Source organism: Kitasatospora sp. HPM-01-4, assembly GCF_051374625.1.
GTDB lineage: Bacteria > Actinomycetota > Actinomycetes > Streptomycetales > Streptomycetaceae > Kitasatospora.
Window position 1 is genome coordinate 4405246 of sequence record NZ_JBPQGP010000005.1, and the last position, 115343, is coordinate 4520588.

95 protein-coding genes and 3 tRNA genes (2 of these 98 only partly in view) are annotated in these 115343 nt (G+C 71.8%); 45 read left to right on the forward strand and 53 right to left on the reverse strand.

Annotated features, from left to right (window positions below; genetic code table 11):
- Both ACSMTC_RS19175 and ACSMTC_RS19180 read right to left on the reverse strand, forming a co-directional pair.
- Nucleotides 1–1250, reverse strand: partial view of a glycosyltransferase family 87 protein gene (locus ACSMTC_RS19175; protein ID WP_436560919.1) — the 5' portion only. The gene continues 271 nt to the left of window position 1, outside the view; only the first 1250 of its 1521 coding nucleotides appear in the window; its start codon is at nt 1248–1250; its stop codon lies beyond the left edge, outside the window.
- 229 nt (nt 1251–1479) lie between these two features.
- Nucleotides 1480–4107, reverse strand: a complete 2628-nt coding sequence (locus ACSMTC_RS19180; RefSeq protein WP_436560920.1) for a transglycosylase domain-containing protein — start codon at nt 4105–4107, stop codon at nt 1480–1482.
- Between the two features lie 402 nt (nt 4108–4509).
- Between ACSMTC_RS19180 and ACSMTC_RS19185 the strand changes: the two genes are divergently transcribed.
- The 3 genes from ACSMTC_RS19185 (at nt 4510) to ACSMTC_RS19195 (ending at nt 8016) form a co-directional block, all read left to right on the forward strand.
- Nucleotides 4510–5187 carry a PadR family transcriptional regulator gene (locus ACSMTC_RS19185; RefSeq protein ID WP_436560921.1) on the forward strand — a complete coding sequence of 226 codons (678 nt, stop codon included), beginning with the start codon at nt 4510–4512 and terminating at the stop codon, nt 5185–5187.
- Between the two features lie 137 nt (nt 5188–5324).
- Nucleotides 5325–6407, forward strand: coding sequence for an inositol-3-phosphate synthase (locus ACSMTC_RS19190; protein WP_436560922.1), 1083 nt, complete (start codon nt 5325–5327; stop codon nt 6405–6407).
- Nucleotides 6408–6657: 250 nt separating this feature from the next.
- Nucleotides 6658–8016, forward strand: coding sequence for an MFS transporter (locus tag ACSMTC_RS19195; RefSeq protein ID WP_436564735.1), 1359 nt, complete (start codon nt 6658–6660; stop codon nt 8014–8016).
- 7 nt (nt 8017–8023) lie between these two features.
- On the opposite strand, the gene ACSMTC_RS19200 is transcribed toward ACSMTC_RS19195, so the two are convergent.
- Nucleotides 8024–9445 (reverse strand): CCA tRNA nucleotidyltransferase, encoded by a 1422-nt coding sequence (locus tag ACSMTC_RS19200; RefSeq protein ID WP_436564736.1) that lies wholly within the window; start codon nt 9443–9445, stop codon nt 8024–8026.
- Between the two features lie 405 nt (nt 9446–9850).
- Here ACSMTC_RS19200 and ACSMTC_RS19205 point away from each other — a divergent pair, with 405 nt between their 5' ends.
- The 7 genes from ACSMTC_RS19205 (at nt 9851) to trxA (ending at nt 20768) form a co-directional block, all read left to right on the forward strand.
- On the forward strand, nt 9851–12313 hold the full coding sequence (locus ACSMTC_RS19205; RefSeq protein WP_436560923.1) for a DUF6049 family protein: 2463 nt from the start codon (nt 9851–9853) through the stop codon (nt 12311–12313).
- A gap of 43 nt (nt 12314–12356) precedes the next feature.
- Nucleotides 12357–14855 carry a murein biosynthesis integral membrane protein MurJ gene (murJ, locus tag ACSMTC_RS19210; protein WP_436560924.1) on the forward strand — a complete coding sequence of 833 codons (2499 nt, stop codon included), beginning with the start codon at nt 12357–12359 and terminating at the stop codon, nt 14853–14855.
- Between the two features lie 205 nt (nt 14856–15060).
- Complete coding sequence (locus ACSMTC_RS19215; protein ID WP_436560925.1) at nt 15061–17178, forward strand: protein kinase family protein; 2118 nt, start codon at nt 15061–15063, stop codon at nt 17176–17178.
- Nucleotides 17179–17229: 51 nt separating this feature from the next.
- Nucleotides 17230–17952, forward strand: a complete 723-nt coding sequence (gene sigM, locus ACSMTC_RS19220; RefSeq protein WP_436560926.1) for an RNA polymerase sigma factor SigM — start codon at nt 17230–17232, stop codon at nt 17950–17952.
- Nucleotides 17949–19019 (forward strand): anti-sigma factor family protein, encoded by a 1071-nt coding sequence (locus tag ACSMTC_RS19225; RefSeq protein ID WP_436560927.1) that lies wholly within the window; start codon nt 17949–17951, stop codon nt 19017–19019. Before sigM ends, ACSMTC_RS19225 begins: the two co-directional genes overlap by 4 nt.
- Nucleotides 19020–19254: 235 nt before the next feature.
- Nucleotides 19255–20223 (forward strand): thioredoxin-disulfide reductase, encoded by a 969-nt coding sequence (gene trxB, locus ACSMTC_RS19230; RefSeq protein ID WP_436560928.1) that lies wholly within the window; start codon nt 19255–19257, stop codon nt 20221–20223.
- A gap of 218 nt (nt 20224–20441) precedes the next feature.
- Nucleotides 20442–20768, forward strand: a complete 327-nt coding sequence (gene trxA / locus ACSMTC_RS19235; protein ID WP_436560929.1) for a thioredoxin — start codon at nt 20442–20444, stop codon at nt 20766–20768.
- A gap of 96 nt (nt 20769–20864) precedes the next feature.
- On the opposite strand, the gene ACSMTC_RS19240 is transcribed toward trxA, so the two are convergent.
- From ACSMTC_RS19240 to rpmH, 9 genes are all read right to left on the reverse strand, one after another.
- Nucleotides 20865–21482 carry a GNAT family N-acetyltransferase gene (locus ACSMTC_RS19240; RefSeq protein ID WP_436560930.1) on the reverse strand — a complete coding sequence of 206 codons (618 nt, stop codon included), beginning with the start codon at nt 21480–21482 and terminating at the stop codon, nt 20865–20867.
- A 116-nt stretch (nt 21483–21598) separates the two neighbouring features.
- The gene (locus tag ACSMTC_RS19245) at nt 21599–22726 is read right to left on the reverse strand and encodes a ParB/RepB/Spo0J family partition protein (protein ID WP_436560931.1); all 1128 of its coding nucleotides are present in this window, start codon (nt 22724–22726) and stop codon (nt 21599–21601) included.
- Nucleotides 22723–23826, reverse strand: coding sequence for a ParA family protein (locus ACSMTC_RS19250; protein ID WP_436560932.1), 1104 nt, complete (start codon nt 23824–23826; stop codon nt 22723–22725). Before ACSMTC_RS19250 ends, ACSMTC_RS19245 begins: the two co-directional genes overlap by 4 nt.
- Nucleotides 23827–24180: 354 nt before the next feature.
- Nucleotides 24181–24975: a 16S rRNA (guanine(527)-N(7))-methyltransferase RsmG gene (gene rsmG, locus ACSMTC_RS19255; RefSeq protein WP_436560933.1), complete on the reverse strand. Its 795-nt coding sequence runs from the start codon at nt 24973–24975 to the stop codon at nt 24181–24183.
- A 219-nt stretch (nt 24976–25194) separates the two neighbouring features.
- Nucleotides 25195–25731, reverse strand: a complete 537-nt coding sequence (locus ACSMTC_RS19260) for a Jag family protein (protein ID WP_436560934.1) — start codon at nt 25729–25731, stop codon at nt 25195–25197.
- Between the two features lie 67 nt (nt 25732–25798).
- A complete protein-coding gene (gene yidC / locus ACSMTC_RS19265) occupies nt 25799–26992 on the reverse strand; it encodes a membrane protein insertase YidC (RefSeq protein WP_436560935.1) in 1194 nt (397 codons plus the stop codon).
- Between the two features lie 3 nt (nt 26993–26995).
- Nucleotides 26996–27310 carry a membrane protein insertion efficiency factor YidD gene (gene yidD / locus ACSMTC_RS19270; protein ID WP_436560936.1) on the reverse strand — a complete coding sequence of 105 codons (315 nt, stop codon included), beginning with the start codon at nt 27308–27310 and terminating at the stop codon, nt 26996–26998.
- Nucleotides 27307–27735: a ribonuclease P protein component gene (rnpA, locus tag ACSMTC_RS19275; protein ID WP_436560937.1), complete on the reverse strand. Its 429-nt coding sequence runs from the start codon at nt 27733–27735 to the stop codon at nt 27307–27309. The genes yidD and rnpA overlap by 4 nt, the downstream gene beginning before the upstream one ends.
- 19 nt (nt 27736–27754) lie before the next feature.
- On the reverse strand, nt 27755–27892 hold the full coding sequence (rpmH, locus tag ACSMTC_RS19280) for a 50S ribosomal protein L34 (protein ID WP_436560938.1): 138 nt from the start codon (nt 27890–27892) through the stop codon (nt 27755–27757).
- A gap of 546 nt (nt 27893–28438) precedes the next feature.
- Here rpmH and dnaA point away from each other — a divergent pair.
- From dnaA to ACSMTC_RS19345, 13 genes are all read left to right on the forward strand, one after another.
- Entirely contained in the window at nt 28439–30391 is a 1953-nt protein-coding gene (gene dnaA, locus ACSMTC_RS19285) for a chromosomal replication initiator protein DnaA (RefSeq protein ID WP_436560939.1), read from the forward strand.
- A 1044-nt stretch (nt 30392–31435) separates the two neighbouring features.
- Nucleotides 31436–32566 carry a DNA polymerase III subunit beta gene (gene dnaN / locus ACSMTC_RS19290; protein WP_436560940.1) on the forward strand — a complete coding sequence of 377 codons (1131 nt, stop codon included), beginning with the start codon at nt 31436–31438 and terminating at the stop codon, nt 32564–32566.
- A 219-nt stretch (nt 32567–32785) separates the two neighbouring features.
- Complete coding sequence (gene gnd, locus ACSMTC_RS19295; RefSeq protein WP_436560941.1) at nt 32786–33661, forward strand: phosphogluconate dehydrogenase (NAD(+)-dependent, decarboxylating); 876 nt, start codon at nt 32786–32788, stop codon at nt 33659–33661.
- 62 nt (nt 33662–33723) lie between these two features.
- The gene (gene recF / locus ACSMTC_RS19300) at nt 33724–34857 is read left to right on the forward strand and encodes a DNA replication/repair protein RecF (protein WP_436560942.1); all 1134 of its coding nucleotides are present in this window, start codon (nt 33724–33726) and stop codon (nt 34855–34857) included.
- Nucleotides 34858–35057: 200 nt separating this feature from the next.
- The gene (locus tag ACSMTC_RS19305; RefSeq protein WP_436560943.1) at nt 35058–35582 is read left to right on the forward strand and encodes a DciA family protein; all 525 of its coding nucleotides are present in this window, start codon (nt 35058–35060) and stop codon (nt 35580–35582) included.
- A gap of 412 nt (nt 35583–35994) precedes the next feature.
- Nucleotides 35995–38007 carry a DNA topoisomerase (ATP-hydrolyzing) subunit B gene (gyrB, locus tag ACSMTC_RS19310; RefSeq protein ID WP_436560944.1) on the forward strand — a complete coding sequence of 671 codons (2013 nt, stop codon included), beginning with the start codon at nt 35995–35997 and terminating at the stop codon, nt 38005–38007.
- 52 nt (nt 38008–38059) lie between these two features.
- Nucleotides 38060–40654 (forward strand): DNA gyrase subunit A, encoded by a 2595-nt coding sequence (gene gyrA / locus ACSMTC_RS19315; RefSeq protein WP_436560945.1) that lies wholly within the window; start codon nt 38060–38062, stop codon nt 40652–40654.
- Between the two features lie 138 nt (nt 40655–40792).
- The gene (locus tag ACSMTC_RS19320) at nt 40793–41464 is read left to right on the forward strand and encodes a DUF3566 domain-containing protein (RefSeq protein WP_436560946.1); all 672 of its coding nucleotides are present in this window, start codon (nt 40793–40795) and stop codon (nt 41462–41464) included.
- 218 nt (nt 41465–41682) lie between these two features.
- Entirely contained in the window at nt 41683–43029 is a 1347-nt protein-coding gene (locus tag ACSMTC_RS19325; protein WP_436560947.1) for a class I SAM-dependent methyltransferase, read from the forward strand.
- Nucleotides 43030–43045: 16 nt separating this feature from the next.
- Nucleotides 43046–43119: transfer RNA gene (locus tag ACSMTC_RS19330), tRNA-Ile, on the forward strand.
- A 575-nt stretch (nt 43120–43694) separates the two neighbouring features.
- Nucleotides 43695–44063, forward strand: a complete 369-nt coding sequence (locus ACSMTC_RS19335; protein ID WP_436560948.1) for a hypothetical protein — start codon at nt 43695–43697, stop codon at nt 44061–44063.
- Between the two features lie 316 nt (nt 44064–44379).
- Nucleotides 44380–44511 (forward strand): DLW-39 family protein, encoded by a 132-nt coding sequence (locus ACSMTC_RS19340; protein WP_211785814.1) that lies wholly within the window; start codon nt 44380–44382, stop codon nt 44509–44511.
- Between the two features lie 169 nt (nt 44512–44680).
- Nucleotides 44681–44753, forward strand: a tRNA-Ala gene (locus tag ACSMTC_RS19345).
- A gap of 83 nt (nt 44754–44836) precedes the next feature.
- Here ACSMTC_RS19345 and ACSMTC_RS19350 read toward each other — a convergent pair.
- The gene (locus ACSMTC_RS19350; protein WP_436560949.1) at nt 44837–45679 is read right to left on the reverse strand and encodes a DUF5324 family protein; all 843 of its coding nucleotides are present in this window, start codon (nt 45677–45679) and stop codon (nt 44837–44839) included.
- Between the two features lie 278 nt (nt 45680–45957).
- Between ACSMTC_RS19350 and ACSMTC_RS19355 the strand changes: the two genes are divergently transcribed.
- Together ACSMTC_RS19355 and ACSMTC_RS19360 are read left to right on the forward strand one after the other, a co-directional pair.
- Nucleotides 45958–46482 (forward strand): peptidylprolyl isomerase, encoded by a 525-nt coding sequence (locus tag ACSMTC_RS19355; protein WP_436560950.1) that lies wholly within the window; start codon nt 45958–45960, stop codon nt 46480–46482.
- Nucleotides 46483–46622: 140 nt separating this feature from the next.
- Complete coding sequence (locus ACSMTC_RS19360; RefSeq protein ID WP_436560951.1) at nt 46623–47516, forward strand: rhomboid family intramembrane serine protease; 894 nt, start codon at nt 46623–46625, stop codon at nt 47514–47516.
- 309 nt (nt 47517–47825) lie between these two features.
- Here ACSMTC_RS19360 and crgA read toward each other — a convergent pair whose 3' ends face one another.
- The gene (crgA, locus tag ACSMTC_RS19365; protein WP_436560952.1) at nt 47826–48074 is read right to left on the reverse strand and encodes a cell division protein CrgA; all 249 of its coding nucleotides are present in this window, start codon (nt 48072–48074) and stop codon (nt 47826–47828) included.
- A 216-nt stretch (nt 48075–48290) separates the two neighbouring features.
- Between crgA and ACSMTC_RS19370 the strand changes: the two genes are divergently transcribed.
- From ACSMTC_RS19370 to ACSMTC_RS19395, 6 genes are all read left to right on the forward strand, one after another.
- Nucleotides 48291–49040 (forward strand): DUF881 domain-containing protein, encoded by a 750-nt coding sequence (locus ACSMTC_RS19370; protein ID WP_436564737.1) that lies wholly within the window; start codon nt 48291–48293, stop codon nt 49038–49040.
- Nucleotides 49041–49164: 124 nt separating this feature from the next.
- Nucleotides 49165–49335 (forward strand): hypothetical protein, encoded by a 171-nt coding sequence (locus ACSMTC_RS19375; RefSeq protein WP_436560953.1) that lies wholly within the window; start codon nt 49165–49167, stop codon nt 49333–49335.
- A 64-nt stretch (nt 49336–49399) separates the two neighbouring features.
- On the forward strand, nt 49400–50062 hold the full coding sequence (locus tag ACSMTC_RS19380; RefSeq protein WP_436560954.1) for an aminodeoxychorismate/anthranilate synthase component II: 663 nt from the start codon (nt 49400–49402) through the stop codon (nt 50060–50062).
- 3 nt (nt 50063–50065) lie between these two features.
- The gene (locus ACSMTC_RS19385) at nt 50066–51079 is read left to right on the forward strand and encodes a class E sortase (RefSeq protein ID WP_436560955.1); all 1014 of its coding nucleotides are present in this window, start codon (nt 50066–50068) and stop codon (nt 51077–51079) included.
- 30 nt (nt 51080–51109) lie between these two features.
- Entirely contained in the window at nt 51110–51862 is a 753-nt protein-coding gene (locus ACSMTC_RS19390) for a class E sortase (protein ID WP_436560956.1), read from the forward strand.
- A gap of 130 nt (nt 51863–51992) precedes the next feature.
- A complete protein-coding gene (locus ACSMTC_RS19395; RefSeq protein WP_436560957.1) occupies nt 51993–52661 on the forward strand; it encodes a hypothetical protein in 669 nt (222 codons plus the stop codon).
- A 54-nt stretch (nt 52662–52715) separates the two neighbouring features.
- Here the strand turns inward: ACSMTC_RS19395 and pknB are convergent, their stop codons facing one another.
- The 7 genes from pknB to ACSMTC_RS19430 form a co-directional block, all read right to left on the reverse strand.
- Nucleotides 52716–54767: a Stk1 family PASTA domain-containing Ser/Thr kinase gene (gene pknB / locus ACSMTC_RS19400; protein ID WP_436560958.1), complete on the reverse strand. Its 2052-nt coding sequence runs from the start codon at nt 54765–54767 to the stop codon at nt 52716–52718.
- A 255-nt stretch (nt 54768–55022) separates the two neighbouring features.
- The gene (locus ACSMTC_RS19405; protein ID WP_436560959.1) at nt 55023–56486 is read right to left on the reverse strand and encodes a peptidoglycan D,D-transpeptidase FtsI family protein; all 1464 of its coding nucleotides are present in this window, start codon (nt 56484–56486) and stop codon (nt 55023–55025) included.
- Between the two features lie 76 nt (nt 56487–56562).
- Nucleotides 56563–57921: an FtsW/RodA/SpoVE family cell cycle protein gene (locus ACSMTC_RS19410; RefSeq protein ID WP_436564738.1), complete on the reverse strand. Its 1359-nt coding sequence runs from the start codon at nt 57919–57921 to the stop codon at nt 56563–56565.
- Nucleotides 57922–58075: 154 nt separating this feature from the next.
- Nucleotides 58076–59680 (reverse strand): PP2C family protein-serine/threonine phosphatase, encoded by a 1605-nt coding sequence (locus ACSMTC_RS19415; RefSeq protein WP_436560960.1) that lies wholly within the window; start codon nt 59678–59680, stop codon nt 58076–58078.
- Nucleotides 59677–59841, reverse strand: a complete 165-nt coding sequence (locus ACSMTC_RS19420) for a hypothetical protein (protein ID WP_436560961.1) — start codon at nt 59839–59841, stop codon at nt 59677–59679. The genes ACSMTC_RS19415 and ACSMTC_RS19420 overlap by 4 nt, the downstream gene beginning before the upstream one ends.
- A 6-nt stretch (nt 59842–59847) precedes the next feature.
- The gene (locus ACSMTC_RS19425) at nt 59848–60363 is read right to left on the reverse strand and encodes an FHA domain-containing protein FhaB/FipA (RefSeq protein ID WP_436560962.1); all 516 of its coding nucleotides are present in this window, start codon (nt 60361–60363) and stop codon (nt 59848–59850) included.
- Between the two features lie 12 nt (nt 60364–60375).
- A complete protein-coding gene (locus ACSMTC_RS19430; RefSeq protein ID WP_436560963.1) occupies nt 60376–61260 on the reverse strand; it encodes an FhaA domain-containing protein in 885 nt (294 codons plus the stop codon).
- Between the two features lie 434 nt (nt 61261–61694).
- Between ACSMTC_RS19430 and ACSMTC_RS19435 the strand changes: the two genes are divergently transcribed.
- Nucleotides 61695–61778, forward strand: a tRNA-Leu gene (locus ACSMTC_RS19435).
- Nucleotides 61779–61926: 148 nt separating this feature from the next.
- On the opposite strand, the gene ACSMTC_RS19440 is transcribed toward ACSMTC_RS19435, so the two are convergent.
- The 17 genes from ACSMTC_RS19440 to ACSMTC_RS19520 all read right to left on the reverse strand — a co-directional run bounded on the left by ACSMTC_RS19440 (nt 61927) and on the right by ACSMTC_RS19520 (nt 79096).
- On the reverse strand, nt 61927–62778 hold the full coding sequence (locus ACSMTC_RS19440; protein WP_436560964.1) for an ABC transporter permease: 852 nt from the start codon (nt 62776–62778) through the stop codon (nt 61927–61929).
- Entirely contained in the window at nt 62775–63704 is a 930-nt protein-coding gene (locus tag ACSMTC_RS19445) for an ABC transporter ATP-binding protein (protein WP_436560965.1), read from the reverse strand. Before ACSMTC_RS19445 ends, ACSMTC_RS19440 begins: the two co-directional genes overlap by 4 nt.
- The gene (locus ACSMTC_RS19450; protein WP_436564739.1) at nt 63701–64804 is read right to left on the reverse strand and encodes a macrolide family glycosyltransferase; all 1104 of its coding nucleotides are present in this window, start codon (nt 64802–64804) and stop codon (nt 63701–63703) included. The genes ACSMTC_RS19445 and ACSMTC_RS19450 overlap by 4 nt, the downstream gene beginning before the upstream one ends.
- Nucleotides 64805–64887: 83 nt before the next feature.
- Nucleotides 64888–65202, reverse strand: a complete 315-nt coding sequence (locus ACSMTC_RS19455; protein ID WP_436560966.1) for a transcriptional regulator — start codon at nt 65200–65202, stop codon at nt 64888–64890.
- A complete protein-coding gene (locus ACSMTC_RS19460) occupies nt 65199–65678 on the reverse strand; it encodes a hypothetical protein (protein ID WP_436560967.1) in 480 nt (159 codons plus the stop codon). The genes ACSMTC_RS19455 and ACSMTC_RS19460 overlap by 4 nt, the downstream gene beginning before the upstream one ends.
- A 54-nt stretch (nt 65679–65732) precedes the next feature.
- Entirely contained in the window at nt 65733–68315 is a 2583-nt protein-coding gene (locus ACSMTC_RS19465) for an insulinase family protein (protein ID WP_436560968.1), read from the reverse strand.
- 39 nt (nt 68316–68354) lie between these two features.
- A complete protein-coding gene (locus tag ACSMTC_RS19470; RefSeq protein ID WP_436560969.1) occupies nt 68355–69254 on the reverse strand; it encodes a hypothetical protein in 900 nt (299 codons plus the stop codon).
- Nucleotides 69251–69892: a flavoprotein gene (locus ACSMTC_RS19475; RefSeq protein ID WP_436560970.1), complete on the reverse strand. Its 642-nt coding sequence runs from the start codon at nt 69890–69892 to the stop codon at nt 69251–69253. Before ACSMTC_RS19475 ends, ACSMTC_RS19470 begins: the two co-directional genes overlap by 4 nt.
- A 17-nt stretch (nt 69893–69909) precedes the next feature.
- Nucleotides 69910–70869 carry an LLM class flavin-dependent oxidoreductase gene (locus ACSMTC_RS19480; RefSeq protein ID WP_436560971.1) on the reverse strand — a complete coding sequence of 320 codons (960 nt, stop codon included), beginning with the start codon at nt 70867–70869 and terminating at the stop codon, nt 69910–69912.
- 29 nt (nt 70870–70898) lie between these two features.
- A complete protein-coding gene (locus ACSMTC_RS19485) occupies nt 70899–72707 on the reverse strand; it encodes an ABC transporter ATP-binding protein (RefSeq protein ID WP_436560972.1) in 1809 nt (602 codons plus the stop codon).
- 29 nt (nt 72708–72736) lie between these two features.
- Nucleotides 72737–73762, reverse strand: coding sequence for a methyltransferase (locus tag ACSMTC_RS19490; RefSeq protein WP_436560973.1), 1026 nt, complete (start codon nt 73760–73762; stop codon nt 72737–72739).
- Between the two features lie 132 nt (nt 73763–73894).
- Nucleotides 73895–74077 carry an LxmA leader domain family RiPP gene (locus ACSMTC_RS19495; RefSeq protein ID WP_436560974.1) on the reverse strand — a complete coding sequence of 61 codons (183 nt, stop codon included), beginning with the start codon at nt 74075–74077 and terminating at the stop codon, nt 73895–73897.
- 107 nt (nt 74078–74184) lie between these two features.
- Nucleotides 74185–74394: an LxmA leader domain family RiPP gene (locus ACSMTC_RS19500; RefSeq protein WP_436560975.1), complete on the reverse strand. Its 210-nt coding sequence runs from the start codon at nt 74392–74394 to the stop codon at nt 74185–74187.
- Between the two features lie 103 nt (nt 74395–74497).
- Nucleotides 74498–75436: a T3SS effector HopA1 family protein gene (locus ACSMTC_RS19505; protein ID WP_436560976.1), complete on the reverse strand. Its 939-nt coding sequence runs from the start codon at nt 75434–75436 to the stop codon at nt 74498–74500.
- 8 nt (nt 75437–75444) lie between these two features.
- On the reverse strand, nt 75445–76521 hold the full coding sequence (gene lxmK, locus ACSMTC_RS19510; RefSeq protein ID WP_436560977.1) for a class V lanthionine synthetase subunit LxmK: 1077 nt from the start codon (nt 76519–76521) through the stop codon (nt 75445–75447).
- A 731-nt stretch (nt 76522–77252) separates the two neighbouring features.
- Nucleotides 77253–78428: a sensor histidine kinase gene (locus tag ACSMTC_RS19515; RefSeq protein WP_436560978.1), complete on the reverse strand. Its 1176-nt coding sequence runs from the start codon at nt 78426–78428 to the stop codon at nt 77253–77255.
- A complete protein-coding gene (locus ACSMTC_RS19520) occupies nt 78425–79096 on the reverse strand; it encodes a response regulator (RefSeq protein WP_436560979.1) in 672 nt (223 codons plus the stop codon). Before ACSMTC_RS19520 ends, ACSMTC_RS19515 begins: the two co-directional genes overlap by 4 nt.
- A 393-nt stretch (nt 79097–79489) precedes the next feature.
- On the opposite strand from ACSMTC_RS19520, the gene ACSMTC_RS19525 reads away from it, so the two are divergent.
- Nucleotides 79490–81208: a phosphatidylglycerol lysyltransferase domain-containing protein gene (locus tag ACSMTC_RS19525; protein ID WP_436560980.1), complete on the forward strand. Its 1719-nt coding sequence runs from the start codon at nt 79490–79492 to the stop codon at nt 81206–81208.
- Between the two features lie 348 nt (nt 81209–81556).
- Nucleotides 81557–82357: a hypothetical protein gene (locus tag ACSMTC_RS19530; RefSeq protein WP_436560981.1), complete on the forward strand. Its 801-nt coding sequence runs from the start codon at nt 81557–81559 to the stop codon at nt 82355–82357.
- A 137-nt stretch (nt 82358–82494) separates the two neighbouring features.
- Here ACSMTC_RS19530 and ACSMTC_RS19535 read toward each other — a convergent pair whose 3' ends face one another.
- Nucleotides 82495–85287, reverse strand: coding sequence for an ATP-binding SpoIIE family protein phosphatase (locus ACSMTC_RS19535; RefSeq protein ID WP_436560982.1), 2793 nt, complete (start codon nt 85285–85287; stop codon nt 82495–82497).
- Nucleotides 85288–85692: 405 nt separating this feature from the next.
- Between ACSMTC_RS19535 and ACSMTC_RS19540 the strand changes: the two genes are divergently transcribed.
- The 5 genes from ACSMTC_RS19540 (at nt 85693) to ACSMTC_RS19560 (ending at nt 91650) form a co-directional block, all read left to right on the forward strand.
- The gene (locus ACSMTC_RS19540; RefSeq protein WP_436560983.1) at nt 85693–86898 is read left to right on the forward strand and encodes a rhodanese-like domain-containing protein; all 1206 of its coding nucleotides are present in this window, start codon (nt 85693–85695) and stop codon (nt 86896–86898) included.
- 128 nt (nt 86899–87026) lie between these two features.
- Nucleotides 87027–87668 (forward strand): DUF5819 family protein, encoded by a 642-nt coding sequence (locus ACSMTC_RS19545; protein ID WP_436560984.1) that lies wholly within the window; start codon nt 87027–87029, stop codon nt 87666–87668.
- Nucleotides 87669–87772: 104 nt separating this feature from the next.
- The gene (locus ACSMTC_RS19550) at nt 87773–88837 is read left to right on the forward strand and encodes an HTTM domain-containing protein (protein WP_436564740.1); all 1065 of its coding nucleotides are present in this window, start codon (nt 87773–87775) and stop codon (nt 88835–88837) included.
- A 9-nt stretch (nt 88838–88846) separates the two neighbouring features.
- On the forward strand, nt 88847–90961 hold the full coding sequence (locus ACSMTC_RS19555; protein ID WP_436560985.1) for an FUSC family protein: 2115 nt from the start codon (nt 88847–88849) through the stop codon (nt 90959–90961).
- The gene (locus ACSMTC_RS19560) at nt 90958–91650 is read left to right on the forward strand and encodes a TrmH family RNA methyltransferase (RefSeq protein WP_436560986.1); all 693 of its coding nucleotides are present in this window, start codon (nt 90958–90960) and stop codon (nt 91648–91650) included. Before ACSMTC_RS19555 ends, ACSMTC_RS19560 begins: the two co-directional genes overlap by 4 nt.
- A gap of 60 nt (nt 91651–91710) precedes the next feature.
- Here ACSMTC_RS19560 and ACSMTC_RS19565 read toward each other — a convergent pair whose 3' ends face one another.
- The 3 genes from ACSMTC_RS19565 to ACSMTC_RS19575 all read right to left on the reverse strand — a co-directional run bounded on the left by ACSMTC_RS19565 (nt 91711) and on the right by ACSMTC_RS19575 (nt 97294).
- A complete protein-coding gene (locus tag ACSMTC_RS19565; RefSeq protein ID WP_436560987.1) occupies nt 91711–92712 on the reverse strand; it encodes a hypothetical protein in 1002 nt (333 codons plus the stop codon).
- A gap of 185 nt (nt 92713–92897) precedes the next feature.
- Complete coding sequence (locus ACSMTC_RS19570) at nt 92898–95066, reverse strand: S53 family peptidase (RefSeq protein ID WP_436560988.1); 2169 nt, start codon at nt 95064–95066, stop codon at nt 92898–92900.
- A 746-nt stretch (nt 95067–95812) separates the two neighbouring features.
- Nucleotides 95813–97294, reverse strand: a complete 1482-nt coding sequence (locus ACSMTC_RS19575; RefSeq protein ID WP_436560989.1) for an FAD-dependent monooxygenase — start codon at nt 97292–97294, stop codon at nt 95813–95815.
- Between the two features lie 106 nt (nt 97295–97400).
- Here ACSMTC_RS19575 and ACSMTC_RS19580 point away from each other — a divergent pair, with 106 nt between their 5' ends.
- The gene (locus tag ACSMTC_RS19580) at nt 97401–98660 is read left to right on the forward strand and encodes a bifunctional glycosyltransferase family 2/GtrA family protein (protein WP_436560990.1); all 1260 of its coding nucleotides are present in this window, start codon (nt 97401–97403) and stop codon (nt 98658–98660) included.
- Nucleotides 98661–98812: 152 nt separating this feature from the next.
- Here ACSMTC_RS19580 and paaN read toward each other — a convergent pair whose 3' ends face one another.
- Nucleotides 98813–100513: a phenylacetic acid degradation protein PaaN gene (paaN, locus tag ACSMTC_RS19585; RefSeq protein WP_436560991.1), complete on the reverse strand. Its 1701-nt coding sequence runs from the start codon at nt 100511–100513 to the stop codon at nt 98813–98815.
- A gap of 194 nt (nt 100514–100707) precedes the next feature.
- Nucleotides 100708–102000, reverse strand: coding sequence for a hypothetical protein (locus ACSMTC_RS19590; RefSeq protein ID WP_436560992.1), 1293 nt, complete (start codon nt 101998–102000; stop codon nt 100708–100710).
- A gap of 278 nt (nt 102001–102278) precedes the next feature.
- On the opposite strand from ACSMTC_RS19590, the gene ACSMTC_RS19595 reads away from it, so the two are divergent.
- Nucleotides 102279–102869: a TetR/AcrR family transcriptional regulator gene (locus tag ACSMTC_RS19595; RefSeq protein WP_436560993.1), complete on the forward strand. Its 591-nt coding sequence runs from the start codon at nt 102279–102281 to the stop codon at nt 102867–102869.
- Between the two features lie 34 nt (nt 102870–102903).
- Here ACSMTC_RS19595 and ACSMTC_RS19600 read toward each other — a convergent pair whose 3' ends face one another.
- Nucleotides 102904–103362, reverse strand: a complete 459-nt coding sequence (locus ACSMTC_RS19600; protein WP_436560994.1) for an Lrp/AsnC family transcriptional regulator — start codon at nt 103360–103362, stop codon at nt 102904–102906.
- 231 nt (nt 103363–103593) lie between these two features.
- On the opposite strand from ACSMTC_RS19600, the gene pdhA reads away from it, so the two are divergent.
- The 4 genes from pdhA to ACSMTC_RS19620 all read left to right on the forward strand — a co-directional run bounded on the left by pdhA (nt 103594) and on the right by ACSMTC_RS19620 (nt 109121).
- Complete coding sequence (pdhA, locus tag ACSMTC_RS19605) at nt 103594–104736, forward strand: pyruvate dehydrogenase (acetyl-transferring) E1 component subunit alpha (RefSeq protein ID WP_436560995.1); 1143 nt, start codon at nt 103594–103596, stop codon at nt 104734–104736.
- Between the two features lie 98 nt (nt 104737–104834).
- Nucleotides 104835–105797 carry an alpha-ketoacid dehydrogenase subunit beta gene (locus tag ACSMTC_RS19610; protein ID WP_436564741.1) on the forward strand — a complete coding sequence of 321 codons (963 nt, stop codon included), beginning with the start codon at nt 104835–104837 and terminating at the stop codon, nt 105795–105797.
- Between the two features lie 2 nt (nt 105798–105799).
- Nucleotides 105800–107149: a dihydrolipoamide acetyltransferase family protein gene (locus tag ACSMTC_RS19615; protein ID WP_436560996.1), complete on the forward strand. Its 1350-nt coding sequence runs from the start codon at nt 105800–105802 to the stop codon at nt 107147–107149.
- A 436-nt stretch (nt 107150–107585) separates the two neighbouring features.
- On the forward strand, nt 107586–109121 hold the full coding sequence (locus ACSMTC_RS19620) for a globin domain-containing protein (RefSeq protein WP_436560997.1): 1536 nt from the start codon (nt 107586–107588) through the stop codon (nt 109119–109121).
- Between the two features lie 58 nt (nt 109122–109179).
- Here ACSMTC_RS19620 and ACSMTC_RS19625 read toward each other — a convergent pair whose 3' ends face one another.
- From ACSMTC_RS19625 to fxlM, 8 genes are all read right to left on the reverse strand, one after another.
- Nucleotides 109180–109584 carry a hypothetical protein gene (locus ACSMTC_RS19625; protein ID WP_436560998.1) on the reverse strand — a complete coding sequence of 135 codons (405 nt, stop codon included), beginning with the start codon at nt 109582–109584 and terminating at the stop codon, nt 109180–109182.
- A 67-nt stretch (nt 109585–109651) separates the two neighbouring features.
- A complete protein-coding gene (locus ACSMTC_RS19630) occupies nt 109652–110566 on the reverse strand; it encodes an alpha/beta fold hydrolase (protein ID WP_436560999.1) in 915 nt (304 codons plus the stop codon).
- Between the two features lie 103 nt (nt 110567–110669).
- The gene (locus tag ACSMTC_RS19635) at nt 110670–111440 is read right to left on the reverse strand and encodes a MerR family transcriptional regulator (protein WP_436561000.1); all 771 of its coding nucleotides are present in this window, start codon (nt 111438–111440) and stop codon (nt 110670–110672) included.
- A gap of 4 nt (nt 111441–111444) precedes the next feature.
- The gene (locus ACSMTC_RS19640; protein WP_436561001.1) at nt 111445–112284 is read right to left on the reverse strand and encodes an alpha/beta fold hydrolase; all 840 of its coding nucleotides are present in this window, start codon (nt 112282–112284) and stop codon (nt 111445–111447) included.
- 142 nt (nt 112285–112426) lie between these two features.
- On the reverse strand, nt 112427–112666 hold the full coding sequence (locus ACSMTC_RS19645; protein ID WP_436561002.1) for a chaplin: 240 nt from the start codon (nt 112664–112666) through the stop codon (nt 112427–112429).
- 330 nt (nt 112667–112996) lie between these two features.
- Nucleotides 112997–113248, reverse strand: a complete 252-nt coding sequence (locus tag ACSMTC_RS19650; protein WP_436561003.1) for an NUDIX hydrolase — start codon at nt 113246–113248, stop codon at nt 112997–112999.
- Between the two features lie 90 nt (nt 113249–113338).
- Nucleotides 113339–114517 (reverse strand): hypothetical protein, encoded by a 1179-nt coding sequence (locus ACSMTC_RS19655; RefSeq protein ID WP_436561004.1) that lies wholly within the window; start codon nt 114515–114517, stop codon nt 113339–113341.
- A 5-nt stretch (nt 114518–114522) separates the two neighbouring features.
- A protein-coding gene (gene fxlM, locus ACSMTC_RS19660) for a methyltransferase, FxLD system (protein ID WP_436561005.1) crosses the window boundary here: on the reverse strand, nt 114523–115343 show its 3' portion. 1264 nt of this gene lie beyond the right edge of the window; only the last 821 of its 2085 coding nucleotides appear in the window; its start codon lies off the right edge, out of view; its stop codon occupies nt 114523–114525.

Consider the following 115343-nt stretch of genomic DNA (forward strand, 5'->3'; position numbering starts at 1 on the left):
TGCTGCTTGGAGTCCCCGACGTAGGCCAGGTAGGACCAGATGCCGAGGAAGTAGAGCACCTCGCAGGTCTGCCAGATCAGGAAGTCACGCCAGCGCGGCCGGGCCAGCGCCGCGAGCGGGGTCAGCCAGAGCACGTACTGCGGCGAGTACACCTTGTTGGTGAGCACGAAGGCGGCCACCACCAGGAACGCCAGCTGGGCGAAGCGCGGCCGGCGCGGCGCGGACAGCGCCAGCCAGCCGATGCCCAGGCAGCAGGCGATCAGAAGGACCGCGATCCAGGTGTTGAGGGTGGCCAGCTGCACGCCCCGGTCCTGCATCAGGATCAGCCAGAAGGAGCCGTAGTCCTCGGTACGGACCTGGCTGAAGGTGTAGAAGGTCGCCCAGCCCTGCCAGTTGGCCAGCATGATCGGCAGGTTCACCAGCAGCCAGGAGCCGGCCGCGGCGCCCGCCGTCTGCCCGAAGGCCCGCCAGCGGCCGGTGCGCCAGCAGAGCACCAGCAGCGGCCCGAGCAGCAGGACCGGGTAGAGCTTGGCGGCGGTGGCCAGGCCGATGAAGACACCGGCCAGGACCGTCCGGCGGCCGGACCAGCAGGCCATCGCCACGGCGGCCAGGGCGACCGCGAGCAGGTCCCAGTTGATGGTGGAGTCCAGCGCCAGGCAGGGGGCGAGCGCGAACAGCAGCGCGTCCCAGGGGCGGCGGCGGTGGGTACGGGAGAGCGCCACCGCGGCGACCACCGCGCAGATCATCAGCATTCCGGCGTTGACCAGCCAGAACCACTGCTCCCGGCCCTCGATGGCACCACCACCGGGCGTCAGCCAGGCCGCGACCTGCATGAAGAGCCCCGTGAGCACCGGGTACTCCAGGTACTGCATGTCCGGGGTGGGCGCCGGCAGCCGGTCCAGGTAGGGGTGCAGGCCGGTCGAGAAGCCGCGCCCGGTGAACAGGTGCGGGATGTCGCTGTAGCAGGCGTGGGTGTACTGGGCGGTCGCGCCGTGGAACCAGCCGTCGTTGTAGCAGGACGCCTTCTGCGCGAGGCCGAGCACCGAGACCAGGATCGTCACCAGCGCCAGGACGCGCGCAGCGGACCACCAGGAGACCCCGAGCAGTGCCCGCTGCCCGGGCGGGCCGCCGAACAGCTCGCTGCCCGCCGCCGCCACCGGATCCTCGTCCGCCGGGACGACCACGGTGTTCGGCGGCGGCCCCTGGTCGGGGTCGGGCCCGGGGCTCTGGTCACTCGTGCTCGACGTCATGGCGGACATGATGCCGCACCGGCCTTGGCCCCACGAGGCACCTCGGCCATCGGGAGCGCTCCGAAGGGGTCCGCCCGCCAACCGCGCGCTCCCCGACGGCCCGGCCCGACGGCCACGGCTCCTCCGGTCGCGCTCCGGGCCGCGCCGCACCTGCCCCGGAAACGCCGGTGGCGGCCGACCGGGGAGTCATCTCCTCGATCGGCCGCCACCGGCCGGACGTCACTTCGGGTCAGTTCCCCGGCATCCCGGCTCCGGCTCCGCCGTCGCTCGGGCTGGAGCTCGGGTTCGGCGGCGAGCTGGAGTGCCCCGGGCGGGGCGGCTTGGAGTGCGTCGGTCCGGACGAGGGGCAGAGCGGCCCGAGGAAGCAGCTCTCCGACGGTCCCGGCGAGGCGGGCGGTTCCGGAGTGTGGCTCGAGGCGCTGGACGACGGGCTCGGCCCGCTGGAGGCGCTGGCCGTCGGGCTGCTCGACGGGGCGACCGACGGGGGTGCAGAGGGGGTCGGCGCCGGAGCCTGCTTGGAGTCGACCTCCGTACCGGTGGTGTCCGCGGTCGGGAAGTCCGTCGCCTTCTGGTCGGCCAGCGCGACCTTCATGTAGCGGGTGAAGATCTCGGTCGGGAAGTCACCACCGTGGATGGTGGACTGACCGGCCGTACCGACCAGCGAGAGCAGACCCGGCTTGCCCGGCTCCTCGCGCCACATACCGACCGAGGTGGCCAGCTGGGGGGTGTAGCCGACCCACCAGGCCGAGGTGCCGGCGTCGGTGGTACCGGTCTTGCCGGCCACCGGGCGGCCCAGGCCCTGGGTCCCCTTCTTACCGGTACCGTTCTCCGCCACGTTCTGCAGGACGTCGGTGATGTTGTCCGCGACCGGCTGGTCCAGCACCGTCTTGGTGGCGTTCTTCGGACGGTTGAAGGCCGGCTTCTCCACGCCCTGGTAGAGCACCTTGGTCACCGAGTACGGGTCGACCTGCTGCCCCCGGGCGGCGAACACCGAGTACGCGGAGGCCATCCGGATCGCACTCGGGGTCGAGGTGCCCAGCGGGTAGGTGAGCGAGGTGTTGGGTGCCAGGCTCTCCTTGCGCAGGCCCAGGGCGATCGCCATCTTCTCGACGTTGCTGCCGCCGACGTCCTGGCCCAGCTGTACGAACGGCGCGTTGTAGGAGTACTGCATCGCCGTCTTCAGCGTGACGGCCCCGGGCATGTTGTCGTCGTCGTTCTTCTGGTGGTACGGCTGGCCGTTGTCGCCGATCGCGGGCGTACCGTCGGCCTTGTAGATCGGGCTCATGTCGTTGCCGTTGTAACGGCTGTCGATGCTGATCTTCACCGGCTTGCCGTCGTCCCCGGTCTTGGTGAGCACGCCGTACTGCATGGCGGTCGCCAAGACGAAGGGCTTGAAGGTCGAACCGACCGGGATACCGACGGTGTCGGCGTTGTCGGTGTAGTGGCCGTTCTCCACGCCGTCGCCGCCGTAGATCGCCACGATCGCACCGTCCCCGGGAACCACCGAGGCCGCGCCGACCTGGACGTACTTGTCCTGGTCCCGCTTGTTCGAGTCGAGGGTCTCCGACTTGACGTCGTCGACGGCCTTCTTCAGCTGCGCCACCTTGTCCTTCTGGAAGGTGGTGTAGATCTGGTAGCCGCCCTTGTCGATGCTGGCCTGCGTGATCGACGGGTCCTTGGACGCCAGGTACTTGTCGGCGAGGTCGACCAGGTAGCTGACCTCGCCGTTCATGTTGGCCGGAGCCTTCTTGTCGATCGGCTTCGGGAAGGTGGCGCCGCACTTGTCCCGGTCCGCCTGGGTGATCGACTTGGTCGCCACCATCCGGGTCAGGACGTAGTTCCAGCGCTCCTGCATGTTCTTGGCGTTGGCGTCGCTGAGCGTCGGGTCGTAGTACGTGGCGCCCTTGAGCAGACCCGCCAGCATGGCGCTCTGGCAGATGTTGAGGTCCTTGGCGTCCACCCCGTAGTACGCCTGCGCGGCGGCCTGGATGCCGGTGGCACCGCGGCCGAACCAGCTGGTGTTCAGATAGCCCTCGAGGACATCCTCTTTGGACTTCTGCTGATTGATCTTCAGGGTGATGAAGATTTCCTTGAACTTACGGCTGAGCGTCTGGTCCTGGTTCAGGTAGGCGTTCTTCACGTACTGCTGGGTGATGGTCGAGCCACCCTGGGTCGAACCACCGCTGGCCATCTTGTAGACGGCGCGGGCGATGCCCTTGGGGTCGATGCCCTTGTCGGTCCAGAAGGTCTCGTTCTCGGCGGCGACCACCGCCTTCTGAGCCGACTCGTTGATGTTCGCGAGCGGGATCACCTGGCGGTTGGTGGCGCCCTTGCGGGTCATCTCCGAGCCGTCGGCCCAGTAGTAGATGTTGTTCTGCTCCTTCACCAGGTCGTTGGGGTTGGGGACCGGAGTCATCGCATAGGCGACGCCGACCGCGGCCACCCCGCTGCCGAAGAAGATCAGAAACGTCGTCAGGATCAGCTTCCAGGACGGAAGCCAGCGGCGGATCCCGGACTTGCCGTACCGGGGGTAGTCGATGAACCGCTTCTTGCCCGGGCCCTTACCGCCGCCCTTGCCGCCGCCGTTTCCACCGCCCCGGCCGCCGCCGCGCCCCGGCGGTCCGCTCTGGGCACTGCGGGCGGCCGTGTCGCCCCGGCCGCCGCCCTTCTGGGCCTGCTTGCGCATCTCGGCCCTGGTCAGCCGAGGCTGCTGGGCCGTCTCCCGCACACCGGCGGGCCGGTCGTACGAAGCCGCCCCCTCGGGGGGGGTGCCGTAGGCGTACGGGCGCTGACCAGCCGCCCCACCGCCCGGAGGCTGTTCACCGCCCGGGTTGGGCCTACGCCGGTGATCGCTCATCTTCCAGCAACTCCTCGGTCAGGCCGCTTCGGACCTGAGGGCAGGGTTCACTTGCGATGCCCGCAAACCGCCCTACACCCCGGAGGTGGTCTTCGTGCACACGCGACAGCGTACGCACCTGTAAACAGCTACCAATCGGGCATCAAGTGATAATCGGTACAAAACGCCGCCAGATCATTACATGCCCGTTGCCAACGCGGGCCGTTCGGAGCTTGACCCAGGCCTTCCTGAAGATTTTCTGAAGTTCCGTCCGAATCCTGTGATCGCATTCACCCGCGTCCCCCTTGCCCGTTCAGTGACCCAGGTCTACTGTTCTCTCGATATATCGAGCCGATACATCGGACCGACACATCGAGCCGGAACAACGGTCGAGGTGCACCGCGGGAAGGGAGGCAGGACGGTATGAGCAGACGCTCCGGGGTACTGGAGTTCGCCGTTCTGGGCCTGCTCCATGACGCCCCGATGCACGGCTACGAGCTGCGCAAACGGCTCAACGTGCTGCTCGGGTCGTTCCGTGCCTTCTCCTACGGCACGCTCTACCCCTGCCTGAAGAACCTGGTCGCCCAGGGGTTCCTGGTCGAGGACAACCCGGACGTCGAGTACGTCCCGGCCACCGCGCTCAACGGCAGGCGGTCGAAGATCGTCTACCGGCTCTCCGCCGACGGCAAGCAGCGCTTCGAGGAGCTGCTGGCCGACTCGGGCCCGGACGCCTGGGAGGACGAGCACTTCGGCGTGCGGTTCGCGTTCTTCGGCCAGACCGACCGGGCGGTGCGCATGCGCGTCCTGGAAGGGCGGCGCAGCCGGCTGGAGGAGCGGCTGGAGCGGATGCGCAGCTCCATCTCCCGTACCCGCGACCGGTTCGACGACTACACGCTGGAGCTCCAGCGGCACGGTCTCGAATCGGTGGAGCGGGAGGTCCGCTGGCTCAACGAGCTGATCGAGACCGAGCGGGCCACCCGGACCGGGCGCACCGGTACGGGGGATTCACGGACTTCGGACGGCCGTGGCCAGGAGGCCGGGTCCTCGGACCCGCCGAGGCCACCGCACGACCGCCCGGGGCGCTCCGGCAGGGAGCGCTGACCACCGGTGCCCGGTGTCGTAGCAGGCGCCCGGCAGGTGTGGGCGCAGTGCGCGCCCGTCATCCAGTCATACAGAGATGAAATACGAGGGACGTCGGTCTTCTGGCGGAACTCATGAGATCACAGGGAGCAACCGGAATGGGTTCGGTTCGCGTAGCCATCGTGGGCGTCGGTAACTGCGCCGCGTCGCTGGTGCAGGGTGTCGAGTACTACAAGGACGCCGACCCGGCCGGCAAGGTCCCCGGGCTGATGCACGTGCAGTTCGGCGACTACCACGTCCGTGACGTGGAGTTCGTCGCCGCGTTCGACGTCGACGCCAAGAAGGTCGGCTTCGACCTGGCCGACGCCATCGGCAACAGCGAGAACAACACCATCAAGATCTGCGACGTGCCGCCGACCGGCGTCACCGTGCAGCGTGGCCACACCCTCGACGGCCTGGGTAAGTACTACCTGGAGACCATCGAGGAGTCCGACGAGGCGCCGGTCGACGTCGTCCAGGTCCTGAAGGACCGCCAGGTCGACGTCCTGGTCTGCTACCTGCCGGTGGGCTCCGAGGAGGCCGCCAAGTTCTACGCCCAGTGCGCCATCGACGCCAAGGTCGCCTTCGTGAACGCCCTCCCGGTGTTCATCGCCGGCACCAAGGAGTGGGCGGACAAGTTCACCGAGGCCGGTGTCCCGATCGTCGGCGACGACATCAAGTCGCAGGTCGGCGCCACCATCACGCACCGCGTGATGGCGAAGCTCTTCGAGGACCGCGGTGTCGTCCTCGAGCGCACCATGCAGCTGAACGTCGGCGGCAACATGGACTTCAAGAACATGCTGGAGCGCGACCGCCTGGAGTCCAAGAAGATCTCCAAGACCCAGGCCGTCACCTCCCAGATCAAGGACCGTGACCTGGGCGCCAGGAACGTCCACATCGGCCCGTCCGACTACGTCGCCTGGCTGGACGACCGCAAGTGGGCGTACGTCCGCCTCGAGGGCCGCGCCTTCGGTGACGTTCCGCTGAACCTGGAGTACAAGCTGGAGGTCTGGGACTCCCCGAACTCCGCCGGTGTCATCATCGACGCGCTGCGCGCGGCGAAGATCGCCAAGGACCGCGGCATCGGCGGCCCGATCCTGTCGGCCTCCTCCTACTTCATGAAGTCCCCGCCGGTCCAGTACTTCGACGACGAGGCCCGCGAGAACGTCGAGAAGTTCATCCGCGGCGAGGTCGAGCGCTGAAGCGCCGGATGTTGAAGCACTGAGGCGCTGAGCCTCTGGAGCTCCGACCTCCTCGGAAGGGTCCCGGTCCGCCGCCGGGGCCCTTCCGTCTTCTCCGGGCACCCCGTTTCACGTGAAACCGCCGTCCCGTGAGAACGTGCCGTGGTTTCACGTGAAACCACGGCGCCCCACGTGGCACTCTGGCCTGGTGGCTGTCACGGAGAACGGAAGCACCCCACCCGGCCGAGCCCGTCCCTCGTCCCGGACCTCCCTGGCCGGGCTGCTCCGGGGCCGCGACTTCCGCCGGCTGCTGACCGCCCGGGTGCTCTCGCAGCTCTCCGACGGCGTGTTCCAGGTCTCCCTGGCCTCGTACGTGATCTTCTCCCCCGAGCGGCAGACCAGCCCGGCCGACATCGCCTCGGTGCTCGCGGTGCTGCTGCTCCCGTTCTCGGTGATCGGCCCCTTCGCCGGGGTCATGCTGGACCGCTGGCGCCGGCGGCAGGTGCTCTACCTGGGCAATCTGGCCCGCTGCGGACTCGGTCTGGTCACCGGTGGACTGCTGCTGGCCAGGGCGCCCGAGTGGCTGTTCCTGGCCGCCGCGCTGCTGGTGACCGCGCTCAACCGGTTCATCCTGGCCGGGCTCTCGGCCGCGCTCCCCCGAGTGGTGGAGACCGGGCAGCTGGTCACCGCCAACGCGCTCTCCCCCACCGCCGGGACGATCGCCGCGGCCTGCGGCGGCGGCGCCGGCTTCCTGGTGCACCAGATAATGCCGCCGGGCCCGCAGGCCGACGCCGCCCTGGTGACGCTGGCCGCCCTGCTCTATCTGAGCGCCGGGCTGACCGCCAGGCGGATCCCCCAGGGGCTGCTCGGCCCCGACCCGCACCCCGGCCGCCCGGCCCTGCACCGGGAGCTCGGCCAGGCCGCGCGCGAACTGGCCGCCGGCGTACGGCACCTGGTCCGCGACTGCCGCCCGGCGGTGGCCGCGCTGGCCGCCGTCACGGTCTCCAGGTTCTGCTACGGGATCCTGGTGGTGAGCGTGCTGATGCTCTCCCGGTACTCCTTCAACGCCCCGGGCGACAGCACCGGCGGCATGGCCACCCTCGGCAAGGCGGTGGCCGCCTCGGCCGTGGGCTTCTTCCTCGCCGCCCTGATCAGCCCGTGGTGCACCCGCAGGCTCGGCCTGGCCGGCTGGCTGACGGCCTGCGCGGCCTCGGCCGCGGTCTTCGTCCCCGCCCTGGGGCTCTGGTTCGCCCCCGGTCCGAGCCTGGCCGCCGCCCTGCTGCTGGGCCTGGTCACCCAGGGCATCAAGATCTGCGCCGACACACTGGTCCAGGAGTCGGTCGAGGACGAGTTCCGCGGCCGGGTCTTCGCGCTCTACGACGTCCTGTTCAACGCGGCCTTCGTGGCCGCCGCGGGGGTGACCGCGCTGGTGCTGCCGCTGGACGGCCGCTCGGTGGCCGTCGTGGTCGGCACCGCTCTGGTCTACGCGCTCACCGCCGTGGCGTACGCCGCCACCGCCGGGCGCAGGCCGGTCACGGCCCGGCCCGGTGCCGGCCCCCGGCCGGACGCGTCAGGTGATCCGGTGGCCGACCGGCGGCCGGTGAGCCGCCGCCCCGACCGGATCACCTGACGGACCGTCAGCTCTGTGCGGCCCACCACTCCTTCAGTGCCGCGACCGCGCTCTCGTGGTCCATCGGGCCGTGCTCCAGGCGCAGCTCCAGCATGTGCTTGTAGGCCTTGCCGACCTGCGGGCTCGGCTTCAGGCCGAGGATCTCCATGATCTCGTTGCCGTCCAGGGCCGGGCGGATGGCGTCGAGCTCCTCCTGGGCCTTGAGCTGCGAGATCCGCTCCTCCAGGGAGTCGTAGGTGCGCGAGAGGGCGGCGGCCTTCTTCTTGTTGCGGGTGGTGCAGTCGGAGCGGGTCAGCTTGTGCAGGCGCTCCAGCAGCGGGCCGCCGTCGGCGACGTAGCGGCGGACCGCGGAGTCGGTCCACTCGCCGCCGCCGTAGCCGTGGAAGCGCAGGTGCAGCTCGACCAGGCGGGCGACGTCCTCGGTGAGCTCCTTGGAGTACTTGAGCTCGCGCATCCGCTTGCGGGTCATCTTGGCACCGACCATCTCGTGGTGGTGGAAGGAGACCCGGCCGTCCGACTCGAAGCGGCGGGTGCGCGGCTTGCCGATGTCGTGCAGCAGCGCGGCGAGCCGCAGCGTGAGGTCGGGGCCGTCGGTCTCCAGCGCGATGGCCTGCTCCAGGACGGTCAGCGAGTGCTCGTAGACGTCCTTGTGCCGGTGGTGCTCGTCGCGCTCCAGGCACAGCGCGGGCAGCTCGGGCAGCACCTGCTGGGCCAGGCCGGTGTCGACCAGCAGCCGCAGACCCTTGACCGGGTGCTCGGACAGCAGCAGCTTGTTGAGCTCGCTCTGCACCCGTTCGGCGGAGACGATCGCGATCCGCTCGGCCATCGCGGTCATCGCCGCGACCACCTCGGGCGCCGGGGTGAAGTCCAGCTGGGCGGCGAACCGGGCGGCCCGCATCATCCGCAGCGGGTCGTCGGAGAAGGACTCCTCGGGGGTCGCCGGGGTGCGCAGCACCCGGGCCTCCAGGTCCTCCAGGCCGCGGTGCGGGTCGACGAAACCGCGCCCGGGCAGGTCCACCGCCATCGCGTTGACGGTGAAGTCCCGCCGGACCAGGTCCTGCTCGATGGTGTCGCCGTAGGTGACCTCGGGCTTGCGCGAGGTGCGGTCGTAGGCCTCCGAGCGGTAGGTGGTGATCTCGATCTGGAAGGAGCCCGCCGGGGTGTCCTTGCGGGCGCCGACGGTGCCGAAGGCGATGCCCACGTCCCAGACGGCGTCCGCCCAGCCGCGCACCAGCTTGAGCACCTGCTCGGGCCTGGCGTCCGTGGTGAAGTCCAGGTCGTTGCCGAGCCGGCCGAGCAGGGCGTCGCGCACCGAACCGCCGACCAGGGCCAACCGGTGGCCGGCCGCCTGGAAGCGGCGGGCGATCTCGTCGGCCACCGGGGAGACCCGCAGCAGCTCCTGGAGACCGAGGGTCTGGGCCTCGGTCAGCCCTGGGAGAGAGCCGGGGGTGGCGGTGCTGGAATGATTGGTGCTGGGCTCATTGGCAGTGGACACGGCTCACAAGGGTACGTGTCCGGCCCGGCCCGTTGCCTGTCCCTTTCCCTGGCGGCCTCCCGGCGCCGTCCGCCCCGTGCTCAGCCACCGGCCCGCAGCACTGGGAACGCGGCGGCGTCGTTACCATGCCGGAGGAACGGTACGGGCTACGGGGCCCGCCCCGGCGTGGCGCGGGCGGACCGCGGACCACGGACCGGAGAAACAACGGCCCCGAACCGGCCCGTGGCCGGAACCGTACGGCCATTCCTGCGGTACCTATTCATGCAGTGACAGCAGTGACAGCAGCGACATTCCAGAACCACTGATCGCGACCGATCGAGAACGGCGAGGGCGAAGCGCGTGAGTGAGCCGGCACGGCACTCAGGGCTGAGGGCTTACGGATGCGGCGGACGGACGGCCAAGCGCCTCGCCGCGCTGCTGGCGAGCGGTGCGGCCCTGCTGACCGCCGCCCCGCCCGCGTTCGCCGCCCCCGCACACACCGCTCTCGCCCCGGCCGCGTCCTCCTCGTCGGACTACCCGGCGAGCGTGGCGATCGACACGGTCACCCCCACCGTGGTCGGGCAGAACGACACCATCCAGGTCACCGGGCGGGTCACCAACTCCGGCGCCGCCGAACTGAAGCAGATCCACGCCGGTGTCCGGGCCTCGCAGACCGGGCGTCCGCTGGGCACCAGGAGCGACATCGCACGGGTGGCCGACCGCGACGAGCCCACCGGCCAGGACGGTGTCGACCTGCCGTCCCCGGCCCCGGAGCTGGGCAACGTCCCACCGGGCCAGACCCGCTCCTTCACGCTCCAGGTGAGCCCCTCCGACCTCAAGATCTCCAAGGGCGGGGTGTACGAGCTCGCGGTGGACGTCTGGGGCGGCACCGCCGACCAGCCCCGCTCGCACGCGCTGGGCATCGCCCACACCTTCCTGCCGTACACCGTCGACCAGAGCGCCAAGCCGACCCAGGTCGCCACCCTGTGGCCGCTCACCCACGCACCCGAGCTGGTCGCCCAGACCATGCCGGACAACGACCAGGTGCCGGTGCTGCGCGACGACAGCCTGGCCACCGAGCTGGCCCCCGGCGGGCGGCTGTACAAGCTGGTCGACATCGGCGAGAAGCTGCCCGGCCTGACCTGGGTGGTCGACCCCGACCTGCTGGACACCGTGTACGCGATGACCAGGCCGTACCGGGTGCAGAAGCCGGGTACCGCGGGGGAGTCGGCGAAGGAGGACAACACCGTCCCCGGCACCGGCCGGGCCGCCGCCACCGCCTGGCTGGCCAAGCTACGCCAGGCCGTGACCACCGCCGGAGACGAGGTCGTCGCGCTGCCCTACGCCGACCCCGACATCGCCTCGGTCGCCCACAACGGCGCCCAGCTCACCGGCATGGACACCACCCTGCGCAAGGCGGGCACGGCCGGGCAGGTCACCGCGGAGGGACGCCTGGCGACGGACGTCCGGGGCAGCGTCGCCTGGCCCTACCAGGGCCGGCTGGACCGCCAGATCGTCGACCTCTCCAGGACCATGGGGGACAACCTCCTCCTGGTCGACGGCGACGACATGCCCGACTCGCTCAACTACACCCCGAACGCCGCCCGGCAGATCGGCCAGGGCCAGACCGCCGTGGTCGCCGACCACACCATCTCGCAGCTGTTCGACGCCGACCTGGCCACCGCCCAGGCCAGGACCTCGGCCACCCAGCGCTTCCTGGCCGAGACCATGATGGTCACGCAGCAGCTGCCGGAGACCCAGCGCAACCTGCTGGTCATGCCGCCGCGCAAGCTCACGGTCGGCACCGCCACCGCCCTCGCGGACGCGATCACCGCGGCCCAGAAGGGCAACTGGATCAACCAGGTCAAGCTGACCACGGTCGCCTCCGCCACCCCCGACCCGGGTGCCAACACCGGCGTCCAGTCCCCCGGTGACTACCCGGGCGGGCTGCACGACTCCGAACTGTCCGGCAGCGCCCTGGAGAAGACCCTGGGCATGGAGGGCGACCTCGACCAGCTGCTGAGGATCCTCACCCAGCCGCAGCGGGTGCGCGGCCCGTTCAACGCCGCCATGGTGCGCTCGATGTCCACACAGTGGCGCGACCAGGCCAAGGACGGCGAGGCCTACCGCAACGGCGCCCAGGACTACCTCGCCAACCTGGTCTCGGCGGTCAAGGTCCTGCCGAAGCGGATCATCACCCTGGCAGGTGACAACGGGACGCTGCTGGTGAGCGTCAAGAACGACCTCAACCAGGCCGTCGGCAACCTCCAGGTGCGCCTGACCTCCGGCCAGGTGAACCGGCTCAACGTCGGCCCGGCGGAGAACGTGGTCCTCGACGCCACCACCAGCCGGACCCTCCGCTTCCCGGCCGAGGCGCAGGTCAACGGCACGGTGCAGATGACCGCCCAGCTGTGGACCACCGGGGCCGACCCGCAGCCGTACGGGCCGCCGATGACCTTCCAGGTCGATGTCACCGACGTGACCTCCGGCGTGCTGTACGCGATCGGCGGCGGCGTGGTGCTGATCCTGCTCGCCGGGATCCGCTTCTACCTGCAGCGCAAGAAGCGGGTCGGCGAGCCCGGCAGCGACGACGGAACCGACGGCGGCACCGACGACGGCACCGACGCCCCGGTCGGGGTCCCCGGGCCCGCCGGCGCTGCCGAGGACGGTACGGCGGCCACCGGCGAGGGCCGGGACGCCGGCCAGGACGCGCAGGCGGACGGGGAAAAGGGCTCGCCGACGGCCGAGGACGCCGACTCAAAGCCGGAGTCGACCGAAGATGCCCGGATTAGGGCCTTGGGTGATGAGAAGGTTGGTCCCTGACGGACGCCCACCGGGCGACCACCCCGACCAGCGATGAGGTGGCATGAGCGAGCGGAGCGAGGCGCGACCACAGGGCCAGGGCCGTAGCCAGGCGCACGACCGCGCCGCCGCTCCGGCGTCGGCGGGCTCTTCGAAGCCCGCCGACGCCGGTGATCGCACCGACGCCGGCCAGGCCACCGCCGACTGGTACGTGGCGGACACCTACGCCCAGGACCCGTACGGGGCCGACCCGTACGGCGCCTCGGCCGACGCTGATCCGTACGGTGTCCGGCGTGCGGCGAAGGAGGCCGACGGCGACGCGGAGGCCGTACCGTCGCTGCCCCCGCAGCCCGTCCACCGGCCCGAGCCGAGCCTGACCGCGCCCGCCCCGCGCTGGGCCTCGGCGACCCTCGGCGAGCTCCCGGACGCCCCCGAGCCGAGCGCACCGGAACCCGCCCGCCAGGGCTCGCCCTGGGACACCGAGACCACCGAGTACGTCGGCGTGGACGCACTGCTGAGCGGGACGAGCGGCGGCAGCGACGGGAGGTCCGCCGAAGCGCGGCCTTTCGTACCGCCGATCGAGTTCGACCCGCCGCTGTCCGAGGCCGAGGCCGCGCTCCGGTCCACCGCCCAGGCGGCCTCCGGAGACGAGGCCGAGACGGCGACGGACGAGACGACGGCGGCCAAGACGGCAGCCGGGACGACGGCCGAGGCAACGGCTGCCGAGGCGACGGCCGGCGCCGCGGTGGCGGTCGACGTCGCGGTGGCGGACAAGCCCGGTCCCGGCACCGACGAGGCACCGCCCACCGCACCCGCACCCCCGACGGCACCGCCGCACGTACCCGCACCGGACGGCGACGGCGACGGCGACGGCGACGGCGACGGCGACGGCGACGAAGGCGCGGCGGGCAGGAGCGGCGGGCGGGTCGGCGGACTGCTGGCCTCCAGCGCGATCATGGCGGCCGGCACCCTGGTCTCCCGGGTCACCGGCTTCCTGCGCACCATGGTGATCGCCGCCGCGATCGGCGTCGGCACCATGGGCGACTCCTACAACGCCGCCAACACCCTGCCCACCCTGCTGTACATCCTGATCGGCGGCGGCGCGCTGAACGCCGTCTTCGTGCCGCAGCTGGTCCGCAGCATGAAGCAGGACGAGGACGGCGGCACCGCCTACGCCAGCCGGCTGCTCACCGTGGTGATGACCGGCCTGGCCGGGGTCGCCTTCGCGGCGGTGGTCGGCGCCCCGCTGCTGGTCCAGCTGATCTCCCACTCGCTGATGCGGGACTCCGCCAGCGCCGACACCACGGTGGCCCTCGCCCGCTACTGCCTGCCCACCATCTTCTTCATGGGCGTCCATGTGGTGATGGGCCAGATCCTCAACGCCCGCGGCCGGTTCGGCGCGATGATGTGGACCCCGGTCCTCAACAACATCGTGGTGATCTTCACCTTCGGGGCGTACCTCTGGGTCTTCGGCACCTTCCAGCACAGCGAGGTCACCCCGGCGAGCGTCTCCCCGGAGGGCGTCCGGCTGCTCGGCATCGGCACCCTGCTCGGGCTCGCGGTCCAGGCGCTCTCGATGATCCCCTACCTGCGGGCCGCCGGCTTCCACTTCAAGCCCCGCTTCGACTGGCGCGGCCAGGGCCTCGGCAAGGCCGCCCGGCTGGCCAAGTGGACCTTCCTCTTCGTCCTCGCCAACCAGGCCGGCTACCTGGTGGTCACCCAGCTCGCCACCGCCGCGGGCCGCGCCGCCGAGGCCAAGGGCTACCTGGGCGTGGGCCTCGCCGCGTACTCCAACGCCCTGCTCATCTGGCAGCTGCCGATGGCGGTGATCACCGTCTCGGTGATGAGCGCCGTCCTCCCCCGGCTCTCCCGCTCGGCCGCCGACCACGACCCCGGCGCGGTCCGCGACGACCTCTCGTACGGGCTGCGCACCTCCGCGGTGGCCATCGTCCCCGCCGCCTTCCTCTTCCTGTCCCTCGGCCCGGTGATCGGCGGCGCCATCTACGGCCTCGGCAACGGCGGCTCGGCGGCCCAGGGCGCCACCGCGGTCGGCTACATGCTCTCCGCCTTCGCCCTCGGTCTGGTCCCGTACTCCGTCCAGTACGTCCTGCTGCGCGGCTTCTACGCCTACGAGGACACCCGCACCCCGTTCTCCAACACCGTCTGGGTGGCCGCCTGCCAGGCCGGCACGGCGGTGCTCTGCTACCTGGTGCTGCCCGCCCAGCTGGCGGTCACCGGGATGGCGCTCGGCTACGGCGCCTCGTACGCGGTGGGTGTGGCGGTCGCGCTGCCCAGGCTCAAGGCGCGGATCGGCGGTCTGGACACCCCGCGGATCGCCAAGACCTACGTCCGGCTCGCCATCGCCTGCGTCCCCGCCGCCGTCGTCGGCTTCGCGATCAGCCTGCTGCTCCGCGGTGCGCTGAACGGGTGGCCGGGCAGCGTGCTCACCCTCGTGGTGGCCGGCGCCGTGCAGCTGGCGGTGTTCGCGGCGATCGCCAGGCGGATGCGGATCGAGGAGCTCAACGCGATGATCGGTATGGTGCGGAGCCGGATCGGACGCTGACCCGACGTCAACCGGCGAGAGCGCGGCCCGGCCCGGATGGTGTTCCGTTCATCGGCGGGCAACCACCGGGTCCCCTCAGCGGTCGTACCAGGGGAGGATGAGTGGGCACAATTGTCCTGGCACCACTCAGCCCCCGGCGGGCCGGGCCGGCGGCCGACTTTTCGGGGACGCGAACCGGGGCGATACAAGGGGAGGCAGGACCACGGTGGCTGATGGCACCAAGGCGGTCGTCGACACGTCCGTCGCGGACGAGGCGGCGCTGGCCATGGCACTCGGAGACATCCCGGGCGACGCACCGCAGGAGCGCCCGGGAGACGGCCCGGGCGGCACCGCCGAGGTGTCCGGGGCCGACCGGCTCGCGAAGAAGAGCGCTCCCACCGCCGTGAGCGAGCGATCCGCCGGGGCGGGCACCGGATCCGGCAGGGCCGGGCGGTCCGAGCACGGCCGGGCCGCCTCGGCCCAGTCCGCCGAGTCCACCCAGTCCGCCGAGTCCACCGGCCCGATGTCCTCCGCCGAGATCGCGGCCGAACTCGCGGCCGGCGCCGCCGCGCTCGCCGCCGCGGCCAAGGAGACGGCCGAGGAGGTCACCGAGGCCGCCGCCGCGGCCGCGGACGGGACCGCCCCGAAGACCACCGGCAAGACCTCCCCCGCCGCCGCCAGGTCCGCGTCCACCGACGCCAGGTCCGAGTCCGCCGACGCCGCACCGGCCGCCGGTACCGGACAGCTCCCGGCCAGCCTCCCCGCCCCGCCCCGGCGCAGCGGCGACAAGATCGCCGGACGCTACCGGCTGGAGGAGTGCATCGGCCAGTCCGAGACCTTCAGCAGCTGGCGCGCCGTCGACGAGAAGCTCCGCCGGGCCGTCGGCGTCCACCTGCTCGCCGCCGGGCACCAGCGGGCCAAGGCCGTTCTCTCCGCCGCCAAGTCCGCCGCCCTGCTCGGCGACCCGCGCTTCGTCCAGGTCCTGGACGCGGTGCAGGAGGGCGACCTGGTCTACGTCATCCGCGAGTGGCTGCCCGACGCCACCGACCTGGCCAAGCTGCTCGCCGCCGGGCCCATGGAGCCGTACGACGCGTACCAGATGGTCCGCCAGGTCACCGACGCCATCACCGCCGCCCACCGGCGCGGCCAGGCCCACCTGCGGCTCACCCCCCGCTGCGTGCTGCGCACCGACAGCGGCCAGTACCGGATCAACGGCATCGCCGTGGACGCCGCCCTGCGCGGCCTGACCAGCGAGGACGCCGAGCGCACCGACACCCGCGCGATCGGCGTCCTGCTGTACGCCGCGCTGACCCACCGCTGGCCCTTCCCCGAGGACCGGTACGACCTCCAGGGGCTGCCCAAGAGCCTCGGCTGCGTACCGCCCGACCAGGTCAAGGCGGGCATCCACAAGGGCCTCGCCGAACTCGCCACCCGGGCGCTGTGCGAGCAGCTGCCGCACAGCCTGGAGCCGATCACCAGCCCCGAGGAGCTGGCCAAGGCGATCGCGCTGATGCCGAAGATCCGCCAGCCCGAGCCGCCCGCGCCCCCGGCCTTCACCCCGCCGCGCTACAACAACCCGCGCCCGGCACCGGCGCAGAACCGGCCCGCCCAGCCGAACGGCGCCCAGCCCGTCGGCGCCCGGCCGCCGGGCCCCGACGCCGACCGGATCCCCGCCCGGCCGGCCCGGCCCCGCCGCCGGCTGCACACCCTCGTCAGGTGGACCGCCTCGCTGGTCGCACTGGCCGCCATCGGCACCGGCTCCTGGCAGCTCGTGAGCACCCTGACCCACCGGCCGGACACCCGCAGCAGCAGCTCGACCGACCCGTCGTCCGGCAGCAGCCCGGGCGGCGGTCAGGGCGGCTCCGGGGCACCCGTGATCACGGAGGCCAAGCCGATCCGCATCAAGGCCGCCCACCAGTTCAACGCGCTCGGCGGCGACTCCGAGCACGAGTCCGAGGCTGCCAACGCCATCGACGGCGACCCCAGGACGTCATGGCCGACCACCGGCTACAACGCGAACTTCCCGAGCCTGAAGAAGGGCACCGGCCTGGTGCTCGACCTCGGCTCGGAGCAGCGGGTCGGCTCCGTCCACGTCCAGTTCGTCGGCGGCACCAAGGTCGAGCTGCGGGCCGCCCCCCAGGGCACCTCCGACCAGCCGCCCGCCACCAAGGCAGGCCTCGACGTCTTCGGCGAGGCCGTGGCGAAGGGCGAGGGCGACGCGGTCAACCTGAAGCCGCAGACGCCGGTGACCACGCGTTACCTCTTGATCTGGCTGACCAGCCTCCCGCAGGATACGGATGGCCAGTACCGGGGCCGGATCGCCGAGGTCCAGGTCAGCGGCTGAGCGACCACGGGAGCGGGTCCGGGCCGGACCGCCGGAGCAGAGGGGGGAGACATGAGCGGGGAACCCTCCGACGCCGAGCTGCTGGCACGGCACGGCGCCGGTGACCCGGACGCCTTCGGGATCCTCGTCCACCGCCACCGGGACCGGCTCTGGGCCGTCGCGCTGCGCACCCTCGGCGACCGCGAGGAGGCCGCCGACGCCCTCCAGGACGCCCTGGTGTCCGCCTTCCGCGCCGCGCACACCTTCCAGGGCCGGTCCGCCGTCACCACCTGGCTGCACCGGATCGTGGTCAACGCCTGCCTGGACCGCGCCCGGCGCGCCGCCTCCCGGCGGGCCGGATCCCTGGACGAGCAGCCCCAGCGGCTGGACGCCCTGCTCGGCAGCGCCGAAGCCGCCGAGACCTCGGTCGTCCGGGCGGAGCTCCAGCGCGAGGTCACCGCCTCGCTGGCCACCCTCCCGGCGGACCAGCGCGCCGCACTGGTCCTGGTGGACATGCAGGGCTACGGGGTCGCCGAGGCCGCCGAACTCCTCGGGGTGCCGGTCGGCACCGTCAAGAGCCGCTGCGCCCGCGGCCGGGCCAAGCTGCTGCCACTGGTCCGCCACCTGAGGGCCGCCCAGACCGAGGAGCCCCCGAGTGCGGCCGGCTCCACCGCGGCCGTTTCACGTGAAACACCACCCCCTCCTCGCGGGAACCCGACCGCCCCCGGCCCCGTCAGAACTAGCGGCCGCCGGCTGCCCGAGCAGGTCCTGGAAGGAGATGCGACCTCGCGATGACATCTCGTACCCCCTCCTGGACCACCGCCGACGGTGCCGACCGGCACCCTGACATCGAGCTGCTCGCCGACCTCGCCGAGGGCCTCGTCGCCCCGGAGCCGGCCTCGGACCTCCACCGGCATCTCGCCGGGTGCCCGGACTGCGAGGACACCTTCGCCGCGCTCGCCGAGGTGCGGAGCCTGCTCGGTGCCGTCGAGGCGCCGCCGCTGCCCGCCGACGTCGCCGAGCGCATCGACGCCGCCCTGGCCGCCGAGGCCGCGCACCTCGCGGCGGCGGAGCCGCTCCGGGCCGAAGCACAGCCGGCCGGGGCACAGCCCGCCGAACCGCAGCCGACGGACTCCGACCGGCTCTCCGGCCGGGCCGCACCCACCGAGCGCACCGTCCGGCCCGCCCAGGCGGTCCCGGCCCCGCCCAACCGTCCGGCGGACCGGGCCCGGCCCGGCTCACCCGCCACCGCGACCTCGGGGCCCGACCGGGCCGGCGGCCCCGGCCGCTCCGCTCCGGCCGGCCGCCGGCGGCGCCGTGGACGGCTGGTGCTGGGAGCCGCCGCCCTCATCGCCGTCCTCGGGATCGGCGGGCTGATCGTGTGGCAGAACCAGCCGGAGATACGGAGGGACAGCACCACGGCGACGGCTGCCTCCGGCCCGGTGCAGACCCCCGCTGGCACGCCGGGCGCGAACGGCACCGACGCCCAGCACCCCGCGGTCGCCCCCGCGGACGGCACCCAGCTCTTCCAGGACGACCAACTCACGGCACAGATCCACCAGTTGGTCGCCGCGAAGGCCGCACCCAAGGCACCGTCACCGGCCGGCGCCCAGCCGGAGAAGGCCGAGACGCCCGCGCTCGGCAGCCGCCTGTCCTCCGGCGTGCCGGGCTGCCTGGTCGGCGTCACCGCCGGTATCACCGGCTCCCCGCTCGCCGTCGGCCACGGCCGCTACGACGGCTCGGAGGTGACCGCGCTGGTCTACCCGCTCCCCGACCGGCCCGACAGCCTGGACGTGTACCTCGTCACACCGTCCTGCCCCGGTGCCGCCGTCCTGCTGCACCGCGTCCTGCCCGCCCACTGAGCCCTCGCCACCACCGGGCCCCAAGTCGCCTAGGTGGCCGCCCGATAGCCGCCGCACCGCCGGGCACCGGAGGGCGGGCCGCCGCGTCTGCCCGGCCCTCGGGCGCCTGCTGCACGGAGCCCCGGGAATGAGCGACACTGGTGAGTCGTTGTCCGGGGCGGCGGAGCAGGAGCGTCCTCCCCGCGCAAGCGCCCAGTCACACGGTCCAGCCGTGCGATGCGAACCAGGAGATGCAGTGAGCGACGACGTCCGTAACGTGATCATCATCGGCTCCGGCCCCGCCGGGTACACCGCCGCGCTCTACACCGCGCGAGCCTCCCTCAAGCCGCTGGTCTTCGAGGGTGCCGTCACCGCCGGCGGCGCGCTCATGAACACCACCGAGGTCGAGAACTTCCCCGGCTTCCCGGGCGGCGTCATGGGCCCCGAGCTGATGGACAACATGCGGGCGCAGGCCGAGAAGTTCGGCGCCGAGCTGATCCCGGACGACATCGTCGCGGTCGACCTCACCGGCGACATCAAGACCGTCACCGACTCCGAGGGCAATGTGCACCGCGCCCACGCGGTGATCGTCACCACCGGCTCCCAGCACCGCAAGCTCGGCCTGCCCCGCGAGGACGCGCTGTCCGGCCGGGGGGTCTCCTGGTGCGCCACCTGCGACGGCTTCTTCTTCAAGGGCCAGGACATCGCCGTGGTCGGCGGCGGCGACACCGCGCTGGAGGAGGCCACCTTCCTCTCCCGCTTCGCCAACAGCGTCACCGTGATCCACCGCCGCGACACCCTGCGCGCCTCCAAGGCCATGCAGGAGCGCGCCTTCGCCGACGAGAAGATCACCTTCGCCTGGGACAGCGCGGTCCAGGAGATCCACGGCGACCCCAAGCTGAGCGGTGTGACCCTGCGCGACACCACCACCGGTGAGACCCGCGAGCTGCCCGTCACCGGCCTGTTCATCGCGATCGGCCACGACCCGCGCACCGAGCTCTTCCAGGGCCAGCTCGACCTCGACGCCGAGGGCTACCTCAAGGTCGAGGCCCCCTCCACCCGCACCAACATCCCCGGCGTCTTCGCCGCCGGCGACGTGGTCGACCACACCTACCGCCAGGCCATCACCGCCGCCGGCACCGGCTGCGCCGCCGCGCTGGACGCCGAGCGCTACCTGGCCTCGCTGGCCGACCTGGAGGCCCAGGCCGCCACCGTCGCGGTCTGACCCGACCCCACAGGCTGAGGTCCCGCCACCGGGCCTCCCGCTGTTTCACGTGAAACGCCCCCTGCCGCACGGCACAGGGGCGGACCGCGGCGGGACCTCGGCCGAAACAGAACAGCCGCGCAGACTGTTGTCACCAGCAGGCTGTTATCCACCCCCAGGGTGCCGACCGGCTCGTCCGGGCCGAAGCACCGTCTCGTCCGCGACCCAGAGGAGTTCCCGTGGCCGGCGCCACCATCACCGTCACCGATGCGACCTTCGACGCCGAGGTCCTCAAGAGCGACAAGCCCGTCCTGGTCGACTTCTGGGCCACCTGGTGCGGCCCGTGCCGCCAGGTCGCCCCGATCCTGGAGGAGATCGCGAAGGAGCACGGCGACAAGCTCACCGTCGCCAAGCTCGACGTCGACAACAACCAGGAGACCGCGACCGCCTACAACGTGATCTCCATCCCCACGCTGAACGTGTACCAGAACGGCGAGCTGGTGAAGACCATCACCGGCGCCCGCCCGAAGGCCGCGCTCCTGCGCGAGCTGGCCGCCTTCATCTGATCGGCACAGCAGCCGCCGAGCACGCCCGAGGGCGGGCCACCGGAGACCCGGTGGCCCGCCCTCGGCGTCTTCCCCGCCGCACCCGGCAGGCCCCGCTCAGAACGGCCGCAGGGCCGGTTCCTTCCGGGCGCCGCCCAGCAGCCGTTCCAGCGCCACCTCCACGTCCCCCTTCCAGGAGAGCGTGGTCCGTGCCTCCAGCCTCAGCCGCGGGTAGCGGTGGTGCGGCCGCACCGTCTTGAAGCCCACCGCCAGCAGATGCTCGGCCGGCAGCACACAGCTCGGAACCTCCCGTCCAACCGCGCCGAACGCCTCGATCGCCTTGAAGCCCCGGCCGACCAGGTCCTTGGCCACCGTCTGCACCAGCACCCGGCCGAGCCCCTGCCGCTGGTAGCCGGGCAGCACCCGACTGATCATCAGCTGCACGGCGTCCGGCGAGACCGGGCTGGTCGGGAACGCCAGCGACCGCGGTACGTACGCCGGCGGCGCGTACAGCACGTACCCGACGGGGATCTCGTCCACATAGACGATCCGACCGCAGGACCCCCACTCCAGCAGTACCGCGGAGATCCAGCTCTCCTTCTCCAGCTCCGCCTTGCCGGACTCCACCGCGGCCTTGGCGCTCACCGGGTCGAGCTCCCAGAACACGCAGGACCGACAGGTCGTCGGGAGATCCGTAAGGTTGTCCAGCGTCAGCGGAACGATCCTCCGTCCCACGCCCCACACCTCCTCATCCATCCCGGACGGACTTCACATCGACGAGCTTCCTCCGGAAACGGAACGGGTGCACGTTTCACGTGAAACATGCACCCGAATCCACACCGCGGCGAAGCTCAGCCCTGCGACAGCCGCAGGCCGTCCTCACCGGGCGCCAGACTGTCCAGGATCCGGTTGAGGTCCTCGACGGAGCCGAACTCCAGGACCACCTTGCCCTTGCCCAGCTTCCCGTTCCGCTGCGACACCTCGACCTTCACCCGGGTGTCGAACCGGTCCGAGAGCCGCTCCGAGAGGTCGTCGAACGCGGGCGAGAAGAGCTTCCCGGCCTTGGGGCCGGGCCGCTTCGCCCGCTGCTCCTGGACCATCAGCGTGACGATCTCCTCGGTGGTACGCACCGAGAGGCCCTCGGCGACGATCCGCCGGGCCAGCTCGTCCTGCCGCACGCCGTCCGGGACCCCCAGCAGCGCCCGGGCGTGGCCGGCCGTCAGCACACCCGCGGCCACCCGGGCCTGGACGGCCGGAGAGAGCTTCAGCAGCCGCAGGGTGTTGGAGACGTGCGAACGCGAGCGGCCGATCCGGTCGGCCAGTTCGTCATGGGTGCAGGAGAAGTCCCGCAGCAGCTGGTCGTACGCCGCCGCCTCCTCCAGCGGGTTGAGCTCCGCCCGGTGCAGGTTCTCCAGCAGCGCGTCCAGCAGCAGCTTGTCGTCCTCGGTGGCCCGGACGATCGCCGGGATCAGCTCCAGACCTGCCTGCCTGGAGGCCCGCAGCCGACGCTCACCCATGATCAGCTCATACTGACCGTCGCCGGTCTGACGGACCACCACCGGCTGCAGCAGTCCCACCTCCTTGATGGAGGCGACCAGCTCGGCCAGCTTGTCCTCGTCGAAGACCTCACGCGGCTGACGCGGGTTCGGCCGGATCGCGTCCAGCGGCAGCTCGGCGAACCTGGCACCCGAGACCGGCTGCAGCGCCGCCTCCAGCGCGCCGCGCTGCACCACCCCGGACAGTCCACGGACGCTCTCGGCCGCGGCCTTCGCCGCCGCCGTACCCCGCCCGGTCGGCAGCACCGGCACCGAAGTCGCGGAGAGCGTTCCGGCGGACACCGCCGCGGCATGCTCCCCCGCCCGAGCGGCGACCCCCGCGGACGCCCTGTCGACCGGATCGCCGACCGGTGTCCCGGCCGGTGGCACCGGGATCAGCGCCGCGATCCCTTTCCCCAGCCCCCTGCTGCGCCCACCACTCACCGGTTGTCCTCCATCGTGCCGTGCTGTGTCATCGGAACAGCCGGCTCATCGCTTGCGCTCCGCTGCTGTCCCACCGCGCCGTGCCCCATCGCACCCGGCCCCGGGCCGGGCTGCACCGCGCCGGCCGCCCGCAGAGCCAGCTCACGGGCCGCCTCCAGGTAGCACAGCGCCCCGGTGGAACCCGGGTCGTAGGTGAGTACCGTCTGCCCGTAACTCGGAGCCTCGGAGACCCTCACCGACCGCGGGATGGCCGTCTGCAGCACCTCCTGCGGGAAGTGCGTCCGGACCTCCTCCGCCACCTGGGCCGCCAGCCGGGTTCGGGCGTCGTACATGGTGAGCAGGATGGTGGAGACGTGCAGCGCCTGGTTCAGGTGCGCGCGGACCAGTTCGACGTTCCGCAGCAGCTGGCCGAGCCCCTCCAGCGCGTAGTACTCGCACTGGATCGGGATCAGCACCTCCTGACCCGCCACCAGCGCATTGACCGTCAGCAGCCCGAGCGAGGGCGGACAGTCGATCAGGATGTAGTCCAGCGGCTGCTCATAGGCCGCGATGGCGCGCTGCAGCCGGCTCTCCCGGGCCACCAGCGACACCAGCTCGATCTCGGCACCGGCCAGGTCGATGGTCGCCGGGACGCAGAACAGCCCCTCGACGTCCACCACCGGCTGCACCACATCGGCCAGCGGCTTGCCCTCCACCAGGACGTCGTAGATCGACGGCACCTCAGCGTGGTGGTCGATTCCCAGCGCCGTGGAGGCGTTTCCCTGCGGGTCGAGGTCGACGACCAGGACGCGCAGGCCGTGCAGTGCCAGCGCCGCGGCCAGATTGACGGTGGTGGTGGTCTTCCCCACCCCGCCCTTCTGGTTGGCCACCACGATCACCCTGGTCGCCGCCGGCCTGGGCAGCCCTTCACCGGCTCGCCCGGCGGCTCGTACTGCGGCCCGGGCAGCGCGCGCGATGGGCGTGTCATCGATCTGGTCGATGGTCTCCGAGTCCTGCATGGGGGTCAGTGTTTCACGTGAAACCGGAGCGGCAACAGTCGCCGCCCGGCTGCGGCTGAGGATTCCAGAGAGCAGGGAGCGACGTTTCACGTGAAACACCATGCCCGCAATGCCGGAAATCTGACGGTGCGACACTCCGACCGGTGATCGCATGGCCACTCAGGGCACCCGGAAGCACCAAAGCGGGCAAGCTGCCGGGTACCCGCCGCCACCGACGCTCTGTCCACCGCGCCGGCCGGTGGGAGCCGTGGGCGCCCGGCCCCCATCGGGCGGTCCCCCGTCTCCCCGCCTCCGGACGGGGCCGGATCGCCCCCGCCTCCGGACGGGCCCCCTCAGCCGGCCGCCAGGGGGCACCGCCCGGTCTTCGCCCATCGCTCCCGGCGCGCGCCCAGCCCGGGCGCGGCACCGGTCTCCCGCGCCGTGCGGCGGGCGGTCAGACCATTGGGCCGATCGGCCTCAGCGCCGACGGCGCCCCGCTCCCCGGGAGCCTTCGCCGGCCTTGCCGGACCGTCCGGCCCGGGCGGCCTTCGCCCTGCGGGTGGCCGCCTTCACCCCGCCGGGGCTCTCCCCCGCCTCCACCCGGACCACCCGGGTCGAGGTCTCCAGAGTGCCCTCACCGACCGAGATCACCGACCACTTGACCGCACCGAGCTTGGTCAGCGCCGACCGCGAGTCCGTCAGCTCCTGCTCCGCCGTGTCGCCCTTGAGCGCCAGCATCTGCCCGTACGGACGCAGCAGCGGCAGCCCCCATCCGGCGAGCCGGTCCATCGGCGCCACCGCCCGCGCGGTGACGATGTCCACCGAGAGCTTGCCGACCATCTCCTCGGCCCGGCCGCGCAGCACCGTGACATTGGCCAGCCCGAGCTCCCGGACCACCTCCTCCAGGAAGGTGGTCCGCCGCAGCAGCGGCTCCAGCAGCGTCACCGAGACATCCGGCCGGGCCATCGCCACCGGAATACCCGGCAGCCCGGCGCCCGAGCCGATGTCGCACAGCGAGGCACCGGCCGGCAGCAGCTCCGCCAGCACCGCGCAGTTGAGCACATGGCGGTCCCAGAGCCGGGGAACCTCACGCGGACCGATCAGCCCACGCTGCACCCCTGCCGTCGCCAGCAGCTCGGTGTACCGCTGGGCGACCGGGAACCGCTCACCGAAGATCTCCCGCGCCACGGCCGGCGCCTCCGGCAGCGCCTGTCGACCCTCCTGGCCGTTCTCCGCCGGGGTACCCTCGGCCGCCACGCCGTCCGTCTCCATCTCAGCCTCTCCGCTCACCGTCTCCACCGCCCCGCACTCACCGGTGCGCCATGTGGCCAATGTTCCATATGGGCGCTGTTTCACGTGAAACACAGTGTGTGAAACGCGACCTCCGCCGACCACGGCACACCTGCCCTCGTGTGCACAGGCCGCCCCCGGAGGGACGACGACCCCGCCCGCACGAAGCGGACGGGGTCGGTCGACAGGCCGCCTACGACGTCAGCCCGGCAGGACGACGACGCAGCGCTGGGGCTCCTCGCCCTCCGACTCGCTGCGCAGACCCGCCGCGGCCACCGCGTCGTGGACCACCTTGCGCTCGAACGGGGTCATCGGGCGCAGCTTCACCTGCTCACCCGTGCTCTTGACCTGCTCCGCCGCCTTGCTGCCCAGCGCCGCCAGCTCAGCCCGCCTGCGCGCGCGGAACCCGGCAATGTCCAGCATGAGGCGGCTGCGCTCGCCGGTCTCCCGGTGCACCGCCAGCCGGGTCAGCTCCTGCAGCGCCTCCAGCACCTCGCCGTCCTGGCCGACCAGCCGCTGCAGGGCGCGGTCACTGCCGTCGCTGACGATGGACACCAGAGCGCGGTCACCCTCGACATCCATGTCGATGTCACCGTCGAGGTCCGCGATGTCGAGCAGACCCTCCAGGTAGTCGGCCGCGATGTCACCCTCCTGCTCCAGGCGGGCGATCAGGCCGTCGGCAGCGCCCGCACCGGTCGCAGCCTCGGCCTCGGCAGCAGAGGTGGTGCCTTCCGTCACTGATGGACTCCTTCAGGAATGGGCCCTCGGGTGGGCCGAGAAACGAAGATCTGGCTGAAGTCCGCCGTCAGGACTTCTTCCTCGGCCGCTGGCCGCCCTGCCCGCCCCGCTTCGGCTGCTGACGCGGGCCCTGCTTGCCCGCACCCTGCCTGGCCGCGCCCGACTTGCCCGCCGCCGCCTTCGCCGGGGCCGACTCGGTCGCGGCGGGCTCGGTCGCGGTGGGCTCGACGTCGGCGGAGGAGGACGGTGCCTCGTCCGCGGTCTGCGACTCCTTGGTCAGGCCGGTCTCCGCGGTGCCGCCGGCCTGCTGGCGCTGCGACTTGGTCTGCCTGCGCGGCTGCTGCCGGCGCACCTGCACCGCGTCCTCGACGGCGGCCTCGGCCGAGGCGACGCTCTTGCCGGAACCGCCGGAGACCAGCGCGAGCAGGGAGCTCTTCTTCACCGAGCCGTCCGGGTTCAGCCGGCCGGCCTTCTTCAGCCGCGCCTGGCGCTCGGCGAACGCCTGGCTGCCCGGGGTCGGGTTGTTGCGGATGACGATCAGCTGCTGGCCCATCGACCAGACGTTGGTGGTCAGCCAGTAGACCAGGACACCGACCGGGAAGTTGATGCCCATCACGGCGAACATGATCGGGAAGACGTACATCAGCATCTTCTGCTGCTGCATGAACGGCGTCTTGACCGTGAGGTCCACGTTCTTGGTCATCAGCTGGCGCTGGGTGACGAACTGCGACAGCGACATCAGCACGATCATGATGGCGGTCACGATCTGCACGTTCAGCTGGTCGGAGCCGACGAACTTGGCCGACAGCGGAGCACCGAAGATGTGCGCCTGCTTGGCGCTGGCCAGCAGGCTGGGGGTGATGACACCGATCACCTTGCCGTTGGCGACCGAGGCCAGCACTCCGTAGAGGGCGGTGAAGAACGGCGCCTGCACGAGAATCGGAAGGCAGCTGGAGAACGGGTTGGTACCCGCCTCCTTGTACAGCTTCATCATCTCTTCGGACTGGCGCTGCCGGTCGTTCTTGTAGCGCTCCTGGATGGCCTTCATCTTCGGCTGGATCGCCTGCATGGCCCGCGTCGCCTTGATCTGCTTCACGAAGAGCGGGATCAGGCAGATTCGGATGACGACCACCATGGAGGCGATCGCCAGACCCCACGCCCACCCACCGTTCGGGTCGAAGACGTGGCTGTACAGCGAGTGGAACTGGACGATGATCCAGGACACCGCGGTGTACAGAGGACTGAGGAAGGACCAGGTCACCGGTCAGACTCCTTGGACATCGGGCTTGGCCACCGGCTCAGGCCCGGCGGTCCCGCTCTTCGGGCTCAGCAGATCGCGCAACCGACGGTGCCAGACCGGGTGCTTGCGCGGCGGTACATGGTCGACCCCACCGGGCGACCACGGGTTGCAGCGCAGAATGCGCCACACGGTCAGGGCTCCGCCCTTGACCGCGCCGTGCACCCGCACCGCTTCGTACCCGTAGTGCGAACACGAGGGGTAGTACCGGCAGACCGGGCCGAGCAGCGGACTGATCGTCCACTGGTAGAGCCTGATCAGCCCCATCAGCAGGTACTTCATCGCCCTGCTCCCGTCGGCACGGCATCGGCCGGCTCAGCCCGGAGCAGCCGCCGCAACGCCGCGTCCAGGTCGTGCTCGAGATCCAGATACGAGGCCGACCCGGCCGCGGGCAGCGCACGTACCACTATCAGGCTACCTGCGGGCAACCGGGACAGGCGCTCACGGACCAGATGACGCAGCCGTCGCTTCACCAGATTGCGGACCACCGCGGGACCGACGGCCTTGCTCACGACGAAACCCGCACGCGCCGAAGGGAGCCCCTCGGCGACGTGCGGGTGGGAGTCGCTGTTCCGGTCGGTCCGTCCCACAGCTCCCCCATCTCTGTTGAGATGGACGACCAGCAGGGGCCGACCGGCCCGACGACCGCGTTTCACTGCGGTCGCGAAGTCCTGGCGCCGCCGTAGCCGATTCTCGGAGGGCAGCACTGCAGACCTCGGATTCGGATCAGGCGGACAGGCTGGCGCGGCCCTTGGTACGGCGGGCAGCCAGGATGGCGCGGCCGGCGCGGGTACGCATACGCAGCCGGAAGCCGTGGGTCTTCGCGCGACGACGGTTGTTCGGCTGGAAGGTGCGCTTGCTCACTCGGGGGCTCCTGAGATGAATCGTAGGACGACGGGACATCGCTTGGCCGTCACCGTGCGTCCGCGCGATCTCTCCTGATTGAGAAATCCCGCCGCAACATCCCAGGTCGGCTGGGGTTACGGCTAAGCCACGGCGCCCGTGCTGCGCGCCTTATGGAAGCGGGAAGACCCGCGGACATGCGGCAGCGGCCATCGACAACTCGACCTGGTTACGGTACGCGGCACAGGGGCGGAGGGTCAAACCGGCCACCCGGCGCCTCCTGGCGCCGGCCCCCCGTCCGACCATGATGGCCGGGCCCGCCGCCGGTCCGCGCCGTACCCGCACGCCCGGCTCGACACCCGCGGACCCGCCGACACCGCCCCGCCACGACTCCGCGCGCCCGTCCACACACCAGGAGTACGTTCACCCACAGCCTGTGGACAACAACTTGAATCAGCCCCATCGGCTGACTACCGTTGCAGGACTTGTCGGGTTTGTTCATCGGATCGGACCGGCACCCGGAGTCCCTTGACACCCCCGATTCGGGGAACGAGAAAGCGTGCACCAGTGGCTGATGTCAACAGCGATCTCGTCGTGGTCTGGGCGAGGGTCGTCGAGCGGCTGGTCAACGACTCCGGCGTCGGCGACAGCGACAAGATGTGGCTGCGCCGTACCCAGCCGATGTGGATGATGCACGACACCGCCCTGCTGGCCGCGCCCAACGAGCGCGCCAAGCAGGTGCTGGAGGGCCGGCTGCTGCCGCCGCTCACCGAGGAGCTCAGCCGCGAGTTCGGCCGCCCCGTGCGGATCGCCGTGATGGTCGACGCCAACGCCGTCCCGCCGGCCGCCTCCCCCGCGCCGGCCGAGCCCCAGCCCGCCGACACCCAGGGCCAGCAGCCGCACTCTCCGGCCGGCCAGGCCCAGGAGTGGCAGCAGCCCTACCGCGAGCAGGAGGCCGAGGCCGGCCGCTGGCCCACCGCCGAGAGCTTCCCCGCCTCCGACTACCCCGGCCGGTACGAGTCCCCGGCCGCCGAGGTCCCCCAGGGCTACGAGCGCACCGGCCGGTACGACACCTCCGGCTACGACCAGCGCCCCGCCCCCTACGGCGGCGAGCGGGCCGAGTGGTCCGAGGTCTCCGAACGGCCTGGCGGCTGGGACGGCGGCTACGGCACCCGGCCGGCCGAGCGGCACGGCGAGCCCTCGCCCCGGGAGTCGGCCAGCGCCGCCCAGGGCGACCTCTTCGGCGGCGCGTACGGCAGCGGCCAGGGCGACCGCCCGCGTCCGTCCGGCGGTGTACGGCGCACGCCGCCGGGTGCGCAGCGCCCCGCGGGTGTCCAGCCCGATCCGGGCGTGCACCTCCCGGACACCCGCCCGCAGCCGGGCCTGCCGGCCGCCACCGGCGGAGCGCTGCCCGAGCGCACCCCGAGCCCGGGTGTGCCCGCGCCGCCCGGCGCCCCCCCGGCCGGCGGCTCGCGCAAGGACGAGCCCGCGGCCCGGCTGAACCCGAAGTACCTCTTCGACACCTTCGTGATCGGCGCCAGCAACCGCTTCGCCCACGCCGCGGCGGTGGCGGTCGCCGAGGCCCCGGCCAAGGCGTACAACCCGCTCTTCATCTACGGCGAGTCCGGGCTCGGCAAGACCCATCTGCTGCACGCGATCGGCCACTACTCGCGCAGCCTCTTCCCGGGCACCCGGGTGCGCTACGTGAGTTCGGAGGAGTTCACCAACGAGTTCATCAACTCGATCCGGGACGGCAAGGCGGACGCGTTCCGCAAGCGGTACCGGGACATGGACATCCTGCTGGTGGACGACGTCCAGTTCCTGGCGAGCAAGGAGTCCACACAGGAGGAGTTCTTCCACACCTTCAACACCCTGCACAACGCCAACAAGCAGATCGTGCTCTCCTCGGACCGGCCGCCCAAGCAGCTGATCACCCTGGAGGACCGGCTGCGGAACCGCTTCGAGTGGGGGCTGATCACCGACGTCACCCCGCCCGAGCTGGAGACCCGGATCGCGATCCTGCGCAAGAAGGCGATCCAGGAGCAACTCAACGCTCCCGCAGACGTGTTGGAGTTCATCGCGTCCCGAATCACCCGGAACATCCGGGAGTTGGAGGGCGCGCTGATCCGGGTCACCGCCTTCGCCAACCTCAACCGGGCGCCGGTGGACCTGGAGTTGGCCGGCATCGTCCTCAAGGACCTGATCCCGGGCGGCGACGAGGACGCCGGTCCCGAGATCACCGCGCAGGTCATCATGCAGCAGACCGCCGCCTACTTCGGGCTCGGTGTGGACGACCTCTGCGGATCCTCGCGCAGCCGCGTACTGGTGACGGCTCGTCAGATCGCGATGTACCTGTGCCGGGAGCTCACCGACCTGTCGCTGCCGAAGATCGGTGCCCAGTTCGGCGGACGCGACCACACCACGGTGATGCACGCCGACCGGAAGATCCGCTCGCTGATGGCCGAGCGTCGCTCCATCTACAACCAGGTCACCGAGCTGACCAACCGCATCAAGAGCTAGCGTCCGGCGCCGCAGCCGGTTTGAAGGGGAGTCAGGCGTGCCTGGCTCCCCTTCCGCATGCCCTCGGGGCCTGTGGACCGACCACGGCCACGGCGGCCACGAGTACCTCCGGGCCCCCTCGGGGCGCCTCCCGGGCGGCCCGCGCCGGGCTCTCGCGCGGCCCTGGCAGGACACCGGCCCGAGAAGACAGGTGTAATCCGCGCGATCGCGGGGCAGGATTCGCACAGTCGACGCTTCGCCAGGTGGACCGCCGCGACGAACATCTGACCGCCGATTCGAACAGGGCGGAGTCGCAGGGCGGTAATCCACAGGATCGGGTGGTTTCTCCCCGTCCACAGGCTGGGGAGCTCCGAGTTATCCAGAATTCGTCCACAGGGCTGTCACCGCTACGCTCTTCGACGCAGGTCAGACCCCTGTGGACTTGTGCACAACAGTTATCCACAGGCTGTGGACAGTTGGGGGACCGTCAGCAGGGCGGATGGGTTGTCCACCGGTTGTCCCCAGCGAAGGGGCGGTTATCCCCAGGTTCTCCACAGCGCAGTCCACAGTTCGACAACGTGCAGCAACTGTTCACCTGCTGGTGTGAAAGGCGTCACGAGAAGTCGACAGCGCCCCGTGGATAACCCGGTCATGATCTGGGGACGGGGCTGGGGAAAACCTGTGGATACTCAGAGTGCCCTGTGGGTAACCGTTCGTCGTCCACAGCGGGCCCTGTTCGTCCACAGCTCCGATCCACACCTACTGTGGATAAAAAAGTGGTGTTGACCTGCGGAAACGGGGTTATCCACGGTATCCACAGGCCCTACTACTACCACTACACCTATAGACCTCTCGCCTTGATCAACAGTGGGGTGGGCCGAAATCTGTGGACAGTCCGCACCCGACGTCTGTTCGGACTTGCGTCGGCCGATTGCCCCGTCTGTCGGTGGAGTACGTCAGACTGTTCTCCGGCAACTGGAAACCGGAGGGCTCAGGCCCGGCGGCCAGGTGCCAGTAGACGATCAAGAGCGCAAAGCGACAGCGGAGTCCAGGAGGCGGTTACCGGTGAAGTTCCGGGTGGAGCGTGACGTCCTCGCGGAGGCGGTGGCCTGGGCTGCCCGCAGCCTCCCGGCGCGGCCGCCGGTGCCGGTGCTGGCCGGCCTGCTGCTGACGGCCCAGGAGGGCAGCCTGGCGCTGTCCGGGTTCGACTACGAGGTCTCGGCCCGGGTCGAGCTGGAGGCGGACGTCGAGGAGGCCGGCACCGTCCTGGTCTCCGGCCGCCTGCTGAACGACATCTCCCGCAACCTGCCCAACCGCCCGGTGGAGATCTCCACCGACGGCATGCGGGTCACCGTGGTCTGCGGCAGCTCGCGGTTCACCCTGCCCAGCATGTCCGTCGAGGACTACCCAGCCCTGCCGCAGATGCCGACCGCGACCGGCAGCGTCCCCGGTGACGTCTTCGCCGCCGCCGTCAGCCAGGCCGCCGTGGCCGCCGGGCGGGACGACACCCTGCCGGTGCTGACCGGTGTCCGGGTCGAGATCGAGGGCGACCGGATCACCCTGGCCGCCACCGACCGCTACCGCTTCGCCGTCCGCGAGCTGCTGTGGAAGCCCGAGCAGGCGGACATCTCCGCGGTCGCCCTGGTCCCGGCCAAGACCCTGCAGGACATCGCCAAGTCCCTGGGCAGCGGCGACAGCGTCTCCATCGCGCTCTCCTCCGGCGGCGCCGGCGAGGGCCTGATCGGCTTCGAGGGCGCCGGGCGTCGGACCACCACCCGCCTGCTGGAGGGCGAGTTCCCGAAGTACCGCACGCTGTTCCCGACCGAGTTCAGCGCGATCGCGGCGATCCAGACCCAGCCCTTCCTGGAGGCGCTCAAGCGCGTCTCGCTGGTCGCCGAGCGCAACACCCCGGTCCGGCTCAACTTCGAGCAGGGCGTGCTCACCCTGGAGGCCGGCTCCGGCGACGACGCCCAGGCCACCGAGCGGATCGACGCCGACCTCGAGGGCGACGACATCTCGATCGCCTTCAACCCGGGCTACCTGGAGGAGGGCCTCAAGGCCATCGACGCTCCGTTCGCCCAGCTGAGCTTCACCACCTCGACCAAGCCGGCCCTGCTCTCCGGCAAGGCCGCGGTGGACGCCGAGGCGGACGTCGCGTACCAGTACCTGATCATGCCGGTGCGCCTCTCCGGCTGACGGCCGGCCGGGGCGCCGTCCACAGCCTGTGGGCCCCGGCCGGGGCGACCCTCCCGGCCGGCGGTCCGCTCCACAGCCTGTGGACACCCCGTCGTGGAACGGAACACAGCCTCCCCCGGTCACCCCGACCGGGGGAGGCGTCGTGCCTCCCGGCGTAGGCTCAGCTGTGCGGCAACGGCGCCGCCGCCAGGCACGACACCACAGTGAAGGACAGTTGTCATGGAGCTCGGCCTCATCGGTCTCGGCAAGATGGGCGGCAACATGCGCGAGCGCATCCGCCGCGCCGGCCACACCGTCATCGGCTACGACCGCAACCCTGAACTCGCCGACGTCGACAGCCTCGAGCAGCTGGTCAGCAAGCTGCAGGGCCCGCGCGTGGTCTGGGTGATGGTCCCGGCGGGCGGCCCGACCCACGACACCATCGACCGGCTGGCCGAGCTGCTCTCGCCCGGCGACGTGGTCGTGGACGGCGGCAACTCGCGCTGGACCGACGACGTCAAGCACGCCGAGGTGCTGGCCGCCAAGGGCATCGGTTTCGTCGACTGCGGCGTCTCCGGCGGTGTCTGGGGCCTGGAGAACGGCTACGCGCTGATGTACGGCGGCGACGCCGAGCACGTCGCCAAGGTGCAGCCGGTCTTCGACGCGCTGAAGCCCGAGGGCGAGTTCGGCTCGGTGCACGCGGGCAAGGTCGGTGCGGGCCACTTCGCCAAGATGGTCCACAACGGCATCGAGTACGCCATGATGCAGGCCTTCGCCGAGGGCTGGGAGCTGCTGGAGGCGGCCCCCGAGGTCACCGACGTGCGCGAGGTCTTCCGCAGCTGGCAGGAGGGCACGGTCATCCGCTCCTGGCTGCTCGACCTGGCCGTCCGCGCGCTGGACGACGACGAGCACCTGGGCAAGCTCAAGGGCTGGGCCGCGGACTCCGGCGAGGGCCGCTGGACGGTCGAGGCCGCGATCGACCACGCGGTGCCGCTGCCGGCCATCACCGCCTCGCTCTTCGCCCGCTTCGCCTCCCGCCAGGAGGACTCGCCGCAGATGAAGATGATCGCCGCGCTGCGCAACCAGTTCGGCGGCCACGCGGTCGAGTCGAAGTAAGCCGCGGTACGCGGTAGTACCGGCAGTACGACAACCCCGGAAGGCGAGCGCAGTCCACCCCCATGCATGTCGCGCATCTGTCGCTCGCCGACTTCCGGTCCTACGCCCGGGTCGAGGTGCCCCTCGACCCGGGCGTGACCGCCTTCGTCGGGCCGAACGGCCAGGGGAAGACCAACCTGGTCGAGGCGATCGGGTACGTCGCCACGCTGGGCAGCCACCGGGTGGCCACCGACGCCCCGCTGATCAGGCTCGGTGCCGAACAGGCGGTGGTCCGCACCGCCGTGGTCCAGGGCGGCCGCACCACCCTGGTGGAGCTGGAGATCAACCCGGGCCGGGCCAACCGGGCCCGGATCAACCGCTCCGACAACGTGCGCCCGCGCGACGTCCTGGGCCTGCTGCGCACGGTGCTGTTCGCCCCCGAGGACCTCGCCCTGGTCAAGGGCGACCCGGGTGAGCGCCGCCGCTTCCTGGACGAGCTGCTGACCGCCCGGGCCCCCCGGCTGGCCGGTGTCCGGCAGGACTACGAACGGGTGCTCAAGCAGCGCAACGCCCTGCTGAAGACCGCCGCGGCGGCCCGCCGCTCCGGCGGCGGCCGGGGCGCCGACCTCTCCACCCTGGAGGTCTGGGACAACCACCTGGCGCGGGCCGGAGCCGAGCTGACCGCCTTCCGGATCCAGCTGGTGACCGCGCTCCAGCCACTGGTGGCGCGGGCGTACGAGCAGCTCGCCCCGGGCGGTGGGGAGACCGTGCTGGAGTACCGCAGCTCCTTCGAGGGCGCCGCCCTGCCGACCAGCCGCGAGGAGGCCGAGCAGCAGCTGCTGGCGGCGCTGGCCGAGGCCCGCCCGCAGGAGGTGGCGCGCGGGCTGACCCTGGTCGGGCCGCACCGCGACGAGCTCGGCCTGAAGCTGGGGCCGCTGCCCGCCAAGGGGTACGCCAGCCACGGAGAGTCCTGGTCGTACGCGCTGGCACTGCGGCTGGCCTCGTACGAGCTGCTCAAGGCCGACGGCGGGGAGCCGGTGCTGATCCTGGACGACGTCTTCGCAGAGCTGGACGCGCGCCGCCGGGACCGGCTGGCCGAGCTGGTCGCCGGTGGCGAGCAGGTGCTGGTCACCGCGGCCGTGCCGGAGGACGTGCCGAAGGCCCTGTCCGGCGCCCGCTACACCGTCTCCGACGGCACCGTGACCCGGCTCGGCTGAGAGGCCCTTCGGGCACGCCGCCGGCCGGGCGGACCCCTGAACACCTACACACGGTCCCCGACCGGACCTCCGACCGGACCCCCCGAACGCCCGCGCGCTGTCCCCGCCTGCCCGGAACCCCGAGTGGAGTGGATCACTGTCGCGGCGCCGTAAGCTGGAGGACTTCGTTGTCCACAGCCTGGGGAAAGGAGATCGCCGCGGTGAGCGACCAGGATCCGAGGTCCCTGGAGCCGTCGGGCGTTGATCTGGCCCGGGTGGCGCTGCGGGCGGCCAAGGAGCAGGCGCGCAAGCGCGGCGAGCAGGTCCGGGAGAAGCGCGAGGCCAAGCGGCACGGTCTGCGCAGCGGTGCCCGCGCGGACGGCCGCGACCCGGTGCCGCTGGGTGCGGCGCTGAACCGGCTGATCACCGAGCGGGGCTGGGAGGCTCCGGCGGCGGTGGGCGGGGTGATGGGCCGCTGGCCGCAGATCGTGGGCCCCGATATCGCGGCGCACTGTGTGCCCAAGCAGTACGCGGAGGCCGAGGCGGTGCTCACGGTGCAGTGCGACTCCACCGCTTGGGCGACTCAACTCCGTCTGCTGGCACGCCAGTTGGTGGCCCGTCTGAACCACGAGCTGGGCCATGGCACGGTCCGGGTGATCAAGGTGCTCGGTCCGGACGCGCCCCGGCGCGGCTACGGCCGGCTGCGGGCGCCGGGCAGCCGCGGCCCGGGGGACACCTGGGGTTAGGGCCCAGCCCTTCGGCCGCGGGCCTCGCCGCCGGGTGCCCCGGGGGCAGCCCCCTCGCCCCCTCCGGCGGTCGCCTCCGCGCCCGTGCCCGGGGCGGGGCCCGTGGGCCGGTGCTCTCGGGGGTGGTGTGGCCGTTGGTTCCGGGCAGTAATCGGAGGAGCCTCCTCCGGAACCGCTGGCGGCCCGCGTAAGGGCTCTGAGCCCCCCTGTCGAGTATCGGGACATGTGCGGAGGGGATTCAGGGCGGCACATCTGCCCTCAGGGGCTGCCAAACGCCCATCTCTGTCAGTCGTACCGGTAGACTAAGAGCCAAACACCGTTGCTCGTAGCAACCGAGTCGAAACGCCGTGGTCGCAGGCCCGCCCGGAACCGGGTGGGGGTGCGGCCCGCGCTGTGCCAGAGAGGGCGCTTCGTGGCCGATTCCGGCAACTCCAGCCAGACCCCAGAATCCACCGACCAGGCCGCCGAGGGCTCCTACACCGGTAGCAACATCCAGGTGCTGGAGGGCCTCGACGCCGTCCGCAAGCGCCCCGGCATGTACATCGGCTCCACGGGGGAGCGCGGCCTCCACCACCTGGTGTACGAGGTGGTGGACAACTCCGTCGACGAGGCGCTGGCCGGGTTCGCCGACACCATCGACGTGACCATCCTGGCCGACGGCGCGGTCCGGGTCGTCGACAACGGCCGCGGTATCCCGGTGGACATCGTCCCCGGCCAGGAGAAGCCGGCCGTCGAGGTCGTGCTGACCGTGCTGCACGCCGGTGGCAAGTTCGGCGGCGGCGGGTACGCCGTCTCCGGCGGTCTGCACGGTGTCGGCGTCTCGGTGGTGAACGCGCTCTCCACCCGCCTGTCGGTCGAGATCCTCCTGCACGGCCGCCGCTGGACCCAGGACTACAAGCTGGGTGCCCCGACCGCGCCTCTGGCGAGCACCCCGCTGCCCGCCGAGGACGCCGGCCGCACCGGTACCAGCGTGACCTTCTGGGCCGACGGCGACATCTTCGAGACCACCGTCTACTCCTTCGAGACGCTCTCCCGTCGCTTCCAGGAGATGGCCTTCCTCAACAAGGGCCTGACCATCTCGCTGACCGACGAGCGCCCCGAGCACCTGGACGAGGAGGGCAAGCCGCTCTCCGTCACGTACAAGTACGACGGCGGCATCGCCGACTTCGTCGCCCACCTCAACTCCCGCAAGGGCGAGCCGGTCCACCCCTCGGTGATCGACTTCGAGGCGGAGGACAAGGAGAAGTCGATCTCGGTGGAGGTCGCGATGCAGTGGAACTCCTCGTACACCGAGGGTGTCTACTCCTTCGCCAACACCATCCACACCCACGGCGGCGGTACCCACGAGGAAGGCTTCCGCGCGGCGCTGACCGGTCTGGTCAACCGCTACGCGCGCGACAAGAAGCTGCTCCGCGAGAAGGACGAGAACCTCTCCGGCGAGGACATCCGCGAGGGTCTGACCGCGATCATCTCGGTCAAGCTGGGCGAGCCGCAGTTCGAGGGCCAGACCAAGGACAAGCTGGGCAACACCGAGGCCAAGACCTTCGTCCAGCGCGTGGTGCACGAGCAGTTCGGCGACTGGCTGGACCGCAACCCCAACGAGGCCGCGGACATCATCCGCAAGTCGATCCAGGCCGCCACCGCCCGGGTGGCCGCCCGCAAGGCGCGCGACCTGACCCGTCGCAAGGGCCTGCTGGAGAGCGCCTCGCTGCCCGGCAAGCTGAGCGACTGCCAGTCCAAGGACCCGGCCGAGTGCGAGATCTTCATCGTCGAGGGTGACTCCGCCGGCGGCTCGGCCAAGCAGGGCCGCGACCCGCGCACCCAGGCGATCCTCCCGATCCGCGGCAAGATCCTCAACGTCGAGAAGGCCCGGATCGACAAGGTGCTGCAGAACACCGAGGTCCAGGCGCTGATCTCGGCCTTCGGCTGCGGCATCCAGGAGGACTACGACGAGTCCAAGCTGCGCTACCACAAGATCGTCCTGATGGCGGACGCCGACGTCGACGGTCAGCACATCCGCACCCTGCTGCTGACCCTGCTGTTCCGCTTCATGCGGCCGCTGGTCGAGGCCGGGTACGTCTACCTGGCCATGCCCCCGCTGTACAAGATCAAGTGGGGCAAGGACGACTTCGAGTACGTCTACTCCGACAAGGAGCGCGACGCGGTCATCGCGGCCGGGGTCGAGGCCGGCCGCCGCCTGCCCAAGGACGACGCGATCCAGCGCTTCAAGGGTCTGGGCGAGATGAACGCCGAGGAACTGCGGGTCACCACCATGGACGCGGCGCACCGCCTGCTGCTCCAGGTCACCCTGGAGGACGCCGCCCGCGCCGACGACCTGTTCTCCGTCCTGATGGGCGAGGACGTGGAGGCACGCCGCTCCTTCATCCAGCGCAACGCCAAGGACGTCCGCTTCCTGGACGTGTGATCCCCAGCCGGATCCCACGAACCAGTCACGCGTGAAAGGAAACTGACCACCAGTGGTCGACGAAAACCGTCCCGACGGCGACGAGCAGCCGGAGAGCACCGAGGCCCAGGGCACCCTGCGGGTCGAGCCGATCGAGCTCGAGACCGAGATGCAGCGCTCGTACCTCGACTACGCGATGAGCGTGATCGTCAGCCGTGCCCTGCCCGAGGTCCGCGACGGCCTCAAGCCGGTGCACCGCCGCGTGCTGTACGCGATGTACGACGGCGGGTACCGGCCCGAGAAGGGCTACTACAAGTGCGCCCGCGTGGTCGGCGACGTGATGGGTAACTACCACCCGCACGGCGACACCTCGATCTACGACACCGTGGTCCGCCTGGCCCAGCCGTGGTCGCTGCGGATGCCGCTGGTGGACGGCAACGGCAACTTCGGCTCCCCGGGCAACGACCCGGCCGCGGCCATGCGCTACACCGAGTGCAAGATGATGCCGCTGGCCATGGAGATGATGCGCGACATCGACGAGGACACCGTCGATTTCGCGGCCAACTACGACGGCCGCTCGCAGGAGCCGACCGTCCTGCCCGCGCGCATCCCCAACCTGCTGATCAACGGTGCCACCGGTATCGCGGTCGGCATGGCCACCAACATCCCGCCGCACAACCTGCGCGAGGTCGCCTCCGGTGCGCTCTGGGCGCTGGAGCACCCGGACGCCTCCAACGAGGAGCTGCTGGAGGCCCTGATCGAGCGGATCAAGGGCCCGGACTTCCCGACCGGCGCGCTGATCGTGGGCCGCCGCGGCATCGAGGACGCCTACCGCACCGGGCGCGGCTCGATCACCATGCGCGCGGTGGTCGAGGTCGAGGAGATCCAGGGCCGCCAGTGCCTGGTGATCACCGAGCTGCCGTACCAGGTCAACCCGGACAACCTGGCGCTGAAGATCGCCGACCTGGTCAAGGACGGCAAGATCGCCGGTATCGCGGACGTCCGCGACGAGTCCTCCTCGCGCACCGGCCAGCGCCTGGTGATCGTGCTCAAGCGCGACGCGGTCGCCAAGGTCGTGCTCAACAACCTGTACAAGCACACCGACCTGCAGACCAACTTCGGCGCCAACATGCTGGCCCTGGTCGACGGCGTGCCGCGCACCCTGTCGCTGGACGCCTTCATCCGGCACTGGGTCAACCACCAGGTCGAGGTCATCGTCCGCCGGACCACCTTCCGGCTGCGCAAGGCCGAGGAGCGGGCGCACATCCTGCGCGCGCTGCTGCGCGCCCTGGACGTGATCGACGAGGTCATCGCCCTGATCCGGGCCTCGGAGAGCGCGGACGCGGCCCGCACCGGCCTGATGGGCCTGCTCTCCATCGACGAGCTGCAGGCCAACGCGATCCTGGAGATGCAGCTGCGCCGGCTGGCCGCCCTGGAGCGCCGGCGGATCACCGACGAGCACGACGAGCTGCAGCGCCGGATCGACGAGTACAACGTCATCCTGGGCTCGCCCGCCCGCCAGCGCGAGATCATCTCCGAGGAGCTGACCGCGATCGTCGAGAAGTACGGCGACGAGCGGCGCTCCACCCTGATCCCCTCCGACGGTGACTTCTCGATCGAGGACCTCATCGCCGAGGAGGACATCGTCGTCACCATCACCCGTGGCGGCTACGTCAAGCGCACCCGCAGCGACCTGTACCGCTCGCAGAAGCGCGGCGGCAAGGGCGTGCGCGGCGCGCAGCTGAAGCAGGACGACATCGTCGACCACTTCTTCGTGACGACGACCCACAACTGGATCCTGTTCTTCACCAACAAGGGCCGGGTCTACCGGGCCAAGGGCTACGAGCTGCCCGACGCGGGCCGTGACGCCCGCGGTCAGCACGTGGCCAACCTGCTGGCCTTCCAGCCGGAGGAGCACATCGCCCAGGTGATGGCGATCCGCACCTACGAGGACAAGCCGTACCTGGTCCTCGCCACCCGGGCCGGCCTGGTGAAGAAGTCCCCGCTGAAGGACTACGACTCGCCGCGCTCCGGCGGTCTGATCGCGATCAACCTGCGGCAGGACGAGGAGGGCCGGGACGACGAGCTGATCGGCGCCGAGCTGGTCTCCGCCGAGGACGACCTGCTGCTGATCTCCAGGAAGGCGCAGTCGATCCGGTTCACCGCCACCGACGAGGCGCTGCGGCCGATGAGCCGGGCGACCTCCGGCGTGAAGGGCATGTCCTTCCGTGAGGACGACGAGCTGCTGTCGATGAACGTCATCCGTCCGGGTACGTACGTCTTCACCGCCACCGACGGCGGCTACGCGAAGCGGACCTCGGTGGACGAGTACCGTGTCCAGGGGCGCGGCGGATTCGGCATCAAGGCGGCGAAGATCGTCGAGGGCCGCGGCTCGCTGGTCGGGGCGCTGGTGGTCGAGCAGACCGACGAGATCATGGCCATCACCCTTTCGGGCGGCGTGATCAGGACCAGGGTTTCCGAGGTTCGTGAAACCGGACGTGACACCATGGGCGTCCAACTGATCAACCTCGGGAAGCGCGATGCGGTGGTGGGCATGGCCCGCAACGCGGAGGCCGAGGAAGAGGAGATCTCGGAGGACGAGGACTCTGCGGAGACCTCGCCCCGGGCTGAGGGAACCACGGCGGGTGGCCCGGCCGAGCAGGCCTGATCGCACGCCCGGCTGACCGGCGTCCGCCCATCGGGGGCGGACGCCGGTCGAGCGGTGTCCGGCCGAGGTGGCCGGGCACCGGACACGGAGTGACCAGGGCGGACCGCCGGCCTGGCGGTTGACTGCGGGAGGACCAGGGTGAGTGGAGCCACAGGTGCTGCGGGAGGGGCCTCGGGCGGCCTGCCGGGTGCCGGACAGGGCGGGGCGCCGTTCGGTGGAGCGCCGCAGCCGTCGGCGGCTCCCCCGGCCGCTTCCACCTCGGTGATGCCGTCGGTCGGCGGGTCGCAGGGCACGTCCGGTGGCTTCTCGACGCCGACCACGTACACCACCAAGGGCCAGCCGACGCCGGCCCGGGGTACCAAGACCGGCCAGGGCGGCTCGGCGCCGAGCCGGCCGGGCACCGCTCCTGCGGCGGCTTCCTCCGGGCTGACCGGGGCCCGGGTGCGCAAGGCCCGGCTGCGGGTCACCAAGGTCGACCCGTGGTCGGTCATGAAGGTGGCCTTCCTGCTCTCCCTCGCGGTCGGCGTGATCATCATCGTGGCGACCGCGGTGCTGTGGATGACGCTGGACGGCCTGGGCGTCTTCGACTCCCTGGGCAGCACCCTGAAGGAGGCCACCGGCGCGGACACCTCGGGCGGCTTCAACCTGATGGACTACGTGGGCTTCGGCCGCGTGATGGTCTTCACCACCCTGATCGCGGTGGTGGACGTGGTCCTGATGACCGCGCTGGCCACCCTCTCCGCGTTCATCTACAACACGGCGGCCGGCTTCACCGGCGGCGTCGAACTGACCCTGGCCGAAGAGGACTGACGAAGCGTCCGAAAATCTTCGTCAGGTCGGTCGACCGGAAGCAGTGGGCCCTGGAGACTGTTGAGTCTTCAGGGCCCGCTGGCGTTCGAGTGAGACCCCGGCGATCCCGGCGTGCCGCCCGAACCCGTGACGGCCGCTCTGGGTTAGCTGGCGGCCGAGTCGAGGGGTGGGCCCCGGTGGCGGCAGGGTGAGCAGTTACGGCTGGTCGGAGGCGCTCGATGGCAGAGGTGGCAACGCAACTCGTAGGCGCGCTGGAAGGTCTGCTGGGGACGGGGCTCCCGCTCCGCGTGCAGGCCTGGGACGGCAGTGTGGCGGGCCCGTCCGGGGCACCGCTGGTGGTTCTGCGCAACCGGCGCGCGGTGCGCCGGCTGATCTGGCACCCCGGTGAGCTGGGCCTGGCCCGCGCCTACGTCTCGGGGGACCTCGACCTCGCCCCGGAGACCGACCTCTACGAGGTGATGAGTGCCGTCGCCCACTTCACCGAGCTGCCGCAGATCCAAGGGCTCAAGCTGGGTGTGCGCGAGCTGCTCGGCCCCCCGGGGCGCCGTCTGCTCGGTGTCGCGACCCGGACCGGGGCGATCGGCCTGCAGCCCGCCCCGCCGCCGGAGGAGGCCAGCCAGCAGGGCCGCCTGCACAGCCGCAGCCGCGACCGCGACGCCATCAGCCACCACTACGACGTCGGCAACGACTTCTACCGGCTGGTGCTGGGCTCCTCGATGGTCTACTCCTGCGCCTACTGGACCCCGGAGGGCAAGAGCCTGGAGGACGCCCAGGAGGCCAAGATCGACCTGATCTGCCGCAAGCTGGGCCTGCGGCCCGGGACGCGCCTGCTGGACGTCGGCTGCGGCTGGGGCTCGCTGCTGCTGCACGCGGCGAAGAACTACGGCGTGAGCGCGGTCGGCGTCTCCATCTCCAGGGAGCAGGTCGCCCTGGCCCGCCACCGGATCGCGGAGGCCGGCCTGGCCGACCGGGTCGAGGTGCGGCTGCAGGACTACCGGGAGGTCCCCGACGGCCCCTTCGACGCCGTCTCCAGCGTCGGCATGGCCGAGCACGTCGGTGCCGCCCAGTACCTGCGCTACGCGCGCGGCCTGTACGACCTGCTGGCCCCCGGCGGCCGGCTGCTCAACCACCAGATCGCCCGCCGTCCCGGCCGCCCCGGCGAACCGTACGTGCCGAGCCCCTTCATCTCCTCGTACGTCTTCCCGGACGGCGAGCTCGCCCCGGTCGGCAGCACCGTCTCCCTGCTGGAGGAGGCCGGCTTCGAGGTCCGGGACGTCCAGTCCCTCCGCGAGCACTACGCGCTCACCCTGCGCGAGTGGGTGGCCAACCTGGAGGCCGGCTGGCCGGAGGCGGTCAGGCTGGTCGGCCGCGGCCGGGCCCGGGTCTGGCGTCTCTACATGGCCGCCTCGGCCCTCGCCTTCGAGGAGAACCGCATCGGGGTCAACCAGGTGCTCGCCGTACGCACCGCCCCCGGGGGACTCAGCCACCTGCCCGCGACTCGCGAGGAGTGGCTCGCGGGGGAGCCCGCCGGAACGGATTTGGGAGATCGGCGGTCGGTCCGCTAATCTTTCAGTGCGGCAAGGGCCTATAGCTCAGACGGTTAGAGCGCTTCCCTGATAAGGAAGAGGCCACAGGTTCAAGTCCTGTTAGGCCCACCGGCACAGAAGGCCCGGAGTGGACATCCACTCCGGGCCTTCTGGCGTTTCCGGGCACGTTTTCCGTATTCGGCCGTGACCACCGTGCCGTCGGCTCGTTGTCCCGGGTGCGCAGAGGCAACTTGGGTGGGATGACTCGAAACTGCAGTGAAGTTGGGGATTGCCGGGCGACAGAACCGGTCATTGGATCCGTGGACGTGGTGCGACCTCTGCTCCTGCTGGCGGATGCTCCAGCCCCGTGCCCCGGGTGACAGGGCGGTCCACACTTCACTTCAAGCCATGGAGGCATCCCATGTCCATGGAAGTCGCCCTGTTCGAGTCCAGGACCCTGCGCAGGTACCTGGGCGGGCGGACCGAGGCGCTCGACAAGGTCAAGGCGCTGCAGCTGCTGCCCGACGGGCTGCATGTGACGACCCGGATGGTCGCCGACTACTTCGAGGTCGGCGAGCGGGCCGTGAACACGCTGATCCAGCGGCACCGCGAGGAGCTGGAGAGCAACGGTTTCGCCGTACTGAAGGCTGTGGATAACCCGGCCGTTAAAAGCTTCAACTTGAAGCCTACGCAGGTCAGGGGCCGTGGCCTCGCCGTCTTCCCCCGCCGGGCGGGCGGTGCTCAACGTGGCGATGCTGCTGCGGGACAGCGAGGTCGCCAGGAGTGTCCGGCGGTACCTGCTGGACACGGAGGCGGACCGCGTCACGGCGAGCGGATGCTGCTGCTCCCGGCTGGTCGAGCAGGTGTCCGAGCGGTTCCACGACCGGGTCTCGGAGGTCGAGCGGCGGCTGAGCGACTGCGAGGGGATGGTGCACGCGGACCGGGCGTTGCTGGGGGCGATGAGCGCACGGCTGTGCCAGGTCGGCGAGGACGTGAGGGAACTCCGGCTCGACATGGCCGAACTGCGGGGCGGTCTCGCACGGCTCGGCGAGCGGCGGCCCCGGCGGCGCTGACCGGGACCGGCCCGGCCCGCTCCGCCCGACGGCCGGAGCGGGCCGGGTCGTACCGCCAGGTGGGCCCGTGTGCGGGTGTGTCGCGGGGCCGGGAGGCCGTCCGGGAGCGGGCGCCAATCAGGCGCGGGGATCGGGCGGTTGGCCTGGCGGGGGCCGTTCGGCGAGCGGTTACCGGTGTGTATCATCAGCCGCAAGGCGGTCTGCGACCCCGGCCGCTGGTTCGTGCTCGTACACCAGAGGACTCGCGAGCGATCCCTTCACGAGGGGGAGCCCTGCCGGGTCCGCCACAAGCAAGCAAGAAGGACGAGGTCCCGCGGTGAAGAAGCTTCTCCTGGTCGCCCTGGTCGCCCTCGGCGGCTTCTTTGTCTACCGTCAGGTCCAGGCGGACCGCGCCGAGCAGGACCTGTGGACCGAGGCCACCGACCCGGTCCCGGCCGGCGCCCGCTGAGACACCGGACGATCTTTCGGACGGACGATGTGCCGGAGGCCGGACCCGGTTCTCCGGAGGGTGAGCCCCGGCTCGACGGCCGGGACTCACCCGCGGTGTGCCGCTGCGGTACGGATACCTGCTGAAGATTGCCTGCAGGACCGGGTACGCTAGGCGCAGCACACCGCACGGGGCTTTAGCTCAGTTGGTAGAGCGCTGCCTTTGCAAGGCAGATGTCAGGAGTTCGAATCTCCTAAGCTCCACCGTGGAATCGGCCGCTGACCTGGGATCAGGTCAGCGGCCGATTCGCGTTTTCCGGCGGCTGCCGGGCCGGCTCCGCGCCGGGTCAGTGCGGTTTGCGCGGGTCGTGGGGCTTGGGCCGGTCGTCGGGGGCGGGCTTGCCGGGCGTGGGCCCGGGTTTGGGGGCGGGCGGCTCGTCGGTGGGGTGGCCGTCGGGCTGGTCGGTGGCCTGGTCCCGGGGGCCTGCGCCGTTGAGCTGGGGCTCGGCGGCGGTCGCGCCGGTGGAGCCGCCGGCACCGGGGCCGACGGGGGGTTCGACCAGCCAGTCCGGGTTGCTCTGGCGGCGCCACCACTGCCAGGTGAGCACGCCGGCGCCGATGGCCAGGATGCCCGCGACGGCGAGGCCGGTGGCCCAGCCGCGCCTGCACCTGGCGCTGCGCCTGGCGTTCTTGGTGGCGAGCTCGGTGATCTCGGCGGAGCTGACGTTGCCGTGCAGGGCGGCCAGGGCGGCGGCGCCGCGGCTCTGTGCCTCCTGGGCGACCGGGACGATGGTGGTGCGGGCGCCGTCGATGGCGTCGGAGACCCGGGGAGCGACGTTCGCCCGGGCGTGGCCGGCGGTCTGGCGGGCGGCCAGGGCGGCTTCCTGGGCCCGGTGGACGGCTCTGAGGGTGTTCTGCTGGGCCTGCGGCGGCAGTGCGGCGAACGCCTGCTCCAACTGGGGGGCGACGTGTCTGGCGTAGTGGACGCGGGCGGCCTGGGTGGCGTGTGCGGCGCCGACCCTGGCCTGGGCGCCCGCCGAGCTGACCACGGGGCCCAGTGCCTCCAGCGCGGGGCCGAGCCGCTGCCTGGCCTCGTCGGCGTAGTGCAACGCGGTCTCCTTGGCGGTGGTGGCATAGGGAGTCAGTGTGTCTCTGGTCCGGCCGGCCGCCTCACGAGCTGAGTGGGTCACGAGCTTCTCCTCCTGGGTGGCGTCCTGTATGCACATTTCCACCTGATTGGAGATCATGCATGCTGTTTTGTCCCTCTGGCGCGCCGGGTTGGGCCGTACGCGGGGCGCACGCGGTCGTACGGCGTACGGGGACCGCGCCGGGGAGGTACGGGGCCGGGTGGCGGGCCGTGCACGGTCGGTGGGCCGGTGGCCGGGCGGTGGTTCGGGTGCCCCGAAGGCCGTGCACGGTGGGATGGCATGATCGGAACGTCCGTTGTACAGACCCAGGGAGGCACACCGTGGCCGAGGAACTTTTCGCCACTCTGAAGACCAACCGCGGCGACATCGTCATCAGGCTCTTCCCGAACCACACCCCGAAGACGGTGGCGAACTTCGTGGAGCTGGCCGAGGGCACTCGCGAGTGGACCCACCCCCGCACCGGTGTGAGCTCCGCCGGCCCGCTGTACGACGGCACCGTGTTCCACCGGGTGATCAGCGACTTCATGATCCAGGGCGGTGACCCGCTGGGTACCGGTACCGGGGGCCCGGGTTACCGCTTCGCCGACGAGTTCCACCCGGACCTCGCCTTCGACCGTCCGTTCCTGCTGGCCATGGCCAACGCCGGCCCGGGCACCAACGGCTCGCAGTTCTTCATCACGGTCGCGGCGACCCCGTGGCTGAACCGCAAGCACACCATCTTCGGCGAGGTCGCGGACGAGGCCGGCCGCAAGGTGGTCGCGGACATCTCGGCCGCCCCCACCGGCCGGATGGACCGCCCGGTCGAGGACGTCGTCATCGAGTCGGTGGAGATCACCCGCCGCTGAGGCGGGCCGGCGGGTGCGCCGCGGTGCGACCCCGGCCGAAACGCTGGGAGGCGGCGGGCACCGGCAGTAGCCTTGACGGTCCCGGCGGTACCCCGTACGCGGTGGTGCCGCCTGGACCGCTCTTGAGGAGGTAACCCCGGATGCTTCCGGACGAGACGGCCCGACCACAGCCCGAGGCGGCCTCGGGTCTTTCCCGCTGCTACCGGCACCCCGAGCGGGAGACCGGTATCGCCTGCACCCGCTGCGGGCGGGCCCTCTGCCCGGAGTGCATGGTGAGCGCCTCGGTGGGGTTCCACTGCCCGGAGTGCGTGCAGGGCACCCGTCGGCAGGCCGCGCAGACACAGGTCCGCACCAGGTTCGGCGGTGTGCTCGCCCAGGACGGCACGCTGGTCACCAAGACGCTGATCGGGATCAACGTCGTGGTCTTCCTGCTGACCGAGTACCTGCGCCCGGAGCTGAAGGAGACGCTCTCCCTGCACAGCCTGGTCCCGCCGTACTGGTACCAGCCGTACGGCGTCGCGGCCGGGCCGGACCAGTGGTACCGGCTGGTCACCGCGGCCTTCGTGCACACCGGTCTGCTGCACCTGGCGATGAACATGGTCTCGCTCTGGGTGATCGGGCCCAATCTGGAGCGGATGCTGGGCCGGCTGCGCTTCGCCGGCCTGTACGCCGTCTCGGGGCTGGCGGGGAACGCCTTCGCGTACCTGGTCGCCGGGGGCAGCCTCTACTCGATGGGCGCCTCCGGAGCGATCTTCGGCCTGCTGGGCGCCACCGCGGTGCTGTTCCGGGTCACCAGGACGCCGCTGGGGCCGCTGATGGCGCTGCTGGTCTTCAACCTGGTGATCACTTTCTCGGTGCCGTACATCGACTGGCGCGCCCATGTGGGCGGTCTGGTGGCCGGGGCCGTCACCGGAGTGGGCCTGATGTACGCCCCCAGGGCGCACCGCGCCCTGGTGCAGGGGTTGACGCTGGCCGGGATGCTCGCGCTGTCGGTGCTGCTCGTGGTGGTGGAGACCGCCCGGCTCGGAGTGTGAGGCGGCGCCGCCGGGCGGTGGTGGGGCGTCCGGTTGTCCACAGCGTGCAGGGGACTGTGCACAGCCCGTGTGGGGGGTCGGCTGGGGATATCGCCTCTACGCGCGTCCAGCTGTGCTTATGCCGGGACGTCGGCGCTCTTTCCGCCGGTCGCGATGGGCAAGTTATCCACAGGCTGGGCGGACTTTTCCCCACTGTGGATAACCGTGTGGATAAACGTACGGTTCGACGGGCCCGGCCTGTTGTGGACAGGCGGAAGCACCGCTTCGGACCGAGGTCCGAAGCGGTGCGGGAAACGGCTCAGAAGACGGTCACTTCCACTGGGTGGAGACGCCGAAGCCGGCGGCGATGAAGCCGAAACCGGCCAGGATGTTCCAGTTGCCCCAGCTCTGTACCGGCCAGGTGCCGCTGGTCACGTAGTAGGTGACGATCCACACCAGGCCGACCAGGAACAGCGCCAGCATCAGCGGAGCCACCCAGCTGCGCCCGGAACTGATCTTCACCGTGGCCGTCGTCGGCGGGGTGTAGTCGGACTTCTTGCGGAGTCGAGACTTCGGCACGAGGGGCTCTCCTGTCGATGCGCTGTGACCGCGCAGGGTGCAGCGGGGCGGGCGGCGGTGGCGACGGTCCGTGCGGGGGGAACGATCGGCCCGGACCTCCGCCAGGGGAACCTGGAGGGTGTACCGGACAGGGCGATCCGCACGTGCCACCTGCGTCCGTTAGCGTAGTGGCTCGCCGGGTCTGAGGGAGATAAGGGTACGGTGCCTAATTTCACGATTCCCCGGGGCTCCGGCCCAGTTCGCCGCCCCGGCACCCGAATTGTCGGACGTGCACTGACCTGCACGGTTTTCTCCCTGGCCGGACTGCTCTTCTACATCAGCGCGGAGACCGCCCGAGGCACCGATCTGCGCACCGACAACTCGCTGCTGCGCCTGAGCGACGTGATACGCCAGCGCAGCACCCAGAACCAGCAGGTCCAGGCGCAGCTCACCGATCTCCAGCACCGCGTCGACGCACTGGCCGGGCAGAAGGTCGATCCGTCCGGCACGGCCCGGCTGGGACCGCTGCGCGCGGCCGCGGGGCTCGAGCCGGTGAAGGGGCCGGGTCTCACCGTCACCCTCAACGACGCCCCGCCGGACGCCACCGCGCGCATCCCGGGCGTCCCCGACCCGGGCGTCAACGACCTGGTGATCCACCAGCAGGACATCCAGGCCGTGGTGAACGCGCTGTGGCGCGGCGGAGCGGAGGGCATCCAGGTGATGGACCAGCGGCTGATCGCCACCAGCGCGGTCCGCTGCGTCGGCAACACCCTGCTGCTGCAGGGCCGGGTCTACTCGCCGCCCTATGTGATCAGGGCGGTGGGCCGTACCGACGCGCTGCGGGCGGCGGTCAACGGCGATCCGTCGATCAACAACTACCTCAAGTACGTCGCGGCGTACGGGCTCGGCTGGAAGGTGCAGGAGAACACCGGCCTGACCCTGCCGGGGTACGCGGGCAGCACCGATCTGCACGCGGCCGACGGTTAGCGGACGAATGGCCGCGACGGTCACCGGTCACCGGGGGCACAGGAGTGGACAACTCCGGTGATGTGGCCTGTCCGGCGGGCGGTGCGGTCTAGTCTTGACACCGACCTGAACCCGAAGGAGCGGCATGTACGGCTGGATCTGGCGGCACCTGCCGGGGAACACCCTGGTCCGGTCGGTCATCGCCGTGCTGCTCGTGCTCGGGGTGGTCTACGTCCTGTTCCAGTACGTCTTCCCGTGGGCCGAGCCGCTGCTGCCCTTCGGGAACGTCACGGTGGACCAAGGCGGAGCCGGCTGACCGGCCCCGCTCCCCGCTCTTCCCCTGCCGGCCGGCAGGACCGCACTTCAGGAGTAGCGCGCGTATGACCTCCGCCGGAAGTTCGCCACGGATCCTCGTGGTGGACAACTACGACAGCTTCGTCTTCAACCTCGTCCAGTACCTGTACCAGCTGGGCGCCACCTGCGAGGTGGTGCGCAACGACGAGGTGACGGTCGGGCACGCGGTGCACCGCGACGGCGAGCGCGGCTTCGACGGGGTGCTGCTCTCCCCCGGGCCCGGGGCGCCGGAGGAGGCCGGGGTGTGCATCGAGATGGTGCGCCACTGCGCGGAGATCGGGCTGCCGGTGTTCGGGGTGTGCCTGGGGCTGCAGTCGATCGCGGTGGCGTACGGCGCGGTGGTCGGCCGGGCGCCGGAGCTGCTGCACGGCAAGGTCTCGCAGGTCATGCACGAGGACGGCGGCGTCTTCGAGGGGCTGCCCTCGCCGATGACCGCGACCAGGTACCACTCGCTCGCGGTGGAACCGGCCACCGTCCCCGACCACCTGGTGGTCACCGCGCGGACCGACAGCGGCGTGATCATGGGGTTGCGGCACCGCGAGCTCCTGGTCGAGGGCGTGCAGTTCCACCCGGAGTCGGTGCTCACCGAGGGCGGGCACCGGATGCTCGCCAACTGGCTGGCGGAGTGCGGCTTCCCCGAGGCGGTGGGCCGCTCGGCCGGGCTCGCCCCGGTGATCGGCCGGAGCTGACGGATGACGACGCTGCGCCCGGAGGGGGGCGCGCAGACCGGGGCGGGGCCGGGGCGGGACGCGGCCTCGGGTGAGTGGGGAGTCTACGAGCCGGTGCGCGAGCCGGCCTGGGTACCGGCCGAGCAGACGATGCGGCTGCGGCCGGTCCCCGGGGACGGCCCCGGCGGTGCGGACGGCGGTGCGGACGGCCCCGGCGGTGCGGACGGCGGTGCGGACGGCCCCCGGGCGGGGCGGCGCCGGGCCGCGGGCCGTACCGCGGCGCGTTCGGGCACCGGGCGGCGCCGGGCCGCCGGGCGGCCGAGCGGCCCGCGGCCGCCGCGGCCCAAGGAGGCCGGGAGGGTGGTCGCCGCCCGGCTGGTGGGCGAGCTGTTCATCACCCTCGGCCTGCTGATGCTGCTCTTCGTGGCGTACCAGCTGTGGTGGACCAATGTGCAGGCGGACGCCGCCGCCGACGGCACCCGCACCCAGCTGGAACAGCAGTGGAGCAAGCCGCAGCCCACACCGGCCCCGGGCAGCGCGGACAAGCCCGCCGGGGCGTTCGAGCCGGGCAGGGGCTTCGCGATAATCCACATCCCCAAGCTCGGGCTGACGTATCCGATCGCCGAGGGCACCGGGAAGCAGCAGGTGCTCGACAAGGGGCTGGTCGGGCACTACGTCGGCACCGCGATGCCCTCCGACAAGACCGGCAACTTCGCGGTCGCCGCGCACCGGACCACACACGGCCAGCCGTTCCGGAAGATCGGTCAGCTGGTGCCGGGAGACAAGATCGTGGTGGAGACCGCGACCTCGTTCTACACCTACGAGGTGGCGGGCGGCATCCCGGAGACGCCGCCGTCCAACGTCACGGTGCTCCAGTCGGTGCCGAAGGGATCACCGTTCAGCCAACCGGGTCGTTACATCACCATGACGACGTGCACACCCGAGTTCAGTGCCCGGGGAAGGCTGATCGTCTTTGGCAAGATGGTCGACGAACGGCCGCGGAGTCAGGGGCAGCCTCCTGCGCTGACCGGCGGCTAGGCACCCGTACCCGAGGGGCGAGGCGGCGGCGTGGAGATCGTGCTGGACGAATCCTCAGAACCCTCGCGGGACGGGCGGCGTCGTCGCCGGGCCCGGCGCGGCGCGGTGCTGGGTGCGATCGGGGAACTGCTGATCACCGTCGGTCTGGTGCTGGCGCTGTTCGTCGGGTACTCGCTGTGGTGGACGGACCTGGTCGCCGACCGGCGGGCCGGGCTGCGGGCGGACCGGCTGCGCGACAGCTGGTCGGCTCCGGCGGTGCCCGGTGCGACGGCGCAGGCCCCGCCGCCGGTGTACCGGGCCGGGGACGGGGTGGGCTTCCTGCACGTTCCCGCACTCGGCCGGGGCTACCAGGTGCTGATCCGGATGGGCACCGGCGGCGAGGTGCTCGACGAGGGCGTGGCCGGGGTATACGAGGAGCCGTACCGGGCCGCGATGCCCTGGGAGGAGGAGGGCAACTTCGCCCTCGCCGCCCACCGGGACGGCCACGGCGCCAGGTTCCACGACCTCGACCGGCTCGCTCCGGGAGACCCGATCGTGGTCGAGACGAGGGACCGCTGGTACGTCTACCGGGTCGACAGCACGCTGCCGCAGACCTCGAAGTACGACACCGGCATCATCGCCCCCGTCCCCGAAGGCTCCGGGTACACCGCTCCCGGCCGGTACATCACGCTGACCACCTGCACGCCGGTGTACACCTCCACCTACCGGATGGCGGTCTGGGGAAGCCTGCTGAGGGTGGATCAGGTGGACGCGAAGCGGACCCCGCCGCCGGAACTGCGCTGAGGCGTGTGGCGGGAGATGCGCGCGGGGCGGGTGCTGCGGTGCGCTCGACTGCGGGGGTGACGCGGCGTCAACCCGGCTCGTTGGAAGTTCGGCAGAACAGGTGCCTGACGAACGGGTGAGACGAGCGCCGATGAACCACGAAGCCGTACTTCTCGAATCCCGCACCATGCGCGGCAGCCTGGCGGACCGCACCGAGGCCCTGGACAAGGTGCGGGCGCTGCGGCTGCTCCCGGACGGGGTGCATGTGACGACCCTGATGGTCGCCGACTACTTCGAGGTGGACGAGGAGGCGGTCAACAGCGTCGTCCGCCGTCACCGGGCCGAGCTGCAGGACAGCGGGATGGCCCGGCTAACCGGCTCTGACCTGCAGAGTTTTCTAGTGGTCAACATGACCACTAGAAAATCCCCGGGCCGCGGCCTGCTGGTCTTCCCCCGCCGGGCGGTGCTGAACGTGGCGATGCTGCTGCGGGACAGCGAGGTGGCGCGCCAGGTCCGCCGGCAGCTGCTCGACCTGGCCGAGGCGCCGGCCGCCTGGCCGGAGGCCATGGTCACCGAGACCGCCGAGCGGGCGGCGGCGGGGGCACGGGCGGAGCTGGCCGAGCTGCGGGAGGCCTATGTGCGCCTGGTGCGGCAGCTGGAGGCGGAGCGGGCGCTGGTGGCCGCGATGAGCGTACGGCTCGCGGACACGGTGGGCGAGGTGCGCACCCTGGGCGGCCGGGTGGACATGCTGTGCGCCCTGAGCGGCTCCCCCGGGCCCGGCAGGCGGCGCCACCCGGGACCGGGCCCGGGCAGGCGGTGAGGGGGAACGCGAAGGGGGCCGCGGTGGCGGCCCCCTTCGGTGTGTGTGCGGCGGTCAGTGACCCGGCCCCGGCGGGTTGGGGCCACCACCGTTGTTGCCCCCGGGGTTCGGCACGGTGAAGAGCTGGATCTGGGTCCCCGGGTCCACCAGGTTGTTGGTGCCAGGGGAGGTGTTGACGACGAGGTTCTTGTCGTCGCCTCCGGCGCCGGCGAAGGTCCAGACCAGATTGGCCGACTTCAGGATGGACATGGCCTCCTTGACGGTCTTGCCCTTCACGTCGGGGACCGGCACCTTGTCCGGCGTCTTGTAGACCGTCAGGGTGATCGTGGCGCCCTGGGCCACCTTGGAGTTGGCCGGCGGGTCCTGGTTGGCGACGATGTCGACCTTGCTGGGGTCGGTGGCCGGGGTGGTCTTGATGTTCACCACGAAGCTCTGGGACGACAGCTGCTGCTGGGCGGCGTCGACCTGCTGGCCGATCACGTTGGGGACGGTCGCCTTGGACTTGCCGGAGGAGACGACCAGGTCGACCGAGGTGTTCGGGGCGGCGTTGCCGGTGACCGACTGGGACAGCACCTTGTCCTGGGGCGTGTTGTCGTCGTTCTTGTAGGTGACGTTGCCGACCGTGAAGCCCGCCTTGGTCAGGGCGGCCTTCGCGTCGTCCGAGGACTTGTTGGTGACGTCCGGGACGGCGACGGAGGCCGGGCCGCTGGAGAGGTGCACCTTGATCGGGGTGCTCACGTCGACCTGGGTGCCCGCGGTCGGGTCCTGGGTGCAGACCTGGTCCTTCTGGATGTTGTTGTCCGGGCAGGCGATGGCGTCCGCCGCCGTCACCTGGAGCTTGGCGTTCACCGCGGCCGCGGCGGCCTGGGCGTCCTTCAGGGACTTGCCGACCAGGTTGGGCGCGGAGACCTTGGAGTCGGCGGTCTTGGTCGACTGGGTCATGGCGTCGAACACGAAGTACGCGCCGACCAGTACCAGCACGGCCGCGATCGCCAGGATGATCCAGGAGGTGCTGCTCTTCTTCGGCTGGTCCTGACGCCGGCCGCCCGGCTCGTAGCCGTCGTCGCCCGCGCCGTCCTGGTAGCCGTAGCCGGGCTGCTGACCGCCGACCGGGGCCATCATGGTGGTCGGTCCGGCGGCGCCCTGCTGCGGCAGCAGGTTGGTCTGGCCGTACGGGTCGTGCTGGGTCTGGTAGCCCTGCTGGTCGTAGCCGTAGCCGGGGGCGCCCATGCCGAAGGCGGCGGCCTGCTGGGCGGCGGCGACCGGGAGGCCGTCGAGGAAGCGCTCGATGTCGTCGCGCATCTCGTCGGCGGACTGGTAGCGGTAGTCCCGCTCCTTGGCGAGCGCCTTGAGCACGATCGCGTCGATCTCCGGGCGGACCTCGGGGTCGTACGCGGAGGGCGGCATGGCCTCCTCGCGGACGTGCTGGTAGGCCACGGCGACCGGCGAGTCGCCGATGAACGGCGGGCGCACGGTGAGCAGCTCGTAGAGCAGGCAGCCGGTGGAGTAGAGGTCGGAGCGGGCGTCGACGGTCTCGCCCTTGGCCTGCTCGGGGGAGAGGTACTGGGCGGTGCCGATGACGGCGGAGGTCTGCGTCATCGTCATGCCGGCGTCGCCCATCGCACGGGCGATGCCGAAGTCCATGACCTTGACGTTGCCCTGGCGGGTGAGCATCACGTTGGCGGGCTTGATGTCGCGGTGGACGATGCCGGCCCGGTGGGAGTACTCCAAGGCCTGGAGGATGCCGATGGTCATCTCCAGGGCGCGCTCGGGCAGCAGGCGGCGGCCGGAGTGCAGCAGTTCGCGCAGGGTGGAGCCCTCGACGTACTCCATCACGATGTACGGGATGGAGATGCCGTCGATGTAGTCCTCGCCGGTGTCGTAGACGGCGACGATGGCTGGGTGGTTGAGGGAGGCCGCGGACTGGGCTTCGCGGCGGAAGCGGGCCTGGAACGACGGATCCCGGGCCATGTCGGCCCGGAGCGTCTTCACTGCGACGGAACGGCCGAGTCGGGTGTCATGGGCGAGGTAGACCTCGGCCATGCCGCCGCGTCCGAGGACGCCCCCGAGCTCGTACCTGCCGCCGAGGCGACGAGGCTCTTCCATAGTTCCGACCCTCTCCCTCACCTGCCGGTGAGGATGTGACGTAGGTGTCCGCGCACGCTCTGTTGGACGCTGTCCGTCGTCACGGTGGTTCTGTGACGACGTGGGCGAGCGGCGGGCACACCCGCTGCTGCGGATACGCTACCGGTCCTGCCAGAGCCTGCCGGGGCAGGCGGCCAGCCGAGACCAGACCGGTATCGACCGGCCGCGTCCCATTGTGACAAGCCCGCGGCCCGTACAGGGGCCACTCCTCGGGTCCTACTTGTTGAGGACGGCCTGCATCACCGACTTGGCGATGGGGGCGGCGATGCTACCGCCGCTGATCTCGTTGCTGGAAGCGGCACCGTCCTCGACCACCACGGCGACCGCGACGTCCTTGCCGCCGGAGTCCTTGGCGTAGGAGACGAACCAGGCGAACGGCAGTCCGGAGTTGTCCTGACCGTGCTGGGCGGTGCCGGTCTTGCCGCCGACCGTGACGCCGTCGATCTGGGCCTTCTTACCGGTGCCGTCCTTGACCACGCTCTCCATCAGCTGCTGGAGCTTCTGCGCGGTCTCGGGCTTCATCGGCTGGCTGAACTGGTGCGGGGAGTGCGTGGAGATGGTGGTGAGGTTGGCGGCGCGCTCCTCGCTGACCAGGTAGGGCTCCATCAGCACGCCGTTGTTGGCGATGGCGGAGGCGACCATGGCCATCTGCAGCGGGGTGGCGCGGGTGTCGTGCTGGCCGATGGCGTCCATCGCGGTGCCGTCGGGGCTGGAGCCCTTGGGGTAGTAGCTGGCACTGGCCCGGATCGGGATGTCGACCTTCTCGTTGTTGAAGCCGAACTTCTCGGCCTCGGCCCGCAGCTTGTCCCTGCCCAGGTCGGCGCCGATCTTGCCGTAGACGGTGTTGCAGGAGACCGCCATGGCGTCCCGGAGGGTGGCGTTCTCGCAGGGCTCGTCTTCGCTGTCGTTCTTCAGCTCGGTCTTGGTGCCGGGCAGGATGTACGGCTTCGGCGTGTCGGTCTTGTCGTCCGGGCTCTGGAACATGCCGTTCTCGAAGGCGGCGGTGGCCGTCACCAGCTTGAAGGTGGAACCGGGCGGATAGGTCTCCTTGAGCGCCCGGTTGAGCATCGGCTTGTTCGGGTCGTTCTGGAGGGCGGTCCAGGCCTTGCCGTCGGTGGCCGGGTCGCCGCCGGCGAAGGTCGACGGGTCGTACGAGGGGGTGGAGACCAGGGCCAGGATCGCGCCGGTCTTCGGGTCGATCGCGACGGCGGCGCCCTTCTTGTTGCCCAGCCCGTCGAAGGCGGCCTTCTGTGCCTTGGGGTCGATCGTGGTGACCACGTCGCCGCCCTGCTTCTGCTTGCCCGTCAGCATGTCGAGGGTGTTGCGGAAGAACAGCCGGGAGTCGGTGCCGGAGAGGATGCCGTCCTCCAGCTTCTCCAGCTGGGTGCTGTCGTAGGCCTGGGAGGAGTAGCCGGTGACCGGGGCGTACAGCGGGCCGTCGACCCAGGCGCGCTTGTACTTGTAGCGCAGGCCGTTGACGAAGTCGGACTTGGTGACGGGCTGCCCGGCCACGATGATGTTGCCACGCGGGTAGGCGTAGCGGTCGTACTTGTTGCGGTCGTTGTGGCTGTTGCTCGCCCAGGTGTCGGCCTGGACGCCCTGGACCCAGTTGGTGCGGACCATCAGGGCGAGGATCAGGACCATGCAGAAGATCGAGACCCGTCGGATGGGCTTGTTCACTGGGCTCCTCGCCTCCTTCGTGCGGTCACAGGGTCTGATTCAACCGCATCTTTCTTTACGTCCGCTGTGTGGGGGTTCACGGCTGTACGGCCTGGGTCGGTTCCGCCGGGGGACGGCGGGCGCTGTCGCTTATCTTCAGCAGCAGGGCGAGCAGTGCCCAGTTGGCGACCACGGAGGATCCGCCCTGGGCCAGGAACGGCATGGTCATACCGGTGAGCGGGATGAGCCCGGTGACTCCGCCGGCGACCACGAAGACCTGGAGCGCGAAGGCGGAGGAGAGGCCGACGGCGAGCAGTTTGCCGAAGGGGTCGCGGGCGGCGACGGCGGTGCGCAGGCCGCGCTGGACGACCAGGGCGTAGAGCAGGAAGAGCGCCATCATGCCGGCGAGGCCGAGTTCCTCGCCGAAGGAGCCGAGGATGAAGTCGCTCTTGGCGGCGAACTGGATCAGCCAGGAGCGGCCCTGGCCGAGGCCCGAGCCGGTGACGCCGCCGGAGGCGAAGGCCATCAGGGTCTGGCCGATCTGCTCGGTGGAGCCCTTCGGGGGGTTGGGGGAGAACGCGGCCATCGGGTCGAGCCAGGCGTCGATGCGGGTCCTGACGTGCGGTTCGGAGGTGGCGACCAGGGCGGCGCCGCCGACGGACAGCAGCAGGCCGACCACGATCCAGCTGGTGCGTTCGGTGGCGACGTAGAGCATCACCACGAAGAGGCCGAAGAACAGGAACGAGGTGCCGAGGTCGGTCTCGAAGACCAGGATCAGGATGGAGAGCAGCCAGACCACGATGATCGGGCCGAGGTCGCGTCCGCGCGGCAGGTACAGGCCCATGAAGCGGCGGCTGGCCAGGGCCAGGGCGTCGCGCTTGACCATCAGGTAACCGGCGAAGAAGACGGTCAGGATGATCTTGGCGAACTCGCCGGGCTGGATGGAGAAGCTGCCGAAGCGGATCCAGATCTTGGCGCCGAAGTCCTCGGCGCGGGCGGGGAAGAAGGCGGGCGCGGCGAGCAGCACCAGGGCGACGGCCATCGAGATGTAGGTGTAGCGCTGGAGGATCCGGTGGTCCTTGAGCACCACGATCACGCCGATGAACAGGGCGATGCCGAGGGCGGACCACATCAGCTGGTTGGCCGCGGCGGGGAAGTTGCCGCGCAGCAGCTTGCCGGCCTTGTCGAGGCGCCAGATCATCACCAGGCCGAGGCCGTTGAGCAGGGTCCCCAGGGGCAGCAGCAGGGGGTCGGCGTACGGGGCGAAGCGGCGCATCGCCAGGTGCGCGACCAGTGCGAGCGCCCCCATGCCGGCGCCGTACGCCATCATCCCGCTGGGGAGCCGGTTGTCCATGGCGAGGCCGACGTTGGCGTACGCGAGGATCGGCAGCAGGACCGCGAAGGCCAGCAGGGCGAGCTCGGTGTTGCGCCGGTTGGGGGCGCCCTGCGGGGTGATGGTGGTGTTCGTGCGCTGGCTGGGGCGCGCGCCGGAACGGCTGCGCGGGCCGGCGTTGCGGCGTCGGCCGCCGGACTGGCCGCTGCTCAGGTCAAAGGTGCTCACGTGGTAACCGCCCCCTGACGGCTGAGTGGGCCCGCGCGGGGGGCCGGGGTCACTGGGTCGCGCAGTTCTTGGCCAGCTCCTGGTCCTGCTCGCTGAGGGTCGGAGCGCCGCCGGGGCTGCCGGCCGCGGCGGAGTGGGCGGAGTCCTGTGCCGGGGCGTTCTGGGTCCCGATCGGGCTGCCGACCGCCGAGGGGCTGGGGCTCGGCGTGGCGGCCGGGGCCTGGGTGCCGGGCTGGGCGCTCCCGGAGACCTCCTGGCAGACCTTGGCCTGGGCGGCGAGGCGCTTCACCTGGTCGTGGGCGTCGTCCAGGCTCTTGGCCTGGATGGTGTTGCCCACCTGGGTGCGCTGGTAGGCCGGCAGGAACTTCAGTTCGACGTCATCGTGCCGTTCGTACACCGAGGAGAGGTTGATTCCGGCCAGGTTCTGGTTGAGGCCGCGGTAGATCGCGACGTGCTCGCCGTCGGTGCCGACGAAGTACTGGTCCTGGGTCCACTGCCAGCCGAACCAGCCGGCTCCGCCGATCAGGCCGAGGGCCAGTGCCACCGCGAGGGAGATCTTCAGCCCGCGGCCCTTGCGGCGCGGGGTGTCCTCGTCGTCCTCGTAGTCGTCCTGGTAGGGCTGCTGCTGCTCGGGTGTGCCGTACCCGCCGTACGGCTCGCCGTAGCCGCCCTGGGGCTCGCCCTCGGGGTAGCCGTAGCCGTCGGCGTACCCGTCGCCGTAGCCCTCGGCGGGGCCGAAGCCGGGCTGCTCGTAGCCGCTGGCCGGGCCGAAGGCGCCCTGCGGGCCCTGCGGCGGCCGGCCCAGGCCCGCGGCGCGGCCGGCCGGGGTGTTCAGGATGGCCTGGTCGTGCACGCTGGAGGGCGGTGCGTCGGCGACCGCGCCGACCACCACCGGGATGTCGGCGAGCTGGCCGCTGAGGGTGTCGGTGGCGCCGACGTCGATCACGTCCGCGACGATGCAGGTGATGTTGTCGGGGCCGCCGCCGCGCAGCGCCAGCTGGATCAGCTCCTGAACGGTCTGCTCGGGGGCGTAGAAGCTCCCGAGCGTCTCCTCCAGGGTCTGGTGGCTGACCGGGCCGGACAGGCCGTCCGAGCAGATCATGTAGCGGTCGCCGGCCCGCACGTCGCGGATCGACAGGTCGGGCTCGACCTGGCCGCGGCCGTCCAGCGCGCGCATCAGCAGGGAGCGCTGCGGGTGGGTCTCGGCCTCCTCCGGGGTGATCCGGCCCTCGTCCACCAGCCGCTGCACCCAGGTGTGGTCCTGGGTGATCTGGCTCAGGGTGCCGTCGCGCAGCAGGTAGGCGCGGGAGTCGCCGATGTGGACCAGGCCCATCCGCTGGCCGGTCCACAGCATCGCGGTGAGGGTGCAGCCCATGCCCTCGAGCTGCGGGTCCTCCTCGACCATCAGGCGCAGCCGGTCGTTGGCGCCCTGGACCGCGTCCTTGAGCAGGGTGAGCAGGTCGGCGCCCGGGACGTCCTCGTCCAGGCGGACGATCGAGCCGAGCACCTCGGAGGAGGCGACCTCGCCGGCCGCCGCGCCGCCCATGCCGTCGGCCACGGCGAGCAGCCGCGGCCCGGCGTAGCCGGAGTCCTCGTTGCCCTCCCGGATCAGACCCTTGTGGGATCCGGCCGCGAAACGCAGCACCAGACTCATGCCCCCGCCTCGATTCGCCTCTGGGCGGTTTCGCCGGGCGAAGTCACACTGATCAGCTCGCTCATGCGGAACGGGACCCCCTTCAGGGCGTCGGCGCGCACCAGGGCGGCAGCGTGGCAGCCGCGTGCCCGGCCGGGCGTGAACGGGATGCTGTCCCTCATGCGCTACTACTTCCGCAGTTCGATGACGGTCCTGCCGATACGGATCGGCATGCCCGGCTGGAGCGGGGTGGGCGTGGTGAGCCGCTGCCGGTCCAGATAGGTGCCGTTGGTGGAGCCTAGATCCTCGACCGTCCACTGCCCAGTCTGATCCGGGTAGATCCTGGCATGCCTGGAGGACGCGTAGTCGTCGTCCAGCACGATGGTCGAGTCGTGCGCCCGGCCGAGCGTGATGGTCTGGCCCTGGAGGGCCACCGTGGTGCCGGCCAGCGAGCCCTGGACCACGACCAGCTGGGTGGGCGCGCCCCGGCGCGGCCGGGGCTGGGCCGGCGCCGTCTGCGCCGGAGCGGCCGGCCGGCCGCCGGACGCGTTCTGGGCGGGGGCACCGGTGGCGCGCCGCGAGGAGCGCGGGTTCACCTTGGTGCCGAACAGGTCGCTGCGGATCACCTGCACCGCGACGATGACGAACAGCCACAGCACGGCGAGGAATCCAAGCCGCATGACCGTCAGGGTCAGATCTGACATAGGTGGCCCGCTCTACCCTTCGACCTGTCGGTAGACGATGGTGGTGCTCCCCAGGACGATCCTGGAGCCGTCGCGGAGCGTAGCGCGCTGGGTGTGCTGTCCGTCCACCACGATGCCGTTGGTGGACCCCAGGTCGAGCACCATGGCCGGGGTACCGGGGCGGATCTCGGCGTGCTTGCGGGAGACCCCGGGGTCGTCGATGCGGATGTCCGCCTCGGTGGAGCGGCCGAGCACGACCCCGTTGCCGGTCACCTGGTGCCGGGCGCCGTTGACCTCGATCCAGCGGCGGGTGGTGGCCGAGCCGCCGCCCGCGCCCGGGAACGGGCGGACGTTGCCGCCCGCGGCGGGCGGTACGGTCGGCGGCGCCGACGGCATCGGGGGCATCGCCGGGGGCGAACTGGGCTGGGGCGGCGCGCCGTACGGGTCCGCGCCCTGCTGCTGCCACGGCGCGCCGGGCGCGGGCGGGGTGGGCTGGCGGCCGTAACCGGCCTGGGCCGGCGGCGGGACGGGCTGCGGGGGCTCCTCGGAGGCGAGGGTGCGGCTGCGCACCCGGTACAGGCCGGTGTCGAGGTCGTCCGCCTTCTCCAGGGTCACCTGGAGCGGGCCCATGAAGCTGTAGCGCTGGGCCTCGGCGTACTCGCGCACCATGCCGGCCAGTTCGCCGCCGAGCTGGCTCGAGTACGGGCTGAGGCGCTCGTGGTCGTGCGGGCTGAGCTCGACGATGAAGTCGTTCGGGACCACGGTGCGGTCCCGGTTCCAGATGGTGGCGTTGTTGTCGCACTCGCGCTGCAGCGCTCCGGCGATCTCCACGGGCTGGACCTCGGACTTGAACACCTTGGCGAAGGTGCCGTTCACAAGACCCTCGAGTCGCTGCTCGAACTTCTTCAGGACTCCCACGGGGCACCCCCTTCCAAGGGCTTCGGTCGGGCCTCCTGCTCGGCCTACTTGCGGTACTTCCGTACTGATCGTATCCACGCCCGGCCCATCCGTACGGTTCCCCGGTGATGTGGCTGCCGCCAGCGGGGCATCGCACGGGGCGGTGGCGGCCGCCTGGCGGGTGCCCGGGAAGGTGTTCGGCAGTGGCAAGCCAGGGCTACCCCCGGACGGGCCCGCTCACCCCTGGCCGAGCCGTCCGAGGCCCCCGTCCGGCGGGTGTCGGGACCGCCTCCGGTTGCGGGCCCGGGGACGGATTCGTAGGCGCCCCGCAGGTCGTGCTAATGTTTTCCATGTCGGAAGGGGCGCCCGCAAGGGAGCCGAACGGAAGACCAGCGGAAATCAGGTAAGATTCTCTGCGGGTCGGAAGAGCGGAAGACTCCAACGGCAACACCCATGCGCGGGTGGCGGAATAGGCAGACGCGCTGGATTCAGGTTCCAGTGCCCGAAAGGGCGTGGGGGTTCAACTCCCCCCTCGCGCACAGCGAAGAGGCCGGTAGGTCCCGATGAGAATCGGGCCGACCGGCCTCTGTTGTTTTGCCGGCTCCGGGATCCGGAGCCGGCTTCCGCAGATCCGGCCCGGCCCCGGTGATCGCACTGGGCCGGACCGGTGGTCTTCGGCGCGGGAGTTCAGCCGAGGCGCTGCAGCGCCTTGTCCCGGCGGAGCGCCACGGCGGAGCCGGATTCGCGGCGGGCCATCCTGCGCAGGACGGCGGGCGCCAGCGCGAGGCCGAGGACGGCCCACAGCCCGAGTGCCCCGGCGGTCTCCAGGTGCCGCCAGTCCCCGCCGGCCTCCACCGCGACCGCTCCCTGGGGCAGCAGCGCGGAGCGGGTGCCCAGGCCCAGCCAGTAGAAAGGGAACAGCTGGCCGACGGTCTGCAGCCAGCCGGGCATCGACGTCAGGGGGAAGAAGATCCCGGAGATCGAGACGAGCCCCATCATCGGCAGCATGATCAGGCCGAGGCTGCGCGGAGTGCCGACCAGCGAGCCGATGACGGCACCGATGGGCAGAGTGGCCACCAGACCCAGGGCAAGCACCCACAGCAGGGTGAGGACGCCCACCGCTCCCCGGGGTGCCACACCGTCCAGCAGGAGCGCTCCGGGGACCAGGACGGCGGCCACGTTGACCAGCACCGAGCCGGAGGCCGTGACGATCTTGCCCACGAGGTAGCCGGTCATGCCGTTCGGTACCACCTTGGCGCGCAGCAGGGTTCCGTCCTCGCGTTCCACCGTGAGCATCTGGGCGAGGCCGATGACCCCGTTGAAGCCGACGCTCATGCCCACCAGGCTCGGCAGCATGAACGCCCCCACGGACACCCGGGCGCCGCCGAGGGCGTGGTCCCGCAGGAGGAACATCGAGGCGAGCAGTACACCCACCCAGACCAGTTGGCCGATGAGGTCCTGCCGGTTGGTGAAGGACTGCTTCAGCTCGATGGTGCCGCGCCGCACTCCGGCGCGGACGGCGGACCACAGGGGGCTCATCGGGTGCTCTCCTGACGCTCGCTCCCGGCCGCGGCGCCCCGCCCGGCCTCGCTCTCCCGGACCATCGACAGATAGGTGTCCTCCAGGCTGGGCCGCCGGACGTCGAGGTCCTCGACCGCGGCGCCGTGCTCCTCGAACAGGCGGCGGACGAACCGGGTGGAGTCGGCCGTGGTCCGCTCGAAGCTCCGTCCGCCGAGAGACCAGCGGACCCGGGCCTCGGTCGACATCAGCCGCGAGAGTTCGGCGGCGGAGCCGTCGGCGACGATCCGGCCGCCCAGCAGGATCAGGATGCGGTCGGCGAGTTTCTCGGCCTCGTCGAGATCGTGGGTCGTGAGCAGCACGGTCGTCTCGTCGGAGGCGAGCCGGCGGACCAGGTCGTGGAACTCGCGCCGGGCCTGGGGGTCGAAGCCTGTGGTCGGTTCGTCGAGGAACAGCAGCTCGGGCCTGCCCACGATGCCGACGGCCACGTCGAGCCGGCGCCGCTGGCCCCCGGAGAGGCTGTTGATCCGCTGGTCGGCGTGGTCGCCGAGCCCGACCGCCGCGATGAGGTCGTCCACGTCCCACGGCCGCCGGATCCGGTCGGTGGAGTACGGGGCGTAGTAGGAGCCCAGGTGTGCCAGGAGCTCCCGCACCCGCCACTTGCCGTGGTCCCGCCAGGACTGGAGGACGACGCCCAGGCGGGCGCGCCACCTCTCGTCGCCGCGGGCCGGGTCGCTGCCGAGCACGCTGACCTCGCCGGCTGAGCGGGCGCGGAAGCCCTCCAGGATCTCGATCGTGGTGGTCTTTCCCGCGCCGTTCGGCCCCAGGAGCGCCAGCACCTCGCCTCGCCGCGCCGTGCAGTCGACGCCGTTCAGCACGTCCCGGGTCCCGTAGCGCATCCGCAGGCCCCGGACCGATATCACGCTCTCGCCGTCAGGTGTCCTCATCGCGCGGCTCCGCGCAGATGGGTCTCGATGACGTCGGCGGCCTGTCGCGCGCCGCCGGATTCGAGGATCTCGGCGCGCATGGCGTCCAGGCGCCGGGCGATCTCCTCGTCCCCGGCCACGGCGAGGACGGCCTCGCGCAGCCGGGCCGCGGTCGCCTCGGAGGCGGGCACCAGCCGGCCGAGCCCGAGCTGCTCGATCCGGGCGCCGGTGACCAGCTGGTCGGCGGCCTGGGGCACCGCGACCAGCGGCACGCGGTGGGTGATCGCCTCCATGGTGCTGCCCATGCCGCCCGCCGTGACGAAGGCGCTCGCCCGGGAGAGCACCTTCATCTGCGGGACCCAGCGGCAGACCTCGAAGTTCGCGGGCAGCTCGCCCAGGTCGGCCGTGTCGTGGTACCAGCCGAGCGGCATCACCACGTGCCAGTCCAGGTCCTTGAAGGCCTCGACGCAGGCGCGGAGGAACTCGGGCCGGTCGCTGTAGACCGAGCCCAGCGACACCAGCAGCACCGGTCGGCCGTCCGGCGCGTGCCAGTCGCCGTCCACCGCGCGCTCCGACGGCATGGGGCCGACGAACGTGCAGTGGCCGGGCACCCGCTCCGCCTTCATCTGGAAGGAGCGGGGGATCATCACCAGGCAGGGCGCCGGCGGGGCCGCGGCTGCCGCCGGTGCGCCGTCCGGGGCGGCGGGGGCGATGCCGAGGTCCTGCTCGAAGCCCTCGTAGAGCACATGGGTGGGCGAGAGCTGGATCCGCGGTACCCCCCACCTCTGCGCGAGAACGGGCGCGTGTGCCGCCGCGAGGTCGTAGACGACCGCCTCCGGCGGGTCGTCGTCGTAGGCGGCCGCGAGCTGCGGCAGCACCGCGAGGTACTCGTCGTGGAAGCGCCGCAGGACCGCCGTGCCGTCGCCGCCTCGGGGCATCGCCCAGTCCGGGCGTCCCCGGGTGGGGAAGGTGGAGCGGTACCGCACCGGGGTGGCGCCCGCCTCCTCGACCAGGGCCGCGAAGTCGTCGCTGACCGCGTAGCTGACACGGTGGCCGCGCGCGGCGAGCTCGGTGACCAGGCCGAGTGTCGGATTGACATGGCCGTGTGCCGGGATGTTCATGAAGGCGATGTGTGCCGGGCGCTGCGGCGGTACCGCGGTACCGCGGTGTCGGACGGTGTCGGACACGGTCTCCCCCAAGGAGGTCACTGGTTCTGTGGATCCTGCGGCCCGGCGAGGTCGGCGATCCGGCGCAGCTCGGCCAGGTGGCCGGCCAGGGCGGTGCGCCCCTGCGGAGTGAGGGCCAGCCAGGTGTACATCCGCGACTTCGCCGCCTTCTTGGTCACCGACACGTACCCGGCCTCCTGCAGGATCCTGACCTGCTTGCTCAGGACCGAGTCGCTGATCCCCAGCGCCTCGCGGACCACGGCGAATCCCAGCGAGTCGACGGTGGCGAGCATCGCGCAGATCTGGAGCCGGTGGGGTGGGTGGATCACCTCGTCGAAGGCGGGCCCGGTCATGCCCCGTCCCGCAGATCCCGGAGCAGGGCGTCCTCGATGCGGCGGCCCATGGCGACCGTCAGGACGAACGCCAGCACGCCGCACCCGGCCATCGAGCCGCGCAGGCCGACGGCCAGTTCGACGACCAGTCCGAGGGCGATCAGGGCCGCGAACGCCGCGGAGTAGGCGGTGGAGAGCCGTCTGGCGCCCGGGGTGGCCAGGTACCGGTCGACGGCGACGCCGGTGGAGCGGTTGACGACGGTCGACAGCACCAGCGGTACCAGGAAGAGGCCGAGGAGTACGCCGTAGGGGATCAGGGAGCGGCCGATGCTGACCGTGGAGAAGGCGAAGACGAACGAGAGGCCCAGGCCGGCGTGGTACCACCAGGGGCTCCTGGCGAGGTCGGCCACCCGGCCGCGCGCCGCGCTCACGCTGTCGAGGGCCGCCAGGGCGTCCTGGGCGGCCCGGTCCCGATGAGGGCTGTTGTCACTTTCCATACTGGAAAGCCTAGTACCAGCTTTCCAGTATGGAAAGTGTTTGCCAGGGCCGGTTCACCGTCCGGGCGGGCCGCCCGCCGGCCAGTCGCCGAGAGGCCGGGCGACGTCCTCGGGCACCGCCGCTCCCAGCGCCACCGTCGTCCGCAGGCAGCCGGCGAACAAGCCGGCCCCCGCCTCGGCGACCGCCGCCGGCGCCGTGGCGAGCAGCAGGCCCGGCATCCGGGTCACCCACTCGGGCTCCCGCCCGGCGGCGATCGACCGGTACAGCAGATCCGCCAGTGAGGACGGCGAGTCGAGGACTCCGAGCAGCTGTCCCGCGCAGAAGTTCCGGGCCGCGTCGACCTCGGCCGCCGACGGGGGGTCGACGGCCATCCGGCGCAGTTCGTCCCGGACGGCCGTCACGGCCGCCCGGTGCAGCCCCTCGGGCACCCGGGCCCGGACGTAGCTGCGCTCGGTGCCGGTGAAGAGGTCCCGTCCGCTGTACAGGTCGAGGCCCGGCCGGTTGATCCCGGCGCACCTGGACGCCAGCCGCGAGCGGTAGTAGCCACCGAGCACCGCCGTGGCCAGGAAGCGGGCGGGGTCGCCGGCGTCCCCTGCGGGCTCGGGACCACACCAGGTGAGATGGAGGTCGGGGAGGTCCGGGGCGGGGACGGTGAGCGATCCCTCGGCGCCCCAGGGCGCGGCCCGGTGGTGCGGTCCGCCGTCGGCGCCCTCCCACCCCGACAGCGCTTCGGCCACCCGCGCCGGGAACAGGTCCGGGTCGAGGTCGCCGACCGCGACGAAGACCGCCCGGGTCGGCACCACGGCGCGGCGGTGGAGTTCGTCGAGCGGGAGGGGGGCCGCGGGCCCGCCCGGCCCGGCCAGGGCCGCCAGACGGCGCAGCCGCAGCGCCTCGTCCATCCGGTGCGCGGGGGTGGCGGGGCGGGGCCGCCCCGGTGAACGCGCGGGCTCGCGGCCCGCGGCGCCCCTCCCGCGCAGGACGGACCCGAGGGCGGCCAGCCAGGCGTCCGTTCCGGCCGTCGGCGCGTACCCGCGGAAGTCCAGCCACTCGCCCTCGGCCGACACCCGGAGTTCCCCCTGGGGCAGGGCGGTCCGGGAGTGTGCGGTGAGCCGTCGGGCGAGCAGGTCGAGGTCGTCGCGGTGGTCCCAGGCGGCCGGGCCCGGTACGGTCCGCAGCCTGAACTCGATCAGTGGCGCGCGCCGGTCGGCGACCGCCACGACCCGCAGCCCGCGGCCGGTGGTGCTGTCGCTCAGCTGCGGGCGGCGGACCTTCGGCCAGGGGCCGAGCGGCGGCATGCTCCCGGGCCCCGCCGGGCCGGGCGCCGGCCGGGCCGTCTCGGGGTGCGGTGCGGTGTGCGCGGGGGCCTGCCCGGTGCCGTGGACGGGCTCCGGCCTGGTCCGGACCGGGCCGGGCTCCAGGACGAGGACGGCGTGGTGTGCCCGCCGCAGCGCACGGGCCGCGCCGGCGACCTGCTCGGGATCCAACCGGCCGATCAGGGACGGAAGTTCGTCCAGGAGGTCGGCCCGCCCGAACAGCGCCTCCAGGCGGCCGAGGGCGCGGCAGCGGCTCAGCAGGTCGCTGTGCTCGCGGTGCAGTTCCATGGCGAGCCCGGGGACCGTCTCCGCCACGTCCGGCGCCACGGCCCGGGCCTCGGACCACTCGGACAGCCGCTCCTGGAGTGCGGCCAGCGCCGCGTCCGGGGTGAAGGCGCCGGGCAGCAGGGAGGTCACGACCAGGGCGTCGGGGTCCTTGGCGTCGAGCGGGCCGAAGAAGCCGCAGCCGGCGCTGAGCGGCAGCGCGCCGCCGGCCGCGCCGCGCCGGCCCAGGAGCGCGGCCAGCACGGTGTGGGCGAGGTACTCCGGCAGTGCGGTGGCCGGGTCGGGCAGCCGGTGCGCGATGGCGAGGGCGGTGGCCGGGACGCCCGGCTCGGAGCAGGTCATCCTGCGGTCCGCGGTCGGGAGCGGTTCATCCAGGCCGGGCCCGGCGGGCACCGGGCGGGCCGGGATGCCGCCGAAGTGGCGCTCGATCAGCAGCCGGGCGTGGTCCGGGTGGTAACCGCCGGTCACGGTGAGCACGGCGTTGCCCGGTGCGTAGTGCGTGTCGAAGAAGGCCGCGCAGTCCTCGACGGTGATCCGCCTGAGGTCCTCGATCCGGCCGTAGCCGTCATGGGTGCTGGCGAAGGAGTCGAACAGCACGCCCGGCAGCAGCGGCCAGGGGAAGCCGCCGTAGGGCCGCTCGGTCACGGCCTGCCGGATCTCGCTCTCGATCCCGTCCAGTTGGAAGGCGAGTGCCTCGGGCGTGAAGCGCGGGGCGCGCATCCGGTCGGCCTCCCTGAACAGCGCCTGTTCGAGGGCCGCCGCCGGGACGCTCTGGTAGTAGTCGGTGTAGTCCTGGTGGGTCGTCCCGTTGGCCAGCCCGCCGAGCGCGTGCACCTCGTCGAAGAACCGTCCTTCCGGGAGGTTCTCGCTTCCCCGGAACATCAGGTGCTCGAAGAGGTGGGCGAATCCTTCCCGGCCGGGCGGCTCGGAGCGGAACCCCACCCGGTAGTGGACCGCGACCGCCACCCTGGGGGCGCCCGGTTCCGGGGCGAGGACCACGCGCAGCCCGTTGGGCAGGGTGAATCTGTTCAGGGACACCGGCGACTGCTCTCCGTCCACTATGGTCGTGCTTCCGCGTCACACATCGATGAGGAACCTCAGGAATCCGGCGTACCGGTCGATCTCGTCCCTGCTCCAGCCGACGTAGGCGGTGAAGTCGTGCAGGTGGAGCAGGACGCGCAGGGCCGCTGACCGGCTCCACTCCGGGCCGAGGTCGCGCCCGTAGCCGTCGAACAGCGCGGACAGCAGCCGGCCCCAGGCGTCCTGGTCCCCGCCGACGTACCACTTGAGTTCGACCAACTCGCCGACGACCCAGCCGAGATCGGAGTACCAGGGCGCCACGGACACGTCCTCGCCGGTCAGCAGGTCCGCGGTGGCCGCGGTGGCGCCGACGACCAGTGAGCCCAGCCCCGGTGCACCGTGGACGAGGACCAGGTCGGTGTCCTCGGCGAGCCGGTCGTACCACTCCCGCACCCTGGCCAGCCGGTCTTCGCCGAGTCCGGCCCGGAGGTGGGATTCGAGCAGGGCGGCCCGCGGGGACTGCGCGCGCCCGGCCAGCCAGTCGCCGAGCCTGGTCAGCGCCCGGCTGCGCGGCAGGGTGGCCGGTCCGTCGGGGACGGGACAGGCGTGTACGGCGGCCAGCAGCCGCCCCATCCCCCGCAGGGGCTCCTCCAGGGCGGCGAGAGGGCCACCGCGAAGCAGCACACCCGCGGCCGACTCGGTCCCCCGGACCCGGTAGGTCCTGCTGTCCCCACCGTCCGCCGAGAGCACCAGCCGGGCGTCGCCGGACGGCGTCAGCGCGGCCAGGCCCTGGAGCAGCGGGTGCGCCGCCGGCACGAAGGGCTCGGGGGCGAGGTCGCCGAGGGTGCGGCGCCAGTGGAACTCCTCGCCGTCCGTACCGGTCACCGTGGTCCGCAGCAGACCGGTGCCGAACTCGGCCAGGGGCTGCTCGCTGCGGCCCTCCCGTACCGCCGTCATCGCTGCGTCCTGTCCGCAAGGAACGCGGCCGTGCTCCCCGGCCCCTCGTTTCCGGCGTCCGCCGCGAGCCGCATGCGGCAGCGTTCGAGCCCTCGCAGCACCTCCGGCATGGGCGGTGGCACCCATCCGTCGGCGCGTCCGGTGGTCAGGCTCAGCCCCTGTACCGGCGGTATCAGGGCGACGTTCGGGCGCTTGGCCAGCGTGGCCCAGTGGGCCCGGCACGCGGCGCTGTCCAGGCCGCCGGGCGGCAGCGCCGGGGCCACCGCGACGGGGGCGGTGGTGCACTGGGCCGCGAGCAGGGCGGGGCTGTCCGCCAGACCGATGGCGAGGCGGCCCATGAAGTGCAGGGTCGCCGGGTAGACGACGACCGCCTCCGCCCATTCGGCCCACTCGACGTGCAGCGCCCGGGCCCGCCGGGCCGGCCAGGCGTCGGGGAAGACCTCGCCGCGGAGCCGGAACTCCAGTGCCTGCCGGGTGACGAAGCGCTGTGCGCTGCCGGTCACCACCATGGTGATCTCCAGCCGCGGGTAGGCCTCCTGCAGCCAGCCGATCCAGAACGGCATACCGGTCGCCGACGCGGACCCCGAGGTGATCAGCAGCAGGCGGTCCACCCCGAGCCCGGGGGTCTCGCCCGCCACGAAACGCGGCTCTTCCACTAGGCCACCGCACCGAGGACGGTTTCGAGTTCCGACAGGGCCGCCCGGCTTCCGTACCGCGCCCAGACCCCGGTGACGTTCAGCACCACGTCGTCGACGCCCGCGTCCTGGAACTCGCCCAGTCGGGCCGCGAGTTCGGCGGTTTCCCCGAAGAGGAACGCGCGGCCCTCGACCAGCGCCCGGGCGCCCCGGCCCGGATCGGCCGGGTCGGTGTCGATGCCCGACCGGCGGAGCATGTCCCGGTAGTGCGGCATGCTCAGATGGCCCGCGTTGCCGGCCAGCGCCAGCTCGGCGGCATCCCGGCCCGGCCCGCTGAGGGCGAGCGGCACGATCGCCACCAGCCGGGGGACCGGCCGGCCGGCCGCGGCGGCACCCTCGCGCAGTGCGGGCACCACCACCTCCCGCAGGTACGGGGCGGGCGTCAGCCAGGTGATCGCCACGTCGGCCACCTCGCCGGCGAGTCTGGCCATCCCCGGGCGCAGCACTCCGACACCGGTCTCGATCGGCGGTCTGGGCATCATCGGCAGCTCGCTCCGGCACGAGAAGTGCTCACCCCGGTACGCCACCGAACCCTTCTCCAGGAGCTCCCGGACGATGGTGAGGTAGTCACGGACGGCCCCCAGCTGGCTGGCGTAGGGGGCGCCGAGCAGGTTGCGCTGCAGGGCCGCCGCTCCGGGCCCGAACCCCGCCACCACCGAGTGCCCCATCGTGACGGCCAGGGTCTGCATGTGCAGCGCGGCGTCGTAGGGGTGCCGGAAGGGCATCAGCGTCACGCCCGTGCCGACCGGCACGCGGAACCCGCTGGCCGCGGCGTACGCGAAGGTCTGGTGCGGGTCGCTGGCCAGGGCCTGGCCCTGCCAAAGCCGGTGCGCCCCGCTCCACTGGGTCAGGGCGGCGAAGGGCAGGATCTGCTCCGGCCGGGGCGGCGCGAACGGCACCAGGACGGAATACGTGCTCAAGGGGGTCTCCAGGTTGTTCCGACGGGGGGTCAGGCAGTGGCTGGCACCGGTGTCCCGGCCGGCGGGGAGGCCGGCAGGCCGGGCACCGCGCTGAGCATCTGACCGCTCACCAGGTCCGCGTAGTTCGGGCAGTCGCGCAGCAGTTCGTCATGGGTGCCCTGGCCCACCAGCCGTCCGCCGTCGAGGACGATGACGTGGTCGGCGTGCTGCACGGTCGAGATGCGGTGCGCGACCACCAGCACGGCGCGGCCGGCGGCCAGGGTGTCCACCACGTCCCGCAGCTTCTGCTCGTTGATGCTGTCCAGCTGTGAGGAGGGCTCGTCCAGCAGGACCAGCCGGGCGTCGGACAGCACCGCCCGGGCCAGCGCGAGCCGCTGCCGCTGGCCGCCGGACAGGTCGTTCGCCCCGCCGAGGACCGTCTCCAGGCCGTCGGGCAGGCGCCTGATCTCGTCGGCGAGGCCCACCTTCTCCAGCGCCTCGTACAGCGACTCGTCGGGCAGTGCGGTGTCCTGGCCGAGCTGCAGGTTGCTGCGCACGGTGTCCTGCAGCAGGGTCGACGCCTGGTCGACGTAGGCCATCCGGCCGCGCAGTTCGTCCAGCGGCCAGTCGGCGGCCTCCCGGCCGAAGATCCGGACGCTGCCCGAGTCCTCGGTCACGAACCGCTCGATCAGGCCGAGCGCCGTGGTCTTCCCCGAGCCGGACAGGCCCACCATGGCGGTGAGTCCCCTGCCGGGCACCACCAGGTCCGTCTCCCGCAGCACGGGGGTGGGACCGTAGCTGAAGCTGACCTTGTCGAAGCGCACGGCGGGGGTGCCCTCGGGGGCGTCGTGCCCGGTGGCGGGCCGGGGCACGGACTCGCCCGCGGGCCCGCCGGCCTCCCGGGGCAGTGCGAAGAAGTCGTCGAACCGCTGCCGGGCGACCAGGCCCACCTGGAGGCCGTTGACGCCGGAGGCCGCCATGATCAGCGGAGCGGTCAGCTGCAGCAGGTAGAGCAGGAACGCGACGAAGTCGGAGAGCGACAGGTGACCGTCGATCATCCGGGCACCGCCGCCGATGACGACCGAGACCAGCGCGATCTGCTGGCCGAGGTTGATCACCGGGACCATCAGGGATTCCATCCGGGCCGCGTCGATCTCGTGCCCGGCGACGCGCTCGGCGCTTCGGGCGAGTTCGCCGGCGACCGTCCGCTCGGCCCGGTACGCCTTGATGATCGTCACGGCCTGGACGGCGGCGGCGAAGTGCTGCGCGAGAGCGCCGACCTCCTCCCCGACGATCGCGTACTTGCGGCGGAGCCCCTTGACGACGGCGACGACGACGCCCGCGGCGACCAGGAAGGCCGCCACCGTGATCAGCAGCAGGACCCAGTCCATGATCCCCATGATGATCAGCGTGCCGATCACCGTGGCGCCGGCCATCGGCAGCTGGATCGGGCCGATGTCGATGACCGCCTTCAGCCGTGCGGCGTCGGCGGTGACCCTGGCGACCATGCCGCCGGGGCCCTCCTCGCGGACGTTCGACGTCGGCAGGCGCAGGGCGTGGTCCATGGTCCGGATCCGCAGCCGGCACAGCAGCCGCTGGCCCATCCTGGACAGCAGGTAAGCGGCCACCGCGCCGGACACCGCCGTTCCCAGCCCCACGCCGACCATCGCCAGGGCCCAGAGGGTGAGTCCGTGCCCCTGCTGGATGGCGGCGATCAGCTTGCCGACCAGCATGGGCAGGGCGAGCGTGGCACCGGTGGAGGCCACCGAGAGGACCGCGATCAGCACGACCTGGCCGCCTCTGCCCGCGGCCATCTCCCGCAGGATCCTCAGTTTCCGCGCTGGTTCGGGTGCGTTCATGGTGCTGCGACTCCTTTGGCGGTTGGACCTCAGACGGCCGGGGCTGCGGAGAACTCCAGCAGGGACCTGAGAGGGGTGGCCGGGCCTTCCCAGGTGAGGCGGAGGCCCGCCGCCGCCCCCAGTGCCTTCAGCTGCTCGACCGTGCGTACCGGGGCGGGCATCGTGGCCCTCAGCCACAGCCGCATCCCGGCGGCGGGAGCCGCGATGTTGACCTCCGCCAGCAGGACCTTTCCGTCGGCGCCGGCCGCTTCGCCGCAGCGGCGAAGGATGCGGACGGCGTCCTCGTCCCGCCAGTCGGCGAGCACGGCCGACAGAAGGTAGACGTCCCCGCCGGGCGGCAGCGGTTCGAAGAAGTCCCCCACCACGGCCTCGGCCCGGTCCGCCACCCCGTTCGCGGCGAACCGCCGGGTGCTGACGGTGACGGCGTTCGGCAGGTCGACCAGGAGCCCGTGCAGGTGCGGGTGGCGGTCGAGCAGTTCCAGCAGGATCGTGCCGTCATGGCCGCCGACGTCGACCACCCGGCCGACGCGGCTCCAGTCGTAGCCGGTGACGATGTTCTCGGTGTCCCAGCCGAGTTGGTCGGGGTTCCTGCCCTGGCGGACGGCGTTCTTCCGCTCCATCGCGGCGAGGAACTCCGGTTCCTCGTTGACGGATTGCCAGTAGCCGCGGCCGAACACCGCGGCGTGGCTGGGCTCTCCGGTGCGCACCGTGTGCACGAGGTCCACCAGTGCCAGGTCGGCCCGGCCGAACAGGCCGTCCGTGCGCAGCAGTTCGCGGATGCTGTCCGGCGAGTCGGACTCCAGCGGCCTGCCCAGGTCGGTGACCTCGAAGCCCTTGTCCTCGCGCTTGGCGAGCAGTCCGAGGTCCACGAGGTAGTCCAGGAACTCTGCCATCAGATCCGGCCTGGAACCGGTGAGTTCGGCCAGATGGGCCGGGTCGTCGACGCCGGCCGTGATGTGGTCGACGATGCCGAGGGTCGCGGCGGCGCGGATGGCCGACGGAGCGAGCAGATCCGCCTTCCGCAGCAGTTCTCCGCCGTACTCCGGATTCGACACGCTGTCTCCGATCCTTGCCGGCCGGTGCCGGGTTCTTGTGTGAGGTGCAGACGAGAGCGGGACGGTCGCCGGCGGGCCGTGCGTGGGACCGTGGGGTCGGCGGTCCCACGCACGGCGCCGTGATCCGGTGGATCAGCAGCCGGTGACGACCGTCTTCGAGACGATCTGGCTGGTCATCCAGCTGACGGCGGCGGAGGCGGCGCAGGCCGGCGTGGTGGCCGGGGCGTCGACGGCGGCCGCGAGGCCGATCTCCTCGGCGGTGCTGTAGGCCTCGTATCCGGCCATCAGCTCCATGATCGCGGAGGACTTCTCCATGGTTCTTCCCTCTCTTCTCGGTTTTCTCGGTCTGCCCTGCCCGGCCGTTGTGACGGGCCGGGCAGGGGACTTTCGGGTTGGCGGCAGGCCGCCGATGTGACGGACGGTCAGCAGGTGGCCTCGTAGGTGGCGCTGCTCACCGCGCTGGCGGCGGCGGAGGCGCAGTACCAGGAGCTGGCGTAGCTGACCGCGACGCTCCAGGCGCACACCGGGGAGGTGGCCGGGGCGTCGGACGCGGCGGCGACGTTGAGCTCCTCCACCGCCGTGTAGGCGTCGTAGTTCGAGACGAGCTCCATGATCGACGCACTCTTGTTCATCGTGGAAAACCTTTCGTCCGGAAGCTGAGCTGAAAACAGGGAATGCGTATACTCACTCCCTGCAATCGGCTCGGCAGTCGTCCGGCGGTTTTCCGCTGAGGAGTCAGTCCGAATTCGTATTGCGGGCCGGGGCGGCCGGGTCGATTCCGGCTGCCGTGAATTTCTCGGCGATGGTCCGCTCGAGCTGGGCGTCCTGCGGCCGGTTCGTCAGCAGTGCGTCGGCCAGCACCGTCGCCCGGTGCTGGCCGAAACTGAGGCCGCGCATGCCGGGACCGGAGTCGGTGGGCTCCCAAGCGGTGGCCACGCCCTCGGCCAGGCGTTCGGTGAAGGCCGAGGTCTCCGCTCCGACACCGGCCAGACCCCGGACGGCGTCGGCGACGCCCATGGCCGCGGCGGAGAATTCCGGGTCCAGATAAACTACCAGGGAATCGCGGCGCGGATACAGTTCTCGTGCGGAGAGTACCTTTGCGCGATAAACAACCCCAGCGCCCTCCAAATATTCCAGGACCCTGGCCCAGATGGCAATAGCTTTTTCCGGATCGGTCAGGTGGACATAGCAGCGCAGGGTTTCGTTGCCGAGCCGGCGGTAACGGGATCCGTCGACCAGGAAGAAACCCGGCGAAAGGGCGGGACGGCGGGACGGTACGGCGATGTCCACCACGTCGCCCGGTGCCGCATCGGCAGCGCCGCGCAGCGCGGTCTCGGGGACCCAGACACGTATCGCGTCGCGCAGGACGAGCAGCCGGCGGCCGTTCTTCCCGTCCGGCTCGGGCGGCGAGCAGACCTTCACCGGTACGACCGTCTCGCGGTGCGGAACCGCCTGGTCGAGCTGCCGTTCGAACTCGGGCTCGCGGATCCGCAGCGGCAGCGCGCTCTTCCCGTCCGGCTGACCGGCGTGGAGCACCTGGTAGAGGGCTTCGGAGAGCAGGCGGCGCATCTCGCGAGGGTTGTCGGCCTCGACCTCCCGGTCCCCCACCGTCGCGCTCAGTCCGTCCGGTGCGACGCGGACCGCCTGCAGCGCTTCCAGCAGCGCCGGGGACACACCAGTGTTCATGCGGGCTCTCCGAATCGCAGCGTGTCGACGAACTTCTCCGGTGTCAGCAGGGCGGCTCGGCCGATCCCCGCCGCGGCCCGTTCGATGCCGGTCAGCCTGGCCGTCCGGGAGGCGCCGGCGATCAGCCGGTCCAGCAGGTGCCATCCCGCGAAAGCCGTTGCGCGGACGGCGAGTTCGTCATCGTGGTCGCCGCGGGCCGCCCGGTATCCCCGCCAGAAGTGCTCGACGCGGGGGAGGAGGCGGTTCATCTTCTCCACGCCGCGCTGGAGCACGGCTTCGTGGGTGAGCTCGAAGTCGACGAAGGCCGAGTCGCCGCGGGTGGTCACGATGTCCAGGACCGACCGGTACAGCCATTCGCCGGCGAAGGCCCCGACGTCCCGGGCGGGATCCGCGAGCCGGAACTCCTCCCAGTCGGTGAGGTAGAGGTCGGAGCCGGAGACCAGCAGCTGATCGACTCGCAGATCGCAGTGGGAGGGGACCTTGGGTGCGGCGCTCTCCCGCTCGCGCAGCCGCTCCAGTCCCTTGATGAGGGGCGCGTCCGCCTGGAGGAGCCGCCAGACCTCCAGCTCGCCGTAGCTGCAGTTGTCGAAGGCGGCCGATGGGAGGCCGTGCAGAAGGTGGACCGGCGGGTACTGCGGCAGGGACCGGTCCATTTCCCCGGCGTCGGGCACCCGCGCGCCGTGGAGGTTCCCGACCAGTTGTCCGACCTGGCGGGCCAGTTTGTCGTCGAAGGACTCGTCGACCATCAGCTCGGCCCCGCTGCGGATGTCCTCCAGGCAGTCGAAGGCCACCAGGCCGGCGCTCTCGTCGCTGCCGAGGAAGGCCGGGCGGCGCAGCAGCAGGGGGTCGATTCCGGCGGCGAAGAGTTCGAAGGAGAGCAGGCGGCGCATTCTGGCGCGCACGTCCTCCTCGGTTCCGTTCAGCCGTTTGACGAAGACCTTCCGCCCGCCGGCGGTGCGCCCGGTCCAGACGTCGTTGCGGCCCACCGGAGCCGCGAGTGAACCGCGGTCGAACGGTCCGAGGCCGAGCCGCTCCAGCAGGGCGTCCACCGCGGGCACCTGGTCGAGATCCACGGGTCTGAACCCGCTGGGAGGTTCCCCCGCCGCCTGTTCCCCGGGTCCTGGCCGACCCGCCGACGCCGCCGGAACCACTAAACGCGCGCTGCTCATGTTCCCCCCTGCTATGGAGCCGTGCCTGACGGCAGACCGGATCACCCGTGCCAGGTGCGCATGACTGGGCATGCGGTCGGCAGGGGTGGGTGGAGGTATTCCTGGAACTCGGTGCGAATGAATGTGAATACACGACTGAACGGGTCTCATGGCGTTGGATTCCCGATGCGGATCACCGAATCCGAAAGGCCCCGTCAGTGGATTCCGGTGATGCCGGGTCCATGACTCAGCCGCCTTGATCCCGTTCGTCCCGAGACCGTAGACGATCACATCTTCATCACTCAAGACCCGTCTTCCAGGTGTGATCCACGCCATATCGAAGGGGGGTGATCGGCTCGGCCCCGCTTTCCGGGGAGGGTGGGGGCGGTCGTCCGGTCGGTGCGTTCCGCTGCTCCGGTGGCCCGGCGGTCGGCCTGCCGGACCCCGAGGGCGGCGGGATTCGTCGGATGACTTGCCGGATCCCTTGTGCTCGACGGCAAAGTCCTCGCAAACTTGTGCGGGGTCGATGGATTTAGCCGTGGTCTGGCAAGGGTCAAGGAAGTATCAAGAACGCCTTGGTGGGGCGGTTTTTCGGGCTGTGCCGGAGTCGGTTGGTGTGCCGAGCGGGCCGTCCGGCCCTACCGCAGGGGTACGCGTCACTCGCCGACGGCCGGGAGTTCGGCGCAGACGGTGAAGCCGCCGTCCGGGGTCGCGGTGGCGGAGAAGGCCCCGCCCAGGAGCTGGGCGCGTTCGCGCAGGCCGACCAGGCCGTGGCCGCCGCCGGGGAGCGGGGCCTGGCCGGGCAGCCGGGGCGGGCGGCCGTTGCGGACCTCGACCAGCAGCCGGGTGCCGCGGGTGGCCAGTACGACGTCGACCTGGGCGCCGGGGGCATGCTTGCTGATGTTGGTCAGGGCCTCCTGGACGGTGCGGTAGGCGGCTCGCTCGACCGCCTCGGGCCAGGGCCGGTCGCCGGTGCCGAGCCTGACCTTCACGCACAGCCCGCTGTCCGCGATCAGCCGGGGCAGGTCCGCGAGCCGGGGCTGCGGGGCGAGCGACTCGTCCCGTCGCACGCCGGCGGCGCGCAGCACGCCGACCATCTGGCGCAGCTCCTCCAGCGTGCGGACCGAGAGCTCCCTGATGGTGACGGCGGTGGACCGGGCCGCCGGGTCGGCGGTGCTCACCTGGAGCGCACCGGCCTGGATGCTGATCAGGCTGACCTGGTGGGACACCACGTCGTGCATCTCGCGGGCCAGCCGGGCCCGCTCGGTGGCCAGCACCCGTTCGGCCAGCAGCCGGCTCTCGCGCTGCTGGCCCTTGGTCAGTTCGTCCAGCCGGACGGCCAGCTCGCGCCGGGTGCGGGCCAGCATGCCGAGGGCGGTGGGCGCGGCTCCGAGCATCGCGCACTGGATGGCGTAGAGCGCGTTGTCCCGGTCGAACGCGAGCGGGTGGTCGGCGAGCGGCCAGTGGAAGAACTCGGAGAGCGCGAAGGCGCAGGCGCCGGCCGCGGCGGCCCACGGCCGGGTCCGCCGGGAGGCCACCGAGTAGACGGCGGTGATCTGGGCGATCCAGATGAAGGTGACGAAGCTCGCGGGCAGTGTGAGCAGCAGCACCAGTACCGGGCAGCGGCGGCGCAGCAGCAGCGCCAGGGTGGCCAGCGCGGCCAGGGCGCGCTGCCACCACGGGGTGTCCAGGGTGACCAGGACGGCGTCCACCGTGGAGGCGAGGACCGGCAGCAGCAGCATCAGCCAGGGTGCGGTGAGCCAGCCCGGCCGGGGGCGGCGGGATATGGAGGACGGCGGGCCGGCGTCGGCGGCTGCGGTGTCGGCGGTCATTCGCCGCTCTGGTCGGGACCGCGGACCAGGCCGGCGCGGTTGGCGACGACGGCGGCCTGGACGCGGTTGGCGGCGCCCAGCTTGCCGAGGATGGCGCTGATGTGGTCCTTGACGGTGCCGGTGCCGAGGAAGAGCCGGTCGGCGATCTCGGCGTTGGACAGCCCCTCGCCGAGCAGGGCCAGGACGTCCAGCTCGCGGCCGGTGAGGCCGCGGGTGAGCGCGGCCGCCTCGGCGTCCGGGCCGCCGCCCTCGACGTAGCCGCTGATCACGGTGCGGGTGACGGTCGGGGAGAGCACGCTGCCGCCCGCCGCGAGCACCCGTACGGCGTGCACCAGCTGCTCGGGAGCGGTGTCCTTGAGCAGGAAGCCGGCGGCTCCGCCGCGCAGCGCGGTGCCGATGTACTCGTCGGTGTCGAAGGTGGTGAGCATGGCGACGGCCGGCGGGTCGGGCAGCGCGCGCAGCCGGCGGAGCACCGAGATGCCGTCCAGGTCGGGCATCCGGATGTCCAGCAGGACGACGTGCGGCTGCAGCCTGGCGACGCGGTCCTCGGCCTGGCTTCCGGAGCAGTCGCCGACCACCTCCAGGTCGGGGGCGGATCCGACGATCAGGCCGAGGCCGGAGCGGACCAGGATCTCGTCGTCCACGATGAGTACGCGGATCGGCGTCATGGTCTTCTTCTCCTCGGGTCGGGCGGGTTGCCAGGACGGCGACGGCGGGCTGCCGGGTTCGAGCCTAGGGGCAGCCGGCAGCGGGCTGCGCCCGGATCGGGGGGAAGTCACCCCCGCCGATCGGCGGGGGTCTGAATCGGCTACCTGGTTCACGTCATTCTCATCTTCGGTGAGCAACCATGGATTGCGGCGCCCCCTCCCGGAACGGGCCGATCAGAACGCGGCCGTACCGGCCCGGCTCGGTGCCGTGGGCGCGGTGCGGATGCGCCCCCACAACTGATCGTTTGGAATTGAGCCGTGTCCTCCACTGTGAAGCCGGAGCCGTCCGCCGTTTCCGCCGCGCGCTCCGGCGCTCCGGCGAGCCCGCCGGCCCGCTGGCGGCCGAGGGCCGCCATGGCGACTGTCTGGTACCTGAGGCTGATCGCCCTGGTGAACCTGCTGGCGGTGCTGGCGGTGCCGTTCCGCAACCAGGTGGAGTCGCACAACGAGGGTGAGTTCTTCACCCCCTATCTGGCGACCGCCGGTCTGACCTCGGCGGTGCTGTCGCTGTTCCTGGCGGTGGCGATGCGGCGGCGCAAGCGGGCCGCCTGGATCTTCAACACCGTCGTGGGCGGGCTGACCTTCGTGGTCTTCGTGCTGCTGATGACCGTGTCCAGCCACGGGGAGGACTACGTCCGGCACCCCTTCAACTGGTTCTCCATGGTCATCACCGGGCTGTTCCTGCTGGCGCTGCTGGTCAGCCGGAAGGAGTTCACCTCCAAGGGCGACCGTTCCAACCCGAAGACCGGGCTGGCGGCGGTGCTCGGCGGCCTGGTGCTGGGCGGTGCGGTCGGCTCGGTGCTGGTCCAGGCGACCAACACCATCACGGGTGCCACCTTCTGGGACCGCTTCGGCTACTCGATCGCCCGGATGGTCACCATCGAGCCGTCCGCCCATGTGGTCCATGTGATCAACGTCCCGACCTGGGTGAACGCCTTCATCAACGCGATGAGTGCGGTGCTCTTCCTGCTGGTGGTGTACCTGGCCTTCCGCAGCCCGCGCGGGCAGGAGCTGCTGACCGCCGAGGACGAGCAGAAGCTGCGGGTGCTGCTGGACAAGCAGGGCGCGCGGGACTCGCTGGGGTACTTCGCGCTGCGCCGCGACAAGGCGGTGATCTTCTCGCCGAGCGGCAAGGCCGCGGTGACGTACCGGGTGGTCGGCGGTGTGTCGCTGGCCTCCGGCGACCCGATCGGCGACCCGGAGGCCTGGCCGGGAGCGATCGACGCCTGGCTGACCGAGGCCAGGGACCACGCCTGGGCGCCGGCCGTGATGGGCGCCTCGGAGGAGGCCGGGGTGATCTACGCCCGGCACGGTCTGGACGCGCTGGAGCTGGGTGACGAGGCGATCGTCGAGCTGGACGAGTTCTCGCTGGACGGCCGGGCGATGCGGGTGGTCCGGCAGGCGTACAACCGGGTGAAGCGGGCCGGGTACACCGTGCGGATCCGCCGGCACGAGGACATCCCCGAGAGCGAGATGGCCGATCTGGTCGACAAGGCGGACCGCTGGCGGGACGGCGCCACCGAGCGCGGCTTCTCGATGGCGCTCGGCCGCCTCGGCGACCCGGGCGACGGCCGCTGCGTGATGCTGGAGTGCCACAACGCGGACGGTGAGCTGAGCGCGCTGCTGAGCTTTGTGCCGTGGGGTGAGAAGGGCCTTTCGCTGGACCTGATGCGCCGGGACCGGGACAGCGAGAACGGCCTGGTGGAATTCATGGTGATCGAGCTCCTGCAGCGGGCGAAGGAGGTCGGGATCGAACGGGTCTCGCTGAACTTCGCGATGTTCCGGTCCGTCTTCGAGCGCGGCTCGAAGCTGGGCGCCGGTCCGGTGCTCCGGCTCTGGCGTTCGGTCCTCGGCTTCTTCTCCCGCTGGTGGCAGATCGAGTCCCTCTACCGGGCGAACGCGAAGTACCGCCCCATCTGGGAGCCGCGCTATCTGCTGTTCGAGAAGAGCAGTGAGATCCCCCGGATCGGTATCGCCAGCGCCCGCGCGGAAGGCTTCATCACCGTGCCGAGCCTCCCCGCCCTGTTCCGTCGCCGGCATGCCGGGGCCGCCGCTTCGGCGGACGGCTCCTAGGTGCCGGTGGCGGAGCGGAGCGGGAAGGGGTGATCCCTCCGCCGGGGGGCGGAGGGGGCCCATTCCGGTCGTCGCCGGCCGCACCGGGCCGGCCCGGTCGAATACCCGGCTGACCGGGGCCGGACAGCCGGAATCCGGATATCGCTGCCGAATACCTCGTCGAGGTGGGGGGATACCGGCCGAGCGGCGGTATCCGGTCGATTTTCCTCCCTCTTCAGGATGACCCTGGATTCCCCTTCTGAGTTGAGACGTTCCTTTTAGCCGCTGCCTACTGTTGGGGTTAGTGCAGCCCGGAAACACCGGCGCACCGTCGGGTTTTGTTTTCGGGTGGCAACAGGGAGCGCGGCCGTGGAGCAGTCGACCGGTCAGCAGGCGGCGGACGGGCGGTCCCCGGGCGGGCGGGCCGGCGTGCCGGAGTACATCGGACGGGCCGCGGTCGCCGAGTGGGGCGGGCTGTACACCGCCGTGCGGGAGGCGGTGTCGGCCAGGCGCCTCGCGGCCGTTCCGCTGGCCTGCACGGCGACGGCGCTGGTGCTGCTCTTCGGCATCGTCCAGAACCTGCCCGGCGGTGGGCACCTCGTCACCCGTGTCGGTGTGGTCAGGGCCTCCCTCCCGCTGGACGTCTCGCTGCTGCGCACCCCGCTCTCGCTCTACGTGCCCGCGCTGGACCTGCCGGTCTGGGGCGCGCTGGCGCAGGTCTTCGTGGCGTTCGGCATCGCCGAGATCGTGCTCGGCCGCCGGATGACCCTGGCCGTGGCGTACACCTGCACGCTCGCGGGCACGCTGCTCGCCCGGATCGGGGTGGCACTGGGCCCCGGAAGCCCCTTCGGCCTCGACGCCGTGAACGCCCATGTCCGGGACACCGGGCCGTCCGCCGCCGTGGTGGGGCTCGCGGTCTGCGTCGCGTTCCGCTGCCGGGCCTGGTGGACGGGCGGCGCGGTGGCGGCGGCGATGGTCGAGGAGGCCGTCCTGATGCCCAATCTGGCGGGGTTCGAGCATGTGGTGGCGCTGGTGGCGGCGGTGCTGATCGCGCTGGCGGCGGAGGTGTTCGGGGACTTCTGGCCGCGTGTGCTCGGTGGAGTCGGCGCGGCGGCCTCGATCGCCGCCGAGGGCGCCCGCCGCCCCGCGACGGGAGCCCTCACGCCCTGAGCCATCCATCTCACGGGGGCTCAGCTCGCGGCCGGTCAGGGCACGGTCGGTCGCGTGCGGCGGAAGACACCCGTGCCGTACCGGACCCGGCGGGGCGGGTCACGACCCGTCAGGCCGGCCCCCGCCCCCGCGGGCCCTCAGCGGCGGGGAAGGGCGAGCTCGAACCAGACGACCTTGCCGACGGCCTTGCGGGCCGTTCCCCAGCGTTCGGAGAGCTTGCTGACCAGGTGGAGACCGCGGCCGCACTCGTCCATGGACTCGGCGGGCTCCAGCGAGGGCAGGTTGTGGTTGTCGTCGCTGACCTCGACGAGGAGCTTGTCGACCCGGATCAGCTGGAGCTGGATGCGGTCCCTGGCCACCCGGACCGCGTTGGTGACCAGCTCGCTGACCAGCAGTTCGGCTGTGTCGGCGAGCGCCAGCAGCTTCCAGGAGGCCAGCTGCTCGCGGACCAGGGCGCGGGCGCGGCGCACCTCGGCCTCGCCCGCCGACAGCTCCCAGGTGGCCACCTCGCTCGGGTCGACCCCGTCGAACCGGGCCACCAGCAGGGCGATGTCGTCCTGCCGGTCCTCCGAGTGCAGCCGGTCCAGGACGACGTCGCAGGCCTCCTCGGGGGTCTGCTTGGGGTCGATCAGGTTGCCGCAGAGGGCGGCGAGCCCCGCTCCTATGTCCCCGCCCCGGACCTCGACCAGGCCGTCGGTGCAGAGCACCAGCATCGAGCCGTCGCTGACGTCGATCTTCTTGGCCACGAACGGCACCCCGCCGACGCCGATCGGCGCGCCCTCCGGGATCTCCAGCAGTTCGCCCCGGCCGTCCGGGTGGACCAGCACCGGCGGGACGTGGCCCGCGCTGGCCAGCTCGCAGGTGCGGTTGATCGGGTCGTAGACCGCGTACAGGCAGGTGGCCAGGTGGTCGTCGCCGAGCTTCTGGGCGAGGTTGTCCAGGTGGCGCAGCAGCTGACCGGGCGGCAGGTCGAGCGCGGCCAGGGTCTGCATGGCGGTGCGGAAGCGGCCCATCGCGGCGGCCGAGTGCAGGCCGTGGCCCATCACGTCGCCGACCACCAGGGCGACCCGGCTGCCGGGCAGCTGGATGGCGTCGAACCAGTCGCCGCCGACCTCGGCCCGCCGGTCCCCGGGCATGTAGCGGTGGGCGATCTGCACGCCGGGGATCTTCGGCGGGCGGGTGGGGATCATCGAGCGCTGCAGGGTGGTGGCGACCCTGGCCTCGGCCCGGTGCAGCCGGGCGTTGTCCAGCGAGAGGGCGGCCCGGGCGGCGAGCTCGCGCAGCGTCGCCGCGTCGCTCTTGTCGAAGGCGGCCCGGTCGGGCAGCCGCAGCAGCTTCAGGATGCCCAGCACGGTGCCCCGGGCGGAGAGCGGAAGCACCAGCATCGAGCGGCCGACCACCACCGGGACCAGGTCGGGCCCGCCGAGCGAGGCGGCGTAGTCCACCGCGACGTCCGGGTTGATCACCGGGACCAGGACCGGCTGGTTCTCCTGCAGGGCGAGGCCGGGCGGGGTGGAGCGGGGCATGGCCAGCAGCGAGCCCTCGTCCAGGACGTGTTCCCAGCGGCCCGGGGTGGCGTTGAAGGAGCGGGCCACCCGGCGCAGCATGGTCCGGTCGTCCGGCCGGTTCTCGGGCAGTTCGGAGTCGGAGATCAGCCCGTCCAGCAGGTCCACGCAGGCGAAGTCGGCGACCCGGGGCACCAGGACCTGGCAGAGCTCGCGGGCGGTGGTGTCCAGGTCGAGGGTGGTGCCGACGCTGCTGCCGACATCGCTCAGCAGGGCCAGCTGCTCGCCGGCCTGGCTGCTGGTCAGCACCTCGACGGAGGAGGGGGCGACCGGTTCGGCGGGGAGGTCGGCGTCGCGCACGGGGGTGCGGCCGTTGGCGGCGGACTCGATGGCTGATCCTCCCGGGATCGGGCCGGACGGGCCGGGGGACGCGCCGTGCGGCCGGTTGACCCGGGGACCGTCCGTATCGGTGGATGCGGCGGTGTTCTGGTTGCCGTTCACGGCCCCGACCGAGGCGGTGGCCTCACGGGGGCCGGGTACGGCGCTGTCGAGCGTACGCGAGCCGTCGGCGCCGTCGGTGGGCAGCAGCTGCAGGCCGATCGCGACCGGGCCGGTGCCCGGGCGGCCCGCCTCCGGCGGGCGCCGGGTGGCCCTGGGCTGGACCGCCCGCTGCTGCGCGGTCGGGTAGCGGCGGCCGAGCCCGGCGGCGATGTGGGCCACCCCGGCGCCGATCGGCTCGTAGGGGAGGACCGGGAGCCTGGTGGTGGCGTCCACCCAGAGCGCGGGCGGTCCGGCGGCGGCCAGCTGGGCGAGCATACGGTTGCGGCGTTCGGGTGAGCCGCCGGGCAGCAGGGCGGCCAGCGCGTCGGCTCCGGGCTCCCCCGCCGGGGCCAGGGCGGCGGAGATCCGGTGGAAGCCGCCCGGCGCGCCCTGGGCGGCCGCGTACGGGAGCAGCCGGGTGCCGAGCGCGATCCGGGGGCCGCCGGCGCGCAGCGGGCGGGCGTCGGCGGCCAGGGCGAGCAGGCTGTGGCCGCCCGGTTCGGTCAGCGGGTAGGCCCACCAGAGGATGTCGCGGGGGCGGTTCTCGCGGTCCGTCACGGTCATCGACCCGGCCCAGGCGGTCCGGTCCGGCCGGGTGAGGTCGTCCAGGGTGTCGAAGGCGTCGCAGCGCCGGGCGGTGCCGGGCGGGCGGGGCGCGGCGGTCTCGGCGCGCGGTTCGACGGCGGGGAGCAGGCCGGAGGCCGTGCGGCCGCAGGCCACCTCGGCACGGTGCCCGAAGAGTTCCTCGGCGGCCCGGTTCCACTGGGCGATCCGGCCGTCCGGGCCGATCAGCACGGAGGCGAGGCGGAGTAGGGCGACCACCCCGGGGTGCTGGTCACCCGGGGGGCCGGCCGGGCTCGGTGTGGAGTTGGGCTCGTCCACCATGGATTCGGTCTGCTCCCGCCTGGCCGTCGCGCGGAGGGCGGCCGTTGTGAGCTCCTGTGTGCGTCTGTCGCGGCGGTGCGTGTGCTGCTCGTGCCGGTGCTGTTCGTACGTGCTGCTCGTGCCGGTGCTGCTCGTTCCGGAGCCGGTCGTACCGGTGCGCCCGGGGCTGCTCGGCTACCCGTCGGCTCTGTGTCGGTGCGGCCGGTCGCGTGCCTTACAGCGAAGCACGGAGAGCGCCGCCGCTGATAGCTAATCGGGGAGATTCGTCAGTATCAGTTGTGTGTCCTGTGGTGTGCGCCGGGCCCGTACCTCTGGTTCATCCGATCGGAGGAGCCGTTTCGGGTGTCGGCTCCCGGGTAGGGTGGCAGGCCGTACGGCCGCGGTGGACGGCCGTGGCGGATTGCCGTGACGGATGAAGGCGAGCAGGTGAGCGCGGAGAGCCCCGTCCAGTGGACCGATCCCGAGCTGCAACGGCTGGAGGAGCTGGTGGCCGCCACCGAGCTCGCCTGGCTGACGCTGGAGGTCGACGTCGAGACCCTGCGGGTCGAGATCGACAACTTCGCGCTGATCCATCATCAGCTGCTCGGTCCGCTGTACGCCCGGCTGGACGAACTGGACGCGCTGGTCGCCGAGACCATCGCGGCACGGAGCGGCAGCCCGGAGGACATCCGGCGGGCCGCCGAGGCCCGTGACCGGGTCGACTCGCTGCCCGACCTGGACGCGCTGCTCGCCGATCTGCCGCCCGAGGTGGCCGAGCCGGAGCCGCCGCGCCGGGTCCGCCCCGGCCGGGAGGCGCAGCGGATCTACCGTGACCTGGCCCGGCGCGCCCATCCCGACCTGAGCACCGACCCGGCCGAGCAGCAGCGCCGGTCGGCCTTCATCGCCCGGGTCAACGAGGCTTACGCGCTCGGTGACACCGGGGCGCTGGAGGCACTGGCCGAGGAGTGGTCCACCGCTCCCGAGGCCGCACCGGCGCCGGACGCCCCGGACCGGTCGGCGTGGCTGGCGCAGCGGCTGGACTGGCTGAAGACGAAGATCGGGCAGCTGGCGGCCGAGCAGGTCAGGCTGGAGCGCAGTGCGATGGGCGAGCTGCTGCGGCTGGCACCGCAGGACCCGGACGGGCTGCTGACGGAGCTCGCCGAGCAGCTGCTGGCCAAGGCCGCTGAGCGGCAGGCCGAACTGGACCGGCTGCTCGCCCCCGGCCCGGACGGTGCCGTACCCGGCCGGGCGGTGCCGGACAATGGTGGAGACCGCCGAGACCCCCAGGAGAACCCGACGATGTTCGCCCAGATCCCCACCACGGACGCCGCCTCGGTGCCCGCCGACGCACTGCTGCTCGACGTACGCGAGCAGGACGAGTGGGACGCCGGCCATGTGGACGGCGCACTGCACATCCCGATCGGCCAGGTGATCGCCAGGATCGGCGAGCTGCCCGAGCCGGACCGGCGGCTGTACGTGCTCTGCCGGGTCGGCGGGCGTTCCGCGCAGGTGGTGCAGTACCTGGTGGCCCAGGGCCGGGACGCGGTCAACGTCGACGGCGGGATGTACGCCTGGGAGGCGGCGGGGCGTTTGATGGTGGGCGCGGACGGCCGGGAGCCGTTCGTCCTCTGACCCCTGGGGGCCTCGCGCCCCTGGGACGGTGCGACGTGCCGACGGTGGGCCGGGGCCCCCGTCGGGTGGGCTGGGCGCGCACGCCGCCGATCAGGCGGGGTCCGGCGCCCCGAGGGGGGCGGGCGTGCATGGCTGAGGCGGGACGGACCTGGTCGCTACCGGCGCTGGCGGTGCTCAGCGCGGCGGCGGCGCTGCTGCTCGGGGGCAGTGGAGTGTTCCTGGGGGCGCTCTTCCTGCAGTCCGCTCCGCCCAATGCCCTGTCACAGCGGTACCAGGGGCAGCTGAACGGCATCGTGTACCCGGAGTTCGAGCAGAACTGGAAGCTGTTCGCGCCGAACCCGCTGCAGCAGAACATCAGCGTGGACGCCCGGGTGCAGACCATCTCCGCCGACGACCGGATACACACCCGGGACTGGGTCGGTCTGACCGCGCGGGACATCGCGGCGATACGGCACAACCCGGCCCCCGGCCACGTGGACCAGAACCTGCTGCGCCGGGCCTGGGACTTCTACGACTCCACCCACTCCGCCGAGGACGGCAGCGCGGTCGACGAGCGCGGCACCATGGCGCAGGAGTACCTCAAGCGGGTCGCGTTGCGGCGTTTCGGGCGGAGTGCCGGGGGCGAGCGGATCCTGCAGATCCAGTTCCGGGTGGGTACGGCGACCATCGCACCGCCCGCCTGGAGCCGGGAGCAGGTCCCCACCGGGACGAAGTACCGGGAGCTGGCCTGGTGGCCGGTGGGCGAGGACGACTACCGGGGCCTGCTGTGACGGAGGTTCAGCGGGACTGCCCGCAGTCGCCCTCCGGCCTCCCCGGGCAGCTCGCGGCACCGCCCGCCGCACCCCCGCCGAGCCGTTTCACACGGGCCTTCGAGATGTTCACCGGCCGCGCCGTGGGCCCGTACCAGGCGGCGGTGGTGCGGATCGGCTTCGGTCTGGCGTGGACGGGCTTCCTGCTGCGCGAGTGGCCCGAGCGGCGGGTGCTGTACGGCGACCGGTCGCCCTGGTCGGACGAGCTGGCGGCCCGGCTGCTGGCCCAGAACCACGCCTTCACGGTGCTCTCCTGGTACCACGGCCGGCTCTGGTTCGAGCTGGTCTACCACCTGGCGATCGTCTCCGCGGTGCTGTTCACACTGGGCTGGCGGACCAGGGTGAGCGGTGTGCTCTTCCTGGTCACCGTGGTGTCGCTGCAGAACCGCGACGTCTTCGTCGGCGACGGCGGCGACAACGTGGTGCATCTGATGGCCGTGTACCTGGCGTTCACCCGCTGCGCCCGGGTCTGGTCGCTGGACGCCCGCCGGGCGAGGGACGGCGGTGCGGTCTGGCTCTGGGCACTGCTGGGCCTCGTACTGCTGCTGGGACCGGCGGGGCTGACCGGGTCCGCGGGAGCGGCCGGACCGGTCCGCCTGCTCTGGGTGCCGTGGGCGGTCGCCGGGCTCTGGTGGCTCGTCAACCGCCGCCGGCCCGGCAGCGAGTGGCGGGATGTGCTGGACGCGCTGGCGAACATGGTGCACAACTGCGCCATGCTGGTGATCGCCGGACAGGTGGTGCTGATCTACGCCACCGCCGGCTGGTACAAGGTGCAGGGCTCGCGCTGGCAGGACGGCACCGCGCTGCACTACCCACTGCACCTGGACTACTTCACGCCCTGGCCCTGGCTCTCCGGGGTGCTCGACGCCGGCCTGCTGCCGGTCTTCCTGCTCAGCTACGGCACGGTGATCGTGCAGGTCGCCTTCCCGTTCACGCTGGCCAACCGGCGGGTGAAGAACGTGCTGCTGGCGCTGATGATGGTGGAGCACGCGGGGATCGCGGTCGTGCTGGGGCTGCCGTTCTTCTCGTTGGCGATGATCGCGGCGGACGCGGTCTTCCTGCCGACCCCGGTGCTGCTGAGGGTGGGTCGGCGAGCGGGCGCGCTTCGACGTCCGAGGCGGGAACCCTAGACTGCGGGTATGTCCTGGTCTGCGGCGCTCCGTGACACCGCGCGTTCCGGGCTGTCCCTGGACCGCTCGCTCGGCAGCCCCAGGCGTGCGGTCCGCGGTGCGCTCGGCGCCGCCCTGGTGATCTTCCCGGCGCTGGCGGTCGGCGGGCCCGCGCTCGCCACCTCCGCCGCCATGGGCGCCTTCACCGCCGGTACCGCCACCTTCCAGCGCAGCTTCCGTCCGCGCGTCTCGATGGCCGTCGCGGCCGGGATCGGACTGGGCGTCAGCACCTTCCTCGGCTACCTGGCCGTCGGTGTGCCCGGTGCCTTCCCGGTGCTGCTCGCCATCTGGGCCTTCGCGGCCGGGATGGCCTGGTCGGTCGGGCCGAGCGGCGGAGTGGTGGCCGCCACCACGGTCTCGGTGATGCTGGTCGTGGTCCAACTGCCCGTCAGTGTGCCCACCGCCCTGGGGCACGGGCTGCTCTGTGCGCTCGGCGGTGCCTCGCAGGCCCTGGTGGTCACCGTCTGGCCGATGGAGAGCTGGCGCGCCCAGCGCGACGCGCTCGCCGACACCTACGCCTCGCTCGCCGACTACGCCCGCCGGCTGCGCCAGGACCCGTTCGCCCACGTCGATCCGGAGCCGTTCGTCCTCGCCCGCCAGGCCGCCACCCTGACGCCGTGGCAGGCCAGGCACCGTCCGCCCGAACTGCACGGGCTGCGCGGTATCGCCGAACGGATCCGCCCCACCCTGGCCGCCCTCGCCGATCCCAGGGTGGGCGCCCCCGCCGAGGGTCCCGGGCGCGACCGGGCCCGGGAGGTGCTCGCCGCCGCGGCCGAGTCCATGGACGCCCTGGCCCGTGCGATCCGCACCGGCGAACCGGTGCGCTCGCCCAAGTCCACCCCGACCCTCACCCTGGCCGGTTCGGACCCCGAGGGGCCCAGGCTCACCGGCGCCGCCCGCCGTTCGGCCCGCCGGCTCGCCTCGCTGCTGCGCACCGCCGTCGACACCCTCGACAAGCACGACCAGGACACCATCTCCAGCCCCGTGATCGGCCCCGGCCTGCGCCGGCCGCCGATCTTCCGGCTGCTGCCGGTCGCGCTGCAGGCCGTCCGGCGCCAGCTCAGGCCGCACTCGGCCGTCTTCCAGCACGCGGTACGGCTCTCCGGTGTGGTGACCGCCTCCTACGTGGCGGCGCGGCTGCTCGGTCTGGAACACGGCTACTGGGCGCCGCTCACCGCGGCGATGGTGATGCGGCCCGACTTCGCCCAGACCTACAGCCGGGGCGTCGCCCGGCTGGCCGGCACGGTGGTCGGGGTGGTGGTCTCCACCGCCGTGGTCCAGCTGCTGCACCCCGGACCGTGGCTGTCCGCCGTGCTCGCCGTCGTGTTCATGGGCGGCGCGTACCTCACCCTGCGCACCGGGTACGCGGTGATGACCGCCTGCGTCTCCAGCTACGTCGTCTTCCTGCTCGGGCTGCAGCCGGGCGATCCCGTGGTCACCGCGCTGGACCGGGTCGCCCTCACCCTGCTCGGCGGGATGGCCGCCCTGGTCGCGTACGCGCTCTTCCCCACCTGGCAGACCGCCCGGCTCGCCGAGCGCCTCGCCGAGTGGCTGGCGGCCGCCGGGCGGTACACGGCGGCCGTGCTGATCGTCTACGGGGATCCGGAACAGGGCGGCCGCCGGGTCAGGACCACGCTGCTGGACTACCGGGAGGCACGCTCGGAGCTGCTGCAGGCGATGGAGTGGGCGGACGCCGAGCCGGTCTCGCACGCCGCCAAGCTGCCGGATCTCACGCGCAAGCAGCTGGACAAGGCGCGGGCCGCGATCGGACTGCTCGGCCGGGCCACCATCCTGATGGAGGCCCACCTGCCCGGCCGGGACGCGGGTCCGCTGCCCGGCGCGGCCGAGTTCGGCCAGGAGCTGCGCCGGGCCACCTCCGCCGCGGCGGCCGCCCTGCTGACCGGTGAGCGGGTGGACTTCGGCGGGCTGCGCGCGGCGCACGAGCGCTGGGACCGCCGGCTGGCCGAGCTGCCGAGGGAGGACCGCACCGAGGTGGCCAGGGCGGGCGGCCGGCTGGTGATGGCCGCGATCGCGGACCTCGACCGGGCGGTCCGTCCCCGGCGACCCGTACCCTCGGGGACGTGAGTAGCGGCAGCAGCAGCATCGGTGTGCCCCACGAGGGCGAGCAGTACGACGACGCCTTCGTCCCCGAGGACCGGGAGGTCGGCCTCGGGCCGCACCCCCGGCCGTGGCCGGCCGGGCCGGAGTACGACCCCGAGCTGCTCGCGCACGGTGACCGGCGGAACGTCGTGGACCGGTACCGCTACTGGACCCGCGAGGCGATCGTCGCCGATCTGGACACCCGGCGGCACGGCTTCCACGTCGCGGTGGAGAACTGGCAGCACGACTTCAACATCGGGTCGGTGGTGCGCACGGCCAACGCCTTCCTGGCGGACGAGGTGCACATCGTCGGCCGGCGGCGGTGGAACCGGCGCGGCGCCATGGTGACCGACCGCTACCAGCACGTGCGGCACCACGACAGCGTCGCCACCCTGGCGGCCTTCGCCGCCGAGCGGGGCCTGCCGGTCATCGGGATCGACAACCTGCCGGGCGCGGTGCCGCTGGAGACGTACGAACTCCCCGAGCGTTGCGTGCTGCTGTTCGGCCAGGAGGGGCCCGGCCTCACCGAGGAGGCCTGGGAGCACTCGACGGCGGTGTGCTCGATCGCCCAGTTCGGGTCGACCCGGTCGATCAACGCGGGGGCGGCCGCGGCCATCGCCATGCACGCCTGGGTACGGGCGCACGCGGGCGGCCAGGCCGCCGAGGGCTCCTGACCGGCTCCCGGAGGTCCGCCGCTCAGCGGGGCGTGGGCCGGTCCGGCGGCGGTCGCCGGGTTACTCCCACTCCCAGCGGATGCCGAGCTGGCCCGGCTCCTGGTCGGGGGCGAGGACGTGGACGCTGGCCGAGGCGCCGATCCACAGCTGACGGCGCGAGCGGTCCGACTCCGCGCCCGGGGCGCGGTCGAAGCGTTCGCAGTGCGCCGGTATCGCGGTCGGGTCGAAGTGCACCTGGAGCACGTACTCGCGCACCGGGACCGCGAACCGCCGGGCGTAGCTGGTGGTCGGGCTGCCGGGCGGGATCTCGACCTCGTACTCGATGACCGTGCTGTCGCCGAGGCCGAGCGGACGGTCCAGGATCAGCTCCGCGACCAGCAGGCCGCTCTCGGGACGGCGGCGGACCCGGCCGAGCCGGGCGTGCCGGACCGAGGTGATCTCCGGGCAGCCGGTGGCCCCCTCGTCGGCCTTGTGCACCACCAGGCAGCGGGACACCCCGCTGACCGCGGCCCGGACCACCTGGCGCAGCCGCAGCAGGTGGCAGCGCCGGCTCCCGTCGACGTAGTAGGCGTCATGGATGCTCAGCCGCTCCAGCTCGCCGAGCGGCGGGGCGTCCAGCTCCGCGAAGACGTCGGCGATCTCGTCCTGGCCGGGCCAGATGTCCTCGACCCGCAGGCTGTTGGCGGCGGCGGGGGCGATCCAGCGGCCGCGCGGGCGCGGCGGGCCGAGCAGGGTGGACAGCGCGGTGTGCGGCAGGCCGAGCAGCTCCTCCAGGAGGTGGACGGCGCGCAGCGAGGTGGCGCGTTCGGGCTGGCTGCGCCCGCGGCGCCAGTAACTGAGCGTCGTGACACTGATCCTGACGCCCTGCTGGCCGAGGGCGGTACGGATCCGGTCGAGGCTGAGACCGCTGCCCTCGATGGCGGCGTGCAGTGCCTCGGCGAAGTTGGCCGACGGCACCGGCCAGGCCATGCCCAGCTGTTGGACCGGGACGTAGGCCAGCCCGTCCAGGCGGTTGCCCACCAGTCTGAGCCGTGCTGCGTGCTGCGGTTGCTGTGAGGCCATCCGGACACCTTCCCCACCCGGCAAGTTCGGTGGGAACCCCAGGCGTCGAGAGACTACGGCATGCACTCGCACACATGACAGTGGTCACACAAAAGAATCCTGATGTTTTCGCATAATGAAACATCCCGGAAACACGACCGCCGGTACGGGGGGCACCCGTACCGGCGGCCGGTGGTGAATAACGGTCAGGAAATGTTCAGCGCGGTGTCGTCGATGACGAAGCTGGTCTGCAGCGAGGCGTCCTCGGCGCCGGTGAACTTCAGGGTCACCGTCTGGCCGGCGAAGGCCGACAGGTCGAAGGTCTTCTGGACGTAGCCGGAGGCCGCGTCGACGTTGGAGTAGGTGGCCAGCGTGGTCGAGTTGGCCTGGACGGTCAGCTTGTCGTACGCGGTGCTGCCGGTCTCGGCGGTGTCGACGTGCAGCCAGAAGCTGAAGGAGGCCTTGCAGCCCGCCGGGATGCTCACGGTCTGCGAGAGGGTGTCGGTGTGGGTGGAGCCGTAGCCGTCCAGCCAGGCCTTGTACGAGCCGGAGTGGGCGGCCTCACCGGAGTTGGTGGTGATCACGCCGCTGGAGGCGGTCCAGCCCGTGTTGCCGCTCTCGAAGCCCGGGTTGGCGAGCAGCTGGCCGGCGGTGCAGCCACCGGAGGGCGGCGGGGTGGTGCCGGAGCCGCTGCCGAGCAGGGCGTTGGTCAGCTGGTCGGCCACCGGGGTGCCCCAGCCGGTGACCTGGTCGTAGCCGGTCTTGGCGGAGAAGTCCTGGTTGGCGCCGGTGGTGACGTCGTGGAAGGCCGAGCCGTAGCCGCTGCTGTTGGCGACCGAGTAGAGCTTCGGGTTGGCCTCGCCGAGCACGGCCTGGCCGGCGGCCTTCGCCTTCTGGTTGAACAGCGCCGCGTAGCCGGACCACAGCGGGGCCGCGGCGGAGGTGCCGCCGTAGACCTGCCAGCCGGGCGAGCTGGTGCCCTGGGTGTAGATGGCGAAGCCGCTGTTCGGGTCGGCGTTGGAGGCGACGTCGGGCACGGTGCGCTTGCCGCCGCTGATGCCGGTGCCGGTCTGCCAGCTCGGCTGGGCGAACTGGGTGGAGGTGCCGCCGCCGGCGGTGCTCCAGGCGCTCTCGGAGGTGTAGCCGTTGCCGCTGGTCACCTTGAGGTTGGTGCCGCCGACACCGGTGTTGTGCGGGCTGGAGGCCGGGAAGTCGACGGCCTTGACCGAGGAGCCGCTGGTGGAGCGGGTGCAGTCGCGCGAGCCGTCGTCACCGGTGGCGGAGAAGATGCTGATGCCCTGGGCGGCGGCCTGCTTGAAGGAGCTGTCCACCGCGGTCATCGAGGAGGCCGTGGTGTCCGGCTCGCAGGAGCCCCAGGAGATGGAGATGACCGAGACCTTGTTCTCCGACACGATCTGGGCGGCCATGTCGAGCTCGCCCTGGTCGGTGTTGGGGGCCTCGTAGATCAGCTGCTGGGCCTTGGGGGCGACACCGCGGACGATCTCGGAGTCCAGCTCGACCTCGCCCTGGCCCTGGCCCGGCGAGCTGTCGTAGCCGGCGCCGTCCACCGAGACGGTCTGCACGGCCGGGCCGGTGAGGCCGAACTGGCTGTCGTAGGTCTTCAGGTTGGTCGAGGAGTAGCCGTCGAACTCCCAGAGCGCCACCGTGGTGCCGGTGCCGTCGGTGCCCACCTTGTTGAGGTTGTAGGCGCCGTTGTACTGGGCCGGGCCGAAGCCGCTCGGGGTGGCGTGCGAGGTCGCGTTCTGCGGCTTCGCGATCCGGGTGTTGCGCACGGTCTTGTTGTTCAGACCGGAGACGCCCTGGACCACGCCGGCCAGCGAGGCCGGGATGGAGGCGGCGTCGTCGTTGGCGAAGAACGCCTTGTTCTCCAGCTTGTCGACGTAGCGGCTCTCGTGGGTGCCGAAGGCCTTGGCGATCTGCGCGTTGGTGCCGGTGGCGTTGACCACCTGGCGGTTGGCGCTGACCGAGGTGACCTTCAGGCCCTGGCCCTCCAGGTAGGAGCGGACCTGGGCGACGTCGGCCTGGGTCGGGCCGAACCGCGCGGTGAACTGGGCCGGGGTCAGGTACTTGCCGAACTGCGGCGACTTCGGGTTGCTCAGCGCCGCCAGGAGGGAGTCCAGCTCAGAGGTGTTGCGCAGCTTCAGGCTGACGGCAACGGATATCTGCTGGGCGGCGGGAACGTCGCCCGACTTCTGCGAGTGCGCCACCGCGGGGGTCACGGTGTTGGGCAGCGCCACACGGGCGGCCGAGGCATTGGCCTGCGGCGCGGCGTAGGCGGCCGTGGCGCCCAGGGAGGCCAGGGTCAGGGGCAGAACGGCCAGTGCCGAGGCAAGGGCGAGCGAGCGGGGTCGCACGGGCTCCTCCGGAAAGTGGGGGGTTGTTCCGGTACAGAAAAAACGTTGGGTCAGAACTTCCCAGAAAACTCTCAGGGTTGGGCCCATGACTGAGTAATTGGTTGCTAAAAAACAGTCAAGTGTGGAACTTCAATTCATCCACAGAATGGCAAGATCTTCATACAGTGAATAAACGTGCGAAGTGCGGGAGTTGGGCGGCGTGCTCGGCCGGGCTCTCGCTGCCGGCGCTCGTCGACGGGTGAATCGTCCTCGCTCGATTCGCTCAGCACCCGCTGTCTCGGGGCGACTTCCGGCGCCCGGTCCGACGGCTTCGCCCGGGTACGGGATCCGGCTCTCCTCGGTCGTTACGGGAGGTCGCCGCGCCGCTGACGAGGCCGGGCGCGGGCGGGGGCGGCGACGCCGACCGCCCTGGCCGCCGAGGGGCGGTAATGTGCCGAACTGGACTTCAAGAAACGGGAGTTGGGAAATCTCGCTACCCGCGCCGAATCACCGCGGACGCCCCCGAGAAGGCGGCCGAGGTGGATTCGGCGCGAACGGCGGACCGCCGGCGACCACCCCGGTCTGACGGACCGGGGGAGCCGCGGATCGAGCGCTGCGCCCACCCGTCCCGGGGGCCGGATTTCCACGACGCCCCGCGGAACGACGTCCGCCGGTGGTCGGCGGACGTCGGTGGGCGCCGGGCCGGGGCGGCCCGGCGCCATGGGAAGGTCAACCGCAGCTGAAATCCGGCCAATTGGCCGGTATTCTCAGTCGCCCGGAGTGCCGAGCCACTGGGAGAGCGCGGCGCGCAGCTCGCCACGGCTGGGGTCGATCCCGGCCCAGGCCGCGTAGCCGTCCGGGCGGACCAGCAGGACGGTGTCCCGCAGCTTGCCGTGCGGGTCGGCCGGTGCGGCGGTGACCACCCGGTCCGCCCAGGGGTCGGCCACCGACAGCTCGTCGTTGCTGATCAGGACGAACCGGCCGGCGCGCAGCGCCTCGTGGAGCCGGGAGGGACCGTTCGGCTCGTCCACCGCCAGGCGCAGGTCGGGGATCCGGCGGCCGACCAGGTGGTGCGAGCCCTTGGGAGCCGGATAGCTGATCCCGATCCCGGAGATCTGCCGGGCGCCGATCTCGGCCAGCGGGCCGAGGTGTCCGGCGGTGGCCACCAGGGCGGAGCGCAGCGCGCGGGTCGGGGCGGAGCGCGCCAGCGCGAGCCGGATGATGGCGCCCGAACTCCGCAGCACCGTACGGCCGACGGGGTGGCGCTCGGTCTGGTAGGTGTCCAGCAGGGCGTCGGGCGCCCAGCCCCGGATCACGGCGGCCAGCTTCCAGCTGAGGTTGGCGGCGTCCTGCAGTCCGGTGTTCATGCCCTGGCCGCCGGCCGGGGAGTGGCAGTGCGCCGCGTCGCCGGCCAGGAAGAACCGGCCGGAGCGGTAGTTGGGCACCTGGCGTTCGTCGCTGTGGAAGCGGGACATCCAACGCGCGTCGTGCAGGCCGTAGTCCACGCCGAGGACGGTGCGGGTGATGTCGGCGATCTCGGCGAGCGAGACCGGATCGCCCTCGGGACGCGGCCGGCTGCGGTCCCAGGCGATCACCCGGTACCAGCCGTCGCCGAACGGGACCACGAAGGCGAAGCCCTGTGCCGTCGCGTAGAACGTCAGCACGTTCTCGGGCTCCCGCCTGAGCCGGACGTCGGCCAGCAGCACCGAGCTGATCACCGACTCCCCCGGGAACGGGATGCCGAGCAGGTCGCGCACGGTGCTGCGGACGCCGTCCGCGCCGACCGCGTACTTCGCGGTGTGCGTGACGCTCTCGCCCTCGGCGCGCACCTCCAGGGCGACGCCGCGGTGGTCCTGGTGCAGCGCGCGCAGGTCGACACCCCGGACGAGGGTCGCCCCGGCCTTCAACGCCCGTTCCTTCAGCAGGTTCTCGGTGTTGGACTGCGGGGTGATCAGGACGAACGGGAAGCGGGTCGGCAGCTTCCGGGTGTCCAGCGCGAGACGGTTGAACAGCTGCACCGAATCGATCACCTGGCCGGTGGCGATCAGGTCGTCGGCCAGGCCGCGATCGTCGAACTGCTCCAGGGTGCGCGCGTGGACGGCGAAGGCACGGGTGAGGTTGGACTCGGCCGCGCGCCTTTCCAGCACCGTCACCCGCAGCCCCGCCGTCGCCAGATCGCCGGCCAGCAGGAGCCCGGTGGGCCCCGCGCCGACGATCACGACATCCGAGGTCTGCTGCTTGTCGGACATCTGCCATCTCCTGGTGGTCGGACCGGCGTTGCCGGAGAGCCGGTTCTCAGCTCGCTCTCAGCCTTCCATCATCGCGGCCCCATATGGGGCTGTGAATCTCACCGACATGACAGAGCCCGTGCTCGCCGGCCCGACAGAGTCCGCGCCCCGAAGGACCGGCACGGCCGATCCGCTGCCCTTCGGCGCGGTGGGAGCGGCGACCCGTACCCGGCTGGTCGAGGTGGTGGTCCCGGTCTACAACGAGGAGCACACCCTGGAGCGGTGCGTACGCCGGCTGCACGCCTACCTCGGTGAGACCTTCCCCTACCCCTACCGGATCACCGTCGCGGACAACGCCAGCGTCGACGGCACCTGGCGGGTGGCGACCGCGCTGGCCGAGGAGATCGAGCAGGTCCAGGCGGTGCACCTGGACCTCAAGGGGCGCGGGCGGGCGCTGCGACAGGTCTGGAGTGCCAGCGAGGCCGACGTGGTCGCCTACATGGACGTGGACCTCTCGACGGGCCTGGAGGCCTTTCTGCCGCTGGTCGCGCCGTTGCTGTCGGGCCACAGCGACCTGGCGATCGGCAGCCGCCTGCACCGGGGTTCGGCGGTGGTGCGCGGGCCCAAGCGGGAGTTCATCTCGCGCAACTACAACGTGCTGCTGCGGGCCACCATGGCGGCGAAGTTCTCGGACGCGCAGTGCGGGTTCAAGGCGGCCCGGACCGAGGTGGTCAGGCAACTGCTGGTCGAGGTGGAGGACAATGCCTGGTTCTTCGACACCGAACTGCTGCTGCTGGCCGAGCGGTCCGGACTGCGGATCCACGAGGTGCCGGTGGACTGGGTGGACGACCCGGACAGCCGGGTGGACATCGTGCGCACCGTGATCGACGACCTCAAGGGCATGGCCCGGGTGGCCCGGCGCTCGCTGACCGGGGCGGGCCGGATCGAGCACCTGCCGAACCGGGTACGGGCGGCGCAGCTACCGCCGGGCCTGGCCTGGCAGTTGGCGAGCTTCGCGGTGGTGGGCACGGTCTGCACGGCCGCGTACATGCTGCTGTACCTGGTGCTGCGGCAGCTGGCCCCCGCGCTGCTGGCCAACGCGGTGGCGCAGGTGGTCACGGCGGTGCTCAACACGGCGGCCAACCGGCGGTTCACCTTCGGTGTGACCGGGCGGCGGGGCGCGTTCCGCGCCCAGGCGGAGGGCGGGATCGCCTTCGTCCTCGGGCTGCTGCTGAGCAGCGCGGCGATCGGGCTGCAGGGCGTGCTGTGGCCGTCGGCCAGGCACGGCGGGGAACTGGCGGTGCTGGTGGGGGCCAACGCGGTCGCCACGGTGGTGCGGTTCCTGCTGATGCGGGTCTGGGTGTTCAGCCCGAAGCGGGGCCGCTGACGCCCGGCCGGCGATCAAGTTCTATCAGGGGTAGGCGGGTTGCTCCCCGGGGGCGCGGGGAACTGCGCGACCAGCCCGCTACGGACGTGCATGGTCACTCGCGCAGTTCCCCAGCGCCCCTCAGAAGCTGCCCCTCCGCCCCGGAGGCACCCTCAGCTGTGGCGGCGGATCTCCACGGTGCGGAACCGGTTGGCGACGAAGGCGCCGTCGCAGTAGGCGGAGTTGGCCGCCGGGTTGGCGCCGGTGCCGTGCAGGTCGGAGAAGGCGGCGGTCTGGTTCGGGTACACGCCGCCGGTGAGGTTGAGCGAGAGCGAGACGCCGGAGTCGAGGGCGGCCTCGACCAGTGCGGACTCGACCCGCTCGTCGACGGTCCAGCCGGTGGCGGTCATCGCGCCCTGCTCGGCGGTGGTGCGGCGGAGCAGGTCGACCGCGGCATCGGCGGACTCTACCGCGACGGCGAAGGAGACCGGTCCGAAGCACTCGCTGAGGAAGGCGGCCCGGTCGTCCGGCTTGTCGGCGTCCACCTTGACCAGGGCGGGCGTCCTGATGGTCGCACCCGGGAACTCCTCCGAGGCCACCACCCGCGGGGTGAGCGCCAGTTCGCCGTACTCGCCGCCCGCCGCCTGCACCGTGCGCTGGAGCACGCCCGGGTTGACCACGGCGCCGAGGATCGCGGCGGCCCGGGCGTCGTCGCCCAGCAGGCCGTTGATCGCGGCGGCCAGGTCGGTGACCACCTCGTCGTAGGACTTGCCGCCCTCGTCGGTGGTGATGCCGGCGCGCGGGATCAGGATGTTCTGCGGGGTGGTGCACATCTGGCCGCTGTAGAGCGAGAGCGCGAAGGCCAGGTTGGCCAGCATGCCGCGGTAGTTGTCGGTCGACTCGACCACCGCCGTGTTGACGCCGGCCTTCTCGGTGTAGACCTGGGCCTGCTTGGCGTTGGCCTCCAGCCAGTCGCCGAAGGCGGTCGAGCCGGTGTAGTCGATGATCTTCACCTCGGGCCGGACGGCCAGCGCCTGGGCGATGGTCGAGCCCTCGTGTTCGGCCGCCAGGCAGACCGTGTTGGGGTCGAACCCGGCCTCGGCGAGCACCTCGCGGGCCACCCGTACGGTGAGCGCGAGCGGCAGGGTGGCGCGCGGGTGCGGCTTGACCAGCACCGGGTTGCCGGTGGCCAGCGAGGCGAACAGGCCCGGGTAGCCGTTCCAGGTCGGGAAGGTGTTGCAGCCGATCACCAGCGCGAGCCCGCGCGGCACCACGGTGAACTCCTTGACCATGGTCAGCGGGTCGCGCTTGCCCTGGGGCTTGGTCCAGTCGGCGCGTTCGGGCAGCCGGGTCTGCTCGGCGAAGGCGTACGCCACGGCCTCCAGGCCGCGGTCCTGGGCGTGCGGGCCACCGGCCTGGAAGGCCATCGCGTACGCCTGGCCGGTGGTGTGCATCACCGCGTGGCCGAACTCGTGCGAGCGCTTGTTGATCCGGTCCAGGATCTCCAGGCAGACCGCCGCGCGGGCGGCCGGGCTCGCCGCGGCCCAGGCCGGCCGGGCGGCCTGCAGGGCGCCGATCAGCGCGTCGGGCCCGGCGTGCGGGTAGCTGATGCCGAGTTCCACGCCGAACGGCGAGGTCTCGCCGCCGACCAGATCGCCGTCGGTCGGCTGGCCCTCGAGGGCGAAGACGCCGCCGAGCAGGGCCTCGAACGCCGCCTTGCCGTCCGCCGCCCCGCTCTCGCCGTACGCCTTGGGGAACTCGGGGTAGGGGGACCAGTAGTCGCGGTTGCGGATCGCCGCGAGGGCGCGGTCCAGGGTGTCCTGGTGGCGTTCGATCAGTTCGGCGACCGAGGGGGCAGGGGTCGCAGCGGCCATGGTGCGCTCCTCCAAAGGGGCGGACGGGACACCCCTCAGAGTAACCGAACGATCGGTCGGGGCACAGGGGTAGCCGTCAGGCACGCGAAGGCGGGGTTCTTCCGGGGAGCACGGAGAGCCGTGGAAAAGGAGCCGGCCCGCAGTCCCAGCTGGGGCTGCGGGCCGGAAGACCGGAAGAAAGGTTTCCCCTCGGTCTACGGGATGCCGAGCTCGAAGATGACGTAGCCGGCGAAGAAGCCGGAGGCGACGGCCCCCATGCCGAGGACGGTGGCCAGGGAGGGCAGCGAGAGGCGGCGCAGGGCGATCGCGATCGGGATGGCGAGCGGGAAGACCGGGAGCACGAAGCGGGAGAGCGTGCCGAACATCTGCTGGCTGCCGAGCACCAGCACCAGGGTGCCCAGGGTGTAGACGGTGATCACCAGCGGCGGGCGCAGCCGCAGCAGCGGGACCAGCAGGCAGGGCAGTGCGAACAGCACCAGGACGGCGATCAGGTCCTCGGTCGGGTACGCGAAGAGGTAGTTGCCGTCGCCGGTGAGGACGTGCGTGACCGCGGTGGAGGTGTACGTGCCGAAGTCGAAGAAGTGCAGCCAGGCGCCGCGCTGGAGGGTGAGGTAGCCGTCCCAGTGGCCCATCCGGTAACCGACCCAGCCGATGTAGCCGAAGAAGCTCAGCGGCGGCAGCAGGATGGCGGCCAGCGGACCGAGCACCCCGTCCCTGCGGCGGAACAGGGCGACGGCGGCGGAGAGCGCGACGCCCGCGATCAGGGTCATCGAGGTGGGCCGGCTCAGGCCGGCGATGAAGGTGATCAGCGCCGCGTTCAGCCACTGCCGGCTGATCACGAAGTAGCAGGACCAGACGGCCAGCGCGACGAACAGCGACTCGGTGTAGACCGCCCACAGCACGCCCGCGCCGGGGAAGGCGCCCCAGACCGCCGCCGCGATCACACCCGCCCGCGCCCCGGCCAGCTGCTTGGTGACCGCGTAGATCCCGGCGGCGGCGATGAACGAGGAGACGACCGAGACCAGCATTCCGGCGCCGTAGAGGCCGATCCCGGTGCAGTTCGAGACCAGGCGCATCAGGCCCGGATAGAGCGGGAAGAACGCGGAGGAATTCTGCTGGATGGTGAAGAATCCGCCGTGGTCGGCTATCAGCTCCGGGTGGTAGCCGAATTGCGCGACCTGCTGGTACCACCAGCCGTCCCAGCTGCCCACCACATCCCACGGGTGCGCGCCGCCGCCGTACCTCGGGTCGAGTTGGTGGAACCGCCCGGAGGAATCCAGCAGCAGCATGAAGACCGAGAAGCCGATCAGCTTCACCGCCCCGAACAGCGCCAGTGCGGGGCCGAACTCGGCGGCGCCGCGCCGGAAGCGGGCGCGGAGGGTGTCGAACCCCGGGAAGGGCGGGGGCGCGGACTCGGACGGTGGCACCGGGGGTTCGCCGGGGAGCGGACGGCGTTCGGATGCCACCGTCTCCTGTATCGCGCTCACTGCGGGGCCCCTCCACCGGTCGCCGTCACCACCCCGCCGGGGTTCCCGGCGGTGAACGGCGAGTCTATCCGGCGGTGTTGGAAACCCCGAGGGATCTCGGTCCGGGTGGGGAGGGGTACGCGAATTCGCTTTCACGGAGTTCCGGCCGCGCATTGGACCGCAATCCCGTATTCGGTGGGAAATGAGCGGAAAACGGCCGCGGGCGGGGCGCCTGGGGCGAGCGGGCTGTTCCGACCCCAGGCTGACGTGCGGCCGGGGCGGCGGGGATACTCGGTCCCATGGCCGAGAACACCACCCGCACCACGTACACCGTCGAGTCACTGCTGGCCGTGACCGTCGAGGTCTTCAACGAGCGCGGGTACGACGGGACGTCCATGGAGGACCTCTCGAAGGCGGCCGGGATCTCCAAGTCCTCGATCTACCACCACGTACGCGGCAAGGAGGAGCTGCTGCGCCTCGCCGTCGGGCGGGCGCTGGACGGGCTGTTCGCCATCCTCGACGAGCCCGCCGCGCGGCAGGGCCGGCCGGTGGACCGGCTCGAACACGTGGTGCGGCGGACGGCCGAGGTGCTGCTGGAGGAACTGCCGTACGTCACGCTGCTGCTGCGGGTGCGGGGCAACACCCCGACCGAGCAGTGGGCGCTTGAGCGGCGGCGGGAGTTCGACCACCAGGTCGCCGAGCTGCTCAGGTCGGCGGTGGCCGAGGGCCAGCTGCGCTCGGACGTGGAACCCCGGCTGGCCACCCGGCTGCTGTTCGGCATGATCAACTCCATTGTGGAGTGGTACCGGCCGGGCCTCAGGGCGGCGGACGGCGTCGCCGAGGCGGTCGTGCACCTCGCCTTCGACGGGCTGCGCGCGCCGACCGCGTGAGGACCGGGCGGCCGCTCGGCCGCCGGCCCCCGCCTCAGGACAGGCCCTGGTCCGGCGGGACCTGGTCGGTCTCCTCGAAGACCAGCAGGGTCTGGGTGGCCAGGACCTGGGAGATGTTCTGGATCCTGGTCAGCACCAGCTCGCGCAGGGCGCGGTTGTCGGCGGTGTGCACCAGGAGCATGACGTCGAACTCGCCGCCGACCAGGGCGATGTGCGCCACCCCGGGCAGGTCGAGCAGCTGCTCGCGGACGGTCCGCCAGGAGTTCTGCACGATCTTGAGGGTGATGTAGGCCGAGGCGCCTTGGCCGGCCTTCTCGTGGTCCACCCGGGCGGTGAAGCCGCGGATCACCCCGTCCTCGACCATCCTGGATATCCGGGCGTACGCGTTGGCCCGGGACACGTGCACCCGCTCGGCGACCGAACGTATCGAGGCCCTTCCGTCCTGCTGGAGCAGACGGAGGATCGAACGGTCGACTCGGTCGAGCCTGGACATCTGTTCAGTGGACACGGCCCCCGCCCTCTCGGAATGGACATGCTGCCACCAGCAGACCGCTGTTCGGGCCGATTGTCCACCACCTTGGCGCAGCTGTGGCCAGAATGACCAGACAACCGAACAATCGGTAGGGAGCGACGAGGTCCCACGGACGGCCACGCCGTCCCTCGCTCACCACGGCATCACCACTGCCCCTGTCGCACCCCCTCCCCACCCTTCGGAGGTGCCGAGATGACCGTTCTCGACCACAGATTTCCAGCCTCCGTCCCGGGGTGGCTCCCCGGCGCGACCGCCCCTCGCACCGATCCCACGCCGCTGCTGCCGGACCCGGCCCCCGTCCGCGTCCTCGGCACCCCGCTGCTGGAGAAGACCGACCCGGCGCTGCTGCGCGAGCTCTACCGCCGCCTGGTGACCGGCCGCCGCTACAACCAGCAGGCCACCACGCTGACCAAGCAGGGGCGGCTCGCCGTCTACCCCGCGTCCACCGGCCAGGAGGCCTGCCAGGTGGCCGCCGCACTGGCACTGCGGGAGCAGGATTGGCTCTTCCCCAGCTACCGGGACACCCTGGCCGTGGTCGCCCGGGGAGTGGATCCGCTGGAGGCGCTCACCCTGCTGCGCGGCTCCGCCCACACCGGCTACGACCCGCGCGCCACCCGGACCGCACCGCTGTGCACCCCGCTGGCCACCCAGGCGCCGCACGCCGTCGGACTGGCCCACGCCGCTCAGCTGCGCGGTGAGAGCGTGGTCGCGCTGGCGATGCTCGGCGACGGCGGCACCAGCGAGGGCGACTTCCACGAGGCGCTGAACTTCGCCGCCGTGCTGCACGCCCCGGTGGTCTTCCTGGTGCAGAACAACGGGTACGCGATCTCCGTCCCGCTCACCCGGCAGTCCGCCGCGCCCACCCTGGCCCACAAGGCCGTCGGCTACGGCATACCCGGCCGGCTGGTGGACGGCAACGACGCACCCGCCGTGCACGCCGTCCTCACCGAGGCCGTGGAGCGGGCCCGTTCGGGCGGCGGACCCACCCTGGTCGAGGCGCTCACCTACCGGATCGAGGCGCACACCAACGCCGACGACGCCACTCGCTACCGGCAGGACGAGGAGGTCGCGGCCTGGAGCGAGTACGACCCGATTCTGCTGATGGAGCGTCATATGCGTGCTGCGGGAGTACTGGAGGACCAGCTGGTGCGGGAGGCGGCCGACGAGGCCGAGGCGCTGGCCGCCCGGATGCGCGCCGAGTTCCATGCCGACGCCGAGCTCGACCCGATGTCCCTGTTCGCCCATGTCTATGCCGAACCGACGCCTCAACTACGTGAGCAGTCAGCGCAGTTGGCGGCCGAGCTGGCCGCGGAGGCCGAGGTGCAGGGCCGATGACCACCTCCCACCGCTCGCCCGCCGCCCTCGACGGGGCCGCCGCGCCGCACTCCTCCGACTCCCTGCCGCGCCCCTCGGGCTCCCCGGTGACCACCAGCATGGCGCAGGCGCTCAACTCCGCACTGCGGGACGCCATGCGGGCCGACGAGACCGTCCAGGTGATGGGCGAGGACGTCGGCGCCCTCGGCGGCGTCTTCCGGATCACCGACGGACTCACCGCCGAGTTCGGCCCCGAGCGGTGCCTGGACACCCCGCTCGCCGAGGCCGGCATCCTGGGCACCGCCGTGGGCATGGCGATGTACGGGCTGCGGCCGGTGGTGGAGATGCAGTTCGACGCCTTCGCGTACCCCGCGCTGGAACAGCTCTTCTCGCACGTCGCCAAGATGCGCAACCGCACGGCCGGGAAGCTCCCGCTGCCGATCACCGTCCGCATCCCGTACGGCGGCGGCATCGGCGGCGTCGAGCACCACAGCGACGCCTCCGAGGCCTACTACACCTCCACCCCCGGCCTGCACGTGGTCACCCCCGCCACCGTCGCCGACGCCTACGGCCTGCTGCGGGCCTCGATCGCCTCCGACGACCCGGTGGTCTTCCTGGAGCCCAAGCGGCTCTACTGGGGCAAGGAGGAGTGGGACCCGGCCGTGCCGGTCGAGCCGATCGGCAAGGCGGTACTGCGGCGCACCGGCCGCTCGGCGGTGCTGATCACGTACGGGCCCTCGCTGCCGGTCTGCCTGGAGGCGGCCGAGGCGGCGAAGGCCGAGGGCTGGGACCTGGCCGTGCTGGACCTGCGCAGCCTGGTGCCGTTCGACGACGCGACGGTCGCCGAGGTGGTCCGCTCCGTCGGGCGGGCGGTGGTGGTCCACGAGTCGGCCGGCTTCGGCGGGTTCGGCGCGGAGATCGCCGCCCGGGTCACCGAGCGCTGCTTCCACCACCTGGCCGCACCGGTGCTGCGGGTCGCCGGCTTCGACATCCCCTACCCGCCACCGATGCTGGAGCACCACCACCTCCCCGGGGTGGACCGGATCCTGGACGCGGTCGCCCGGCTGCAGTGGGAGGAGTGACGATGACGCCCGTGGTACGCGAGTTCACCCTGCCCGACCTCGGCGAGGGGCTCACCGGAGCCGAGGTGGTCCGCTGGATGGTCGAGGTCGGCGAGGTGATCGCCGTCGACCAGCCGGTGGTCGAGGTCGAGACGGCCAAGGCCGTGGTGGAGGTCCCCTGCCCCTACGGCGGGGTGGTCACCGCCCGGTACGGCGAGGTCGGCGAGGAGATCGCGGTCGGATCGCCCCTGGTGACGGTCGCGGTGGCGTCGCCGGACGCGGCGCGGCCGGGGGACGGCACGGCGGCCGCAGGTGCCGGGGCCGCACCCGAGGCGGCCGAGCGCCCGCTGGTCGGCTACGGGGTGAGGGAGAGCGCCAAGGGCGGGCGCCGGGCCCGGGTCCGGATCGGCGGAGCCGCTCCCGCGCCTGCTGCTCCTGCCCCTGCTCCCGCGCTTGCTCCTGCCCCTGCTCCTGCCGCTGCCCGTGCCGAGGCGCCGGCGGCCGCTCGGGTGGTCGCCCCCGCGGTGATCCCGGTGATCTCGCCCTTGGTGCGGCGGCTGGCCCGTGAACACGGCCTCGACCTGGCCCGGATCACCGGGAGCGGCCCGGACGGGCTGATCATGCGGGCCGATGTGCAGCGGGTGCTGTCCCAGGCGGTCGCACCGGCCCCCGCCACGGCGGCCGAGGAGGAGGTCGTCCCGCTGCGCGGGCTGCGCCGGACGATCGCCGAGAAGCTCACCCGCAGCCACCAGGAGATCCCCGCCGCGACCTGCTGGGTGGACGCCGACGCGACCGGACTCATGGAGACGCGCGCCCAGCTGAACCGGGCGGACGGGCCGAAGGTGAGCGTGCTGGCGCTGCTGGCCCGGATCTGCACGGCCGGACTGGCCCGCTTCCCCGAGCTCAACTCCAGTGTGGAGAGCGACGGTTCGGGTATCCGGCGGCACGGCGCCGTCCACCTGGGCTTCGCGGCGCAGAGCGAACGCGGCCTGGTGGTCCCGGTGATCAGGAACGCGCACCTGCTGAGTACCGAGCAACTCGGCGCCGAACTGGCCAGGTTGACCGAGTCGGCCCGCGCCGGGAAGCTCACGCCCGCCGAGCTGACCGGCGGCACCTTCACGCTCAACAACTACGGCGTCTTCGGAGTGGACGGCTCCACGCCGATCCTCAACCACCCCGAGGCGGCGATGCTCGGGGTCGGCCGGATCGCGGCCAAACCCTGGGTGGTGGACGGCGAGTTGGCCGTCCGGCAGGTCACCCAGCTGTCGTTCACCTTCGACCACCGCGTCTGCGACGGCGGGACGGCGGGCGGCTTCCTGCGCTTCGTCGCGGACTGCGTCGAGCAGCCGGGGGTGCTGCTGCGCCACTTGTAGCGGCGGCGGCCGTTTTCTGGAGACGGCCGCGACGGTGGAAAGGGCGCGGTGCCGGTGGGGCCGGGGAGGGTACCGGGTCCCCGGCCCGGGTGTCCGGGCTTTGCGCGATTCGTCGGATGAGCTGTCCCGGCGTGCCAGGCTACCGAGACCTCAGCAGGACTGGGTCAGGTGCGGTAGCAGGGACGACCGGAGCGGAACGATTCTCTTGGGCACTCGTCAAGTCGCGTTGGAGTCGGCGCCGTTACTCGTCAGGGCGGGTCATGGATCGGTCGCGGTGGATGCCGTGCCCGAGATGCCGGAGACCGGTCCGGATCCGCGCCCGGCCCTGGAACCGGTGCGGAACCTGCTCCCGAAGCCCGGCTCGCTCCCGGGTCCCTTCTCGCCGCCGGAACCCGGTCCAGCGACGGCGGCTGGTCCGGCCGCGACAGCCGGGCGAGTGACCGGGACCGGGCAGGTGACCGAGGCCGGTCTGGTCATCCCGCCGAGGCCGACCAGGCCGCCGTCCGTACCGGCTCCGGTGCCGCCGATCGCACCGATGTTCACCCGGGCGCCCGGTCTCAACTGGGCCGGTCCGGGCGACCGTTGGACCCGGGCCTGGGCGCAGGACGACTCCCGGGCGCCTGCTCCCTCGGCGCTCCCCGCCGCACCGCCCCGGCCGGAGCTTCCGGGCGGGGTCGCCTTTCCCGCGCTCCCGGCGCTCGGCTCCGCTCCCGGTTCCGCATTCGGCTCCGCTTCCGGCTCCGCTCCCCGCTCTGCTTCTGGTTCCGCTCCCGGTTTCGCTCCCGGGTTCCCCGCACTGCCGTCCTCCGCGTCCGGAAGGGGAGCCCAACAGCCGCCCACCGCACGGGACATCGAGCTGATCCGCCACTGCCTGGCCGCCGTGGAACCGGTCGCCGACCGGGCCACCGCCCACTTCTACGCCCTGCTCTTCCTCCGGCACCCCGAGATCCGGGCGCTCTTCCCGGCCGCCATGGACGTCCAGCGCGACCGGCTGTTCCGCTCGCTGCTGATGGTGGCCCGCAACGCCGACGACCTCGCCGGGCTGACCGGGTACCTGGCCCGGCTCGGCCGGAGCCACCGCAAGTACGGGACGCTGAGCGGCCATTACGGCGCGGTGGCCGAGTGCCTGGTCGCGACCCTGGAGCGGTACTGCGGCAGCCGCTGGAACACCGAGGCCGAACTGGCCTGGCGCCGGGTGTACGGCCTGGTCGCCCGGGTGATGGCCGACGCGGCCGAGCGGGCGGCGCGGACCTCGCCGCCCTGGTGGCAGGCGGAGGTGGTCGCGCACCGGCCGAGCACCCCGGACATCGCGGTGCTGACCCTCCGCCCCGACCAGGCGTACCCGTACCGCGCCGGGCAGTACACGACCCTGGAGACGCCGTGGTGGCCGCGGGTCTGGCGGCAGTTCTCGTTCGCCACCGCACCGCGCCCCGACGGCCTGCTGACCCTCCACGTCAAGGCGGTCCAGGCAGGCTGGGTGAGCAACGCCCTGGTGCACCGGGCCGCTCCCGGAGACGTCCTGCGGCTCGGACCGGCCGAGGGCGGCATGGTGCTGGACAACACCGGCGGCGCCGACCTGCTCTGCGTCGGCGGCGGTACCGGAATCGCACCGATCACGGCGCTGGTCGAGGAGGTGGCCGCCCACGGCATCCGGGGCCGCTCGGTCGAGGTCTTCTACGGCGCCCGCCGGCGCACCGAGCTGTACGCGCTGGACGCCCTGCGCCGGCTGGCCCACGGCAACCCCTGGCTCACCGTCCGCCCGGTGCTCTCGCTGGAGCCGGGCGGGGCCGACGGCACGGAGAGCGGCGAACTCCCGGAGGCCGTGTCGCGACGCGGCCCCTGGACCGGCCGCGCGGCCTACCTCAGCGGACCGCCGGCGATGGTACGGCGGACGGCGGCGGCGCTGGTACGGGCCGGCGTGCGGCCGGAGCGGATTCACCACGATCTGGCGGGCGAGTCGGCGGTGTGGTGAGCCGGGGGTCCCGGGGTGGCTGAGGACCCCGGGACCGACTGCGCGGATCGGCATCCCATCAGGCGGCGTCGAGGGCTTCGGTGATCTTGCGGGCCATCTCCGCCATGGTGGGACTGGTCTCGCCACGGTGGGTGGCCGCTTCGATGGCGACGAGGACGATGCCGCGGAAGTTGTCGGCCTCGGCCGGATCCTGCTGCTTGAGCAGGCTCATGGCTCCCGTCAGGGCCGGCAGCACGTGGTCGGCGATTCCGGCCACGGTCTTGCCGCTCAGCTTCACGCTCCCTCGCTTGTCGCCGAGCACGTGCCCGACCGGGCCGGTCGCGGAGGCCAGGGCGATGGAGCCGTCGGTGGCGATCCGGTGGGGCTTGCCGCCGGCGGCACCGGCGGCCGCCATCAGCGAGACGGCGCCGTACGCGGCGGTCCGCAGGGTGAGCTTGTCCTGGTCGGTGAGGGTGATGGACATGGTTGTGTGCTCCTCTTCAGCTGTTGTGGGACTCAGTCGGGCGGACGGAACCCGGGGCGGACACGCCTCAGGAGCGGGTCGCCCGGTCGACGACGTCGCGGATCGCCTGGACCACGGCGTCGGCGCGCTCGAAGCACAGCTGGCTGTGGTTGGTGTCGGGGAGGATGCGGTGCTCCCCGTGCGAGACCGAGTTCGCCAGGGCCTCGTACAACCGGGTCTTGCCCTCGTGGATCCCGCGCAGCGTCTCCTCCGACATCAGCGCCTGCTGGGCGGGGTCGACGGCCAGCGGGGTGAGCGCGATCAGCGGGACGTCGGGGATGTCCGGCCCGGCCCGCAGTTCGTCGGCGAGTGCGGACATCGAGGCGCGTTCGGCGATGCCGGCGTGGATCCACCGCTCACTCACGTGGTACTCGACCAGCGACTGCCGCACGTGCTCCGGGTAGTCGGCGAGCATCTCGGCGACGAACCCGCGCATGAACGGCAGCGCCTGCTGGAGCTGCTCGGCGGTGGGCGCCATCTGCTCGCCCGCGGCCAGGCTGGCCTCCGGGGGCACGAAGTCGTCCCAGTCGCGGTGGAAGGCGTCCAGCCAGACCAGTCCGGCCACGTCCTGCGGGTACAGCTGCGCGAACCGGTGCGCGTAGCCGCCGCCGAGGGAGTGCGCCACCAGGACGTACGGACCGGCGATGCCCTGGGCGTGCAGCAGTTCGTGCAGTTCCGTGACGACCTCGGCCGCGGTGCGCGGCAGCGGGGCGGGATCGCTGTAGCCGGTGCCGGCGCGGTCGTACACCACAGCGGTGCTGAACCGCGAAACCTGCTGCTGGATGCCGAAGTAGTCCAGGCCGACCGCGCTGGCGCCCGGCAGGAACACGACGGCCGGTCCGCCGCTGCCCGACCGGTGCACGAAGATCCGGCGGCCGTTGATCTCCTGGAACCCGCCGAGCGGAGGAGTGAGCTGGTCTGAGGAGGTGCTGTTCGCTGTCATGCCGTCAACTATCCGAGCCCGGCCTGACACCGCCCTGTCATCGCCCTGACGCGAGCACTGACACGGTGTCCCACCTCGTTGGGCCAGGTCAGAACGGTGCGCTCTAGGGGACTTCGATGCCGGCCGATCGCACTTTCTCCTCGATCAGCGCGGTCAGACGGGTCCAGCCGGGCCTTTCGTCCTCCCCGTGGCGGGTGAGCATCTCGTAGCGGGTCTCGCCGTCGTCGCGGTTCTGGAGGCCGCCCAGCGTGGGCAGCAGTGAGGGGTCGGCGATGAAGTGGGCGGCCACTTCCTCGGCGAGTTCCTCGATCCGGGGGTCGTCGGGGGCCCAGTTTCCGGCGCTCCAGGTGAGCTTGATCATGGCGACGTGCCGGGGATCGTCGAGGCCGTGCTCGATCTGGGAGAGGTAGTCGTCGAAGCCCTCCGGCATCAGGGCCCTGGCCAGGACCAGGCCCTCTCGCGCCGTCGTCACGTCGTCCTCGGAGAACCCGAGCCCGGGCATCCGGTCCAGCAGCGCGAGAGCGCGGGCCGGCAGCAGGACCCGGTTGCCGTGGGCGAGTTGGCGCAGCGTCTCGCGCCGCGCGATCAGCTCGTCGATCCGGTCGGTGAGGCTCTCCTCGACATCGACGAGCGCGGCCGAGAACTGCTCGGGATCGGCGTCGAGTATGGTCCCGATCTCCGCCAGCGGTACGCCCGCACCGGCCAGCGTCCGGACCTGGACCAGCCGCAGCAGGTCGGCCGTTCCGTAGCGCCGGTAGCCCGAGCTGTCGCGGCGCGGTTCCTGGATCAGGCCGTGCAGGTGGTAGTGCCGGATGGTCTTCACCGTGACGCCGGCGAAGGCCGCGGCCTGGCTGATGGTGATGCCGTCTGTCATGGCGTCAGTTGACCCCACTGACCTGCAGTGCGGCAACTTCCCGAACGGCTGCGGCGATGGCCCGGAAGTCCTTGCGCATCACGGTCGAGTGGTTGCTTCCGACCGTCGCGCTCACCCGGACGTTGGGGTTGCGGGCGAGCACCGGGTCCAGCGTGGCACGCATCGCGGCGTGGCCTTCCTCGGTGCTGCCGAGGCTGGCGCCCGAGGCCACGACGAACCGCATCGGGAAGGTCACGCGGTCGAAGACCGGGCCGCCGGCGGCCACGATCTCGTTCAACTCGATGTTGATGTCGGCGTGCTGGTCGGCGGACATGTTCGCGGACAGGCCCAGCCTGCGGGTGAGCGGCATCGTCCACCGGAACTTCCGGAACAGCCGCCGGATCTCCTCCTTGCCGGCCTCCGGGCCACCCTCGACGCTGGCGAGGTAGTCCCACGGGTAGCCGCCGTCCACCATGACCACACCGGCGACGCGGTCCGGGTTCCGGGTGGCCCAGTGCAGCGCGAGCGCTGCCCCGTAGGACCAGCCCACCAGCAGGGGCCGCTCCGCCCCGGTCGCGTCCAGGACGGCGTCGACATCCCGGATACAGGCCTCGAACGAGTAGTCCGCCGACCGCTTCGAGCGGCCACGGGCGCGCTCGTCGTAGGTGATGTGCCGCCACCCGCTGCCGAGTTCGGCGGTGATGGGCCGCCAGTTCTTCTGGGTGGCGTAGGAACCGTTGAGGTAGACCACCGGCCTGCCGGTCCCACGGGTGTCGGTGACGGCCAGGGCCGTGTCCTCCACCGGCACCATGCCGCTCCAGGTCGAGGTGGGGAGCGGGTTCGAGCGCGAGATCGAGTTCGTCATGCCTTCAGCGTGAGGCCTGACCTTAGGTCAAGGTCAACCATGGAATTTCGGCGGTCCGTCGGCCCCGATCCCGGACCGGTCATGGCGGAGGGCCCGCCACCGCCTCAGGGTGGCAGGCCCTCCGGTGCGGAACGGGCTGAGCTCAGCTCTTGTTCACGCAGGCGTTGCCGGCTGCTGCGTTGAGCAGGCCGACGATGTCGACGCTGTTCCCGCAGAGGTTGATCGGAAGCTGGATGGGGACCTGGATGTTGTTGCCGCTGATGACACCGGGAGATCCGACGGCCGCCCCCTCGGCGTCGGAGTCGGCAGTTGCGGTCTGTGCCCCGGCGAGAAGGGCGGTGGCGGCGAGGGAGGCCGCGACGAGGGCGGTGCGGATGCGCATGATCTGCCTCCTGGGGAGGACGGGGATAGATAGAGCAATCAGACGCGAGCGGTGATCGAAGACATGCGGATTCGTGCGGCCGTGGGCGCGCCACGCCGGATCCCGACCTGTCTCCTTGCTCGCGGCCGGGGCGTGGGCCGGTCATGAGGCGGTGGCCTTGCGAGGCGGTGCCGCGAAAGTCGGGAGGTGCCCCAACCGGTCGGCGGTTGCCGCTGGTTGGGGCACTGGTCGGCTCCAGGCTTGCTGCCGTGTGCCGACCTTCCACGCAGGAGGCCCAGTCCTTCGTGGCACCCGCTGGCCCGGTCCAGGTGGGCCGACGGGAGTTCGGGTTCAGGCCGTGATGGAGCGGCCTTCGAGGTGGTACACCGGTGCGAACGGGTCTTCGAGGCGCAGCAGGGCGGACCAGATCCGGTCGGTCTGGTAGGGCCGGCACCGGTCGGGGATGTCGTCCGGGTGTACCCACGCGAGTTCGCTGATCTCACCGGCGGCGATCAGGGGGACCGAGGCGCTGGCGGCCACTTCGGCCGAAACCCTGGCCGTGAACACGTGGTTGAGGCCGGGGACCGAGTCGTTGCGCGGCATCCAGTCCACGATCAGGACGTCATCGAACCGGAGGTCGAGGCCGGTCTCTAGTAGGTGGGCATCAACTGTACGGGTGCAACAAGTGAGCAGTTAGACAGTTGAGTTGGACCGCTCTGCGGGAGGGGCGACGACTGATGACGGTGCTGTTCGAGTGCGGCGTTCAAGCGGATTGCCTCCAGGCGGGCTCGGGTCGAACGGCGAGTTTGCGAGTGCCTCGTGGGCGAGCGCCAGCGCGTCCTCCAGCAGGCCGTGAACAGCGGTGGGAAGCGCGGCGGAGCCCAGTGCACAGGCGGCGAGAGCCCGTTTGAGCCCTGCGGTCTGACCGGGTTCGAGGTTCCGGCGGGCACCGGGGTGGGCGAGCAGGTCGCGCAGAGCGTAGCCGTCGCCGGAATTACTCGTTCGGCTGGTGAGGTGCCGCAAGAGGTTCCGGGCTGCGGGCGTGGCCGGGCTGGTGGCGTCGAGGGCGGTCAGGGCGAGGCGGGTGGTGAACACGGCCAGGCCCTCGCCCGCGTCGAGCACCAGCCAGTGGTCGATCGCCGCCTCGGCTGCTTGCTGGTCGCCGGGGCGGCACAGCGCGGTCAACGCCGTGGTGACGGCGTTCTCCCACGGGTCACCGGGCTCGGTTGCCTCCAAGAGGGCGAGGGCGCCGGGAAGGTCGCCGGTGGTGGCGGCGGCCAGGACGGCGACCTGGCGGCCGTCGAGGATGCGCAGGCCGATGCCGTGGTGTTCCTCGATGTGGCGAAGGGCGTCGCTCCAACGGCCTTCTGCGGTGAGGGCGCGGGTGCCGTCGGCGAGAACGACTCGCCACAGCCACTGGCGGACTTCGGCGCGTTGCTGGTCGGTGTTGGTGAGGTGGGCGGGGACGGTGATGCCGTCGAGGACGGCCTCGGTGCCGGTGGTGATGGCGCGGTAGAGGCCGAGGAGGAGCTGGTGGCCCTGCTGGTGCTGTCCGGCACGGATGTGGAGGCGGGCAAGGTTGACGAGCGGTTCGAGGCCGCGGATCGCGCTCATCGCCGGGAGTGGGCCGCGGGTGAGGTAGAGGCGGGCGTGGCGGTGGCAGAGCTCGCGTGCGTAGGTGGGCAGGCCGAGGTCGGAGGCGAGCAGGGCGGCCTGGTTGAAGACGGTGGATGCCTGGCCCGGGTCTGCCTGTCGGGAGGCCGTGTCGGCTAGCTCGGTGAGCCGGCCGACACGGGCTTCGAGTGGCAGGCACGCGGGCCGGATCCGGGCGACCAGTGGGAAGCGCCTGGCGACGGGGCCGGTCGGGTGCATGGGGGCTACTCCCAGGTGACGGCGATCGGGTGGTGGCGGCGGTCGAGGACGAAGCGGCCGGTGGCCGGGTCGGAGGCGGCCGGGGTGTCGGGCAGTTCGAGGCGCAGCGTGCGGTGGCGGTAGCCGCTGTTCCAGGTGCGGATCTCCTGGGAGACGAGGTCGGCAAGCGCGGAGCCGTCGGGGCCGTGGCTGATGACGCCGGTCTCGTAGGTCTTGCGGCCGTCGGCGTCGGGCTCTCCGGGACGCAGAGTGAGGTAGGCGAGGGAATCGCCGTTGACGGTGGCCATGGCACCCCAGCCGAACATCGGGGCCACACCGCGCTCGCGGGCGGCATCTGTCACGCTCATCCGCATCAGGGAGTTGGGCAGGGTGAGGGCCAACCACAGGTCCTGGTACTCGTAGGTAGTGCCGGCCGGAATGGTCACCCCGGTCCAGATCTCGTGGCGCTCGCGGTCGAGGACGCCGAGCAGCACGGAGGCGTCGACGGCCTCGTGCTGGTCCTTGTGGACCTGGAGCGTGACGTCGCCCTTGTCGGTGAGGACGACGGTGCGGCGCGCGTCGTCCATGCTGCCGCGCAGCGGCATGAACACTGCGAGTTGGTCGTCGACCGACACCCAGCCGTCCTCGCGGCGCTCGAAGGCGATGGTGCGGGAGGCGGCGCCGCGCAGGCGCAGCGGCACCACGATCCGACCTGTCGGCTTGACCTGCTGGAGCCAGGGGGTGGGCATCTCGCTGGTGCTCACGGTGGCGATGACGCGGTCGTAGGGTGCGCCATCCAGGTGCCCGAGGGCTCCGTCGCCGAGGACGGCCTCGACGTTGGTGATGC

Bases quoted from the DNA above. Each gene is read 5' to 3' on its own strand.
- ACSMTC_RS19525 (WP_436560980.1), top strand. From the start codon at position 79,490: ATGGCGACTGTCTGGTACCTGAGGCTGATCGCCCTGGTGAACCTGCTG.
- ACSMTC_RS19250 (WP_436560932.1), bottom strand. From the start codon at position 23,826: ATGGTGTTTCACGTGAAACGTCGCTCCCTGCTCTCTGGAATCCTCAGC.
- ACSMTC_RS19460 (WP_436560967.1), bottom strand. From the start codon at position 65,678: ATGGAAAGTGACAACAGCCCTCATCGGGACCGGGCCGCCCAGGACGCC.
- ACSMTC_RS19635 (WP_436561000.1), bottom strand. From the start codon at position 111,440: ATGACAGACGGCATCACCATCAGCCAGGCCGCGGCCTTCGCCGGCGTC.
- ACSMTC_RS19190 (WP_436560922.1), top strand. From the start codon at position 5,325: ATGGGTTCGGTTCGCGTAGCCATCGTGGGCGTCGGTAACTGCGCCGCG.
- ACSMTC_RS19420 (WP_436560961.1), bottom strand. From the start codon at position 59,841: ATGAGGGACAGCATCCCGTTCACGCCCGGCCGGGCACGCGGCTGCCAC.
- rsmG (WP_436560933.1), bottom strand. From the start codon at position 24,975: ATGGAGACGGACGGCGTGGCGGCCGAGGGTACCCCGGCGGAGAACGGC.
- yidD (WP_436560936.1), bottom strand. From the start codon at position 27,310: ATGAAGTACCTGCTGATGGGGCTGATCAGGCTCTACCAGTGGACGATC.
- ACSMTC_RS19610 (WP_436564741.1), top strand. From the start codon at position 104,835: ATGGCGCAGGCGCTCAACTCCGCACTGCGGGACGCCATGCGGGCCGAC.
- ACSMTC_RS19565 (WP_436560987.1), bottom strand. From the start codon at position 92,712: ATGGCCTCACAGCAACCGCAGCACGCAGCACGGCTCAGACTGGTGGGC.
- ACSMTC_RS19425 (WP_436560962.1), bottom strand. From the start codon at position 60,363: ATGTCAGATCTGACCCTGACGGTCATGCGGCTTGGATTCCTCGCCGTG.
- recF (WP_436560942.1), top strand. From the start codon at position 33,724: ATGCATGTCGCGCATCTGTCGCTCGCCGACTTCCGGTCCTACGCCCGG.
- gnd (WP_436560941.1), top strand. From the start codon at position 32,786: ATGGAGCTCGGCCTCATCGGTCTCGGCAAGATGGGCGGCAACATGCGC.
- ACSMTC_RS19655 (WP_436561004.1), bottom strand. From the start codon at position 114,517: ATGCACCCGACCGGCCCCGTCGCCAGGCGCTTCCCACTGGTCGCCCGG.
- ACSMTC_RS19520 (WP_436560979.1), bottom strand. From the start codon at position 79,096: ATGACGCCGATCCGCGTACTCATCGTGGACGACGAGATCCTGGTCCGC.
- ACSMTC_RS19650 (WP_436561003.1), bottom strand. From the start codon at position 113,248: ATGCCGCGCAACGACTCGGTCCCCGGCCTCAACCACGTGTTCACGGCC.
- murJ (WP_436560924.1), top strand. From the start codon at position 12,357: ATGAGCGAGCGGAGCGAGGCGCGACCACAGGGCCAGGGCCGTAGCCAG.
- ACSMTC_RS19455 (WP_436560966.1), bottom strand. From the start codon at position 65,202: ATGACCGGGCCCGCCTTCGACGAGGTGATCCACCCACCCCACCGGCTC.
- ACSMTC_RS19495 (WP_436560974.1), bottom strand. From the start codon at position 74,077: ATGGAGAAGTCCTCCGCGATCATGGAGCTGATGGCCGGATACGAGGCC.
- ACSMTC_RS19545 (WP_436560984.1), top strand. From the start codon at position 87,027: ATGGCTGAGGCGGGACGGACCTGGTCGCTACCGGCGCTGGCGGTGCTC.
- ACSMTC_RS19380 (WP_436560954.1), top strand. From the start codon at position 49,400: ATGACCTCCGCCGGAAGTTCGCCACGGATCCTCGTGGTGGACAACTAC.
- ACSMTC_RS19445 (WP_436560965.1), bottom strand. From the start codon at position 63,704: ATGAGGACACCTGACGGCGAGAGCGTGATATCGGTCCGGGGCCTGCGG.
- ACSMTC_RS19225 (WP_436560927.1), top strand. From the start codon at position 17,949: ATGACATCTCGTACCCCCTCCTGGACCACCGCCGACGGTGCCGACCGG.
- ACSMTC_RS19625 (WP_436560998.1), bottom strand. From the start codon at position 109,584: ATGTCCATCACCCTCACCGACCAGGACAAGCTCACCCTGCGGACCGCC.
- ACSMTC_RS19640 (WP_436561001.1), bottom strand. From the start codon at position 112,284: ATGACGAACTCGATCTCGCGCTCGAACCCGCTCCCCACCTCGACCTGG.
- ACSMTC_RS19440 (WP_436560964.1), bottom strand. From the start codon at position 62,778: ATGAGCCCCCTGTGGTCCGCCGTCCGCGCCGGAGTGCGGCGCGGCACC.
- ACSMTC_RS19185 (WP_436560921.1), top strand. From the start codon at position 4,510: ATGAGCAGACGCTCCGGGGTACTGGAGTTCGCCGTTCTGGGCCTGCTC.
- ACSMTC_RS19325 (WP_436560947.1), top strand. From the start codon at position 41,683: ATGGCAGAGGTGGCAACGCAACTCGTAGGCGCGCTGGAAGGTCTGCTG.
- ACSMTC_RS19515 (WP_436560978.1), bottom strand. From the start codon at position 78,428: ATGACCGCCGACACCGCAGCCGCCGACGCCGGCCCGCCGTCCTCCATA.
- ACSMTC_RS19470 (WP_436560969.1), bottom strand. From the start codon at position 69,254: ATGACGGCGGTACGGGAGGGCCGCAGCGAGCAGCCCCTGGCCGAGTTC.
- pdhA (WP_436560995.1), top strand. From the start codon at position 103,594: ATGACCGTTCTCGACCACAGATTTCCAGCCTCCGTCCCGGGGTGGCTC.
- ACSMTC_RS19630 (WP_436560999.1), bottom strand. From the start codon at position 110,566: ATGACAGCGAACAGCACCTCCTCAGACCAGCTCACTCCTCCGCTCGGC.
- ACSMTC_RS19180 (WP_436560920.1), bottom strand. From the start codon at position 4,107: ATGAGCGATCACCGGCGTAGGCCCAACCCGGGCGGTGAACAGCCTCCG.
- ACSMTC_RS19385 (WP_436560955.1), top strand. From the start codon at position 50,066: ATGACGACGCTGCGCCCGGAGGGGGGCGCGCAGACCGGGGCGGGGCCG.
- ACSMTC_RS19500 (WP_436560975.1), bottom strand. From the start codon at position 74,394: ATGAACAAGAGTGCGTCGATCATGGAGCTCGTCTCGAACTACGACGCC.
- ACSMTC_RS19645 (WP_436561002.1), bottom strand. From the start codon at position 112,666: ATGCGCATCCGCACCGCCCTCGTCGCGGCCTCCCTCGCCGCCACCGCC.
- ACSMTC_RS19395 (WP_436560957.1), top strand. From the start codon at position 51,993: ATGAACCACGAAGCCGTACTTCTCGAATCCCGCACCATGCGCGGCAGC.
- ACSMTC_RS19555 (WP_436560985.1), top strand. From the start codon at position 88,847: ATGTCCTGGTCTGCGGCGCTCCGTGACACCGCGCGTTCCGGGCTGTCC.
- paaN (WP_436560991.1), bottom strand. From the start codon at position 100,513: ATGGCCGCTGCGACCCCTGCCCCCTCGGTCGCCGAACTGATCGAACGC.
- ACSMTC_RS19595 (WP_436560993.1), top strand. From the start codon at position 102,279: ATGGCCGAGAACACCACCCGCACCACGTACACCGTCGAGTCACTGCTG.
- ACSMTC_RS19375 (WP_436560953.1), top strand. From the start codon at position 49,165: ATGTACGGCTGGATCTGGCGGCACCTGCCGGGGAACACCCTGGTCCGG.
- ACSMTC_RS19575 (WP_436560989.1), bottom strand. From the start codon at position 97,294: ATGTCCGACAAGCAGCAGACCTCGGATGTCGTGATCGTCGGCGCGGGG.
- pknB (WP_436560958.1), bottom strand. From the start codon at position 54,767: ATGGAAGAGCCTCGTCGCCTCGGCGGCAGGTACGAGCTCGGGGGCGTC.
- ACSMTC_RS19485 (WP_436560972.1), bottom strand. From the start codon at position 72,707: ATGAACGCACCCGAACCAGCGCGGAAACTGAGGATCCTGCGGGAGATG.
- sigM (WP_436560926.1), top strand. From the start codon at position 17,230: ATGAGCGGGGAACCCTCCGACGCCGAGCTGCTGGCACGGCACGGCGCC.
- ACSMTC_RS19550 (WP_436564740.1), top strand. From the start codon at position 87,773: ATGTTCACCGGCCGCGCCGTGGGCCCGTACCAGGCGGCGGTGGTGCGG.
- ACSMTC_RS19360 (WP_436560951.1), top strand. From the start codon at position 46,623: ATGCTTCCGGACGAGACGGCCCGACCACAGCCCGAGGCGGCCTCGGGT.
- ACSMTC_RS19580 (WP_436560990.1), top strand. From the start codon at position 97,401: ATGACAGAGCCCGTGCTCGCCGGCCCGACAGAGTCCGCGCCCCGAAGG.
- ACSMTC_RS19600 (WP_436560994.1), bottom strand. From the start codon at position 103,362: ATGTCCAGGCTCGACCGAGTCGACCGTTCGATCCTCCGTCTGCTCCAG.
- ACSMTC_RS19450 (WP_436564739.1), bottom strand. From the start codon at position 64,804: ATGAACATCCCGGCACACGGCCATGTCAATCCGACACTCGGCCTGGTC.
- ACSMTC_RS19415 (WP_436560960.1), bottom strand. From the start codon at position 59,680: ATGAGTCTGGTGCTGCGTTTCGCGGCCGGATCCCACAAGGGTCTGATC.
- ACSMTC_RS19535 (WP_436560982.1), bottom strand. From the start codon at position 85,287: ATGGTGGACGAGCCCAACTCCACACCGAGCCCGGCCGGCCCCCCGGGT.
- ACSMTC_RS19615 (WP_436560996.1), top strand. From the start codon at position 105,800: ATGACGCCCGTGGTACGCGAGTTCACCCTGCCCGACCTCGGCGAGGGG.